This window comes from Enterobacter sp. MGH 16, from assembly GCF_000493175.1.
Lineage (GTDB): Bacteria > Pseudomonadota > Gammaproteobacteria > Enterobacterales > Enterobacteriaceae > Enterobacter > Enterobacter roggenkampii.
Window position 1 is genome coordinate 1,998,115 of the sequence record NZ_KI535695.1, and the last position, 85,418, is coordinate 2,083,532.

Below are 85,418 nucleotides of genomic sequence, written 5' to 3' on the forward strand. Positions count from 1 at the left end.
GCCGTTCACCTGCATGGTCATAAATTTGTACGGCGTGCTGCCGATTTTGCCCTGTACGGCGCCGGTAATCGGCCCGACGACGGTCACCAGCTGTCCGCGAAAATCGACCGGATCGAGGAAACCATTGACGTCCGCATAGATACGTCCCCGGGAGGCCTCGCCCAGTACAGGCCGCGCGCCGCTGTCGAGCGGTACCGTGGCGATCTCCAGACGGGTTTTCCCCTGCTGGTTCTGCACGTCGATCACTTTCCCACCAAAGCGGGCTTCCTGGCCGACGTACAGCTCAGGTGCATTCATCACCCGAACCAGATCCTGCTGTGGCGTCGGGCTGCTGCCCTTAATCGCATCAGGAACGGAAACGCATCCGCTCAGTGCTATGGCAACCGCGCCTGCCATAATAAGGCGTACTACTTTAGTCTGAACCGCCATGATGCGACTCCTTTTTCTCAGTTCCTGTTACTGAGAGTCACTCGCGGCCCGGAAGTTTCTTCCACGCGACGGTGTTTCGCAAATAAACCGGTTCCGCGTGTTCAACGGCCACGGTTTTGCCTGCTGCGAGCAGCTGGCTGGCAATCGGAAGCATATCTTCCGCAGCCGGCAGAAGCATGTTGCCGTCCACCAGCGTCAACCCGGTGCCGTTCGCCATCTCAGGCCACGCCTGCCAGCCCGTACCGACGGTCGCCCACTCGCCGGACAGCTGCTTCAGCCGTTCCGTCGCCGCTTCCGGCTTAAGCACGGCTTCCGTCTCTTCACCGTGCCACACGCCCTGCTCGTCGCGGGTGTATTCGGCCCAGTAAACTTCGCCCATGCGGGCATCTATTGCGGCCAGGACGCGCGTTGCCCCGGTCATGCGCCATGCGCCCTGCGCCATGGTGGCGAGGGTTGAGACGCCGATCATCGGCAGTTCGGCGCCCAGCGCCAGCCCCTGCGCAATGCCAATCCCGATGCGTACGCCCGTAAAGCTGCCGGGGCCGCGGCCAAAGGCCAGCGCGTCGAGGTCGGTTAAGGAGGTGTTGCCCTGGGTTAAAATGGCTTTTACCAGGGGGAGAATGCGTTGGGTGTGTTCCCGTGGGCACTCCTCGAAATGGGCAGAAACAGCACCGTCGTTCAACAGAGCAACAGAGCAAGCCTCTGTCGCGGTATCAATAGCCAGAATTCGCATCAGTCGTCGCGCTCTCGCAAGGGTCAGTCACAAAATGGCGCGCATCTTAGCACACTCCGGGGTAAATTACTCCGCCGTTGGGTTTGCCAGGAAACGCACCGCGCGTTTTATGTCCCGCGTCCGCGGTGCGGGCGGCAGGCTTGCAAGGAAGGTTGCCCCGTAAGGACGCATCACCAGCCGGTTATCGCAGATGACCAGCACGCCGCGATCGGTGACGTCACGGATTAAGCGCCCTACCCCTTGCTTAAGCGTAATGACCGCATCCGGCAGCTGAACCTCGTCAAACGGATCGCCGCCGCGCAGGCGGCAGTCTTCCATCCGCGCCTTCAGCAGCGGATCGTCCGGGGAGGTAAACGGCAGCTTATCAATGATCACCAGTGAAAGCGTGTCGCCGCGCACGTCCACCCCTTCCCAGAAGCTGCTGGTTGCGACCAGCAGGGCGTTACCGGCGCTAACGAACTGCTGCAGCAGCTGGCCTTTGCTGGTTTCGCCCTGCAGCAGCACCGGTAGCGTCATGGTGGCGCGGAACTGCTCGGCGAGGTCGCGCATCATGGCGTGGGAGGTGCAGAGCATAAAGCAGCGGCCGTTATTGGCCTCGATCATCGGCTTCAGCATCGCCGCGAGATGCCGCGCCGCCCCCGGCTGGTTCGGCAGCGGCAGATTGCGCGGCACGCAGAGCAGCGCCTGCTTTTCGTAATCGAACGGGCTGGGCAGAAGCAGCGATTCCGCCTGCTCGATGCCGAGGCGCTCGGTGAAGTGGTGCAGGTCGTCATTCACCGACAGGGTTGCCGACGTGAAGATCCAACTGCCCGGCTTTTGCGCCATCACCTCTTTAAATTTATCCGCCACCGTCAGCGGCGTGAGCGCCAGGGTAAAGTGGCGCGAGGTGCATTCGTACCAGTAGCTGTAACCCGGCTGGTTAATCTCTTTCAGCCGCTTCAGCCGCCCGCGATAGAGCGTGGCGCGCTCGAAGGCCGCGTCGAGCAGCGCGGAACGGCCGAGCGACAGCTTTGCCACGTCGTAGCAGAGCTCAAGCGCGTCATCGAGCAGCAGCAGCGCGCGCTGGATGTTTTTGTCCGCCAGCAGCTCGCGCAGGTTACCGCGATAGCCCGGCTCGCCGAGCTGTAAACGAAAATCCTGCGCGCTCTGCGCCAGACGATCGGCGCACTTCTGCAGCTGCTGGGTATCTTTGAGTTCGGTCCGGTACGCAATGGTGAAATCTTTCGCCAGATCCTGCAGCTGGCGGCTGGAGAGCGACTGGCCGAAATACTGGCTGGCGATATCCGGCAGCTGGTGGGCTTCGTCGAAGATCATCACGTCCGCCTCCGGGATCAGCTCACCAAAGCCGCTGTCCTTAACCACCATATCCGCGAGGAACAGATGGTGGTTCACCACCACCACATCCGCATCCATCGCCGTTTTGCGCGCTTTCACCACGAAGCAGTCTTTATACAGCGGGCAGTCGCTGCCGAGGCAGTTGTCGTTGGTGCTGGTCACCAGCGGCCAGGCGGGAGAGTCTTCCGGCACGCTTGCGCAGGTGCTGATATCGCCCTCTTCCGTCTGGTTCGCCCAGGCGCGAAGGATAATGACGTCGCTCAGGGTTTGCACCGGCAGGTCACCGCCCGCCAGCGCCTGCTGCTCAAGGCGTTCCAGGCAGAGATAGTTGGAGCGCCCCTTCAGCAGGGCCAGACGGCCTTTATATTTCAGCGCCTTTGCCACCGTGGGCAAATCGCGGCTGTAGAGCTGGTCCTGCAGCGCTTTCGAACCGGTGGAGATAATCACCTTTTTTTTCGCCCGCAGCGCCGGCGCAAGGTAAGCATAGGTTTTACCCGTGCCGGTACCCGCTTCGACCACCAGCGGCTGAGCCTTATCGATGGCGCGTGCAACGGCGTGCGCCATCTGTCGCTGAGGCTCACGGGGTTTGAAGCCGGGGATAGCCTGCGCTAATTGACCTTCAGGGGAAAAATCGTCTGCCACGGTGCTCTCTCACTGTATTTTTGCACAGGGATTATGTCAGCCCATCCTCTCCTGTGCCACCCCAAATAGTGACGACAGATGAACAATATGGCAGTCTTGCCGCCTGACGACGAAAAATAACGAGGAAACGTTTATGACAATTGTGCGCATTGATGCCGAAGCCCGCTGGTCTGATGTGGTGATCCACAACCAGACGCTCTACTACACCGGCGTCCCGGCGAACCTTGACGCGGATGCGTTCGAGCAGACGGCCAATACCCTGGCGCAGATTGACGCGGTGCTGGAAAAACAGGGCAGCGACAAATCCCGCATTCTGGATGCGACGATTTTCCTGGCGAACAAAGATGACTTCGCGGCAATGAACAAAGCCTGGGATGCGTGGGTGGTGGCGGGTCACGCGCCTGTACGCTGCACCGTACAGGCCACGCTGATGAAGCCGGAATACAAGGTTGAGATTAAGATTATCGCGGCGGTTTAAGCCCTATCACTCTTCATCTTCATCCTCGAAACGCGCCACGATCCGCTCGCCGGTATGCGTGGCGCGCAGCTCTTCCGCCACCTGGGAAATCGCCTGTCCGCTGCTCATCCCCTGGGACATCAGCTCCTGAATTCGCTCAACCGCTTTCTGCTGCTGTTCATGGCTCAGAGAAGGTAAACCTGCAAACATCGTCAACTCCTGCTAAATTATTCGCGCTAATTATTTCACGCTGCCCGGTAGTATGCCACACATGAACATGCGCTTCCCCACTGTTATTACCCTGCCCTGGCGGACAGACGCCGCTGAATACTGGTTTACCCGCCTGAGCCATCTTCCGTTTGCGATGCTGCTGCACTCCGGCCATGCGGACCATCCCTACAGCCGCTTTGATATTCTGGTCGCCGATCCGCTGAAGACGTTGACAACCGATGACCTGTCGCTGACGGACGATCCGCTGGCGCAGCTTCAGCACGACATTAACGCGCTGGGCTTATCCGCTACGCCAAACCCGGACCTTCCCTTTCAGGGAGGCGCGCTGGGCCTGTTTGGCTATGATTTGGGCCGCCGTTTCGAAACGCTGCCCGAGCATGCGCAGGCTGATATTTCCCTGCCAGATATGGCCGTGGGGCTGTATGACTGGGCGTTAATTGTCGATCACCAGAAAAAAACGGTTTCCCTGCTGAGCCATCGTGACGTCCAGGCGCGTCTGGACTGGCTTGAGGCGCAACAGGCTGCACCCGCAGAGACGTTCACGCTGACCTCCGGCTGGCGCTCCAACATGAGCGCCGCGGAGTATGGCGAAAAATTCGCGCGCGTTCAGGCGTATCTGCAAAGCGGCGACTGCTACCAGGTTAACCTCGCTCAGCGTTTCCAGGCGACCTATCGTGGAGATGAATGGCAGGCGTTTACCCGTCTTAATGCCAGCAATAAGGCACCGTTCAGCGCCTTTGTGCGTCTGGAACAGGGGGCGATCCTCAGCCTGTCGCCCGAGCGTTTTATTCATCTGGCCGAGGGCACCATTCAAACCCGCCCGATTAAGGGCACGCTTCCACGCCTTGCCGATCCTGTTGCCGATCGCCAGCAGGCGGAAAAACTGGCCGCCTCGCCAAAAGACCGCGCCGAAAATCTGATGATTGTCGATCTGATGCGTAACGACATTGGCCGGGTGGCCGTGCCGGGCAGCGTCCGCGTGCCGGAACTGTTTGTCGTCGAGCCTTTCCCTGCGGTGCATCATCTGGTCAGCACCATTACCGCGCGGCTGCCAGACTCGCGCACGGCCTGCGACCTGCTGCGCGCCGCGTTCCCGGGCGGCTCCATCACCGGTGCGCCGAAGGTGCGGGCAATGGAGATCATTGATGAGCTGGAGCCCCACCGGCGCAACGCCTGGTGCGGCAGCATCGGCTATATCAGCCTGTGCGGCACGCTGGATACCAGCATTACCATCCGCACGCTGACCGCCTGCAACGGAAACCTTTACTGTTCGGCCGGGGGCGGGATTGTTGCCGATAGTGAGGTCGATGCGGAATATCAGGAAACCTTTGATAAAGTTAACCGTATCCTGAAACTACTGGAGTAATCACGGGTGGAAAAAGAGAACCTGACGCTGGATGACTTTTTATCGCGTTTTCAGCTACTAAGACCGCAGGTCAACCGCGAAGCGCTGAATCAGCGTCAGGCGGCCGTGCTGATCCCGGTCGTGCGTCGCGCGAAGCCGGGCCTGCTGCTCACCCAGCGTTCCGCCCATTTACGTAAGCATGCCGGTCAGGTCGCTTTTCCGGGGGGCGCGGTAGACAGCTCCGACGCCTCGCTGATTGCCGCCGCGCTGCGCGAAGCGCAGGAAGAGGTGGCCATTCCGCCGGAGGCCGTTGAGATCATCGGCGTGCTGCCGCCCGTCGACAGCGTTACCGGTTTCCAGGTCACGCCGGTGGTGGGCATTATCCCGCCGGGTCTGCAGTATCACGCCAGCGTTGATGAAGTCTCTGCGGTGTTTGAAATGCCGCTGGATGAAGCCCTTCGACTGAGTCGTTACCACCCGCTGGATATTCAGCGTCGTGGGCATGACCATCGGGTCTGGTTGTCCTGGTATCAGCATTATTTTGTCTGGGGCATGACGGCGGGCATCATTCGTGAACTGGCGCTGCAGATCGGCCTGAAACCTTGACTATACTTTACATTCCGCCCTCTTCTGCCAGGTTTGCGATCTGCGTCGCGCTATTAGCAAAACCCATCGTTAACCATTAGTTTAATTCATGTGAATAGTTAAGCCGAGGTCGGTGTTCCCTCTTACACTATGCGCAGTTATAACATCGTTACTGGAACCCCGGTAACCCTGTCAGGAGTGTGAAAGTGATTAGTATATTCGACATGTTCAAAGTGGGAATTGGCCCTTCGTCTTCCCATACTGTTGGCCCGATGAAGGCCGGTAAACAGTTCGTCGATGATCTGGTCGAAAAAGGATTACTGGAAAGCGTTACCCGTGTCGCCGTGGATGTTTACGGCTCGCTGTCATTAACGGGTAAAGGCCACCACACCGATATCGCCATTATTATGGGTCTGGCAGGCAATATGCCGGATACCGTTGATATTGATGCCATTCCGGCATTCATCCGCGACGTGGAAACACGCGGCCGCCTGCTGCTGGCAAACGGCCAGCAGGAAGTCGATTTCCCGCAGGATGACGGCATGCGTTTTCGCAGCGACAACCTGCCGCTGCATGAAAACGGCATGACCATTCACGCTTATAGCGGTGAAAAAGAGATCTACAGCAAAACGTACTACTCCATCGGCGGTGGTTTCATCGTGGATGAAGAGCATTTTGGCAAAGACAGCGTCGGCGACGTCAGCGTACCGTACCCGTTCAAATCGGCGACCGAGATGTTGGGCTACTGCAAACAGACCGGTCTTTCCCTGTCCGGCATGGTGATGCAGAACGAACTGGCCCTGCACAGTAAACAAGAGATTGAAGATTATTTTGCCAACGTCTGGCAAACCATGCGCGCCTGTATCGATCGCGGGATGAACACCGAAGGGGTTCTGCCGGGTCCGCTGCGCGTGCCGCGTCGTGCCTCTGCTCTGCGCCGTATGCTGGTGACCACGGACAAATTCTCCAACGACCCGATGAACGTGGTCGACTGGGTGAATATGTTTGCGCTTGCGGTTAACGAAGAGAACGCCGCCGGGGGCCGCGTCGTGACGGCGCCAACCAACGGCGCGTGCGGCATTGTTCCTGCGGTGCTGGCGTATTACGACCACTTTATTGAGCCCGTGACGCCGGACATCTATATCCGTTATTTCCTGGCGGCAGGTGCCATCGGCGCGCTGTACAAGATGAATGCCTCCATCTCCGGTGCGGAAGTGGGCTGTCAGGGTGAAGTCGGCGTGGCCTGCTCCATGGCGGCGGCGGGTCTGGCAGAGCTGTTGGGTGCAAGCCCTGAGCAGGTCTGCGTGGCGGCTGAAATCGGTATGGAACATAACCTCGGTCTGACCTGCGACCCGGTCGCGGGCCAGGTGCAGGTGCCGTGCATTGAGCGTAACGCGATTGCCTCGGTGAAAGCCATCAACGCCTCTCGTATGGCGATGCGCCGTACCAGCGAACCTCGCGTATCGCTGGATAAGGTGATTGAAACCATGTACGAAACGGGCAAAGACATGAACGCGAAATACCGCGAGACGTCCCGTGGTGGCCTGGCCATTAAGGTGCAGTGCGACTAATACTGCCTTTCGCCCATCTGCAACGGATGGGCGAATTTCCCTCTTCTTCCTCGTCTCCTTCTGCTTTTCCCACTACACTTTTACTGTTGCGTCCGGCTTTTGTGGCTGGTGGCTTATCAGGCGACCGTTCATGCAAACTGCACAAACGATCATTAAAAATTATCGCCGAAAACGCGTTATCGTCTGCGTGACGGTTGCGCTCCTCACGCTCATCCTGACGCTAGGCATTCGCTTTATCTCCCAGCGCAACGTTAACCAACAGCGGATCCTCGATTTTACCAGCCATACCGTTCGCGCCCTTGATAACGTTCTGCTTTCCCTGGAAAACCACCGCAACGTGCTGCAGCCGCTGGTGGGGCAGCCCTGCCTGCAGGTGCAACTGGCACTGCGGCAGCAGGCAGCCATTTTGCAGACGGTACGCTCCATTGCCCTGATCGAAGACGGTATCCTGTACTGTTCGAGTATTTTCGGCAGCCGCAGCGAGCCTGTGCGTGACGTCCTTCAGGAGCTCCCTGCCAGCACGGCGAAGCTGATTTTATCGACCGACCAGTGGCTGCTTAAGGGCAGCCCGATACTGATCCAGTGGTTTCCTGTCTCTCAGGACGGGGAAGATGGCATCATGGAGATCATCAATATCGACCTGATCACTAAAATGATCCTCGAGCCCCAGCGCCCGCTTATCAATGACGTGGCGCTGACCGTGGGCGATCGTTTTTTGCGTTACGGCCAGCGCGTCACCGACAGCCTGTCATTTGATGAGGAGGGCTCGATTGTCCAGCAGTCCTCATCCCGACATCCTTTCACCATCACGATCAGCGGGCCGGGTCCCGGAGAACTGGCCCTGAAAAGTCTCCCCGCCCAGCTGCCGCTGGGACTGATGCTCAGCCTGCTGTTGGGCTATCTCGCCTGGCTGGCCACGGCAAACCGGATGAGCTTCACGTGGGAGATCGATATGGGGATTGCCTCGCGGGAATTTGAACTTTTCTGCCAGCCGCTGATGGATGCCCGTACCCAGAAGTGCACCGGCGTTGAGATCCTGCTGCGCTGGAACAATCCCCGTCAGGGGTGGATCTCCCCGGAAGTGTTTATTCCGCTGGCAGAAGAACATAACCAGATTGTCCCCCTGACCCGTTATGTGATCGCCGAAACCGTACGCCAGATAGGTTACTTCCCGTCCAGCCCCGGTTTTCACATCGGCATTAACGTCGCCGCCAGCCATTTTCGTCGCGCGGTATTGCTGCAGGACCTGAACCGTCTGTGGTTCAGCGCCAACCCTCAACAGCAGCTGGTGATCGAATTAACGGAACGGGACGCGCTGCTGGATGCGGACTATCGCATCGTGCGCGAGCTGCATCGCAAAGGGGTGAAGCTCGCCATTGACGATTTTGGTACCGGAAACAGCTCCCTCTCCTGGCTTGAGAAGCTCCACCCGGACGTGCTGAAAATTGACCAGTCCTTTACCACCGCCATCGGTACTGATGCCGTGAATTCAACGGTGACGGATATCATTATTGCGCTGGGTCAGCGGCTGAATATCGAACTGGTTGCAGAAGGGGTTGAGACGGAGGAGCAGGCACGATATTTACGCCGCCATGGCGTTCCTGTCCTGCAGGGGTTTTTCTATGCGCGGCCGATGCCGCTACGGGACTTTCCGGACTGGCTGGCGGGAAGATCTCCCCCGCCAGCCCGCCATAACGGGCACATTGTGCCCTTAATGCCGCTGCGTTAAGCAGGCTTACTCATCTTCGTCGTGGGCAGATTGTTCTTTAACAATGCGGACCATATCAACGCGATAGTCGTTGGCTTCGACAATCGTAATGTGCAACGGCGGCAGCTCAATCACATCGCCGACACGCGGGATTTGCCCGTTAACGGCGATAACCAGACCGGCTACGGTCGCGATGTCTTCTTCATCGTTGACCACGTTTTCCAGACCCAGCGTGTGCGAGAGCGCGTGCAGATCGGTGGTCCCTTTCACCAGCCAGCCATCGCCATCGGCAACGATCTCCGGGGTTTCGTCCTCGTCCGGGAATTCACCGGCTATGGCTTCCAGCACGTCCAGCGGCGTGACCAGCCCCTGCACCACCCCAAACTCGTTGGTGACGATAACAAAGCTGCCACGCGCGCGGCGAAGCACTCCGAGCAGGTTGATCGGGTCAAGCGTTTCCGGCACGACAATCGCCGGCGATGCCGCCGCAACGGCTTCGACATTAACGCCCTCTTCCAGGGCAACCAGCATCTCTTTCGCCCGAACAACGCCGATGATCTCGTCCAGCTCGCCGCGACACACCGGGAACAGGCTGTGCGGTGAAGAGAGCAGCTGCTGGCGAATTTCATCCACGCTCAGGTTAGCATCGACCCAGCTGATCTCCCCGCGTGGCGTCATGATGCCGCGCAGCGAACGGGAGGCCAGAGAGAGCACGCCGTTAATCATGTAGCGTTCCTGTTCCACAAACGCCCCTTCCGGCACCGGAACCGGGTTGTGGTTTTCGGAATCAGACTGAACGTTCACCTGACGACGACCGCCCATCAAACGCAGAATGGCATCCGCGGTACGGGCGCGCAGCGGCTGATTTGACTGCTGCTTAATAAAGTTACGACGCGCAATCTGGTTGAACAGCTCGATCAGGATCGAGAAGCCAATCGCAGCGTACAGGTAGCCTTTCGGAATATGGAAGCCAAAGCCTTCCGCCACCAGGCTCAGACCAATCATCAGCAGGAAGCTCAGACACAGCACCACCACCGTCGGATGCTGGTTCACGAAACGCGTCAGCGGTTTCGACGCCAGCAGCATGACCGCCATCGCAATAACCACCGCTGCCATCATGACCGGCAGGTGGTTCACCATGCCGACCGCCGTGATCACCGCATCCAGCGAGAAGACCGCATCCAGCACCACGATCTGCAGCACCACTACCCAGAAGCTGGCATACCCTTTACCGTGACCATCATCGTGCTGCCGGTTTTCCAGCCGCTCATGGAGCTCTGTCGTCGCTTTGAAGAGCAGGAATATCCCCCCGATCAGCATGATCAAATCACGGCCGGAGAAGGTGTAATCCATGACGGAGAACAACGGTTTGGTCAGCGTGACCATCCACGAGATAACGGAGAGCAGACCCAGTCGCATGACCAGCGCCAGCGAGAGACCAATCAGACGTGCTTTATCACGCTGTTTTGGCGGCAGCTTATCCGCAAGGATGGCGATAAACACCAGGTTATCGATGCCGAGAACAATCTCCAGCACCACCAGCGTAAGCAATCCTACCCAGATTGACGGGTCCATTAAGAATTCCATGACAAGCTCCTGCTAAAGGAATGACGAAACGGTGCCCCACTCAACGTGGGCAAAACAGAGGCAGACAGAGTCGATACGTGGCGAGGATCGCCGGTGAAAAAGGCGCGAAATGGCCTGAAAGATGACTGACGTCGGTGACGGTCCATATAGTGGGCTGTAGCCCTATACTCCTGAACAATTAAACGGAGGCTAAACATATCAGACACAATGCATTTTTAGCAAAGATTTACGTTCCTTTGCAAAGATCTGTAACACAGTGGCTGTACCCTTAAGATAAATCTGTCGCGCGTGGCTAAATTACGGATCTTCATCACATAAATTATTTTTTCACTATCTAAAATAATTCGCGGAAGTCTTAGTTTTTGAACTCTAACCCTTATCTGAATCGATTCGGTTCGCCAATACGATTCTCAGTACGACTGCCCGGCAGTCGTATTAATGATAATAAAAGGAGGTAGCAAGTGACCATTGCTATTGTCATAGGCACACATGGTTGGGCTGCTGAGCAGCTACTCAAAACGGCAGAGATGCTGTTGGGCGAGCAGGAAAACGTCGGCTGGATCGATTTCGTTCCCGGTGAAAACGCCGAGACGCTGATTGAGAAGTACAACGCTCAACTCGCGAAGCTGGATACCAGCAAGGGCGTGCTGTTTCTCGTTGATACATGGGGCGGCAGCCCGTTCAATGCTGCCAGCCGCATTGTCGTCGATAAAGAGCACTATGAAGTTGTCGCCGGGGTCAATATCCCCATGCTGGTGGAAACCTTCATGGCGCGCGACGACAATCCGTCTTTCGACGAGCTGGTGGCCCTGGCCGTTGAAACGGGCCGTGAAGGGGTGAAAGCCCTGAAAGCACAGCCGGTGGAAAAACCTGCCCCTGCGCCCGCAGCGGCACCGAAAGCGGCAGCGCCTGCAAAACCGATGGGTCCGAATGATTACATGGTGATTGGCCTTGCGCGTATTGATGACCGCCTCATCCACGGTCAGGTTGCCACGCGCTGGACCAAAGAGACCAACGTTCAACGCATTATCGTGGTCAGCGACGAAGTGGCCGCCGACACCGTTCGTAAAACCCTTCTGACTCAGGTTGCTCCGCCTGGCGTTACCGCGCACGTCGTGGATGTCGCCAAGATGATCCGCGTTTACAACAACCCGAAATATGCGGGCGAACGCGTAATGCTCCTGTTCACTAACCCGACAGACGTTGAGCGCATTGTTGAAGGCGGCGTGAAAATCACCTCCGTTAACATTGGTGGTATGGCCTTCCGTCAGGGCAAAACGCAGGTCAACAACGCCATTTCAGTTGATGCGAAAGATATCGAGGCATTCAACAAGCTGAATGCGCGCGGTATTGAGCTGGAAGCCCGTAAGGTTTCCACGGATCAAAAACTGAAAATGATGGATTTGATCGGCAAAGTTGGGAAATAAGCCCGCGCCGGTTCTCACATAAAGTTTATGTAATAGGAGAAGTGCAATGGAGATTACCACTCTTCAGATTGTACTGGTGTTCGTCGTCGCATGTATTGCGGGTATGGAATCCGTACTTGATGAATTTCAGTTCCACCGCCCTCTGGTGGCCTGTACGCTGATTGGGGCCGTTCTGGGTGACATGAAAACCGGTATCATCATCGGTGGTACCCTGGAAATGATCGCCCTGGGCTGGATGAACATCGGTGCGGCAGTTGCGCCTGATGCCGCGCTGGCCTCTATCATTTCGACCGTTCTGGTTATTGCCGGTCACCAGAGTATTGGTGCAGGTATCGCCCTGGCGATCCCGCTGGCAGCCGCAGGCCAGGTTCTGACCATCATTGTTCGTACTATCACCGTAGCCTTCCAGCACGCAGCGGATAAGGCCGCCGAAAACGGCAACCTCACGGCACTGTCGTGGATCCACGTTTCTTCCCTGTTCCTGCAGGCGATGCGTATCGCGATCCCGGCGGTTATCGTTGCGATCTCCGTCGGTACCAGTGAAGTCCAGAGCATGCTGAACGCCATTCCTGAAGTGGTCACCGGCGGTCTGAACATCGCGGGCGGCATGATCGTGGTCGTTGGTTATGCGATGGTCATCAACATGATGCGCGCAGGCTACCTGATGCCGTTCTTCTACCTCGGCTTCGTGACCGCGGCATTCACCAACTTCAACCTGGTTGCGCTGGGTGTGATTGGTGCGGTAATGGCGATTCTCTACATCCAGCTCAGCCCGAAATATAACCGCGTCGCGGGTGCCCCAGCGCAGGCTGCTGGTAACAACGATCTCGATAACGAACTGGACTAACAGGTGAGCGACATGGTTGATATGACAAAAACTACCTCCGAAAAAAAACTCACTCCGGGTGATATACGTGGCGTGTTCATCCGTTCTAACCTGTTTCAGGGTTCATGGAACTTCGAACGTATGCAGGCGCTGGGTTTCTGCTTCTCCATGGTTCCGGCGATCAAACGCCTGTACCCGGAAAACAACGAAGCGCGCCGTCAGGCCATCAAGCGTCACCTTGAATTCTTTAACACCCATCCTTACGTTGCGGCCCCCGTGCTGGGCGTAACGCTGGCGATGGAAGAGCAGCGTGCGAACGGCGCAGAGATTGACGACGGAGCCATCAACGGTATCAAAGTCGGCCTGATGGGCCCGTTGGCCGGCGTCGGTGACCCGATCTTCTGGGGTACCGTGCGTCCGGTGTTCGCGGCGCTGGGTGCCGGTATCGCGATGAGCGGCAGCCTGCTTGGCCCTCTGCTGTTCTTCATCCTGTTCAACGCCGTGCGTCTGCTGACCCGTTACTACGGCGTGGCCTACGGCTACCGTAAAGGGGTGGACATCGTTAAGGACATGGGCGGCGGCTTCCTGCAGAAACTGACTGAGGGGGCGTCAATCCTCGGCCTGTTTGTCATGGGCGCGCTGGTAAACAAGTGGACGCACGTGAACATCCCGCTGGTGGTATCGACCATCACCGGACAGGATGGTCAGACCCGCGTCACCACCGTGCAGACGATTCTGGATCAGCTGATGCCGGGCCTGGTCCCGCTGCTGTTGACCTTCGCCTGTATGTGGCTGCTGCGTAAGAAAGTGAACCCGCTGTGGATCATCGTTGGCTTCTTCGTCATCGGTATTGCGGGCTACGCCGTCGGCCTGCTGGGCCTGTAAGTTTCAATGCTATAGGCCGGGGGCTTGCCCCCGGTTTTTTTTATCTGGAGGATGAATGACTGTCACGGACATCGTACTGGTTTTATTTGTTGTTGCCCTTCTGGCTTACGCGATCTATGACGAGTTCATTATGCCCCGCCGTCACGGCGAGACGCTGCTCTCCCTTCCCCTGCTACGACGCGGGCGCGTGGATGCCTTTATCTTCGTGGGTCTCATCGCCATTCTTATTTACAATAACGTCACCAGCCATGGTGCATTATTAACCACATGGTTATTATGTGCGCTGGCATTAATGGCGATTTATCTGTTCTGGATCCGCACGCCAAAAATCATTTTTAAATCCCACGGATTCTTCTTCGCCAATGTATGGATAGAATATAACCGTATTAAAGAGATGAATTTATCCGAAGACGGCGTGCTGGTGATGCAATTAGAACAACGCCGCCTGCTTATTCGGGTGAAGAATATTGATGACCTGGAAAAGATATACACACTACTCGTTAAAACTCAATGAGTTAGATATATAGCAACGGCTATATCCTGTGTTTATTTTGCGCAAGAAATATAGCCGAAGCTATATCCCCACCGCTAATTTGAACGCTATTTGTTAACGATATTTTCACGATTAAAGACAAATGAAAATCGTTATCAACAAACGATTTAAATAATGCCTCTTCATTGTTGTTTTATATTCTCAAAATATGTTAAGGTTGCGCCCGTCGTTGGGGAGTAGCCGATTTCCTGTTCACAGGAAATGTACGTGTCAACATACTCGTTGAAAAACGTGGCACGTACGGATCGCTTACCGCATGTCTTATGTGCGTTGCGATCAGGCGAGACCATAGATACATCAACTGCTGTTTACTGGGGGCAGTGATGTGTCATATGGATATCCCCGGTCTGGACGCTGTTATGAATATCTCCGCTACGATCCTTCTCGCTTTTGGCATGTCCATGGACGCGTTTGCTGCTTCCATCGGAAAAGGCGCCACGCTCCACAAACCTAAATTCTCAGAAGCCCTGCGTACCGGCCTGATTTTTGGCGCTATCGAAACGCTGACCCCGCTTCTCGGCTGGGGACTTGGCATGCTCGCCAGCCAGTTCGTGCTGGAGTGGAACCACTGGATTGCCTTCGTCCTGCTGGTGTTTCTCGGTGGCCGAATGGTCATTGAAGGTTTTCGCGGCGGCGATGATGAAGACGAGGAGCCGCAGCACCGCCACGGCTTCTGGCTGCTGGTCACCACGGCCATTGCCACCAGCCTTGATGCGATGGCCGTCGGCGTCGGTCTGGCATTTTTGCAGGTCAATATTATCGCCACCGCGCTGGCTATTGGCTGTGCAACCCTGATTATGTCCACGCTGGGCATGATGGTCGGACGGTTTATCGGCCCGCTGCTGGGTAAACGCGCCGAGATCCTCGGGGGGATTGTGCTGATTGGCATTGGCGCCCAGATCCTCTGGGCACACTTCGCCGGTTAATCTTCGCGCTGCCAGACGTGGATGCTGAAGTCCGTCTGGCAGCGAAATGTTGAGTGTGCCGCTAACGTTTCCCATACCTCAGGTTTTGCCCGCCACGCGAACGGCGTCATCTGCAATAACGCGACGGCCTCTTCCCCTTTCAGCATCATTTCGTACGCCACCGATTCCGCCTGCTTCAGGGTAAAACCGGCCAGCTGTTCAGAATGAGGGGCATGGAGACGCACTTCGTCGTAGATCAGCCCTTTCAGCTCCATCAGATGACGCGGACCTGGCGTCACGGTGACCACCCATCCGCCCGGTTTCACGACGCGCGCCAGCTCCTCCGCCTTACACGGCGCGTAGATGCGGATAACCGCGTCCATGCTGGCATCGTCAAACGGCAGCCGGTGGCTGGACGCCACGCAGAACGTCACGTTGGTATAACGTTTTGCCGCCGCGCGAATGGCCACTTTCGACACGTCCAGACCGAATGTCTGTGCGCCCTTCTCTCGAGCAACCTCCGCAAACCGTGCGGTGTAGTATCCTTCCCCACAGCCGATATCGAGCATGGCGGTGGCGGAAGCAGGCAGAATGTCATTCAGCCTCTGCGCGACGGTCTCCCGCAGCGGCAGATAGTGCCCGGCATCGAGAAACGCGCGGCGCGCCCGCATCATCTCTGCACTGTCGCCAGGATCGCGCGAGCGCTTATGCTGCACCGGCAGAAGATTCACGTAGCCTTCTTTTGCCTGGTCAAACTGATGCCCCTGCGGACAGGTATAACGTTTATCTGAGTACGTCAGGGGGGCGTGACAAAGGGGACAGCTGAAGGACATGGCTACTCCGGAGCATAATCAAAGGGCGAAGTGTACCGCTATTCGCCCCTGTTATAAACGCCCGGTTAGCGCATGACGATAAGGTGTTCGGACCCCGCCGGTAATCCGTCAGGTTTGATATTCTCCAGACGCAGCACGTTACCCATAATCTCGCTGAAGACAGGCGCGGAGACGGCACCGCCGTAGTAGGCCCCGTTTTGCGGATCGTTAATCACCACCACCAGAGCAAAACGCGGATTGCTGGCAGGCGCAACGCCCGCGGTGTAGGCGACGTATTTATCGACATACTTCCCGCTATCGTCAATTTTCTTCGCCGTGCCGGTTTTCACCGCCACCCGGTAATCACGCACGGCAGCCTTGACGCCACCGCCGCCCGGCAGCGCAACGCTCTCCATCATGTGCTCCACTTCGTGCGCAATCTCTTCCGGCATGACGCGGTGCCCGATAACGGGGGGATCGATGCGGGTGATGGAGAGAGGACGCTCAAGCCCGAACCCGCCAATCGTGGCGTAGACGTGGGCCAGCTGGAGCGGCGTGACCATCAGCCCGTAGCCGAAGGCAAAGGTCGCGCGATCGAGCTGGCTCCAGTATTTACGCTGTGGCAACAGCCCCGAGCTTTCCCCCGTTAAGCCAAGCCCCGTATTGGTGCCAAAACCAAAGTTTCGATAGGTATCAATAAGGTGCTGAACGGGCATCGCCAGAGAAAGCCGGGAAACGCCGGTGTCGCTCGATTTTTGCAGGATCCCGGTCATCGTCAGCTCAGGGTAATAGCCCACGTCGCGAATGCGATGCCCGTCAAGGGTATACGGATGGGTGTCAATCACGCTGTCCGGCTGGACCAGGCCCTGCTGCAGGGCCGTCATCAGCACCAGCGGCTTGACGGTCGAACCGGGTTCGAACGTATCGCTGATCGCGCGGTTGCGGAAATCATTTATCGTCGCGCCTTCCCGATTATTGGGATTGAAATCTGGATAGCTCGCCATCGCGAGTATTTCCCCGGTTGGGATATTAATTAATACCGATGCCCCCGACTCGGCCTTGTTCCAGGCCACGGCATTGTCGAGCGCATCTTCGGTGATGGTTTGCAGCCGCTCGTCAATACTTAACTGAATGTTATGCGCCGGTGAGGGCGCGATTTCTGTCAGGTTTTCAACCACGCGCCCGTAGCGATCTTGCCTTACCTGACGCACGCCCGGCTTGCCGGTGAGTTGGGCGTTGAAGCTCTTTTCCACACCTTCAATGCCCTGCCCGTCAATATTGGTGAAACCAATCAGGTTCGCTGCCACATGGCCAGCAGGATAAAAACGGCGGGACTCGTCGCGTAAATTGATGCCGGGCAGATTCAGTTTATCGATCCACTTTGCCTGTGCCGGATCGACCTGGCGGGCAAGGTAAATAAAACGCCCCTGCGGGTTGGCGTTGATGCGTGCCGAGAGCGTGCCGAGGGAGAGATGCAGCGCGCTGGCCAGCGCCTGCCAGCGCTCATCAAGGTTGACGCCCCCTTTTGCCAGCACCGTCTTAGGATCGGCCCAGACGGCCTGGACAGGCACGCTCACTGCCAGAGGGCGGCCCTCGCGATCCATTATCATGCCGCGCGGCGCATCAATCGCCAGCTGGCGGAGGGATCGCATATCTTCCTGCTTCACCAGATTGTCAGGCTTAATGATTTGCAGCCAGGCAACGCGACCCAGCAGAAAAGCCAGACTACAAAAAATAGCTAAACAGAGCAGCACAAAACGCGCCGGCGTGAAATTTCCGACGGTCGCTATCGATTTCTTCTTCACCTGAACCCCAGGACTGTAAAACAACGCACTGATTTAACGGGAAAAGATGGGTTTAGGGTGGCAAAACAGTGCTACTAACCTCGCAGCTTTGCAACAAGTTACTAACAAGACCGTGGATGGTAATATTTTGAAAGATAAGGGACATAAAAAAGCCCCGCGACAGGCGAGGCTTTATGTCTGAGAGTGAAGTGCCGGGCACTTCAGTCAGCAGCGGTTCGATCAGATAGCAGTTACGTTAACTGCAGCTGGGCCTTTCTGGCCGTCCTGAATTTCGAACTCAACGTTCTGGCCTTCAGCCAGAGTTTTGAAGCCGTTACCCTGGATTGCAGAGAAGTGTACGAACACGTCTTTGCTGCCGTCAGCAGGAGTAATGAAACCAAAACCTTTAGACTCGTTGAACCACTTAACTTGACCTTTAATCTTTGCCATTTTGCAAAATTCCTTAGAGTGTTTTCTTAGCCCGCAGGCATTAACTGAGATAAAACTGAGACATTACTGCATGAGGCACTAATATAAGGTTCGGCAGAGAAGCGGTATTCAACGACAACGTGTTTACTCAGGACTTCTTTACTGAAAATGCCACACATAAACAGAACTGTACCTCGTTTGACCCAAAACGTGTTATCACACACTATGTTTAATATGGCAAGCCATTTTTAAACATGTCTCGATCCGCCGCACAAATTCGAACAGTGCCTGTCAGGTTTTGCACAATTATGCGCATCGCGTACAGACAGCCCTGCTGCGTAACAAAGACCCAGCATTGCTTGCACAACCGCTGTAATCTAAGACTTTTTTAACATAGCTCATTCATTACGAACCGTCCAGCAACCAGGAAAAGAAATCTTTCGTCCTGATTGAGTTAGAACAATTTGTGAAAAGTTATGCTTAAATCATTGTAACGCGACCAAATTGTTTCAGAGAAAAAACACTGTTAAAAACCCGCTTCCATCTGTATTAAAATGCACCAGCGAATAAACAGCGTTATGCACCAAAATAATGAAATTTTTATGACTCTGCATCAAAAGAAGGCAAGCAAAACGTTTCGATAAAAATAAAACATTCCCAGGCGCGTTTACATCAAGAATATATGCAACAATTTATCGCTTCGTTTAGAAGGATAAATATTCACCAATTTTCAGTATCCTGAAAGAATGATTAACTGATGCTAAATTATCGAGCGCGTCAGTTAACTCCTGCACAGGTTCATCTAAAGCTTCATCTGCCAGTTCAAACACGCCCCAGTGAATGGGAAACGCCAGAGGGCAACCCAACTGCTGCCACAATGCCACCGCTGATTGCGGATCCATATGATGAACAGCCATGAACCATCGTGGGGCATAGGCACCAATCGGCAACGCGGCGGCATCTATCTGGCCCAGGCGTTCAGGAATCAACAACAGCTCAGGCGAATAGCCGGTATCACCGCTGAACCAGAAACGGTGATGCCGTCCTTCCATCACCCAGCCGCACCATAAGGAACGATTGCGGTTCCATGGCGTGCGCATGCTCCAGTGCTGTGCCGGCACGGCGGTCAGCGTCATCCCCTGCCAGGTGAAACTCTGCCACCAGTCGAGTTCGACCACGCGTTTTGCTCCCCGGCGACGAAACCAGTCGGCCAGGCCCAACGGAACGAAACAACAGACGTCGGGAAAGCGCTTGAGGATCCTGCGAATGGTTGCGTCATCAAGATGATCGTAATGATTATGGGAGATGACAACCGCATCAAGCTGATGAAGTTGCTCGACAGACAGTACGGGAGGCGTTTTGCGCTGGGGTCCCAGGAAAGGCAGCGGAGAAGCGCGTCGAGAAAACACCGGATCGGTAAGGATGATATTGCCGTCCAGCTGCAGCAACACGCTCGCGTGTCCGAGCCACCACACCCCATCTTCATGAGATGCCGCAAGCTCAACCGGTTGCCACCACTGGCGGATGAAATCGTCATAACCCAGCGCGGGCGGCTTCGGTAAACCGGCCTCTTTGCGCGCTTTACGCCAACGGTCAAGGTCACCGGGTTGATGTCCGACAGGAAGGGTATTACGAAAACCGTTCGGGGTATGATGTTTCAGGGAGGGGTCATACCAGGGATTTTTCCAGACCACAGCCACCTCCCAGGACAAAAAAGATTAACGCTCAGCCACCAGGCGGATAAAGTCGTCTTCGTCTTTGTTATCTTCAGCGACCGCGTCTTTCGGCGCGTCTTTCTCTTCCGGTTCGTTAGCCTCGCAAAGACGGCGTAGCAATGCATTCTGGCGTTTTTGCTGATCGAGCAGTGCTTCCAGCAGTTCGATCTGCTCATTTGTACGCGAACTGGCCCGATTCACGAAAAACCAGATGACCAGCCCCACAAGCAGAACCACCAAAGAAATCATCAGGGATGCCATATTCAGCAGCCCTGAATTCAGTAACTCACCCATTTCACCACCTCAATAAAAACGTCTATTTTACCACTGGCGTGGAGGAAGGAAATCACGTTGAGAAAAAATGTGTATTACCACGGAATAAATTTGTTGATTGCGCAAACGCCGCTAAAAAACTGTACATCCTGATCGCACATCACATTGATCGTCTGCGTCCATAACACCACGCACGCTATCAGTACGATAATCAGAATTACCCAGCGTATTTTTTTCACTCCACACTCCGTCTAAGGACCTGATGTAACGAGATTATCACGCTTATCTTAAACAAGGACTAACTGCGCCTCCATCGCGGTTTTTAAGAATGCTGCACTTGTTTCATTGCGTAGACACGTTACGCTAGCATTACGATAACAACGATAAAAGAGGTAATAATGCGATTCATCATTCGAACAATTATTGCACTGGCCCTTGTCTGGATTGGCCTCCTGTTAACGGGCTATGGTGTGCTTGTGGGGAGCACCGAAAACGCAGCCGGGTTAGGCATTCAGTGTAAATACCTAACCGCACAAGGAATGAGCACCGCCCAGTATCTGCATACTGACAGCGGGATCATTGGCTTAACCCAATGTCCTGTACTGCGTAAAACATCCGTCGTGATTGATAACGGCTAATCAGCCAGGTTCATGAGGCATAAAAAACGCCGCATCAGATGCGGCGTTTTTTCATTTCAGCAGGGATTAAAACGGGTAGTCGTGATAGCCCATCTGTTCAGAAATTTTACGTGCGGCAGTGTGCAGAATAGTCACATACTCATGCAGACGCTCTTCGGAGAAGCGTAAGGTTGGGAAAGAGATACTTAAGCCTGCAATCACCACCCCAAAGCGGTCAAATACCGGGACGCCGATACAGCGCAGCCCCTCTTCCTGCTCTTCGTTATCTTCGCCATACCCTTGCTCGCGCACGCGGTCGAGTACCGTCAGCAGCGCTTCCGTACTGGTAATGGTTCGTTCCGTGCTGCGCTTGTATTCCACGCCTTCGAGGATCTGCTCCACTTCCTCGCGATCGCGCCACGCCAGCAGAACCTTACCAATCGCGGTACTGTAGAGCGGGTTGCGGCGCCCAATGCGCGAATACATGCGCAGATTGTACATGGAGTCGATTTTATGGATGTAAACGATGCTGTCTTCATCCAGCGCACCGAGATGAATGGTCTCTTTGGTCAGGCGAGAGATTTCACGCATCTGAATGTCCGCGCTGCGGATCAGGTCAACGTTTTGTAGCGCACGCGCCCCCAGTTCAAACAGCTTCAGCGTCAGAGAATATTTTTCAGACTCGCCTTCCTGCGCAACGTAACCCAGTGACTTCATGGTTTGCAAAAAGCGATAAACGGTGCTTTTTGACATCATCACGCGCTGTGACAGCTCTGTAATACCTATTTCACGCTCTTCTCCAAGCGCCTGTAAGATGCCAAACACCTTCAGCACGGAAGAAACAGAATCTGGTTGTTTATCCAAATCCGCAATAGCCATTTACCACCTCATAGCGAGTGTTTTATAAAAATCAGAACTGGTTTTTATTATAAGTTCCCGTCATGTCAGCTGCAATCAATCCGCGTTTACTTCGTTACAAATCTGCGACATATCGCGGCTGTAACAATGCTAAAATAGTTACCCTGAGAATAATTTCACGCTGAGCTTTTTACTCCTGATGGACAAGAATCTTTCCGATGGCCTGCCATTACCCCAGCGGTATGGCGCAATAGCGACCATCATTATCGGTATCTCCATGGCCGTCCTTGACGGCGCGATTGCGAACGTTGCCCTGCCAACCATCGCCAGCGACCTGCATGCCTCACCCGCCAGTTCGATTTGGATTGTTAACGCCTACCAGATTGCGATTGTGGTTTCACTGCTCTCGTTCTCTTTCCTGGGCGATATGTTCGGCTATCGCCGGGTGTATCAGTGTGGCCTGGTGGTTTTCACGTTTACCTCCCTGTTCTGCGCCCTTTCAGATTCACTTTATACCCTGACGCTTGCGCGCATCGCCCAGGGCTTTGGCGGCGCGGCGCTGATGAGCGTAAACACGGCGCTGATCCGTTTGATTTATCCGCAGCGCCATCTGGGGCGCGGGATGGGGATAAACTCATTTATTGTGGCCGTCTCTTCAGCCGCAGGGCCAACCATTGCGGCGGCGATCCTTTCCGTCGCGTCATGGCAATGGCTGTTCGCCATTAACGTGCCGCTGGGTATCCTCGCCATCTTCTTTGCCCTGCGCTTTCTTCCCGCTAACGGTCCCAAAATCAGCATGCCGCGCTTCGACGTGACGAGTGCGGTGATGAATGCCCTGACCTTCGGCCTGCTGATTACGGCGCTGAGCGGCTTTGCGCAAGGACAATCGCTGATGCTTACCGGCGCGGAGCTCATCGCCCTGCTGGCGATCGGCTTCTTCTTTGTTCGCCGCCAGCTCACCCTCCCCGCGCCTTTGCTGCCCGTTGATCTGCTGCGTATTCCTCTCTTTTCACTCTCCATTTGCACGTCCGTCTGCTCGTTTTGCGCCCAGATGCTGGCTCTGGTTTCTCTGCCCTTCTTTCTGCAGAGCGTGGTAGGCCGGTCAGAAGTGGAGACCGGACTGCTGCTCACCCCCTGGCCGCTGGCGACCATGGTGATGGCCCCGCTGGCAGGGTACTTAATTGAACGCGTTCACGCCGGTTTACTCGGGGCGCTGGGGCTGGCGGTAATGGCGACAGGCCTTTTCGCACTGGCATTGCTGCCTTCGTCGCCTTCCGATCTGGACATCATCTGGCGCATGATCCTCTGCGGCGCGGGGTTTGGGCTGTTCCAGTCCCCCAATAACCACACCATTATCACCTCAGCGCCGCGACATCGTAGCGGAGGGGCCAGCGGCATGTTGGGAACCGCGCGTCTCCTTGGGCAAAGCACCGGTGCGGCGCTGGTCGCCCTGATGTTTAACCTCGCAGGCCAGAACGGCAACCATGTTGCCCTCCTCACCGCCGGTGTACTTGCCACCCTCGCGGCTATCGTCAGCGGCCTGCGGGTGACCCAGCCCAGGGTTCAGGCATAAAAAAAGCCGGGCGGAGTGTTCTCCTGCCCGGCTTATTGAGTTTTGTTGCGTTACTTCAGGTATTCCCCACTGCGCAGCGCTTCAATACGTTTATCCAGCGGCGGGTGAGACATAAACAGCTCGCTCAGCGATTTGGATTTACCGTTAATGCAGAAGGCCATCATGCTGTTCGCTTCCTGCGGCTCGTAGGAGGTTTTCAGACGCTGCAGCGCGGCAATCATCTTCTCGCGACCAACCAGCTTCGCAGAACCGGCATCCGCGTGGAATTCACGGTGGCGGGAGAACCACATCGTGATGATGCTCGCCAGAATACCGAATACCAGTTCCAGCACCATCGACACGGCAAAATAGATCAGCGGGTTGCCGTTGCTCTCTTCGCCTTCGTCACGGTTGCCGCCCATGAAGCCAGCGGCAATCTGCGCCAGAATACGGGAGATAAAGATCACGAAGGTGTTTACCACGCCCTGAATCAGGGTCATGGTCACCATGTCACCGTTTGCGATATGGCTGATTTCGTGGGCGATAACCGCTTCGGCTTCGTCACGGCTCATGTTCTGCAGCAGTCCGGTGCTAACAGCGACCAGTGACGCATCGCGGCGGGCACCCGTGGCGAACGCGTTGATGTCCGGAGCATGGTAAATGGCCACCTGCGGCATGGCGATCCCGGCCTGACGGGACTGCTGAGCCACCGTATTCATCAGCCACTGTTCCATATCGTTACGCGGCTGTTCAATAACCTCACCCCCTACCGATTTCAATGCCATCCACTTCGACATCAGCAGGGAGATGAACGAGCCACCAAAACCAAACAGCAGCGCCATAATCAACAGACCCTGAACGCTGCTCGACTGAATTCCTGTCAGGCTTAGCACGAGCCCGAAAACCACCATCACCGCCAGGTTGGTGAGCAGGAAGAGCGCGATTCGCATCATAATTTTCTTTTTACCTCAGTTTAACAAAACGCACTATGCGATTACCCACATCGTATGGGTATTGCGGCTATTTTCAAGCATCCGGCGGGCGTAAGTCACCAGAAAGACACAACTTTACACAATTGAAAATCTGGCTGACGGAAGGATGAAGAACAAAAAGAAACAGGCACAATCTCTTGTGCCTGTTGGGAGGTTATTTTGCCGGAGCGGGCTGTACGGCAGGTTTCTCTTTTTCCTGATTCGCCAGGTCGAGCGCGATATGCACCGTCTCGTCGAGATACGGATCCGGCTCCTGGTAATCTTTTGGCAGATCGTCCAGTTTCTTGAGCAGAGGTTTACCTTCACGCTTGAAGCGATCGTTGATACGCGCCAGGCGGGTTGCATCGTCTTCGTTGTTCTCTTTTTCACGCTGAGCGTAGTTCAGAGAAACGATATTCCGCTTATCTTTCAGGGCATTGAATCGGGCAATATCCTTCAGGATGTACTGGAACTCCGGATCTTTCGCGATGCGGTCGTTATGCGCCTTCAGCAGCTCAGGGCCAAATTGCGTCATATCACCCGCTTTCACGTAGGTCGCGGCATTGATGCTGTCCCACGGCAACGCGTTATCTTCAAACTTCTCGCCTGTTTCCGTCTCCTGGGTGCCTGTCGGCATGATGATGTCCGGCGTGACACCCTTACGCTGCGTACTGCCGCCGTTTACGCGGTAGAATTTCTGAATGGTGTACTGAACCGAGCCCAGTGCAGGCCATTCCGGACGCAGCATTTGATCGTAAATCCGATTCAGAGAGCGATACTGCTGAACGGTGCCTTTCCCGAAGGTTGGCTCACCGACGATCAGCGCGCGGCCGTAGTCCTGCATGGCAGCGGCAAAGATCTCAGACGCGGAAGCGCTGAAGCGGTCAACCAGAACCACCAACGGGCCTTTGTAGTAGACCACACCGTCATTGTCCGCATCTTCACGCACTTTACCGTTGTTATCGCGCACCTGAACCACCGGGCCAGATGGGATGAACAGGCCAGAGAGTGAAACCGCTTCCGTCAGCGCCCCGCCGCCGTTACTGCGCAGGTCGATGATGATGCTGCTGACGTTCTGCTTTTCAAGTTTCTGCAGCTGAACTTTCACATCGTCAGTCAACCCGACGTAGAAGCCAGGAATATCCAGGACACCCACCTTCTCTTTACCCACGGTTTTCACCGACATTTTCACCGCGCGATCTTCCAGACGGATACGCTCACGGGTCAGGGTAACGATACGGGTTTTGGTGCCTTTTCCGGCTGGCAGAATTTCCAGACGAACCTTGCTGCCCTTCGGACCTTTGATCAGCGCAACCACGTCATCAAGACGCCAGCCGATCACATCGACCATGTTCTGGCCGGTTTGTCCCACACCCACAATGCGATCGCCTACGCTAATGGCTTTGCTTTTGGATGCCGGGCCACCCGCGACCATCGAATTGATCACCGTATAATCATCGTCCATCTGCAGCACCGCGCCGATACCTTCCAGAGACAGGCTCATTTCGGTATTAAACTGCTCGGTGTTGCGAGGTGAGAGATAGTTGGTGTGAGGATCGATTTCGTGCGCAAAGGCCGTCATGGCCAGTGAGAAAACATCCTCACTGTTGGTCTGTGCCAGGCGACGAATGGCAAATTTGTAACGACGCGTCAGCGTGTCACGGATCTCTTTTTCGTCTTTGCCGGTGAGCTTAAGGCTCAGCTCGTCGTATTTCACTTTGCCGTCCCACAGCGCATTCAGCTCGGCTTCATCTTTTGGCCAGGGCGCTTTGCTGCGGTCCAGATTGAAGGTGTCGTTGCCGGTGAAGTCCATCGGACGTTCCAGCACTTTCAGCGCGTACTCATAGCGTTCGAAGCGGCGCTTTTGCGACAGGTTGTAGAGATCGTAGAAGAGATCCAGCTTGCCTGAACGCAACTCGTCACCCACCTCGGATTTCCGCTTAGCGAACTGCTCGACATCGCTGGCGAGCAAAACGTTATGGCTGTAATCCAGCAAGTTCAGATAGCGGTCAAAGATTTTGGCCGAAAAGGCCTGATCGAGATCGAACTGACGATAGTGCGAACGGGTGAAACGTGAGGTCACGCGCTCGCTCACCGTCGCGTGCTGCGTCTCTTCCTTGAGTACCGGAATTTGATCAACACGCGTGATATCGTCCACTGCAAAGGCGTGACCTGTTATAGCAAACAGGCCCGCCAGCGCGGTGAGCTTAAAAAAAGTGTTCATGCCAGGCTTGGCCTCCGTTTCAGAACAACAAGTGTTCTGCGCGTACAATCATTGACATACCAGAAGTCAGCTGTACACGAACGCCATCTTTGGTGATTTCCAGTACGGTGGCGTCCATAGCATTGTTACCCGCTTTTACCTTCAGTGCCTGACCCACGCTCAGGGCGTTGATGTCAGAAACCGGGGTATGGCGCGGCTCTTCACGAGGCGCACGCGGGGCTTTTGCTGCTGGTTTGTCTGCACGCGGTTTGCGATCGTTATTATCGTGACGACGCGGCGCAGGGCGTGGTTTACGCTCACGACGAGGCGCTTCTTCCTGGCCGTTTGCCGCGGCGGCTTCGCGTTTTTTCGCTTGCTGTTCTGCACGTTGTGCCTGAACGCGTGCTTTGGCTTCTTCCAGCTGCTTGCGCGCGTGCTCAACGTGCTGCTCGTCCAGCTCACCGCAAGGGTTGCCGTCGAGATCCACGCGGGTCGCGCCAGGTTTGATACCGTACAGGTAACGCCAGCTCGAAGTATAAAGACGTAAGGCGGAACGCAGCTGAGTTTTGCTGAGGTTCATTTCCCCTTCAACACGCGCCACCAGATCCTGAAAAATACCGACTTTCAGGGGACGAGCTTCGCCTTCCGCGCTGAAGCACTGCGGGAAACGCTCGGCCAGAAATGCGATAACTTCTTTACTGCTATTCAACTTAGGTTGATTTTCCATGAAATTTCCTGATTACAACGGACGTTGCCAACAAGCGCAGGCATGAACAGGCGTCATTATAATGACGCTATCAGTAAATGCTACGTTATCCGTTGATTATCCTGCGACGCTCGCAAAGAATTTTTGATAATCGGTTGCTGCGAGTACGTTTTCCAGATTCGCCACCAGCTCGCGCAGCCCCTGTTCGTCCTCGGTTGTAAAGCGACTGAAGACCGTACTGTCGATGTCCAGAACGCCAATAATCTGATTTTTAACCACCAGCGGCAGAACGATTTCAGAATTACTGGCGGCATCACAGGCGATGTGCCCGTCAAACGCATGAACGTCTTCCACACGCTGGACCTGATTCTCGGCCACCGCCGTGCCGCATACGCCACGCCCTACCGGAATACGCACGCAGGCCAGTTTGCCCTGGAACGGACCGAGCACCAGCGTTTCACCTTCCAGAAGGTAAAAGCCAGCCCAGTTCACGTCAGAGAGACGTTCAAACAGCAATGCGCTAGTATTTGCCAGAGTGGCTAAGAAGCTGGTCTCACCCGCCATCAATGCCTTAAAATCGCGGTTCAGATCCGCGTAGAATTCTGTTTTGTTCATTATTCAATCACTTAGTTGTCTTACAAAATTACCGCATAGCCTATTAAAATAAGCATTAAATGCGCTCATGCTCAAGATGAATCCGTTCATGAGTTATTATAACTTTCAACAATACTTATTTGTGCGCAGCTGATGGCCTTAAAAACAACCAAAATTACGCCGACAAGAAAGATAACTGTCCATACGGTAAGCGAAGCTTTGCCTCGTGCACATTATCAGCGTTGCCCCCAGTGCGATACGCTTTTTATGTTGCCGAAGATGAAATCGCACCAAAGTGCCTTCTGTCCCCGCTGTGACGCCAAAATTCGCGATGGCCGCGACTGGTCGTTGACCCGCCTCGCCGCCATGGCCGTTACCATGCTGCTGCTGATGCCCTTCGCCTGGAGTGAGCCGCTGCTAAAACTCTACCTGCTCGGCGTGCGCATTGACGCCAACGTGCTGCAGGGCATCTGGCAGATGACCCGTCAGGGCGATCCCATCACCGCCGCGATGGTGCTGTTCTGCACCGTCGGCGCACCGCTTGTGCTGGTTGCCGCCATTGCCTATCTCTGGTTTGGCAATATTCTTGGCATGAACCTTCGCCCGGTGCTGCTGATGCTGGATAAGCTCAAAGAGTGGGTCATGCTGGATATTTATCTGGTCGGCGTGGGGGTTGCGTCAATAAAGGTGCAGGACTACGCCTTTTTGCAGCCCGGCGTCGGACTCTTTGCCTTCATCTGTCTGGTATTGCTGAGCATCCTGACGCTGATCCACCTGAACGTTGAGCAGCTCTGGGAGCGATTCTACCCTCAGCGCCCCGCCACGCGTCCCGATGAAAATCTGCGCGTCTGTCTGGGTTGCCACTATACCGGGTTACCCGACACGCGCGGACGCTGCCCGCGGTGCCACATTCCGTTGAGACTGCGGCGCAATAACAGCCTGCAAAAATGCTGGGCGGCGCTGATCGCCTCCCTGGTGTTTCTGATCCCCGCCAATATGCTGCCGATTTCCATCATTTACGTGAATGGTGGACGTCAGGAGGATACTATCCTTTCCGGGATTATCTCCCTTGCGCACAGCAATGTCGGGGTGGCGGCGATCGTCTTTATTGCCAGTATCCTGGTTCCCTTTACCAAAGTGGTGGTGATGATTACCCTGCTCATCAGCATTCACTTAAAGTGTGAACAAGGTTTACGGACCCGCATTTTGCTTCTGCGATTCGTCACCTGGATTGGCCGCTGGTCAATGTTAGATCTGTTCGTGATTTCGCTGATGATGTCGCTCATCAATCGCGATCAGTTACTTGCTTTTACAATGGGACCCGCGGCTTTTTATTTCGGCTCTGCGGTGATATTGACTATTCTTGCTGTGGAATGGCTGGATAGCCGCTTACTTTGGGATGCACATGAGTCAGGAAACCCCCGCTTCGCCGACTGAAGCGAGAATTAAAACAAAACGCCGCATTTCGCCATTCTGGTTGCTGCCCGTCATCGCCCTGATGATTGCAGGCTGGCTTATCTGGACAAGCTATGAGGATCGCGGCAGTACCGTCACCATTGATTTCCAGACCGCCGACGGCATCGTCGCCGGGCGAACCCCCGTACGCTTCCAGGGGGTTGAAGTGGGTACGGTTCAGGATATCTCCCTTGGAAAAGGGCTGAATAAGATTCAGGTGCGGGTCAGTATCAAATCTGACATGCAGGATGCCCTGCGCAGCGAAACGCAGTTCTGGCTGGTGACGCCAAAAGCCTCGCTGGCCGGTGTTTCCGGTCTGGATGCGCTCGTCGGCGGTAACTATATCGGCATGATGCCCGGCAAAGGCGAACCGCAGGATCACTTTGTGGCTCTGGATACGCAGCCCAAATACCGCCTCAATAACGGCGATTTGATGATTCATCTCCAGGCGCCGGACCTCGGTTCCCTGAACAGCGGCTCCCTGGTCTATTTTCGTAAGATCCCGGTTGGCCGCGTGTACGACTACGCGATTAACCCGAATAAACAGGGCGTCACCATTGATGTGCTGATCGAACGTCGCTTCACCAATCTGGTGAAAAAAGGCAGCCGCTTCTGGAACGTGTCCGGCGTGGATGCCGACCTCAGCCTGAGCGGTGCAAAAGTGAAGCTGGAGAGTCTGGCCGCACTGGTGAACGGCGCCATCGCCTTTGACTCCCCGGAAAACTCAAGCCCTGCCACCGCTGATGACACGTTCGGATTATACGCCGATCTGGCGCACAGCCAGCGCGGCGTGATCGTCAAACTCGCCCTTCCCGATGCTAAAGGACTAAAAGCGGGTTCAACGCCGCTGATGTATCAGGGTCTGCAGGTCGGCCAGCTCACCAAAATGACGCTCAACCCGGGCGGTTCGGTCACTGGCGAAATGACGGTCGATCCGAGCGTGGTCGATCTCCTGCGCGAGAAAACGCGCATCGAAATGCGCAGTCCAAAGATCTCCCTGAACGATACCAGCCTCAGCACGCTGCTGACCGGCAATACCTTTGAGCTGATCCCCGGGGAAGGTCAGCCCAGCAATAGCTTCGTGATTGCCCCGGCGGATAAAGCCCTGCTGCAAAAGCCGGGCGTCGTGACGGTTACGCTCAATGCGCCAGAAAGCTATGGGATTGAAGCCGGTCAGCCGTTGATTTTACACGGCGTGCAGGTGGGACAGGTGCTGGAGCGGAAGCTCTCCGCGGATGGGGTGCAATTCTCCGTTGCCATCGACCCGCAATACAGAGACCTGGTACATGGCGACAGTAAATTCGTGGTGAACAGTCGCGTCGACGTGAAGGTAGGTCTGGACGGCGTGGAGTTTCTCGGCGCCAGCGCCAGCGAATGGGTGAACGGCGGCATCCGTATTTTGCCGGGGGATAAAGGCCCCGTGCGCGACAGCTACCCGCTGTATGCCAACCTTGAGAAAGCGATTGAAAACAGCCTGAGCGATCTTCCTACCACCACGCTGACGTTAAGCGCCGAGACCCTGCCGGACGTTCAGGCGGGCTCCGTGGTGCTGTATCGCAAGTTTGAAGTCGGGGAAGTGATCACCGTTCGCCCGCGTGCCGACGCCTTTGATATCGAACTGCACATCAAGCCGGAGTACCGCAAGCTGCTGACGCCGAACAGCGTCTTCTGGGCTGAAGGCGGCGCGAAAGTGCAGCTGAACGGTAATGGACTGACCGTGCAGGCCTCTCCGCTGTCACGCGCGCTGCGCGGGGCGATTAGCTTCGATAACCTCAGCGGAGCGGGCGCGAACCTGCGTAAAGGCGATAAGCGAATTCTCTTCCCGTCCGAGACCGCCGCACGCGCCGTGGGCGGGCAGATTACCCTGCACGCGTTTGACGCCGGCAAGCTGGCGGAAGGCATGCCCATCCGCTACCTGGGCATTGATATCGGGCAGATCCAGAAGCTGACGCTGATCACCTCGCGCAACGAGGTGCAGGCTACCGCCGTGCTCTACCCGGAATATGTGCAGACCTTTGCGCGCGCGGGTTCGCGCTTCTCGGTGGTGACACCGCAGATCTCGGCCGCAGGCGTTGAGCATCTCGACACCATTTTGCAGCCGTACATCAACGTTGAGCCCGGCCAGGGCAATGCCCGTCGTGATTTCGAGCTGCAGGAAGCCACGATCACCGACTCGCGCTACCTTGGTGGCCTGAGCATCGTGGTGGAAGTGCCGGAAGCCGGCTCGCTGAGCATCGGCACGCCGGTCCTGTTCCGCGGCATTGAGGTCGGTACGGTCACGGGCCTGACGCTCGGGACGCTCTCCGACCGCGTGATGGTGGCGCTACGCATCAGCGAACGCTACCAGCACCTGGTGCGTAATAACTCGGTGTTCTGGCTGGCATCCGGCTACTCGCTGGACTTCGGCCTGACGGGAGGCGTGGTGAAAACCGGGACCTTCAACCAGTTCATTCGCGGTGGTATTGCGTTTGCCTCACCGCCGGGGACGCCGCTGGCGCCGAAAGCGCAGCCGGGTAAACATTTCCTGCTGCTCGAAAGCGAACCGAAAGAGTGGCGCGAATGGGGAACCGCCCTGCCGCGTTAATCTGCAAGGCTCCGGTGTCAACGCACCGGAGCCTTTATGTTACACTGCGCACCTGAACTTTTCCCTGTGGTGTGCCCGTGGCTCAAAACTCCGTATTTCTTCCTGAACAATTCCTGGCGCAGATGCGCGAGGCGCTTCCTTCTCACCTGTCGTTAGACGATTTTATCGCCGCCTGCCAGCGTCCGTTACGCCGCAGTATTCGCGTCAACACGCTGAAAATCAGCGTCGAGGATTTTCTGGCGCTGGTCGCGCCCTACAGCTGGCAGCTTACGCCGGTACCGTGGTGCGCTGAGGGGTTCTGGATCGAGCGCGATGACGAAGACGCCGTGCCGCTGGGAAGCACCGCTGAACATCTGAGCGGCCTGTTCTATATCCAGGAAGCCAGCTCGATGCTGCCGGTGGCAGCCCTGTTCGCCGATGGCAATGCGCCCGAGCGCGTGATGGATGTGGCCGCGGCGCCCGGCTCAAAAACCACGCAGATTGCCGCCCGTATGGGTAACCGGGGCGCGATCCTCGCCAACGAGTTTTCCGCCAGCCGCGTGAAGGTATTGCATGCCAACATCAGCCGCTGCGGTATTCATAACGTTGCCCTGACGCACTTCGACGGCCGCGTGTTTGGCGCTGCCCTGCCGGAAGCCTTCGACGCCATTCTGCTGGACGCTCCCTGCTCCGGCGAAGGGGTGGTGCGTAAAGATCCCGATGCGTTAAAGAACTGGTCCGTGGAAAGCAACCTTGAGATCGCCGCCACGCAGCGGGAGTTGATCGAAAGCGCATTCCATGCCCTTCGCCCAGGCGGCACGCTGGTCTATTCAACGTGCACCTTAAACCGCGATGAAAACGAAGACGTCTGCCTGTGGCTGAAAGCGCAATACCCGGATGCGGTCGAATTCCTGCCGCTTAACGATCTGTTTGTCTCAGCACAGGAGGCGATTACGCCGGAGGGTTTCCTCCACGTATTCCCGCAGATTTACGACTGCGAAGGCTTCTTTGTGGCACGTCTGCGTAAAACGCAGGCGGTTGCTCCCCTGCCCGCACCCAAATTCAAGGTCGGCACCTTCCCGTTTGCCCCCCTCAAAGGGCGCGATGCAGCACAGCTTGTCGCCGCCGCCGAAAAGGTTGGTCTGGTCTGGGATGAGAGCCTGCACCTCTGGATCCGTGATAAAGAGGTATGGCTGTTCCCGGCTGAGATCGAACCGCTCATCGGAAAGGTCCGTTTTTCCCGAATCGGGATCCGCCTGACGGAAGTGCATAATAAAGGCTATCGCTGGCAGCATGAGGCCGTCATCGCCCTTGCCGGGCACGAGAATGCCTTTGCCCTGACGCATCAGGAAGCCGAAGAGTGGTACCGTGGTCGCGATGTCTATCCTGACAGCACGCCATCAGGCGATGAAGTGATCGTGACGTATCAGGGATACCCGCTCGGGCTGGCAAAAAAAGTCGGTTCACGACTGAAAAACAGCTATCCGCGCGAGCTGGTCCGGGATGGACGACTGTTTACCGGTAACGATCGCTCGGCCTGAAAAAAAGCGCATTTTTTTACTGGCGATTTTGCTCTCCTTGTCTACGATCAAAAATGGGTGGCCGTACTGGTCATACCAGATTTTGACAACCGACCCGGAGAGCACTATGACGAAAACCAGCGTGCGTATTGGCGCTTTTGAGATCGACGACGCAGAACTGCGCGGCGAAGCGCAAGGCGATCGAACGTTAAGTATTCCCTGCAAATCCGACCCGGATTTGTGCATGCAGCTCGATGCATGGGATGCAGACACCAGCGTCCCGGCAATACTTGATGGCGAACATTCTGTTCTTTACCGTGAGCATTACGATAGTAAAACCGATGCCTGGGTCATGCGTCTTGCCTGACCTAAAGAGAACCCGCCCGAAGGCGGGTTATTTATTACTGCAGCTGCGCCAGCGTAAAGTAACCGTCAAATACGGCGCCCGTATCAATGTAGTGGAGATTGTCAAAATCATACCTTCTGTCGACGGGCGTATGTCCGAACCAGAAATGATCCGCACCGCTGATGCCCTGCCCTTTACCCACCATAAACCCCGTCAACCGATCGCGATCCCATAAAACGCGCTGGGCGCTCACCGGTTTTTGCCAGCGGTATTCCGCTGCCGGATAATCCGCATGGGCAATCACGTTCAGACCGTTCGCACAGGTTATCTCGATGATATGCGGTAAATCGTGACAGGCCTCAAGCAACGACAGCGCAAGCTGTTGCTGGTCCCGTTCAAGTTGCCTGAACCATATTCCACCATTCATTGTCCAGAGTGAAAAATCGTTATTATCCAGACTGTCGAGCGCCATTTGCTCATGGTTGCCCCGGACGGCACGAAACCATTTTTCATTGATAAGCTGTAATGATTTAACGCTGTCCGGACCGCGATCGATCATATCCCCAACGGAAATAAGCAAATCCTCATACGGATTAAAATGACGGCGTTTAAGCTCATCCATAAGCCGCTGATAACAGCCATGTATATCGCTGACCACCCAGACGTGACGCCACTTTCGACCATCTATTCGCTCATACATAGAACCTCCCACAAGAGAGTGTAGCTGCAGCTAACATATGCGCAGGGAAGCTCCGCTGGAGCGCTTTTCATAAAGTTAAACAAACAGTAAACTAAGGATAAATAAATATTTCACCAGTATTAATACACTTTTGCATGCCCCTAAAATATGCATTGCATAAACTTTGAGGTCTTTCCGTGTCAAATAAGCGCCTGCAAGAAGATGTGCCACATTCGCATCGTACCCATATCATTTCCGAACTGGTGAAAGGTAAACTCGTTCCAGGTCCTATCTGGCAAAAACGCGAGTACCGTCTCAAATTTCTGTTACGTTCACTGCTGTTCTGGTCTTCCACGCATCGCATGCTCAATGCACTGGCTCGCCGCAACGATTTCGACCAGCTGCTGGCTTCGCAAATCACCCTGCCGAGCAAAACGCATCGCCAGTATCTCATGCGGGGGATGAATGCCAACGCACGGGCCAATGCCATCATCACCCATTATCAGTGGATTGACTCCCTAAGAGATGCCGGGCTAATCGCCGCCTTAACCGGGCCGCAAGAACAATCCATTGTTGAGTTTCATGCTAAAGATGGCGTGAGCTATAACGTTAATGCCATGAACGCCAGTAAAGCAGAGCGTGAGGGCGAGTGTACGCTGTGGCTGCGTGATAACGAAAATACCCTGCTTGCGAGCGTGACGTTTTGCGTTACGCGTGAAAACGGAGAATATGCGCTGGTGATTGGGGGTCTTCAGGGCCCGCGCCGCAGCGTATCCCGCGATGTAATCAAACAGGCGACCCGTGCCTGCCATGGTCTTTTCCCGAAACGCGTGTTGATGGAAGTGCTTTTCCAGCTTGCAACCCTTTCCGGCATGAAAGCCATTTACGCAGTCAGCGATGAAGGGCATATCTTCCGCGCGCTGCGCTATCGTCTGAGTAAAGGTCGTCATTTCCATGCCAGCTACGACGAGTTTTGGGCTTCTATTGACGGTCAAAAACGCTCGACCTTCAGTTGGCAGCTCCCGCTGCATATGGAGCGCAAATCCCTTGAAGAAATTGCCAGTAAAAAACGCGCTGAATACCGCCGTCGCTTTGAGCTGCTTGATGAAATCGAGGCGTCGGTTAGGTCGTACTTTTAGACCCCGCACGCGCTTTACTGAATTGCACACGAAAATTTAACAAAACAGGCAAAAAGGGCTGGACTACAGCATGCCGTAGTGTGTTATGTTTTAACCAGACGTACAGAACGTGCGCTGCAGAAGTGAGACAACGAAAGGATTAGTCTTTTACTTTCATGCAGATAAAAAGAGACCGAATACGATTCCTGTATTCGGTCCAGGGAAATGGCTCTTGGGAGAGAGCCGTGCGCTAAAAGTTGGCATTAATGCAGGCTAAGTCGCCTTGCCTTTTAAGAATAGATGACGACGCCAGGTTTTCCAGTCCACAGCTAAAGCGGTCGGAAAAAAAGCGCCAGAGCATCATAAAATGTGAAAAACCGCAGTGCTTTCGCAAGCATCTGCGGTTTTTTATTGCAAACCTGAACGTTAGCAGAGCTTGTCGGCGCGCTCGATAAACGGGGCCAGACTCATTTTCTGTCCCGGATTCGCCGGGTCATCGATCTGAATGATGCTAATCGGCTGGCCGCTGCTCTTTCCGCTGGCCACCTGCTGCTCGGCGGTTTCATTTAACGGGTATTGCACCAGCGTGCTCGGGTTGATGGCATACAGCGCATGGCCCGGACGGCAGGTCAGCATCACCTCTTCGCGGTTGAACGCCCATTTATCCTTACCCACTTCAAAACGGCTGACGGTGATAACCTGCGGTGCGGCAAACGCGCTCCCCGTGCAGGCCAGCAATATGAGAGAAAGTACTGTCTTTTTCATATGATATTTAACCTTGTCAGAAGGGTTCCCAGGTGGCGAACAGACTGACCGTTGCCAGTACCAGCGCCCCCAGCACCACTTCTGCCTGTGTCATCCTGATAAAAATCTGTTGTGCTCGCCCGGTCTCCGGACGAAACCGTGGCACCAGAAAATACCGATTTGCCAGCGCAATTACCACCATCAACGCCACCAGCGCACATTTGAACAACAAAAACTGCACGTAGTCAGCCTGCCAGGGAACATGGACGCCCAGTATCATGAGCGCATTGACCGCTCCGCTGAGCAGCACGCCCGCGACCGCATAATGGCCCACGCGCGAGAAGCGCATCATGGTATAGATGGCGGCATTCTGCCAGCGCCCGTTCGCCAGACGCATGCAGAACAGCAGGGGCAGTAATCCGCCAAGCCAGGTAGCAGCACAGATCAGGTGAAAAGCGTGATTAAGGCGCTGCAGCGCCCCCATCGGACCGTCGTTCATCGCCGCGTGCCCTACCCCCGCCAGCAGGATAAGCTGCCCCATGGCGAGCAGCAGCAGCCGCGAACCCTTCAGCGGCGCGAGCCATGCTGCAGCGACCGTCATCGCAGCGAGAATCATTTGCCACAGCCAGACGCCGCCAAACTGTGTCCTCATTACGCCGGACCAGACCTGTGGGGCAAATACGTCGCCCCAACCGTTACCCATCTGCCCGCCCTGAAGCATAAACATCAGGAGTGCAGCCGCCAGGCTCACAAAAGCCGCCACTTTCTGCTGCAGCTGGAAACGTCGGGACATCAGCCGCTGGAGAGAGGAAGGCGCAAACCAGACGCTGTAAAGCGCGTTGCCAAAAATCAGCATCAGCGCCCCGAAATGGATAAAGCGCAACCCGATATAACACAGCGCCAGCATGCTATTTCACGCTAAAGTGATAGCTACCTTTGGTTTTATGACCGTCTACAGAGACGACATGCCAGTCTACCTGGTACGTCCCTGGCGTCAGCGTTTGGTCCAGCGGAACGGTGAGCTGCGCCTTGTTCTTTTCGTCGCGCGTGGCGGTTCCCGTTTTGATGACCTGCTTTTGCGCATCCGTCACCACCACACCGCTAAATTCCGGTTCGATGCCTTCTGAAAAATTCAGCGTCAGTGCCTGCGGAGCGCTCACCACGCTGTCCGCTGCCGGGATCGGCTGCTTAAGGTGCGCATGCGCCAGCACGGAGGGGGTCATCATTGTAGAGGCCAGAAAAACCAGTGCGCATACCGCGCGGGAAGCGGAGAAACCCATCGCAATCATTCCTTTTTGTTATGTCTGTATGCTAAAGAATAACGCTGTATAATAAACGAGTCGAGGATCATCCTGCCTCCGCTTGTCATCGTCGTGCAATCGCGGTAACGTTGCCGCCGCATAAAAAGGAGAAGGTAATGAAGATCAATCTGGCCGCCCTTCCACAGGACGAGATGGATAAAGTGAATGTCGATCTCGCTGCCGCTGGCGTCGCGTTTAAAGAGCGTTACAACATGCCTGTCGTGGCTGAAGTCGTTGAACGGGAACAGCCCGCCCATCTGCGCGACTGGTTTCGCGAAAGACTCATCGCCCACCGTCTCGCCTCGGTCAACCTCTCCCGTTTACCGTACGAACCTAAAGTTAAATAAGCTTAACGAGCCGTTACACTTCCTTACGCTGAATCTGGCAGGATAAGAAAACCCTGATAAATTTAGGTGTATTCTTAAATCCCTGCGACTCAGTGTATAAGGAAGTCACGATGTCACATTGGAATATAGCGGCGGCCCAGTATAGCGGGCAGCATCAGAGTGTCGATGACCATATCACGCACCACCTGCGCTTCATCGCCGAAGCAGCACGGCAGGGGTGCGATCTGCTGGTGTTTCCTGAACTGTCATTAACAGGCTCGGGAACGACGACGTTACCTCTCCCACCCGGCGACGCCCAGCTTGAACCGCTGCTCGACGTGGCGCATCGTTACCGAATAACCGTAATTGCCGGGCTCCCCGTGGAGCGGGATGGTCAGCGCCAGAAAGGTCTCGCGCTCTTCACCCCCGCTCGTCAACGCATCCTTCGCTACCCGCAAGGTGGCGGAGCCAGCCTGGTGCCGGGAGAGAAACAGCTCAGCATTATTGATGCGCATGCCGATTCCCCCAATCTCGATCCCAGAGCGTCGCTGTTTACCAGCTGTCAGTCAGTGGAGGATAACCGCTGGCGGCAGTCCATCAGTACCCTGCAGCGCTTCGCGCATAAATATGCCATAGCGGTGCTGATGGCGAACGCCTGCGGCGGTAGCGCGCTGTGGGATGAAAAAGGCCAGCTGATCGTTCGCGCGGATAAGGGCGAGCTGCTGTTGACCGGCACGCTCGGCGGAGAGGGTTGGCAAGGCGATATCATTCCTTTAGGCTAGGCGTTTTAAGCTCAGGAGTGTTCAATGCTGCGCGTCATCGATACCGAAACTTGCGATCTTCAGGGCGGAATTGTGGAAGTGGCCTCTGTCGACGTGGTTGATGGTAAAATCGTCAACCCAATGAGCCATCTGGTGCGTCCTGACCGCCCCATCAGCCCTCAGGCGATGGCTATCCATCGCATTACCGAATCGATGGTGGCGGACAAGCCGTGGATCGAAGAGATCATTCCCCACTATTACGGTAGCCCCTGGTACGTCGCGCATAACGCCAGTTTTGACCGCCGGGTGCTCCCTGAAATGCCGGGGGAATGGATTTGTACTATGAAGCTGGCGCGTCGCCTCTGGCCGGGCATTAAATACAGCAACATGGCGCTGTACAAGTCCCGCAAGCTCAGCGTCCGCACGCCTGAGGGGCTTCATCATCACCGCGCCCTGTACGACTGCTATATCACCGCCGCGCTACTCATCGATATTATGAACACCTCGGGCTGGACGCCGGACGATATGGCAACGATTACCGGACGCCCCGCACTGCTGACCACGTTTACCTTTGGTAAATACCGGGGCAGAGCGGTGTCGGATATTGCGGATAAAGACCCGGGCTATTTGCGCTGGCTGTATAACAACCTTGACAAAATGAGCCCGGAACTGCGCCTGACGCTGAAGCACTATCTGGGCGAAGCTTAACGCTCTGCACGGCCTGGCAGCGTCTCCTGCGCCAGGCCAATCAGGAAGGCATACTCCAGCGCCACCCCTTCATACGATTTAAATCGTCCCGATTTCCCGCCGTGTCCGGAATCCATGTCGGTACACAGCAGCAGCAGGTTGTCGTCGGTTTTCAGCTCCCGCAGTTTCGCCACCCATTTTGCCGGCTCCCAGTACTGCACCTGAGAGTCATGCAGACCGGTGGTGACCAGCATGTGGGGATAGGCTTTCGCCTCGACGTTATCGTAAGGGCTGTACGTTTTCATATAGCGGTAGTAAATCTCATCCTGCGGATTCCCCCACTCTTCAAACTCCCCGGTCGTCAGCGGAATGGATTCATCGAGCATGGTCGTCACCACATCGACAAACGGCACCTGCGCGACAATCCCCTTAAAGCGTTCGGGACGCTGGTTGATAACCGCTCCCATCAGCATGCCGCCCGCGCTGCCGCCCATGCCAAAGCAGAGTTTCGGATCGCCATAGCCCTGATCAATCAGCGCATCGCAGACGTCGAGGTAGTCATTGAAGGTGTTTTTCTTTTTCAGGAATTTCCCGTCCTCATACCAGTGCTGCCCCAGCTCACCGCCGCCGCGAATATGGGCGATGGCGAAAACAAAGCCGCGGTCGAGCAGGCTTAAACGGCTGCTGCTGAAATCAGCATCCATGCTGGAGCCGTAGGAGCCGTAGCCGTACACCAGGATCGGGTTTTTGCCTTTCTGGAAATGGGCTTTGTGATAGACGAGCGAGACGGGGACCTCGACGCCATCCCGGGCGGTGACCCACAGGTGCTCGCTGCGGTAGTTTTCGGACTCAAACCCTTTAACCTCGGTCTGCTTTATCACCTGACGCTGCCCGGTATCCATGTCCAGCTCAAACAGGGTGTCCGGTGTGGTCATGGAAGAATAGCCGTAGCGCAGCCGCGAGGATTCAGGTTCCGGGTTGAAACCAATCCACGTCACATAGGCCGGGTCGTCGAACGCGATCCCCACCACTTCCCGCGTTTTGCGGTTGATTTGCCGGATGCTGGTCAGCCCGCGCTGGCGCTCCTCCACCACCAGCCAGTCGGTGAACAGGGTAAACCCTTCCAGCATCACCTGATCCCGCGCGGGGATAAGCACCTCCCACTTGCGCTCATCGCGCACTTTGGTTTTATAGAGGCCAAAGTTTTTACCCTCGCGATTCGAGCGCAGATAAAAGCTGTGCTGGAAGTGATCCAGGCTGTACTCATGATCCTTTCGGCGCGGCAGAAAACAGAGCGGCTGGGCGTCCGGCAGTTCGGCATCCAGCAGCAGGACTTCCGACGTCGTGGCGCTGGCCAGGAAGATAATGACATAATGGCGCGAAGAGGTTTTATGCAGGCTGACATAAAACGTTTCGTCTTTCTCTTCATAGACCAGCTCGTCGTCTGCGGAGTCCGTTCCGATGGTATGCCGCCATACCTGATAGGGCAGCAGCGTAGAGGCGTGCTTTTTGACGTAGTACACCGTCTCGGAATCATTCGCCCAGACAAAATCCGGGGAGACGTTTTCCAGCATTTCCGGATACCAGTTGCCGGTGTCCAGATTGCGAAAACGCAGGCCGTACTGGCGACGGGAGAGATAATCCTCCGCCAGCGCCATCACCGCGTTATCCGGCGAAATGGACATGCCGCCCAGAGTATAAAACTCGCTGTGGGCCGCGCGTTGGTTGGCATCCAGCAGAATATCCCACGCATCCCATTCGGCGCTCAGGACCGACTGACGCTGGTAGATGGGATACTCGTTGCCGGGCTCATAAATATGGCGATAGCGATAGCCATTTTTGGTCCAGGGCGCGGAGATATCGCGCTGGGGAATACGCTGCACCATTTCATTCAGCAGCTGGTCCTGAAGCGTCTGCTGGCTGGACATGACCTTGCGGCCATAGTCGTTTTCCTCGTGCAGGTAGTCGAGCACCTCTGGCCGGGAGCGCGAATCGTCCCGTAGCCAGTAATAGTTGTCTATACGCGTATCGCCATGCGTGGTGATCGCATAAGGTATACGTCGGGCTTTCGGTGGCATGTCGTCATTCTTTTTCGTTTTACACCCTATAAGGTTGGCAAAACCCACGCATGATGCAAGCGAAACAGGGTCGCAACGGCGAGAACTATCCCTGTAACGCCTGTTTTTGTTCCCGAATATCCCGCTCAATGCCCTCACGCACGTCCTGCGGGATCTTCAGCGCGTCGCCAAGCGCATTCAGGTAGCTCCGCTCCATAAAGTGATCGATATCGATGGCGGCACAGCTGAGGAAATAGAGTTCAAGCGCCTCTTCCTCATTTTTCACGCTTTGCGCCAGACGCTGCGGATCAAGGGGCTGTTCGATGGCCTGCGCCACCAGCGCTCTGCCCTTCTCTTCGACGCCGGCTTCGCGCAGCTGCTGTTCGATCGCCAGCCGTTCCTTATCGTCGATATGTCCGTCACTTTTCGCGGCAAAAACCAGCGCAAGAATGAGCCTTTCGGTACGCAGATCCAGCGGCGAGGTGTGCTCGCCGTAGTGCGGTTCATCACTGTGCGCGGTCCGGACCCTGTCCTTGTATTTATTCCACAGGACGGTGCCCGCAATGGCGCCCCCACCGGCCAGCAGCGCGCCTGTCCCATACTTTGCCAGCAGCTTGCGCGAGGATTTATTCGCGACCAGCAGGCCTGCCAGCCCGCCGAGCGCCCCGGGCACCAGCAGTTTGCTGAGATCCCGCTCGCCGGAAGACGACGTTTTCTGCCCTAACAGTGATTGCAATTGATTTAGCCAGCCAGACATGGTTTCCCTCACTTAACGGTGAACATGTTCCACAGCGTAAGCGAGCAGGCGTCAGGAAATGTCTGGGCGGGCTAAAGAAGCGCAAATTTCTTCTCCCCTCACCTGGCCGTGCACAAGACAGACGCAAACGTTTTCGTTTATACTGCCCGCAACTTTTTCAGGGGGATTGTTATGATTCGTTTAGGAACCGCGCTGCGACCTGCGGCGACGCGAGTGATGCTGTTGGGATCGGGCGAGCTGGGAAAAGAGGTCGCCATTGAGTGCCAGCGTTTAGGCGTGGAAGTCATTGCCGTAGACCGCTACGCCGATGCACCCGCCATGCACGTCGCCCATCGTTCTTATGTGATTAACATGCTGGACGGCGATGCCCTTCGTGAGCTGATTTCACGCGAGAAGCCTGATTTCGTTGTACCGGAAATTGAAGCCATCGCCACCGACACGCTGATTGCGCTTGAGCAGGAAGGCCAGCGCGTGGTGCCCTGCGCGAAAGCCGCAAAGCTGACCATGAACCGCGAAGGCATTCGTCGTCTGGCGGCAGAAGAGCTCGGGTTGCCCACGTCGAGCTATCGTTTTGCTGGCGATAAGGCCGCATTCCTGCAGGCCGTTGAGGAGATTGGGTACCCGAGCATCGTTAAGCCGGTGATGAGCTCCTCCGGTAAAGGACAGAGCTTTATCCGCGACAGCAGCACGCTGGACAAGGCGTGGGAGTACGCCCAACAGGGTGGCCGCGCAGGCGCCGGTCGCGTGATCGTTGAAGGGGTGGTGAAGTTTGATTTCGAGATCACCCTGCTGACCGTCAGCGCCGTTGACGGCGTCCATTTCTGCGACCCGATTGGCCACCGCCAGGAAGATGGCGATTACCGCGAATCCTGGCAGCCGCAGCAGATGAGCGCCCTGGCGCTTGAGCGTGCGCAGGCGATCGCCCGTAAAACCGTCCTGGCGCTGGGCGGCTATGGCCTGTTTGGCGTGGAGCTGTTTGTGTGCGGCGATGAGGTGACCTTCAGCGAAGTCTCCCCTCGCCCGCATGACACCGGCATGGTCACGCTGATTTCGCAGGATCTCTCCGAGTTCGCCCTGCACGTGCGCGCCTTCCTCGGCCTGCCCGTCGGCGGTATCCGTCAGTACGGCCCGGCAGCCTCGGCGGTGATCCTGCCGCAGTTAACCAGCCAGAACGTTACGTTTGATAACGTCGACGCGGCGGTGGGTGCCGGGTTGCAGGTCCGTTTGTTCGGTAAGCCGGAGATCGACGGTACCCGTCGTCTTGGCGTGGCGTTAGCCACCGGAGATAACGTTGACGACGCCGTGGCGAGAGCGAAAGCGGCCGCAGCAAGCGTTAAGGTAACGGGATAAAAAAACGGGCCGAAAGGCCCGTTTTTCATGCGGCGAATGACTTACTGCTTCGCGCCTTCTACCGCTTCGCGAGCCAGTTTGGTGATGCGATCCCAGTCGCCCGCTTCCAGCGCATCCGCCGGAACCAGCCATGAGCCACCGATGCACAGCACGCTTTTCAGCGCCAGGTAGTCACGGTAGTTGGCAGGAGAGATACCGCCCGTCGGGCAGAAGCGTACCTGAGAGAATGGACCGGCAATGGCCTGCAGCGCTTTGGTGCCCCCGTTCGCTTCCGCCGGGAAGAATTTAAACTCTTTCAGACCGTAGTCCATGCCCAGCATCAGTTCAGAAACGGTGCTGATGCCCGGGATCAGCGGAATGGTACCTTCGGTGGCGGCTTTCAGCAGCGACTCGGTCAGGCCCGGGCTGATGGCAAACTGTGCGCCCGCTTCGGTTACTTCAGCCAGCTGTTTTGCGTTCGTTACGGTACCCGCACCGATAATGGCGTCCGGCACTTCTTTAGCAATCGCGCGAATGGCATCCATCGCGCAGGCGGTACGCAGGGTCACTTCCAGAACGCGAACGCCGCCCGCAACCAGCGCTTTCGCCATCGGTACAGCGTGCTCCAGCTTGTTTACCACGATAACCGGCACGACAGGGCCAGTGGTCAGGATTGCTTCTGCACTTGTTTTCCAGTTTTTCATCAGAGTCTTCTCTCGCCAGATCGTTAAAATCAAGTCGTCTTAAAACGTAATACAGGTTGCGCCCTGCTCAGCACCGGAGAGGTTCTCACGCAGTGCGCCAAACATTTCGCGTCCTGTTCCCACGCGCGACGCGCTCAGGTCAGGAATATGGGGCTGACGTGCCGCCAGCTCGGCGTCATCCACCAGCAGGGTTAACTCGCCTGTCTGACCGTTAACGCGGATCATGTCACCGTCACGCACTTTCGCCAGCAGGCCGCCGTCGTACGCTTCCGGCGTCACGTGGATAGCTGATGGCACTTTACCTGAGGCGCCAGAGAGGCGTCCATCGGTCACCAGTGCAATTTTGAAACGGCGGTCCAATAATACACCAAGTGGTGGCATAAGTTTATGTAATTCTGGCATCCCGTTGGCTTTAGGCCCCTGATGACGCACCACTACCACGCAGTCTTTGTCGAGCAGACCGGCGTCAAAGGCAGGTAATACGTCGTGCTGGCTTTCAAATACCACCGCTGGCGCTTCGATAATCTGGTTCTCTTCCGGTACGGCAGAGGTCTTCATTACCGCGCGACCGAGGTTACCGCTCAGCACCTTTGTGCCACCGTGAGGTGAGAACGGTTTGTCGATGGTGGCGATAACCTGCGCATCAAGAGATGCGGTCGCCCCTTCGCGCCAGTCCAGCTCGCCGTTGTTCAGCCATGGCTCCTGGGTGTAGCGCTGCAGGCCAAAGCCCGCTACGGTGTTAACATCTTCATGCAGCAGACCGCCCTTCAGCAGCTCGCGCATGAGCAGCGGTACGCCGCCTGCGGCCTGGAAGTGGTTGATGTCCGCCGGACCGTTTGGATACAGGCGCGCCATCAACGGCACCACGGAAGAGATCTCGGAGAAGTCATCCCAGTTAATCAGAATGCCCGCCGCACGCGCCATGGCCACCAGGTGCATGGTGTGGTTGGTCGAACCGCCGGTGGCCAGCAGCGCAACAATCCCGTTGACGATAACTTTTTCGTCGACCATTTTGCCCATCGGCATCCATTCGTTGCCGTTTCCGGTCAGACGCGTGACCTGACGGGCCGCGGCCTCGGTCAGCGCCTTGCGCAGCGGTGCATCCGGCTGGATAAAGGACGAGCCCGGAAGCTGCATCCCCATAAACTCCACCACCATCTGGTTCGTGTTCGCGGTACCGTAGAACGTACAGGTGCCCGGCGCGTGGTAGGATGCAGCTTCCGCTTCCAGCAGCGCCTGACGATCTGCTTTTCCTTCCGCGTACAGCTGGCGAATGCGCACTTTTTCTTTGTTCGGCAGGCCGCTTGCCATTGGGCCCGACGGCACGAAGATCGCAGGCAGATGACCAAACGACAGCGCGGCCATCACCAGGCCCGGAACAATCTTGTCGCACACGCCGAGATAGAGCGCGCCATCAAACATGTTGTGTGACAGGCCCACCGCCGCGGACATGGCAATGACTTCACGGCTCAGCAGGGAGAGTTCCATACCGTCCTGACCCTGCGTCACGCCGTCGCACATGGCGGGTACCCCACCCGCCACCTGGCCGACCGCATTCACGCTGTGCAGCGCTTTACGGATGATATCCGGGTAGACCTCATAGGGCTGGTGCGCGGAAAGCATATCGTTATAAGCGGTAATGATGGCGATATTGTTACGCAACATGCTTTTCAGCGACGCTTTATCGTCAGGCTGGCAGGCGGCGAAGCCGTGCGCCAGGTTACCGCAGGCCAGCTGGGAACGGTGAACGGTGTTGCTCTTCGCCTGTTCAATCCGGGCGAGGTAGGCCGAACGGGTCTCTTTCGAGCGCTCAATAATGCGCTGTGTTACGCGTAACAATGTCGGATTCATAAAAGCTCCTCTCATTTATCTGTCCGGGCTCGGGAGTTTACAAAGTCGCTGGCAGTTGTTAACAACGCTGAAACGCTTGCTGTCCGGAGCTCAGGGGCAAAATCACTTCCGGCAGTGTAATAAAAAAAGCTCCGCGGGTGAATCCACGCGGAGCTTAAAAGTTGAAAATTGTGCCACGAGCTGTGTTAGATCATGTTACCGGTAAAATAACACTTTCGGGCTAGCGGATTATCTTACTCAAACTCGTTCCAGGAGCGGCCATCACGGGTGATCATTGCCACCGACGCGACAGGTCCCCATGTGCCCGCCTGATACGGTTTTGGCGCATCCTGATCGGCAGCCCAGGCTTCGGTGATGGAGTCGACCCATTTCCACGCCTCTTCCACCTCATCGCGACGCACGAACAGCGCCTGGATACCGCGCATGGTTTCCAGCAGCAGACGCTCGTACGCATCGGCCAGGTGCGTCTGGTTAAAGGTTTCGGAGTAGCTCAGATCCAGCTTGGTGGTCTGCAGGTTGTGTTTATGATCCAGGCCCGGCACTTTGTTCAGGATCTGGATATCCACGCCCTCGTCCGGCTGCAGACGAATGGTCAGCTTGTTCTGCGGCAGCTCCTGCCAGGACTCTTTGAACAGGTTCAGTTCCGGGTTCTTAAAGTAGACTACCACTTCGGAACATTTCGCAGGCAGACGCTTACCGGTGCGCAGGTAGAACGGAACCCCCGCCCAGCGCCAGTCGTCGATGTCCACGCGGATGGCCACGAACGTCTCGGTGTTGCTGGACTTGTTCGCGCCCTCTTCTTCCAGGTAGCCAGGCACTTTTTTACCTTGCGCAAACCCGGCGGTGTACTGGCCGCGAACGGTCTTCTCGCGCACGTTGGAGCGGTCGATGCGGCGCAGCGACTTCAGCACTTTCACTTTGGCGTCACGGATGCTGTCCGCCGTCAGATCAGACGGAGGAGACATGGCAATCATGCACAAAATCTGCAGCAGGTGGTTCTGGATCATGTCGCGCATCTGACCGGCCTGGTCAAAGTAACCCCAGCGACCTTCAATCCCCACCTCTTCCGCCACGGTGATTTCCACGTGGTCGATAGTGCGGTTGTCCCAGTTATTTACAAACAGGGAGTTAGCAAAACGCAGCGCCAGCAGGTTCAGCACCGTCTCTTTACCGAGATAGTGGTCGATACGGTAGACCTGGCACTCTTCAAAGAACTCGCCCACCTGGTCGTTGATTTCACGAGAGGTTGCCAGGGACGTACCCAGCGGCTTCTCCATCACGACGCGCGCCGGTTTGGCGTTCAGTTTGGCTTCGCCCAGGCCCTTGCAGATGGCGCCGAAGGTGCTTGGCGGCATGGCGAAATAGTTAATGGTGACACGGTTTTTCTGATCCAGCATCGCGCCCAAGCGAGCGAACGCGCTGACGTCATTCACGTCAAGGTTGCAGAAATCGAGACGACCGCTCAGGGTATCCCACAAACTTTCATCAATTTTTTCCTTCATGAAAGTTTCGAGCGCCTCGCGGACGACTTTGGTATAAGCGTCCTTGTCCCAGTCGGCGCGCCCAACACCCAGGATACGGGTATCCGGATGAATTTGGCCCGCTTTCTCCAGTTGATACAGGGAAGGCAGCAATTTTCGGCGTGCAAGATCGCCTTTCGCGCCGAAAATGACCAGGTCACATGCCTGGGCTGTTTGCGTTACCGCCATGTCATTCTCCTCAGTTGGATCACCTGGTGCTTCTGCCAGGTATCGTTGTAATTTTATTACAATGCACTGTACTGCTTTTACGTCATTCCCGAAACCATTAGCGCTTATCGTCGCGTGCGATACCGCGATTTTTCACCCTTCGGATGATTTCGACGGCTTAATGACGCAACAACCGTCGTTTCTTTGCGCAACAGGGTCATAGCAAAACCCGACATCGATCAAGTAATGAAAAAAAACAACAACATTATCTCGTCGATTGTTACCCTTAATGGAAGCCACAGGGGTAATATCGGCTAAATCGAATCACGATTTCATCAATTAATGAAATCGTTTACACCCATGAGCGTCCTGTTAACATGAACATGCTGGAAAAAATCCAGTTTCAACTGGAACACCTTAGCAAATCCGAGCGAAAAGTGGCCGAGGTCATTCTCGCCTCTCCCGCTCAGGCGATTCATTCAAGCATCGCCGCTCTGGCACAGGAAGCGGGTGTTAGCGAACCCACGGTCAATCGCTTCTGCCGCAGCCTGGAAACGCGCGGCTTTCCTGATTTTAAACTGCATCTGGCACAAAGTCTGGCTAACGGCACCCCTTATGTTAATCGTAATGTGGATGAAGACGACAGCGTTGATGCCTATACCGCGAAAATTTTTGAGTCGGCCATGGCTTCGCTTGACCACGTCCGTCAGTCTCTGGACATGAGTTCCGTGAATCGCGCAGTGGATTTACTCACCCAGGCCAAGCGAATTGCCTTCTTTGGGCTCGGGTCGTCGGCGGCCGTCGCGCATGACGCCATGAACAAATTTTTCCGCTTTAACGTCCCGGTGATTTATTCCGATGACATTGTCCTGCAACGCATGAGCTGTATGAATTGCAGTGAAGATGACGTCGTGGTACTGATTTCGCATACTGGCCGCACTAAGAGTCAGGTAGAACTGGCGCAGCTGGCCCGTGAAAACGATGCCATGGTGATTGCGCTGACCACGGCGGGCACACCGCTGGCCCGTGAGGCGACGCTGGCGATCACTCTCGACGTGCCGGAAGACACCGACATTTATATGCCAATGGTCTCCCGACTGGCCCAGCTCACCGTGATTGACGTGCTGGCGACCGGTTTTACCTTACGCCGGGGGGCAAAATTCCGGGATAACTTGAAGCGGGTCAAGGAAGCGCTGAAGGAATCGCGTTTTGATAAAGAATTGCTTATAAAGAGCGATGTTCGATAGTTGATAACGAAGACGTCACGAATAATGACGAAGTAACGATTTACGGCATTCGGTCCCCTCTCCACTGCCTTGCAGCAGATGAAGGCCGATTCAATGTTCACGCAACACCAAAGTTGTTTCAGTCAACGGAGTATTACATGTCCAGAAGGCTTCGCAGAACCAAGATCGTAACCACCTTAGGCCCGGCCACCGATCGCGATAATAATCTCGAGAAAATTATCGCCGCTGGCGCCAACGTGGTGCGTATGAACTTCTCTCACGGTACGCCAGAAGACCATAAATTACGTGCCGATAAAGTGCGTGAAATCGCAGCTAAACTGGGCCGTCACGTTGCGATCCTCGGCGATTTGCAGGGTCCTAAAATCCGTGTTTCGACCTTTAAAGAGGGTAAAGTTTTCCTCAATATCGGCGACAAATTCCTGCTGGATGCCAACCTGGGCAAAGGCGAAGGCGATAAAGAGAAAGTCGGTATCGACTATAAAGGCCTCCCGGCTGACGTCGTACCTGGCGATATCCTGCTGCTTGACGACGGTCGCGTGCAGCTGAAAGTGCTGGAAGTTCAGGGCATGAAAGTGTTCACCGAAGTCACCGTCGGCGGCCCACTCTCCAACAATAAAGGCATCAACAAGCTGGGCGGCGGCCTCTCTGCGGAAGCGCTTACTGATAAAGATAAAGCGGATATTGTGACTGCTGCGCTGATCGGTGTTGACTACCTGGCCGTCTCCTTCCCGCGCTGCGGCGAAGATCTGAACTATGCGCGTCGTCTGGCGCGTGATGCAGGCTGCGATGCCAAAATCGTCGCCAAAGTTGAGCGTGCGGAAGCCGTTTGCGATCAGGATGCTATGGACGACGTGATCCTTGCCTCTGACGTGGTGATGGTTGCGCGTGGCGACCTGGGTGTGGAAATCGGCGACCCTGAGCTGGTGGGTATTCAGAAAGCCCTGATTCGTCGCGCACGTCAGCTGAACCGCGCGGTGATTACCGCCACTCAGATGATGGAATCGATGATCACCAACCCGATGCCAACCCGTGCAGAAGTGATGGACGTGGCCAACGCCGTGCTGGACGGTACCGATGCGGTAATGCTCTCTGCGGAAACCGCTGCGGGCCAGTATCCGGCTGAAACCGTGGCCGCCATGGCACGTGTTTGCCTGGGTGCTGAAAAGATCCCAAGCATCAACGTCTCTAAACACCGTCTGGACGTGCAGTTCGACAACGTTGAAGAAGCGATTGCGATGTCTGCAATGTATGCGGCAAACCATCTGAAGGGCGTTACCGCGATCATCACCATGACCGAATCTGGCCGCACCGCGCTAATGACCTCTCGTATCAGCTCGGGTCTGCCGATCTTCGCCATGTCCCGTCACGAACGTACGCTGAACCTGACGGCGCTGTACCGCGGCGTGACGCCGGTACACTTCGACAGCACCAATGACGGCGTGGCCGCGGCGCACGATGCCGTAAACCTGCTGCGCGATAAAGGCTATCTGGTCTCTGGTGATATCGTCATTGTGACCCAGGGCGATGTGATGAGCACCATCGGCTCAACCAACACCACGCGCGTTATGACCGTCGAGTAATAACGTCTCTGTTAAAAAGCCCTCTCCAGATGGAGAGGGCTTTTTTTATTTCGTTGGATAAAGCTCTTTGCGTTTATACGGCTCTTTTTCACCCGGCTTACGCGTTTTAAGCAGCTTCAGGATCCACGTGTACTGCTCGGCATGCGGCCCTACCAGGATCTCCACCTCTTCGTTCATCCGACGGGCAATGGTGTGGTCGTCAGCGGTCAGCAGATCGTCCATCGGCGGACGAACCTCAATGCTCAGGCGATGCGTTTTGCCGTCATAGACCGGGAATAGCGGAATCACGCGGGCACGACACACTTTCATCAGGCGGCCAATCGCAGGGAGCGTCGCTTTATAGGTCGCAAAGAAATCGACAAACTCGCTGTGCTCGGGGCCGTGGTCCTGATCCGGCAGATAGTAGCCCCAGTACCCCTGGCGTACCGACTGAATGAACGGCTTAATGCCATCGTTGCGCGCATGCAGGCGTCCGCCAAAACGACGACGCACCGTATTCCAGACAAAGTCGAAGATTTTATTGCCCTGGTTATGGAACATTGCCGCCATCTTCTGGCCCTGAGAGGCCATCAGCATCGCCGGAATATCAACGCCCCAGCCGTGTGGGACAAGGAAAATGACTTTCTCGTCATTGCGGCGCATCTCCTCAATGATATCCAGCCCTTTCCAGTCAACGCGATCGACAATTTTCTCCGGCCCTTTCAGCGCCAGCTCCGCCATCATCGCCATGGCCTGCGGTGCGGTGGTATACATCTCATCAATGATTGCCTCGCGCTCGGCGTCGCTCTTTTCAGGAAAACAGTAATAGAGATTGATCTGCGCGCGACGGCGGGCACTCTTGCCTAAGCGCCCGGCAAGACGGCCAATTTTACCCAGGACAGGATCGCGGACGGAAGCCGGCAGCAACGCTATCCCCGCAAAGGCGTAGACACCGAGCCAGGCGCCCCAGTTGCGCGGATGGCGGAAGGATTTTTCAAACTCAGGAATGTATTCAATATTGTTTTTTTGGGTTTCCATGCTGGATCCAGGGTCTGATGACGCAAAATTAATTCAGATAGTGTAGCGAGGCAGTCGTCCGCGCACAAAAGAAAAAGCCGGCGTCAGGGTGCGCCGGCTTTTTTAACAAAAACAGAGGGCTTAGTCTAAGCTCAGCTGCGGCAACACCTCTTTCACCTGCGCCAGGTAATCCGTACGATCTTTACCCGTCAGGCCTTCGGTGCGCGGCAGTTTCGCCGTCAGCGGGTTCACGGCCTGCTGGTTGATCCACACTTCGTAGTGCAGGTGCGGGCCGGTAGAGCGACCGGTATTACCGGAGATCGCAATGCGGTCACCCCGCTTCACCTTCTGTCCTGGTTTAACCAGCAGCTTACGCAGGTGCATATAGCGGGTCGTATACGTGCGACCATGTCGTACCGCAACATAATATCCGGCTGCGCCGCTACGTTTGGCCACCACCACTTCGCCATCCCCAACCGCGAGTACCGGTGTGCCCTGCGGCATAGCAAAGTCAACGCCACGGTGCGGTGCGACGCGTCCGGTGACCGGGTTCAGACGACGCGGGTTAAAGTTGGAGGAGACGCGGAACTGTTTCGCCGTCGGGAAGCGCAGGAAGCCTTTCGCAAGTCCCGTACCGGTGCGGTCGTAGAACTTACCGTCTTCGGCACGGATCGCGTAGTAATCTTTGCCCTCGGAGCGCAGACGCACGCCCAGCAGCTGGCTTTGCTCGCGCTTGCCGTCCAGCATTTCGCGGGACATCAGGACGGAAAACTCATCGCCTTTTTTCAGCTTGCGGAAATCCATCTGCCACTGCATGGCTTTGATCACCGAACTGATTTCAGCGCTGGTCAACCCTGCGTCGCGCGCGCTGGAGACAAAGCTTGCGCCCACGGTGCCTTTGAGAACGCTGTTGACCCAGTCGCCCTTCTGCATTTCGCTGGTCATTTTGAAACCGGTTGCCGTGCGATCGTAGGTGCGGGTTTCACGGCGGGACATTTCCCAGGTCAGACGCTGGAGATCACCATCGGCCGTTAACGTCCAGGAGAGCTGTTGCCCAATTTTCAGGTTGCGAAGATCTTTATCTGCCGCCGCCAGCTGGCTGATATTGCCCATGTCGATGCCGTACTGGTTCAGCACGCTGCTCAGCGTGTCCCCGGTAGAAACTACATATTCGTGGATACCCGCTTCGTTCTCGGTTTTATCGTCCAGTTCATCCTGTGGAATGGCTTCATCTTCCTGAGCCGACTGGTCGATAGGCTCACTGGCTTCAGGCAGCAAAGAGCGGATTTCGCTCTTTTCAAGCTCGATGGTTTTGATGATAGGGGCAGAACTCGGGTGGTAAACATAGGGCCGCCAGACGGCGACCGCTAAGGTGAGTACTGTAAGCGACCCCAGCATGACGCGGTGGGGTCGAGGCAGATTGTTAAATGCCAGGGCGACAGAGCGGGCTATCTGTTGCACGTATTCACTTCCTCGTTAATCTCCTTTCAGGCAGCTCGCATACTGGTTCGCCAGTTGGCTGAGGAACTGCGAATAGCTCGCTTTGCTCAACTGGATATTCGTTCCTAGCGGGTCAAGGGTCCCCATGCGCACGGATGTCCCCCTGGCCACGGCTTCTACGACCGCTGGCCTGAACTGTGGCTCAGCAAAAACGCATGTCGCTTTTTGCTCAACCAGCTGTGTTCTGATTTCATGTAAACGCTGCGCACCAGGTTGAATTTCAGGGTTGACGGTAAAGTGCCCCAGCGGGGTCAAACCGTAGTGTTTTTCGTAATAGCCGTAGGCGTCATGAAAAACGAAATACCCTTTTCCTTTCAACGGTGCGAGCTCATTACCTACCTGCTTATCGGTTGCGGCTAATTGTGCCTCAAAATCTTTCAGGTTGGCGTCTAGTTTGGCTCGACTTTGCGGCATAAGTTCCACTAATTTGTCATGGATTGCAACCGCTGAAAGCCGCGCTATCTCTGGGGATAACCAAAGATGCATGTTGTACTCGCCGTGATGGTGATCTCCATCACCTTTTTCAGCGTCGGCAGTATGATGGTCATGTTCATCGCCGTCGTCATCCGTCCCTTTCATGAGTAACGGTTTCACGCCTGGGAGGGCGGCAATCGCGACCTGTTTTTCGCCCGCCACCTGTTTTGCTGACTTCTGCATAAACGCTTCCATTTCCGGACCAATCCAGACAACTAAGTCCGCGTTTTGTAAGCGTTTTACGTCTGAAGGGCGCAGGGAGTAGTCATGCTCGGATGCACCATCCGGGAGCAGAACCTGAGTTTCTGTTACCCCGTCAGCAATGGCTGACGCGATAAACCCGAGTGGTTTAAGTGAAGCGACAACCGCAGCGTTAACATCTTGTGCGGTTGTGCCCCAAAGGGCAGCGGATAATGCTGCGAAAAGAAGCGTATTTTTATGTAACATAATGCGACTAATCATCGTAGTGAATGCGTGGAATGTGATATTATAACATTCGTTGACTTCTTCAAGCTTAAAATGACATGACGACATTGGTTTCTCTTGAAAATATTTCGGTCTCATTTGGCCAGCGCCGCGTCCTCTCTGACGTGTCGCTCGATCTGAAGCCCGGCAAAATTCTGACGCTGCTCGGCCCCAATGGCGCAGGCAAATCCACCCTGGTTCGCGTGGTGCTGGGTCTGGTCGCACCCGATGAAGGCGTGATCAAGCGTGAGGAAAAATTGCGTATCGGCTATGTGCCGCAAAAACTGCACCTCGACGCCACGCTGCCGCTGACGGTGAGCCGTTTCCTGCGCCTGCGCCCCGGCACGCGTAAAGCCGATATTCTCCCGGCGCTGAAGCGCGTGCAGGCGGGCCATCTTGTCGATGCGCCGCTGCAAAAACTGTCCGGTGGAGAAACGCAGCGCGTTTTACTTGCCCGCGCGTTGCTCAGCAGCCCGCAGCTGCTGGTACTGGATGAGCCGACGCAGGGGGTCGACGTCAACGGCCAGGTCGCGCTATACGACCTCATTGACCAGCTGCGCCGGGAACTGAACTGCGCGGTGCTGATGGTATCCCACGACCTGCATCTGGTGATGGCAAAGACTGACGAAGTGCTGTGTCTTAACCACCATATCTGCTGCTCCGGCACGCCTGAAGTGGTCTCCATGCACCCGGAATTTATCTCCATGTTCGGCCCTCGCGGCGCTGAACAGCTCGGCATCTATCGCCATCATCATAATCATCGCCATGATTTGCAGGGACGAATCGTTCTGCGTCGGGGAAATGGACACTCATGATTGAACTGTTACTGCCCGGCTGGCTGGCCGGGATTATGCTTGCCTGCGCCGCGGGCCCGCTCGGCTCGTTTGTGGTGTGGCGCAGAATGTCTTACTTCGGCGATACCCTGGCGCACGCGTCCCTGCTGGGCGTGGCTTTTGGCCTGCTGCTGAACGTCAACCCGTTCTACGCGGTGATTGTTGTCACGCTGCTGCTGGCGGCCGGTCTGGTCTGGCTGGAAAAACGCCCTCACCTCGCCATTGATACGCTGCTTGGCATCATGGCGCACAGCGCCCTGTCGCTGGGTCTGGTGGTGGTCAGCCTGATGTCCAATATCCGCGTGGATCTGATGGCCTACCTCTTCGGTGACCTGCTGGCCGTCACGCCTGACGATCTCATCGCTATCGCCATTGGCGTTGTGGTGGTGCTCGGGATTCTGCTCTGGCAGTGGCGTAACCTGCTGGCGATGACCGTCAGCCCCGATCTGGCGTTCGTCGATGGCGTGAAGCTGCAGCGCGTTAAGCTGCTGCTGATGCTGGTAACGGCGTTAACCATTGGCGTGGCGATGAAGTTTGTCGGCGCGCTGATTATTACGTCGCTGCTGATCATCCCTGCGGCTACGGCGCGTCGTTTTGCCCGTACGCCGGAGCAGATGGCCGGTGTCGCCGTAATTATCGGGATGATTGCGGTAACGGGTGGGCTAACCTTCTCGGCGTTCTATGACACGCCTGCGGGGCCGTCCGTGGTGCTGAGTGCGGCGGTGCTGTTTATCTTCAGTATGATGAAGAAGACCGCGCAGTAGCGGGTATGTCCCCGGTGGCGCTTCGCTTACCGGGGCTATAAATTATCGCTGCTTACGGCATTGCCGGTGGCGTAATGCCGAAATGATTCCACGCCCGCACCGTGGCCATACGCCCACGCGGGGTACGCTGCAGGAAGCCCTGCTGGATCAGATACGGTTCAAGCACGTCCTCAATGGTTTCACGCTCTTCCCCGATTGCCGCCGCCAGGTTATCCAGCCCGACCGGGCCACCAAAGAACTTGTCCAGCACCGCCAGCAGCAGCTTGCGGTCCATGTAGTCAAAACCTTCGGCATCGACGTTCAGCATATCCAGCGCCTGCGCGGCGATCTCAGCGGAGATCGAACCGTTGTGCTTCACCTCAGCAAAGTCACGCACGCGGCGCAGCAGGCGGTTGGCAATACGCGGCGTACCGCGGGAACGCTTCGCCACTTCAAACGCCCCCTCTTCGCTCATCTCCAGCCCCATATAGCGGGCGCTGCGGCCAACGATGTGCTGAAGGTCGGCCACCTGGTAAAACTCCAGACGCTGCACGATACCGAAGCGGTCGCGCAGTGGAGAGGTCAACGACCCGGCTCGCGTTGTTGCGCCAATCAGGGTAAACGGCGGCAGATCGATTTTGATGGAGCGTGCCGCCGGACCTTCACCAATCATGATATCCAGCTGATAATCTTCCATCGCCGGATAGAGCACCTCTTCCACCACCGGTGACAGGCGGTGGATCTCATCGATAAACAGCACGTCATGCGGTTCGAGGTTGGTCAGCATGGCCGCCAAATCGCCCGCCTTCTCCAGCACCGGGCCTGAGGTGGTGCGCAGGTTAACGCCCATTTCATTAGCGACGATATTCGCCAGCGTGGTTTTGCCTAAACCCGGCGGGCCAAAAATCAGCAGGTGATCGAGCGCATCGCCGCGCAGCTTTGCCGCCTGGATAAAAATCTCCATCTGGGAACGAACCTGCGGCTGGCCAATGTACTCATCAAGCAGTTTTGGGCGAATCGCGCGATCCACCACATCCTCTGCCTGAACAGTGCCTGCCGAAACCAGGCGGTCTGCTTCAATCATCCTTTACCTCACAATGCAGCGCGCAGCGCTTCACGAATCAGGGTTTCACTGCTGGCGTCCGGTTTGGCAATTTTACTTACCATGCGGCTGGCCTCCTGAGGTTTATAGCCCAGCGCCACCAGCGCGGCAACCGCTTCCTGCTCCGCGTCATCATCCGCCGCAGGCGCACCTGGCGAGGTCAGTACCAGATCGGCCGCCGGCGTGAAGAGATCGCCATGCAGGCCTTTGAATCGGTCTTTCATCTCGACAATCAGGCGTTCTGCCGTTTTCTTACCGATGCCAGGAAGCTTAATCAGCGCCGCAGGATCTTCACGCTCAACGGCATTCACAAACTGTGGTGCAGACATGCCGGATAAGATCGCCAGCGCCAGCTTCGGCCCGACGCCGTTGGTTTTAATCAGCTCGCGGAACAGGGTGCGTTCCTGTTTGTTGTTGAAGCCGTACAGCAGCTGAGCATCTTCACGCACCACAAACTGGGTAAAGACAATCGCCTCTTTGCCCGCGTCCGGCAGCTCGTAGAAGCAGGTCATCGGCATATGGACTTCATAGCCCACGCCACCCACTTCCAGCAGCACTAACGGGGGTTGTTTTTCAATGATGATGCCTCTGAGTCTGCCTATCACGTGACGCTCCTGCGTTCTGGAAGAAATTAACTGCCGACATAATAAAAAAAGGCTGGATAAACATCCAGCCTGATTTGTCATTATCGTAACCTGCCTCGCGCCAGATTGAGCCGCGATTCGCTCATTTGCATCGCGTTCTGGCTGACGTGACAGTGGGTAATCGCAATCGCCAGCGCATCGGCGGCGTCGGCCTGCGGGTTAGCAGGGAGCTTGAGCAGGGTCCGCACCATGTGCTGCACCTGACTTTTCTCCGCGCTACCGATGCCCACCACCGTCTGCTTAACCTGCCTTGCCGCGTATTCGAATACCGGCAAATCCTGGTTCACCGCAGCGACAATGGCCACCCCGCGCGCCTGACCGAGCTTTAGCGCCGAATCGGCATTTTTCGCCATAAAGACCTGCTCGATGGCGAAATAGTCCGGCTGAAACTGGGTGATGATCTCCGTTACGCCTGCATAGATAAGCTTCAGGCGTGACGGCAGATCGTCCACTTTGGTGCGAATACAGCCACTGCCCAGGTAGGTTAACTGGCGTCCCACCTGACGGATAACGCCATAACCGGTGACGCGTGAGCCTGGGTCAATCCCGAGAATAATCGACATCACGCGTCTCCTGTAACGGGTTTACACGCTCTCATCAGAGAGTCGCTGCAACCTCATCAGAGATTTCACCGTTGTGATACACTTCCTGCACGTCGTCGCAGTCTTCGAGCATGTCGATCAGACGCAGCAGTTTTGGTGCCGTTTCTGCATCCATATCCGCTTTGGTGGACGGGATCATGGAGACTTCAGCGTTGTCCGCCTTCAGGCCCGCCGCTTCCAGCGCATCGCGCACGGCACCCATCTCTTCCCAGGCGGTATAAACGTCGATAGCGCCGTCGTCGAAGGTCACTACGTCTTCCGCACCGGCTTCCAGCGCCGCTTCCATGATCGCATCTTCGTCGCCTTTCTCGAAGGAGATGACGCCTTTTTTGCTGAACAGGTAAGCAACAGAACCGTCAGTGCCCAGGTTGCCACCGGTTTTGGTGAACGCGTGGCGCACTTCCGCAACGGTACGGTTACGGTTGTCGGACAGGCATTCAACCATCACCGCCGTACCGCCAGGACCGTAACCTTCATAAATGATGGTTTCCATGTTCGCGTCTTCATCACCGCCCACGCCACGTGCGATTGCACGGTTCAGGGTGTCACGCGTCATGTTGTTAGACAGCGCTTTATCCACCGCCGCGCGCAGACGTGGGTTAGAGGCCGTATCGCCGCCGCCCAGACGCGCTGCGGTTACCAGCTCGCGAATGATTTTGGTAAAGATCTTACCGCGCTTGGCATCCTGTGCCGCTTTGCGGTGTTTGGTGTTGGCCCACTTACTATGACCTGCCATAAAAATATCCTCAAAGAGCGCGCCTTTTCAGGCAGCGTTAATTACAAATTCTTCAATCGCCTGCCGGTTGCTCCACGACTTGGTCAGTGCGGCGGCATCCGCCGCATTCACCCAGCGGTAGGTCAGGTGTTCGGTAAACACGATCTCCCGTTCATGGGGGAGCGCGAGACAGAACCACGATTCCGTATTGCGCTCGGTACCCGGCGCGTAGCGATGACGTAAATGGCTAAAAATTTCGAACTCCACCGTGCGCTGACAGTCCTTCAGGGTCAGTTGCTCGCGGGCAACGTCAATGGCGACCTCTTCCTTTACTTCACGCGCGGCGGCCTGCGGCGCGGTTTCCCCCTCTTCCAGACTGCCGGTAACCGACTGCCAGAATTCAGGGTCATCGCGCCGCTGCAACATCAGCACCCGCTTCGTGTCTTCTGCATAAATGACCACCAGGACCGAAACGGGGAGCTTATATGTCATATCAGTTTTTCTCTTCCTTCTTCACCACCTCAATGCCCAGCTCAGCCAGTGCGGCCGGGTTGGCAAAGCTTGGCGCTTCGGTCATCAGACACGCTGCAGCAGTGGTTTTCGGGAAAGCGATAACATCACGGATGTTATCGGTGCCGGTCAGCAGCATGGTCAGACGGTCAAGACCGAAGGCCAGACCCGCGTGCGGAGGCGTACCGTATTTCAGCGCGTCCAGCAGGAAGCCGAATTTCTCGCGCTGCTCCTGCTCGTTGATGCCCAGGATGCCGAACACGGTCTGCTGCATTTCACCGCTGTGAATACGCACGGAACCACCGCCCACTTCGTAGCCGTTGATGACCATATCGTAGGCGTTGGCGACGGCCTCTTCCGGTGCCGCTTTCAGCTCTGCTGCCGTCATGTCTTTCGGCGAGGTGAACGGGTGGTGCATCGCGGTCAGGCCGCCTTCACCGTCGTCTTCAAACATTGGGAAGTCGATAACCCACAGCGGCGCCCATTTGCTCTCGTCGGTCAGATTCAGGTCTTTACCGAGCTTCAGACGCAGCGCGCCCATCGCATCCGCAACGACTTTCTTGTTATCTGCACCGAAGAAGATCATGTCGCCGTCCTGCGCGCCGGTGCGCTCCAGGATCGCTTCCACGATGTCCGCGTTCAGGAATTTCGCCACCGGGCTGGTGATACCTTCCAGACCTTTCGCACGCTCGGTCACTTTAATATAGGCCAGACCTTTCGCGCCGTAGATCTTGATGAAGTTGCCGTAGTCGTCGATCTGCTTACGGCTCAGAGCCGCTCCGCCCGGCACACGCAGCGCGGCTACGCGGCCTTTGGCGTCGTTAGCCGGACCCGCGAAGACCGCGAACTCCACGTTTTTAACCAGATCAGCTACGTCCACCAGTTCCATCGGGTTACGCAGGTCTGGTTTGTCAGAGCCGTAGCGACGCTCGGCTTCCGCGAAGGTCATGATTGGGAAATCGCCCAGCTCAACGCCTTTCACGTCATTCCACAGGCTACGTACCAGGGCTTCCATCACTTCACGCACCTGCTCGGCGGTCATGAAGGAGGTTTCCACATCGATCTGGGTAAATTCAGGCTGGCGGTCAGCACGCAGGTCTTCGTCGCGGAAGCATTTCACGATCTGATAGTAGCGATCGAAGCCGGACATCATCAGCAGCTGTTTGAACAGCTGTGGAGACTGTGGCAGCGCGTAGAATTTGCCTTTATGGACGCGGGATGGCACCAGGTAATCGCGCGCGCCTTCCGGCGTGGCTTTGGTCAGCATCGGGGTTTCGATATCGAGGAAACCGTGGTCATCCATAAAGCGACGCACCAGGCTGGTGATTTTCGCACGGGTTTTCAGGCGCTGGGCCATCTCCGGACGACGCAGATCCAGGTAGCGGTATTTCAGACGCGCTTCTTCAGTGTTGACGTGGTTGGAGTCCAGCGGCAGCGCTTCAGCACGGTTGATGATCGTCAGATCGGACGCCAGCACTTCAATGGCACCCGTCGCCATGTCGGCGTTAACGTTTTTCTCGTCACGCGCACGCACGGTGCCGGTGACCTGAATGCAGAACTCATTACGCAGCTCAGAGGCCAGCTTCAACGCATCTGCGCGATCCGGATCGAAGAACACCTGAACGATACCTTCGCGGTCGCGCATATCGATGAAGATAAGGCTACCAAGATCACGACGACGATTGACCCAACCACACAGGGTGACCTGCTGTCCGACGTGGGACTGACGCAGCTGCCCGCAATATTCTGTACGCATGAGATATCCCTTAATTAGCCGCAGGCTAAATGTCGCCTGGTATGCAGGCTACTATGTCGCAGCTTTCTGTATGTCACAACTGGATGAAAAAAGGCGGCTATTATACTGGAAATTCCGCCGGACGATAAGAGCGAACCACGGCCAGGCGGTCGTTTGCTGCACTCTTATTGCGCATTCTCACAAAAATTAACAAAATTATGCGACCAATAACAGGCCATCGCGTCGTATGGTGTGTGGAAGTGATTCATTTAACGGGAGTAACGATGTTAACCCTTGATGCCAGCAAAACCGCGCTTGTGGTGATTGATTTACAGGAAGGCATTTTGCCCTTCGCCGGTGGCCCGCATACCGCGGACGATGTGGTCAGCCGCGCCGCCCGCCTGGCGGAAAAATGCCGTGCCAGCGGTGCCCCGGTTGTCATGGTGCGCGTCGGCTGGTCTGCGGATTACGCAGAAGCGTTAAAACAGCCCGTTGATGCGCAAACTCCCGCCCGCGCCCTGCCGGAAAACTGGTGGACGTACCCGGTCTCGCTCGGCAAACGCGACGGCGACATCGAAGTGACCAAACGTCAGTGGGGCGCCTTCTACGGGACCGATCTCGAGCTGCAGCTCCGCCGTCGCGGCATTGACACGATCATCCTGTGCGGCATTTCCACGAACATCGGCGTGGAGTCGACTGCCCGCAACGCGTGGGAGCTGGGCTTTAATCTGGTGATTGCCGAAGATGCGTGTAGCGCGGCCTCGGCGGAACAGCACCAGGGCAGCATGACGCACATCTTCCCGCGCATCGGTCGCGTGCGCAGCACGGACGAGATCCTTAGCGCGTTATGATGTATGTGGGCCTGCCCCAGTGGTCGCACCCGAAATGGGTGCGCCTTGGCATCACCAGCCTTGAGGAGTATGCCCGACACTTCAACTGCGTCGAGGGTAACACCACCCTGTATGCACTCCCCAAAGCGGAGATTGTTGCGCGCTGGCGGGAGCAAACAACCGACGACTTTCGCTTCTGCTTTAAGTTTCCAGCCACCATTTCCCACCAGGCCGCCTTGCGCAACTGCGGGGATTTGACCGAAGAGTTTTTCACCCGCATGTCGCCGCTGGCAAACCGCATCGGCCAGTACTGGCTGCAGCTTCCGGCCACGTTTGCTCCGCGCGACCTGCCTGCGCTCTGGCAGTTCCTGGATGCCCTGCCCCGGGAATTTACCTACGGCGTGGAGGTTCGACACCAGGACTTCTTTGCGAAAGGCGAAGCGGAAAAAGCGCTCAACCGCGGCCTGCTTGAGCGTTCCGTTAACCGGGTGATCCTCGATAGCCGTCCGGTGCACAGCGCGATACCGCATAACGAGGCCATCGTTGAAGCTCAGCGTAAAAAACCGAAAGTGCCGGTCCACGCCATCGTGACCGCGCAAAACCCAATGGTCAGGTTTATCGGCAGCGATAACATGCCGCAAAACCAGGCGATGTTCGCCGTCTGGCTGAAAAAACTGGCCTCGTGGGAACACACCACCACGCCGTATCTCTTTTTGCACACGCCGGATATTGCCCAGGCCCCCGAACTGGTCGATGCTCTGTGGCAGGCCTTGCAGGCTGCGGTGCCATCCGTGGGCAGCGCCCCTTCCATCCCACAACAATCTTCTCTTTTCTGATATCACCCCCTATCATAGGGAAGTGCCATCTGCCAAAAACAGGGAGTTTGTATGGTCAGCGCGCTGTACGCGGTGTTAGGTGCATTACTGCTGATTAAGTTTTCATTTGACGTTGTGCGCCTCAGAACGCTTTACCGCGTTTCTTACGGTGACGGCGGCTTTTCCGAGCTGCAAAGCGCTATCCGCATTCATGGCAATGCGGTCGAATACATCCCCGCGGCCCTCATCCTGCTGCTGTTTATGGAGATGAATGGCGCAGAAACCTGGATGGTGCACATCTGTGGCCTGCTGCTTATCGCTGGCCGCCTGATGCATTATTACGGCTTTCACCACCGCTTAATCCGCTGGCGTCGTTCCGGCATGAGTGCAACCTGGTGTTCGCTTTTGCTGATGGTGCTGGCTAACCTGTGGTATATGCCGTGGGAGTTGGTTTTCTCCCTCCATTAGCGCACAATACGCCACTTTATTTTTCCCGGATTTTTACGTTATGTCAGATCGCGACACGCTTTTTTCCGCGCCTATCGCCAGCCTGGGCGACTGGACCTTCGATGAACGGGTAGCCGAAGTCTTCCCGGATATGATCCAGCGCTCTGTTCCCGGTTATTCCAATATTATCTCTATGATCGGCATGCTGGCTGAGCGCTTCGTTCAACCCGGCACGCAGGTCTATGACCTGGGCTGCTCGCTCGGCGCGGCAACGCTGTCGGTACGTCGTAACGTTCATCACGAAGGCTGCCGAATCATTGCCGTGGATAACTCTCCGGCCATGGTGGAACGCTGCCGTCGCCATATTGACGCCTACAAGGCCCCTGTTCCGGTTGACGTGGTGGAAGGCGATATCCGTGAGATCGAGATCGAAAACGCCTCGATGGTGGTGCTGAATTTCACCCTGCAGTTCCTGGTGCCGGAAGACCGCCAGCTGCTGCTGGACAAAATATATCAGGGGCTGAATCCTGGCGGCGCGCTGGTGCTCTCGGAGAAATTCAGCTTTGAAGATGCCGAGGTTGGCGAGCTGCTGTTCAATATGCACCACGATTTCAAACGGGCGAACGGCTACAGCGAGCTGGAGATCAGCCAGAAGCGCAGCATGCTCGAAAACGTGATGCTGACGGACTCCGTAGAAACCCACAAGGCGCGCCTGCGTCAGGCCGGATTTGAGCATAGCGAACTGTGGTTCCAGTGCTTCAACTTTGGGTCTCTGGTGGCGCTGAAAGCGGGGAAACCCGCATGATCGAGTTCAGCAACTTCTATCAGCTGATTGCCAAAAATCACCTCTCCCACTGGCTGGAGACGCTGCCTGCGCAGATTGCCGCCTGGCAGCGGGATCAGCAGCACGGCCTGTTAAAGCAGTGGGCGAATGCGGTGGAGTTTCTGCCGGAACTGACCCCGCATCGTCTGGATCTCCTGCACAGCGTCACTGCAGAGAGTGAAGAACCGCTTCCGCCAGGGCAGATCAACCGTATCGAAACGCTGATGCGCAACCTGATGCCGTGGCGTAAAGGGCCGTTCTCGCTGTACGGCGTGAACATCAATACCGAATGGCGCTCAGACTGGAAATGGGATCGCGTTCTGCCGCACCTTTCCGACCTGACCGGGCGCACCATTCTGGACGTGGGCTGCGGTAGCGGCTATCACATGTGGCGCATGATTGGCGCGGGCGCGCATCTGGTGGTTGGTATCGACCCGATGCAGCTGTTCCTGTGTCAGTTTGAAGCGGTACGTAAGCTGCTGGGTAACGACCAGCGCGCGCACCTGCTGCCGCTGGGTATTGAGCAGCTGCCCGCACTGAAAGCCTTTGATACCGTGTTCTCCATGGGCGTGTTGTATCACCGCCGTTCCCCACTGGAGCACCTGTGGCAACTGAAAGATCAGCTGGTCAGCGGCGGCGAGCTGGTGCTGGAAACGCTGGTGATCGAAGGCGATGAACATGCCGTTCTGGTACCGGGCGATCGCTACGCGCAGATGCGCAACGTTTACTTCATCCCTTCCGCGCTGGCCCTGAAGAACTGGCTGGAGAAGTGCGGATTTGTGGATGTGCGGATTGCCGATGTCAGCGTGACCTCTATCGACGAGCAGCGCCGTACCGACTGGATGATCACCGAATCGCTGGAGCAGTTCCTCGACCCGGCCGATCACAGCAAAACCATCGAAGGCTATCCGGCCCCGATGCGAGCGGTGTTGATTGCGACGAAGCCGTAGCCTGTTAGCCGGGTGGCGGCTGCGCCTTACCCGGCCTACTCCCGATTTTCCAGGTCCGGTAAGCGAAGCGCTACCGGGCGCAGGAGAAAAAAAGGCCCCTGTGTAATTTGCAGGGGCCTGGTACAAGCAAGCATCATATTGGGCGACATGATGCGCGGTAAAAATCGGTACGTTGCTACACGTGATGGCGCTCAATCAGCGACTTCATTTCCGCAACCGACTCTCCCTCTACGCCGTAGCGTGAATACTCATCCGCTTCAGCATCCGTCGACATTGACAATCCTGTATTGCGATAACGCATGGGTGACGGCATCCATTTGCCTGCCGAGCTGTGCAGCTCTTCTACCCCGGCGTTTAAAAACCGTTCCAGATTGCTGGCACGGACTCCCGCACCCGCCATTATTATTGGAACACCGGAATGTGCTTTTAGTTCCGTAATTAATTGCAGTCCTTTTTCAGCGGACGGCTGTTGACCCGATGTCAGAATGCGCGCCACGCCAAGTTCTCCAAGCGTTTCAAAGGCCTGAAGCGGATCTTTACACATATCAAATGCGCGATGAAAAGTGACGGCGAGCCCCTGCGCGGCGCTCATGACCTGACGCATGCGCGGGAGGTCGATATTGCCGTCTTCATCCAGCAGGCCGGTGACCAGCCCGGGGAACCCCAGGTCGCGCACGAGGGCGATATCATCAAGCATGGCACCGAACTCGCCCGCCGTGTAACAAAAATCACCGCCGCGTGGACGAATAATCGGGTGAACGGGAATCGTGACGGCCTGACGAGCAGCCTTCAGCACGCCGTAAGAAGGCGTCAGCCCGCCCTCTTTGGGTGCCGCACACAGCTCAATGCGGTCAGCCCCGTAATTTTGCGCGGTGACGGCACACTCCACGCTGTAACAGCAAATCTCCAGCAGCGCCATGTAATCCTCCTTAAATTCCACCAAACGCACCATCATGACATGCCGTCTGTTTTCAGTCCCGGCGGGAACTCACATCTATTGCGCCTCACTGGCAACGATCTGCTCAATGGTCCAGGGATGAAACTTCACCGTGACCTGCCCGTCCGTGACGGCCAGCGTCGGGTTGGGTAACCGCTCGCGTTCGCCTTTGGGCGAACTGGTCTTCACAAAAATCCCCGGCTGGCTTAAGCCTTCGTCAGCTAACAGGGCCAGCGCGCGCGCGTTTAATGTCTCCGGCTCACCCGGCAGGACAATTTCAATGTGCTCCCACCCTTCGTGTGGATAGCGCTTCTCGCCCGGCCACGGCAGTTCAACCACGGTGAATTGCCAGTGGGCCACGTTCACCGGCTCACGCAGCCTGAACAGGCAGATGGGGCGACCGTTAATGATATTCTCGGACAGTAACTGGCCGCACTGTTCGAACCCGCGACGCCAGCGTTCTGCGGTGGCATTCTGATGGCAGCGCAAAGAGATGTGATCGGCCTCAAGCGGCGCGATATCCAGGCCGAGACGGGTGGCAAGTTCTGTGAACGCCTGGGTGAAGCGCGGTAAATCTGCGGAAATATCATGCAGTTCGTCAATGGATTGCCAGTTCGCCATAAGTCACTCTCTTTTCGTGTCGCAAAGCCGCTAATTTACTCTGTTGATCTGTTTTGACCAACCGCAGAATCCGGCTTTTTACGACTGCATGTTTATGCACACCTTCTTAGCCTGGATTCTGAGCAATCTTCAGGCCCCGCGATGCTGACGGCAGAAGGCATTTGCAGTATACTCCCGCCCTAAATTCTCTAACTGGCGCGGGTGGTTGTGAGCCCGCATCAAAAAAGTAAGGTATCCAGGTGAATATTCAGGCTCTTCTCTCCGAAAAAGTCAGTCAGGCACTGATTGCCGCAGGCGCGCCTGCGGATTGCGAACCGCAGGTTCGTCAGTCAGCAAAAGTACAGTTTGGCGACTATCAGGCTAATGGCGTGATGGCAGTGGCTAAAAAACTGGGTATGCCGCCGCGACAGCTCGCTGAGCAGGTACTGACGCATCTGGATCTCGCCGGCATTGCCAGCAAAACCGAAATCGCCGGCCCGGGCTTTATCAACATCTTCCTCGAGCCTGCCTTCCTGGCAAGCCACGTTGACGCGGCGCTGAAATCCGATCGTCTGGGTGTTTCCCAGCCGGAAGCGCAGACCGTCGTGATCGACTACTCTGCCCCGAACGTGGCGAAAGAGATGCACGTTGGCCACCTGCGCTCCACCATCATCGGTGATGCCGCGGTGCGTACGCTCGAGTTCCTCGGTCACAAGGTGATCCGCGCGAACCACGTGGGCGACTGGGGTACCCAGTTCGGGATGCTGATTGCTTACCTGGAAAAACAGCAGCAGGAAAACGCGGGCGAAATGGCGCTGGCGGACCTGGAAGGGTTTTATCGCGAAGCCAAAAAGCACTATGACGAAGATGAAGCCTTTGCCGAGCGCGCGCGCAGCTACGTGGTAAAACTGCAGGGCGGCGATCAATACTTCCTCGAGATGTGGCGCAAGCTGGTTGACATCACCATGTCTCAGAACCAGCTTACCTATAACCGTCTGAACGTCACCCTGACCCGTGACGACGTGATGGGTGAAAGCCTGTATAACCCAATGCTGCCCGGCATTGTGGCGGACCTGAAAGCGAAAAACCTGGCGGTTGAGAGCGAAGGCGCAACGGTGGTGTTCCTTGATGAGTACAAAAACAAGGAAGGCGAACCGATGGGCGTGATCATCCAGAAAAAGGATGGCGGCTACCTCTACACCACGACCGATATCGCCTGTGCGAAATACCGTTATGAAACGCTGCACGCCGACCGCGTGCTGTACTACATCGACTCCCGTCAGCACCAGCACCTGATGCAGGCGTGGACCATCGTGCGTAAAGCCGGTTACGTACCGGACAGCGTTCCGCTGGAACACCACATGTTCGGCATGATGCTGGGTAAAGACGGCAAGCCTTTCAAAACCCGCGCGGGCGGGACCGTGAAGCTCTCCGACCTGCTGGACGAAGCGCTGGAACGCGCCCGTCGTCTGGTGGCTGAGAAGAATCCGGACATGCCGGCCGACGAGCTGGAAAAACTGGCGAACGCCGTAGGTATCGGCGCGGTGAAATACGCGGACCTGTCCAAGAACCGTACCACCGACTACATCTTCGACTGGGATAACATGCTGGCGTTTGAAGGCAACACCGCGCCATACATGCAGTACGCTTACACCCGCGTGCTGTCGGTCTTCCGCAAAGCCAATATCGACGAAAGCGTGCTGGCGAATGCCACCGTGACCATCACGGAAGATCGTGAAGCGCAGCTGGCGGCGCGTCTGCTGCAGTTCGAAGAGACGCTGACCGTGGTCGCACGTGACGGCACGCCGCACGTGATGTGTGCTTACCTGTACGATCTGGCGGGTCTGTTCTCCGGCTTCTACGAACACTGCCCTATTCTCTCTGCGGAGAATGAAACGGTCCGCAACAGCCGCCTGAAGCTGGCGCAGCTGACGGCGAAGACCCTGAAGCTGGGTCTGGATACTCTGGGTATCGAAACCGTAGAACGTATGTAATACAAAAAACCCGGCAATCGCCGGGTTTTGTTTTTTTGCAGTCCTGACAATTCAACCGTCAGCGGTAGTTCACGATGACAGAATTACTCTGCACCTTCAGCGCCGGGATCAAACGTCCCCCGCCCGGCACTTCCCAGATGAAACGCAAAGGTTCAATAGCCGGCACGCCGTTGAACGCCTGCGTTGTTCCATTTTCGCCGTCGATTTCCGTGCAGCGCGTCTGAGAGCAGAGGCGCACCCGCAGGCCCGCTGGCGTTGGGCCAATCAGCCGGTAGTTCCAGACCACCAGACCCATCAGACCGGAAACCTCTTCAGCAGGCGCCAGCGGGTTAGATGACATGGCAACACCGCGGTTGCTGAGGGTCACCCCAATGCTGCTCGCCTGCCAGGTGCCTCCCCCGGCAGCCTGCGCCGCCAGCGGGAAGAACAGCAGCCAAAGCCATTTACGCATTATTTTCCTCCAATCGTCGCGGTCATGCGGATATGACGGTTATCCGACAGCTCGAGATTCGACAGCACGACCAGTTGGCTCAGGCTGCGGCGCAAGAAGCGGGACAGCAGCGGACGCAGCGCGTGGTTCACCAGCAGCACCGGCGGCGCGCCGAGCATCTCCTGACGCGCCAGCGCCTCCTGGGTTTGCGCCAGCAGACGGTCGGCCAGGCCCGGCTCCAGGCCGCCTCCGCCCTGCAGAGCCTGCAGCAGCAGACGCTCAAGCGGCGTATCGAGGCCAATAACCTGAACCTCCCCGGTTCCCGGGAACCACTGCTGGGTGATTGCGCGTCCCAGCGCCACGCGCACCACCGCCGTCAGCTCGTGAGGATCGCTCTGGATTGGCGCGTGCTCTGCCATCGTTTCCAGAATGGTGCGCATATCGCGAATCGGCACCTTCTCGTCGAGCAGGTTTTGCAGCACCTTGTGCAGCGTGGTTAAGGTCAGCACGCCCGGAACCAGATCTTCCGTCAACTTCGGCATCTCCTGCGTGACGCGGTCCAGAAGCTGCTGCGCTTCCTGACGGCCAAACAGTTCCGCCGAGAATTGCCCAATCAGGTGGTTAAGGTGGGTTGCCACCACGGTACTGGCTTCAACAACCGTGTAACCCTGGATCTGCGCCTGCTCTTTCAGCGCGCTTTCAATCCAGATCGCGGCCAGACCAAAGGCCGGATCGATGGTTTGCTCGCCCGGCAGCGTGCCTGCGGCGGTGCCGGGGTTAATCGCGAGCCAGCGGCCCGGATAGGCATCACCGCTGCCAATTTCAACGCCTTTCATCAGGATGCGATAGCGCGCGGGCGGCAGGTCCATATTGTCGCGGATGTGTACCACCGGCGGCAGGAAGCCCATGTCCTGGGCGAATTTTTTACGGATACTGCGGATACGGCCGAGCAGCTCGCCGTCCTGCTGGAAATCGACCATCGGGATCAGGCGATACCCGACTTCCATTCCCAGAGAATCCTCCAGCTGAACGTCGTTCCAGGTCGCTTCGACGGCCTGATTATTCTCCGGCATTTTGACCGGAACAGGTTCCGCTGCCGGTTTGGTTTCACGGCCACGCATCCACCAGGCAAGGCCCAGCAGCGCCGCCGTAAACAGCAGGAAGACGAGGTTTGGCATACCCGGCACCAGACCGAGCAACCCGAGCACCGCCGCGGCCAGCAGCATCACGCGCGGGTTACTGAACAGCTGGCCCACCATCTGCTCGCCAACGTCCTGATCGGTGCTCACGCGGGTCACGATGACACCCGCCGCAGTGGAGATCACCAGCGCCGGGATCTGCGCGACCAGACCGTCACCGATGGTCAGCAGCGTATAGCTCTCCGCCGCGTGGCCCATGTCCATCCCGTGCTGCAATACGCCCACCAGCAGGCCGCCGACCACGTTAATCACCATGATCAGAATGCCCGCGATGGCGTCACCACGCACAAACTTACTCGCACCGTCCATGGAGCCGTAGAAGTCCGCCTCCTGCGTCACTTCCGCACGGCGCTTTTTGGCTTCATCTTCGGCGATTAGCCCGGCGTTCAGGTCGGCGTCGATCGCCATCTGCTTGCCCGGCATCCCGTCCAGCACAAAGCGCGCGCCCACTTCCGCAATACGCCCTGCACCCTTGGTGATGACCATAAAGTTGATGATCACGAGGATGACGAACACCACGATACCGATAGCGAAATTACCGCCCACCAGGAAGTGGCCGAACGCTTCCACCACTTTACCTGCCGCTGCCGCCCCGGTGTGGCCTTCCATCAGGATGATACGCGTGGACGCCACGTTCAGCGCCAGTCGCAGCAGGGTGGTAAACAGCAGAATGGTCGGGAACGCGGCGAACTCCAGGGTACGCTGGGTGAACATCGCCACCAGCAGCACCATAATGGACAGCGCGATATTGAAAGTGAAAAGCAGGTCGAGGATGAACGCCGGAAGCGGCAGTACCATCATCGACAGAATTAGCAGGATCAGAATCGGCCCGGCCAGGATCTGCCATTGGGTCGATTTCAGGTTGCCGGGCAGGCGCAACATTGCCACCAGATTAGCCATCAGTGTCCTTCTCGTTCATAAAATCCAGCGCGGCAGGCACCGGAAGGTTCTCAGGTTTCACAGGCCGTTGACCGCCGGCCAGACGCCAGCGCTTCAACTGCCATACCCAGGCCAGCACTTCCGCCACGGCGGCGTAAAGTTGTCCCGGGATCTGTTGTCCAATATCCGCATGGCGGTACAGGGCACGCGCCAGCGGAGGGGCTTCGAGGATCGGCACGCGGTGTTCGGTGCCAATTTCACGGATACGCAGCGCGATCAGCCCCGCCCCTTTCGCCACCACTTTCGGCGCGCTCATTTTGTTTTCGTCATAGCGCAGCGCAACGGAATAGTGTGTCGGGTTGGTAACGATGACGTCGGCCTTTGGCACATCGTCCATCATGCGGCGACGGGCGGCGGCACGCTGCATCTGGCGGATGCGCCCCTTCACGTGCGGGTCACCTTCCATCTGCTTATATTCGTCACGGATATCCTGACGCGACATCCGCAGCTTCTTGAAGTGGGTATAGAGCTGGAAGATCACGTCAAAACCCACCATCGGGATAATGCTGAGCACCACCAGCAGCGCGCAGAGCCCGACCAGATTCAGCGCGTTGCTCATCGCGGTGAGCGGCGACTCGCTGATAAGACGCATCATTTCCGGCCAGTGGTACCAGAGGTAAAACCCCGCGGAGCTGCCCATCAGCACCGATTTGAGAATGGCTTTGAGCAGCTCGGCCCCGGTCTGGGCAGAGAACATTTTCGCAATACCCGGCAGCGGGTTGAGTTTGGAAAATTTCGGCTGCAGCGATTTGGCGCTGAAGACCAGACCGCCGAGCATCACCGGCGAGACCAGCGCGACCAGCACAACCCCGGTAATGAGGGGCAGCAGCGCAACCATGGCCCCTTTAATCAGCTGAATAATCTGGCTGAGGATCAGATTCGGATCGTTGACCATACTGTGGTCAAAACGTAAGCCGGTTGAGAGCATGCCCGCCAGCTTGCGGGCGAGCGACTCCCCGCCCCACCAGATAATGCACACCCCTACGATAAGGATCAGCAGGGAGGTCAATTCTCGGGATCGGGGGATCTGCCCTTCCTCACGCGCCTTTTCTAGTCGGTGGGGTGTGGGGGCTTCCGTTTTGTCGTCGTTCTCTTCTGCCACTGTGCACGCTCAGCCCATTACGTCACGGGTATCATGCCAGCGCAGCGGAAATCCAATGGCGGGAAAAGCCCGTTTATTCGGGCTCTTTTCGGTGATTTTGTCGCAAACCGCCTCAGGGGGCATCCATCCCCTGAGGCGGAATGGACCATCAGAAGCCGAGGCTGTCCAGCAGGTCGTCCACCTGATCCTGGCTTGCCACCACGCCCGCCTTGCTGGCGTCGAGCTGTGGACCATTGAGCAGGCTTTCGTTCTCGCGTTTTGGACGGGCTGCCGGTTCCGGGATGTTCTCCAGCAGCACCATCAGCAGCTGGCGCTCAATCTCCTGGATCACATCCATCATGCGCTTGATCACCTGACCGGTCAGGTCCTGGAAATCCTGCGCCATCATGATGTCCAGCAGCTGGGCATTGGTGAAGCTGGTGTGACCCGGCACATCCCCCAGGAACTGACGGGTATCGGTCACCAGCTCGCGGGCATCCGCCAGCTCGATAGGGTTCTCAAACCACTCGTCCCAGCGTTTGGTCAGCGCTTTCGCCCCCTTTTCCATCGCATCCTGGTGCGGCTGCGACGCTTCCACGCTGTTCAGCGCACGTTCAGCGGCCTGAGCGGTCATCTGCACGACGTAGTCCAGACGATCGCGGGCATCAGGAATCGCTTCCGCCGCTTCGGCAATCGCCTGATCCAGACCCAGCTCACGCAGGCTGTCACGCAACATGCGCGTCAGGCTGCCGATGCGGACGATAATGTCGCTCGGCGAGTGTTCTTCAACGGGTTTCATAGCAGGTTGCATCATAACCAACACCTCACATGCCGAGTTTCTCGAAGATCTTACCGAGCTTCTCTTCCAGGGTCGCCGCCGTGAATGGCTTCACCACGTAGCCGCTTGCGCCCGCCTGTGCAGCGGCAATGATGTTCTCTTTTTTCGCTTCTGCCGTGACCATCAGCACCGGCATGGACGCCATTCCCGCATCAGCACGAATGGTTTTCAGCAGTTCCAGACCGTCCATGTTTGGCATGTTCCAGTCGGAGATCACAAAACCAAACCCGCCCGCCTGCAGTTTGTTCAGCGCATCCACGCCGTCTTCTGCTTCTTCAACGTTATTGAAGCCCAGCTCTTTCAGCAGGTTGCGCACAATGCGACGCATGGTGGAAAAGTCATCCACAACCAAAAACTTAAGCTCTTTATCCGCCATAAAATAATACTCCTGAGTCAAATACGTATTGCCTGTCCGGCACTGATTTTCGCCAGCATCTGCTGGCTTACCTGGCTAAGATCGACCACTTCGCTCACGCCACCCATATTGATGGCCTCGCGCGGCATGCCGAACACCACACAACTTGCTTCATTCTGCGCAATCGTCCAGGCGCCAGCCTGGTGCATTGCAAGCATTCCGGCGGCCCCGTCGTTGCCCATCCCCGTCAGGATCACCCCAACGGCGTTGCGCCCCGCATGTTTCGCCACCGAATGAAACAGCACATCCACCGACGGACGGTGCCGGTTGACCGGCGGTCCGTCATGAATTTTGATTTGATAGTTTGCGCCGCTGCGCGCCAGTTCCATATGCTTGTCGCCAGGGGCGATATAGGCATGTCCCGGCAGCACGCGCTCGCCGTCTTCCGCCTCTTTCACGCTGATCTGGCACAGCTTGTTCAGGCGTTCGGCGAACGAACGGGTAAAGCCTGGCGGCATATGCTGCGTGATCAGAATACCCGGACTTGAGAGCGGCAATGGCTGGAGTACATGACGAATTGCCTCTGTTCCTCCGGTTGACGCGCCAATGACCAGCAGTTTTTCCGAGCTGAGTAAGGGACCGGCCTTCAGGGTCGCAGGCGCGGCCATCGGCGTGTGGGCGGCAAGCTTCGCCCGCGACGCGGTGCGGATCTTCTCGGCGATCATCTCGCTGTACGCCAGCATCCCCTCGCGAATGCCGAGCTGCGGCTTGGTGACAAAGTCCACCGCTCCCAGCTCCAGCGCGCGCAGGGTGATTTCCGATCCTTTCCCGGTCAGGGAGGAGACCATCACCACCGGCATGGGCCGCAGCCGCATTAATTTTTCGAGGAAATCTATGCCATCCATGCGCGGCATCTCGACATCCAGCGTTAGCACGTCGGGGTTATATTTTTTAATTAAATCCCGCGCTACCAGCGGATCGGGGGCGGTTGCCACCATCTCCATGTCGCTGTGGCTATTGATAATTTCAGTCATGATCTGACGCATCAGCGCTGAATCATCGACGGACAATACCCTGATTTTACTCATGCTTTTTCCTTACTCAGCGCATATACCGTTTGCCCACGCAGGCTAAACTCACGCACGAGGTTGCTGAAGTTTTCCGAGTGCCCGGCAAACAGTAAACCGTCAGGCTTGAGCAACGGAACAAACCGACGCAAAATGTCCTGTTGCGTCGTTTTATCAAAATAGATCATGACGTTACGGCAAAAAATGGCGTCGAACGGCCCCGGCACGTTGTACTGCTTATCCAGCAGGTTAACGGGCGCGAATTCGACGCAGTTCGCCAGCTCCTGGCGTACGCGTACCAGGCCTTCATGCGGGCCCGTGCCGCGCATGAAATAACGCTGCAGCTGCTGCGGCGACAGCGTTTTCAGTTCATCCTGGCGATAAACACCGTTACGCGCCTTCTCCAGCACTTCGGTATCGATATCGCTGGCGTAGACCTTCCAGCGTCCCGGCGCCATCCCCAGCGTATCGGCAAGGGTGATCGCCAGCGAGTACGGCTCTTCACCCGTCGAGGCGGCCGCACTCCAGACGCGATACTCCCCGGTGCGCCGGCGCGCATGCTCGGCCAGGACCGGGAAGTGGTGGGCCTCCCGGAAAAATGCCGTCAGGTTGGTGGTTAACGAGTTAATAAAAGCCTGCCACTCTGCGCTGTTCTGGTTCGCCTCGAGCATGCTCAGATAGCGGCCAAAATCATCCAGCCCCAGCGTACGCAAGCGCCGCACCAGACGGTTGTAGACCATGTCCCGCTTATGATCCGCAAGCACGATCCCCGCACGCTGGTAGATTAACTGACATATCCGACGAAAATGCGCGTCGGACAGCGCGAGGCGCTGTGTCATCTGCAACAATAATGACGTTTGCCCAGGGGGCATTGGTGATGTCATAGCGCCTTCTTAATTACATTCAGGATACAACTGGCACGGCCTGCGACCGCCCGACTTCTGTTACTGCTTCAACGTGCTCTTTCACATTAAATACCGCGACCAGCCCGGTCAGACGATCCGCCTGGCTGGCCAGCTGATCGGTTGCCGCTGCCGCTTCCTCAACTAACGAGGCGTTCTGTTGCGTCACCTGATCCATCTGGGTGACCGCCTGAGCAACCTGCTCAATCCCGCGACGCTGTTCATCCGACGCCGAGGCAATCTCGCCCATGATGTCGTTCACCCGCGTCACGGAGGTGACGATTTCGTGCATGGTTTGTGCCGCCGTATCCACCAGGGCAGAGCCTTGCTGAACCCGTGACACCGATTCTTCAATCAGCACCTTAATTTCTTTCGCCGCGTTGGCGCTGCGGCTCGCCAGGTTACGCACCTCACCCGCTACCACCGCAAACCCGCGCCCCTGCTCCCCGGCACGCGCCGCTTCAACGGCAGCATTCAGCGCCAGTATGTTGGTCTGGAACGCGATACCGTCAATCACGCTAATGATGTCACCAATTTTCTGTGAACTGGTGGCGATCTCCTGCATGGTGCTGGCGACATGGGACGCCTGGTCGCCGCCCTTCTTCGCCGTCATCGCCGCCTGTTTTGACAGGTCAGATGCCTGACGCGCGTTATCGGCGTTCTGGCTAACCGTCGCGGTCAGCTGCTCCATACTGGCTGCCGTCTGCGCCAGCGAGGCCGCCTGCTGCTCGGTGCGGGATGAGAGATCGTTGTTACCTGCCGCAATCTCTGAGATCCCGGTGTGCATGGCATAACTGCCCTGACGCACGTCGGATACCGTTTCCCGCAGCGATCCCTGCATCGCCTTCAGGCTGGCAAAGATCGCCGAAATTTCGTTTTTGCCGAACACCGCCACCGGACGCGCCAGGTCGCCTTTCGCAATGCTGTCGAAGTGGCTGCTGATAATCGCCAGCGGCTGCACAATCATTTTGCGTGACCAGAGCAGCGCGGCGCCGGTCAGCAAGCCCGCCAGAATCACCATCACGCCGAAGATGACGCCCGACATGTGATAGCTGGTGCGGCTTGCTTCACCGGCGCGCAGAACAGACTGATTGATATCCTGCTGCCATGCGTCAAAGCTGCCGTCAAACGCCGCCTGCGAGGCCTGAACCGGCGCGGTCATAAAATCCGACAGCTGGTTGTTCTCAAGCCACGTCGCCTGATGGTCCAGATCGCTGTACCACTGTTCAAAATGGGTCTTCATGGCGGCCTTCAGCGCTTTCTCTTTCTCGCTGCCGGTGGCCTGTGCCGCAAAGGCCTTAAACTGTGCGTCAGCCTGTTTCAGACTGTCGCGTGCGGTGGCCATCAGCGCCTTAATGTCATCCGGCGGATAACTTAGCGCGGTTAAGGTTCCCGCCTTGTTCAGCGCAGTGCTTGCCTGCAACAGCACGGCACGGGTTTGTGCCAGTGCGGAGCGCTGCTGATTACTCGCCTCAACGTCCTGCAAATTCTGATAGCCATCGCGAAACGCCCAAAAAGACAACCCGTTACTGCCAACCTGCAACACACCGCAAAGGATCAGAATCAAAAACAGTGTGGTCGAGATACGAATACGATTTAACATCCACGCTCCCATCAAGCGGCAAGCAGCCGCGGTTTAATTGTCAGTCAAAATGTTTCCCAGTTTTCATCTTGTCCGGTCGTCGCGGTACGCGTACGGTTGGCAGCCGGTTCAGCGGCTGGCGCGCGGTACGTCGCCTGCGGGGTGACCGTGTTTCCAGCGAGTGAAGCGAGACGAAACGCCGAGACGGCCATCTTCAGACGGCTCGCCTGGTCTTCCAGGGCAGCGGCCGCCGCAGCGGACTCCTGCACCAGGGCGGCGTTTTGCTGTGTCACGCGATCCATTTCCGATACCGCCAGGGCAACCTGGTCGATACCACGACTCTGCTCATCAGACGCAGAGGCGATTTCACCCATGATGTCCGTCACGCGGGTGACGGCATTCACGATGTCATTCATGGTCTCCCCGGCGCTTTCAACCAGCACGGAGCCGGTATCGACGCGGGAGACGGAATCTTCAATCAGCGATTTGATCTCTTTTGCCGCGTTGGCGCTGCGGCTGGCCAGGTTGCGCACTTCCCCGGCCACCACGGCAAACCCGCGTCCCTGTTCGCCCGCGCGTGCCGCTTCCACGGCGGCGTTCAGCGCCAGAATGTTGGTCTGGAAGGCAATGCCGTCGATAACGCTGATGATGTCGGCGATTTTCTTCGAGCTCTCGGCGATGTCGTGCATGGTTTTCACCACGCCATCCACCACGCGGCCGCCGCGCTGCGCCGTCTCGGAGGCGCTTTCCGCCAGCTGAGACGCCTGGCGGGCGTTATCGGCGTTCTGCTTCACGGTCGCGGTGAGCTGCTCCATGCTGGCCGCCGTCTCTTCCAGGGCGGACGCCTGCTGTTCAGTGCGCGATGAGAGGTCGTTATTGCCCATCGCAATTTCGCTGGTGCCGGTATAGATGGCATCCGTGCCGCTACGCACGTTGGCGACGGTATCGATAAGCGAACGCTGCATATGGTCAACGCTGGTTGCCAGCTCGGTGATCTCATTGCGCCCGGACACGGTCAGCGTTTTGGTCAGGTCACCGCCGGCAATGTCACGAATATGGGCGATGACGCGACCGAGAGGGTTCAGCAGGATATGGCGAATGCCGTACCAGACCGCGATCAGCACAATGACCAGCGCCAGCGCCAGCACCGCCATCTGCCATTTCGCAAAGCGGTAGTCATTCTGGCTTTCAGCAAACGCGGAGTGATACAGATCGCCACTGACCTTTGCATATTCCCCCAGCGCCGCGCCGAGGGCGTTTTGCATCCCCTGCGTCGGCTGCGCGAAATAGGCGTCCATGTTGCCGCTCTCCAGGAACTGAATCAGCTCTGCCAGACCGGCATGGTAGGCGTTGTATTTTTCGTCGATATTCTGGCTCACCTGCTCCATCGCAGGCTGCGGGGTGATTTTCTTAAAGGCCTCGTAATGCTTTGCGGCATCCGCAAGTGTCGCCCGGGCATTTTTCAGCAGATCGGTTTTCGCGCTGCTCTGCTGATTGTTGGGATCCATCATCATGCGCGCGGACGAGCGGCTCAGGTTGATACGCGTTTGCAGCATCAGATCCCACGTTGAGGTGAGTTCACTCTGCTGCAGGCGGAGATCGTTCGAGGCCGCAAAGCTGTCCTGGTTCTGTTTTAATGACGAGAAAAAAAGCCCGCCGGAGATAAGCTGAAGTAGTGCGAAAATGACCAGCACCATCATAAGCATTGTGACAACGCGGATACGGTTCAACATACAACACCTTCTCATAGATTTATTAACGGTGTTATCGGCACAGCCAACAGGAACTTTACATTTGAGAAAGGGAAAAGCGCGGGGTTAGAAAGCCACGTCGACAATCAGCGTATCGGTGTAGGTTCCGGCGGGTGGCGTGGCCTGATTAGTCAGCACTTTCGCGGTGTAGTTGTAGGTACGCAGTAAACCGTCAGCACTGACCTGCGACGACGTCGCGCTGGTCCAGCGTTCGCTGCCGCTGCCGCCCCATCGGTTACCCGTGGATTCTTTATAGATGTCATAACTGAGGTAGTTACTGCCGCTTACCATCCGGCGCACGTTATTCAGCGCGTTAGCACCGTTGTTAATGCCGATGGTATAGGTACTGCCTTTGGTACAGGTGACGGCTATCGCCTGTGAGACGGTGGGGAAACTTTGTACCAGCGGCGCGCTGTTGAAGTTGACGTCCGGCGTGGTCATGGCGCTGCAGTCGTTGGTGACGGTCATATCCAACAGGATGGTGGTTGTTGAGGTTCCCGTCTGGGCATTCGTACAAAGGCTTCCAACACCGAAGGCACAGACGCTGTAGCTGATGCTGAAGGTCAACTGCACCTGGTAGGGACCGGCAGTGACGTTTTGTCCAGCGACGGTGCGAAAATAGAGCGGAATGTTATACTGCCTTGTCCCCAGCAGCCCCAGCAAGGTATTCCCGCTCCAGGTATACGTTTTACTTATCTGCACCTCGCTGCTGCTCGCACAAGCCGATAATCCGCACAGCCGGGTGGGGATTACGTCCGTAATGGCGGCATTATCCGTACGTTTCATGGTCGCGCGACTGTTGCCCGAGACTGACGCCGCGGTGTAGCTCAGGGTCACCGAATCGTTGGTCAGAACGTTGAGCACGGTATCACACGCCACAACAAGCCTGCCGGTGGTTTCAACCTCCCCGGTTCCGCTGAGCGCGAACGAGGTGACGCTGCCAAACGACGCATTAACCGTACTGACGGTACACGCCGCCCAGCCGCCGCCGGAGAACAGCAACAGCATCAACAGCAGCAGGCGCGTCATGGCGCCTCCCGACACACCAGCGGACCGTAGGTTTGCAGCTTGTGCTCCGGGTTGGCTCCCACGGTCAGGGTGACCTTGCAGCGTTTTCCGTCAGGCGCGATCACCTCCAGCGGATTCACATCGCTAAGGTTTTCCAGCCAGGCAATACCGTCATACCCCACCACCGCATTGCTGCGCGAGGCACGCCGGACCTGGCTTCCCACCGGCAGCGCCTGGCCGCGCGCATCGTGGAGGATGACGCTTGCCACCCTCTCCTGCTCCATCGGGAAATCGACCAGATAGCCGCTGTGACGCCGAATCGCAATTCGCCGCTCGGTCTCTTTCAGCCGGGTGTCCGCCGGCAGGTTCAGGGTATCAATGCGGTAGCTTGCCGGGTAATACGCCGACACCCCGCTGACCAGCAGGTAACCGTTGTTATTCGTTTTGCCAACGGGCTGGTTCTCATAGCTGACGGGCACGTCCGGATGACCGTCGGTACTGATGACCACAAACGCATCGTTGATCTTATTCGCCGCGAACAGCTCGCCGTCCATCAGAACAATCGCGCCCATCGCCTCGCCCCACCAGGTCATCATGTCCCTTTCACCGTAGCCGCCGCCCTGCAGTTCAATATTGTTATTACGCCAGCCCAGCGTGCCCTGCTGATAGTCACTGGATTTTGACTGGTTGGCCCAGGCCATGTTCCAGCTAAAGCCGCCGTCAGACGGCATGGAATGGTTGTAGTTAATGCGCTGGGTGTTGCCCGCATCCGGGGTGTTTTCGACGGTGAACGCGGCGCTGTCGCGTGCCCCCAGCGGCACCTGCAGCGACAGCGCGACCGTCCAGTCTCCCCGCTGCTGGTCCCGGCTCCCGGCGAGGTAAATACTGCTCGCGCCCCACAAATTACGGCTCCATGAGAGATTAAGCAGCTCGGTTTTTTGACTGTCAAAACTCTCCACGCCAATCCAGGCTGCGCCGATGTTGCCGTACTGTCCCAGGTTGAACGTCAGAGAATACTGGTCCGTATTGCGGCTGAAGCTGGCGATGGGTTTATCGTTCTCGTCATACACCGTAGGCTGGTCGTACAGGGCCAGATTGCCAAAGCCGCGGCCCCGACGCGTGTGCTGGGTGGCCACGCTGAACTCGCTGGTGCTGTACTGGTAACCCCAGTTGATTTGCCCGCCCGCCTCCCCGCGCATGCGGCTTTGCGAGTAAGAGGTATTCACCACGCCAAACTGGCCGAGTTTAATCACCGTCCCAGCCCCGCCCAGTGCCAGCGCCTCCGCCCCTTCGGCATGACCCTCCAGCGTCAGCCAGTCCGTCACCCCGTAGCGATACGAACCGCTGCCTGCCGCCGGGCCGTAGTCAAAATTCCTGATACCGTAATTACGCCGCAGGCTGCCCAGCGTCACGGCGCCGTCGCTCAGCCCTTTTTTGAGCAGGTCGCTGGAGACGTAAAACGGCAGCGTGGTGCTGACCTGGCGCCCTAATGCATCCGTCGTGACCAGTACCGCATCCCCGGCGCCGTTGATATAGGGCAGATTGGTCAGGGTGAAGGGGCCCGGCTGAAGCTGGGTTGAGCCGGACCGATAGCCGTTGATAAAGAGATCCACCGAGGTGGGCACCGCCGCTTCCCCCGCGAATTCGGGCAGCGGCCACGTCACCAGGTCAGGGCGCAGGGAGAAATCTCGCCCGACGCTGATCCCTCCCATCCGCACGCTGGAGCTCCAGCTCAGGGCATCGCTGATCACGTCCCCGACGCTCCAGCTCATTGCGTCATCCTCATTCGTGAACAGCAGGGTCGTGTCATAGCGGACATACCCTTCCTGCTGACCGTCGTTACCGGTGAAATTTTCCCGGGCATAGCCGGTGGAGGAAAACGAGCCGTTCTCATTGAAATAGCGGAATTCATGCCAGAGGGACGCCTGTCCGCCGATATGCTCCGTGTGGTTGGTGTAGAGATCGTAATTGAGCAGCGCGCCGCGCCCGAAGTGCGGTTTGGCCTGCACCGTTTGCGCGCCGAACGGCGTCACGCGGGATGCGACCCAGTCCCGGGGAACGGTCAGCAGCAGACGTTGCCCGGCGCTGTCGTACTCCACCCGAACCTGAGAAAGCGATGAGAGATTCACCTCTCCGGCAGGAACATGTTCCGGGGGCAGCCCCGCGCGCAGCAGGTCAGCGCTGGAGATAAAGAAAGCGCCTTTGCGCTGCGTCACGGGGACGACCAGACCGGTATCGTAGTGGTTGAGCACGAGGGCAAGCTGGAAGACCGCTTCATCATGTATCGCCTGTGCCTGGGGCGGCGGCGGAAGGCTGTCATCGCCGGGCTCAGCCCAGGTCGCGGAACTGACGCAAAGCAGTATCATCATCGCCGGCTTCAGTTGACGGGCGTCGACTGCCATTGTGCGTCCCTGGCATTAATCTGCGCGCTCATCCGCTCTGGCTGACGAACGCCTGCGGGTATCGGCCAGCTGCGGGTGCTGCCGGGAAGTACGTAACCCAGCAATCCCTCCGCGACCGTGCGTTTCTGCCCTCCCTGCTCCAGCGCCACCTGGCTCAGCCTGACATGGACATCCCCCCGATTCCGAACCTCCAGTACCGGCTGCCCATCCGCTCGCGTCACCCGCCAGCTCAGGTTCCGGGTCTCCACCAGAGCGTGATGCGCCCCCTCTTTTATTGTCGGGATCCCCTGGCCATACACAAACAGCGGAATGGAGTAACGCATCTGCAACTTGAGGCCGATGGCGGGTTCTGCTTTGGCATCAGGCTGAGGAATTTCATCCACGATAATGCGGTAGGCTTGTTCGACGCCTGCGGGAACGGGGGCCTGCTTAATAAGACGGATAAGCTGCTTGCTGCCTGTGCCAATCGTGACGATGGGCGGGCTGGCGACCACATCCTGCTGCGCGGTGTAGCGTTCGTGTCCGTCCTCCTGCTTCCAGCGCACAATACGCACCTGCATCGTGGTGGCGCTGTTTCCCTGGTTCTGGATCCACAGCTCCGTGGCGTTGGCGTCTGCCGCAAGCCACGGGTCGATAGGCCAGAGCAGAATGGTGGCTGCCGCCTGCGCCTGACCGGTTGCCACAGCCATTCCCAACGCGCCCGCCAGACAAACAGGTCTGAAAACTGGCTTCATCAACACTCTCCCTTTATTACCATGACAAGGTCACGGTGAGCTGATCGGAATACGTTCCTGCCGGGCTAAATCCGGTCAGTAGCGCCACGCCAAAAAGCGGCAGCGCGATCTTATTGCTGTTGCTATAGGTCACCGGTATCGCCTGGTTGACGCCAATTTCGCTGTTCGCGGCCAGCGAGCTGCTGCTGTAAAGCCGGTATCCCACCACGTCGGCGCCGTTTGAGCGTTTCATGCGGCGAACGGTTGAATAATTCTGGCCGCCATTAATGCTCATGCTCAGCGCCACGCCTGGCGTGCAGGCGATAGATAAGGCCCCGTTTGGCAAAAAACTGGTGCTGACCGGTGCGCTCTCGACGCCGTTATGGGTGCCAAAATCCAGCGTCCCGAGAACCCCTCCGCTGCCGGTGGCCACCGCGCATCCCGGAACAATCGTCGCGCTGACCTTAAAGGACTGTGACGTCACCGCCTCCGCCGCGGACGTCATCAGCAATCCGACGATCAGCGCGAAAAAAGGCTGCACGTGTCCCTCTGCGCATATGCGCAGACCAGTAAGAGTTGCCTTCATGGCGGTGCAGGACTAATAGGTGACGCTGACGTTAATCGTGTCGGTGTAGGTACCCGGGACGACCGTCACGCTGTTACCGCCGCCGGTAATACGCCCGTAGAGGGTGTAACTGTCCACCCCTCCGGCCGTAGAGGCGATCGGCAGCGCGGTGTTATTGGCAATCACGCTGTTAAACCCGCTGTCGCTGAACAGGCTGTATGCCACGCCCTGTGCCGCGTTGGCGGTGTTAACCAGATAGCGCGCAGGGGTTCCCGGGGTGCCGACAACGGTGCCGGGTGCGGTGGAGTTGGTGTTGCCGGTGATCGCCACCGTATAGCTGGCGGTCGTACATTGAATAGTGAAGGTGTTTCCGCCGCTGGCGCCGGTGAGCTGCGTGGTCAGAGTGGAAAACGTTGCGGGATGGGTGCCGAAATCCAGTGTCCCGAAGTTAATGCCGTTTTGCGTGGGCGATCCGTTTATCAGACAACCGTTCGTGAGCGTCAGCGTCGCGCCGATGGTGCCGCTACTGGTGACGGCCAGCGCCTGATGGACCGTTGTCGCAGTCAGTAAGGTGCCTGCGCAGATCAAAAGGAGTTTTCTTTTCATTTACCACCCTCCAGAAGACGTCTCCGTTCCCTTGCCACGTTTTATTTTTGTCGTTCAAGATGTTAGCCCCGCTTAATGTTCCTCTGAGGGGGGTTATTGAGAATTTAGTTTACGGATATCGCTTCGACCACCTGCCCCTTAACGCATAAGCACTTTGTCTTATTGACTTCTTATTGCCTTAAATAACAGAGAGTTAAATTATTTCTTTCAGCATTTTCATGCTATCAGGAGAGAATATATCCATTAAAGTGTGATGCAGATCACAATATATCGTCAGGGCAATAACAACAAAATTAATAAAACTTAAAAAGGAGTTGTATCCCCCTACGCTTTGCGTCAATTTATGTGCCGAATAATTTCCCGCGTCGTAATAAAAAATTTATATGTATCGGTGCGGGCTACATCTGAAGCGCATAGAGGGTCTTTTTTCGTGGCAAGTGCAAACAAACTCACACTCTTCATCGTGATATTCATGCTGGCGGGTATTCTTTCAGGGGCAGCAATTCATGAATATGCATCTGCGGATGCCATCAAAGCCTGGTCGGATAATATTACCCTTCTGACCGATATTTTCCTGCGACTGATCAAAATGGTCATTGCGCCGCTGGTCTTCAGTACGCTCACCGTCGGCATTATGAAGCTGGGCGAAACCTCCACCATTGGCCGCGTGGGCGGCAAAGCGATGGTATGGTTTATCAGCTCATCCGTGCTCTCAATTCTGGTCGGCCTGTTTATCGTCACGCTGGAGCATCCGGGCAGCGGGCTGAACCTGACCGTCCCGACCGAAGCGGTGGATACCGGATTAGCCGTTGGGGGGATGACGCTGAAAGCGTTCCTGTCTCACACCATTCCGACCAGCATCGCGGGGGCGATGTCGAACAATGAGATCCTGCAGATTGTGGTGTTCTCAATGTTCTTCGGCATTGGCGGCGCGTCGCTGGGGCAGAAATTCAATGCCCCACTGGTGGCCGCGCTGGACGTGGTTTCCCATATCATGCTGAAGGTCACAGGCTACGTGATGTACGTTGCGCCGCTGGCCATTTTCGCGGCAATCTCATCCGTTATCGCCACGCAGGGTCTGGGCATTCTGTTGAACTATGCCTCCTTTATTGGCGGCTACTACGTTGCCATTCTTCTCACCTGCATGGTGCTGCTGGCCGTGGGTTACATGGTGCTGAAAAAAGAGGTGTTCCGCCTGGTCAGCATGCTGAAAGATCCAGTTCTGGTGGCGTTTACCACCAGCAGTTCTGAAGCGGCCTATCCTAAAACGCTGGAGCAACTGGAGCGTTTTGGCTGCTCGCGCAACATCGCCTCTTTCGTACTGCCCATTGGCTACTCCTTCAACCTGGTGGGGTCGATGGTGTACTGCTCTTTCGCCTCGATGTTTATTGCGCAGGCGTACAACATTCATCTGAGCTTCTCTGAGGTGACGGTGCTGATGCTGACCCTGATGCTGGCCTCAAAAGGGATTGCGGGCGTACCGCGCTCCTCGCTGGTGGTGCTGGCCGCGACGATCCCAAGCTTTAACATTCCGGTCGCCGGTATTCTGCTGCTGATGGGGATCGACCACTTCCTGGATATGGGCCGTTCCGCAATTAACGTTCTGGGTAATGGTATTGCGACCGCCATGCTGTCGCAGAATGAAGGCGCGCGGGACGCGGAAGCTGAAGCTGAACTGGTAAAGCAGGAAGCGTAATGGCATGAAAAAGCCGGGTGGCGGCTTTGCCTTACCCGGCCTACAAATGGCTCGAACACGTAGGCCGGGTAAGCGTCAGCGCCACCCGGCTTTGTTTTAGGCTACGCGACTCGCCGCGATATC

At 56.8% G+C, this 85,418-nt stretch carries 82 protein-coding genes, 1 pseudogene and 1 riboswitch (1 of these 84 running past the window's edge); of the genes and pseudogenes, 32 read left to right on the forward strand and 51 right to left on the reverse strand.

The window, feature by feature from the left end:
* From L362_RS13350 to L362_RS13340, 3 genes are all read right to left on the reverse strand, one after another.
* Positions 1-429 carry the 5' portion of a Slp family lipoprotein gene (locus L362_RS13350; RefSeq protein ID WP_023344403.1) on the reverse strand. The gene continues 153 nt to the left of window position 1, outside the view, so only the first 429 of its 582 coding nucleotides appear in the window; the start codon lies at positions 427-429; its stop codon lies beyond the left edge, outside the window.
* Positions 430-466: 37 nt separating this feature from the next.
* A complete protein-coding gene (tsaB, locus tag L362_RS13345) occupies positions 467-1,162 on the reverse strand; it encodes a tRNA (adenosine(37)-N6)-threonylcarbamoyltransferase complex dimerization subunit type 1 TsaB (RefSeq protein WP_023344404.1) in 696 nt (231 codons plus the stop codon).
* Positions 1,163-1,228: 66 nt separating this feature from the next.
* The gene (locus tag L362_RS13340) at positions 1,229-3,139 is read right to left on the reverse strand and encodes an ATP-dependent DNA helicase (protein WP_023293935.1); all 1,911 of its coding nucleotides are present in this window, start codon (positions 3,137-3,139) and stop codon (positions 1,229-1,231) included.
* 133 nt (positions 3,140-3,272) lie between these two features.
* On the opposite strand from L362_RS13340, the gene L362_RS13335 reads away from it, so the two are divergent.
* Complete coding sequence (locus L362_RS13335) at positions 3,273-3,617, forward strand: RidA family protein (protein ID WP_008500498.1); 345 nt, start codon at positions 3,273-3,275, stop codon at positions 3,615-3,617.
* Positions 3,618-3,623: 6 nt separating this feature from the next.
* Here L362_RS13335 and L362_RS13330 read toward each other — a convergent pair whose 3' ends face one another.
* Positions 3,624-3,806 (reverse strand): YoaH family protein, encoded by a 183-nt coding sequence (locus tag L362_RS13330; RefSeq protein ID WP_008500497.1) that lies wholly within the window; start codon positions 3,804-3,806, stop codon positions 3,624-3,626.
* Between the two features lie 61 nt (positions 3,807-3,867).
* Here L362_RS13330 and pabB point away from each other — a divergent pair, with 61 nt between their 5' ends.
* The 4 genes from pabB to L362_RS13310 all read left to right on the forward strand — a co-directional run bounded on the left by pabB (position 3,868) and on the right by L362_RS13310 (position 9,057).
* Positions 3,868-5,193 (forward strand): aminodeoxychorismate synthase component 1, encoded by a 1,326-nt coding sequence (gene pabB, locus L362_RS13325; protein ID WP_032637784.1) that lies wholly within the window; start codon positions 3,868-3,870, stop codon positions 5,191-5,193.
* 6 nt (positions 5,194-5,199) lie between these two features.
* A complete protein-coding gene (locus L362_RS13320; protein ID WP_008500495.1) occupies positions 5,200-5,778 on the forward strand; it encodes a CoA pyrophosphatase in 579 nt (192 codons plus the stop codon).
* Positions 5,779-5,963: 185 nt separating this feature from the next.
* Complete coding sequence (gene sdaA, locus L362_RS13315; RefSeq protein ID WP_008500494.1) at positions 5,964-7,328, forward strand: L-serine ammonia-lyase; 1,365 nt, start codon at positions 5,964-5,966, stop codon at positions 7,326-7,328.
* 130 nt (positions 7,329-7,458) lie between these two features.
* Positions 7,459-9,057: an EAL domain-containing protein gene (locus L362_RS13310; protein WP_023344406.1), complete on the forward strand. Its 1,599-nt coding sequence runs from the start codon at positions 7,459-7,461 to the stop codon at positions 9,055-9,057.
* A gap of 6 nt (positions 9,058-9,063) precedes the next feature.
* Here the strand turns inward: L362_RS13310 and yoaE are convergent, their stop codons facing one another.
* Positions 9,064-10,623 carry a CNNM family cation transport protein YoaE gene (yoaE, locus tag L362_RS13305; RefSeq protein WP_023344407.1) on the reverse strand — a complete coding sequence of 520 codons (1,560 nt, stop codon included), beginning with the start codon at positions 10,621-10,623 and terminating at the stop codon, positions 9,064-9,066.
* Between the two features lie 461 nt (positions 10,624-11,084).
* Between yoaE and manX the strand changes: the two genes are divergently transcribed.
* From manX to mntP, 5 genes are all read left to right on the forward strand, one after another.
* Positions 11,085-12,050, forward strand: coding sequence for a PTS mannose transporter subunit IIAB (manX, locus tag L362_RS13300; RefSeq protein WP_008500491.1), 966 nt, complete (start codon positions 11,085-11,087; stop codon positions 12,048-12,050).
* A gap of 46 nt (positions 12,051-12,096) precedes the next feature.
* Positions 12,097-12,897 (forward strand): PTS mannose transporter subunit IIC, encoded by an 801-nt coding sequence (gene manY / locus L362_RS13295; RefSeq protein WP_008500490.1) that lies wholly within the window; start codon positions 12,097-12,099, stop codon positions 12,895-12,897.
* A gap of 12 nt (positions 12,898-12,909) precedes the next feature.
* On the forward strand, positions 12,910-13,761 hold the full coding sequence (locus tag L362_RS13290) for a PTS mannose transporter subunit IID (RefSeq protein WP_023344408.1): 852 nt from the start codon (positions 12,910-12,912) through the stop codon (positions 13,759-13,761).
* A 55-nt stretch (positions 13,762-13,816) separates the two neighbouring features.
* Complete coding sequence (locus L362_RS13285; protein ID WP_023344409.1) at positions 13,817-14,275, forward strand: DUF986 family protein; 459 nt, start codon at positions 13,817-13,819, stop codon at positions 14,273-14,275.
* 198 nt (positions 14,276-14,473) lie between these two features.
* Positions 14,474-14,663: riboswitch (yybP-ykoY riboswitch) on the forward strand.
* Between the two features lie 10 nt (positions 14,664-14,673).
* Positions 14,674-15,240: a manganese efflux pump MntP gene (mntP, locus tag L362_RS13280; protein WP_023293941.1), complete on the forward strand. Its 567-nt coding sequence runs from the start codon at positions 14,674-14,676 to the stop codon at positions 15,238-15,240.
* Here mntP and rlmA read toward each other — a convergent pair.
* The 7 genes and pseudogenes from rlmA to mgrB form a co-directional block, all read right to left on the reverse strand.
* Positions 15,237-16,052 carry a 23S rRNA (guanine(745)-N(1))-methyltransferase gene (rlmA, locus tag L362_RS13275; protein WP_023344410.1) on the reverse strand — a complete coding sequence of 272 codons (816 nt, stop codon included), beginning with the start codon at positions 16,050-16,052 and terminating at the stop codon, positions 15,237-15,239. The two genes, mntP and rlmA, sit on opposite strands and share 4 nt — an antisense overlap.
* A 65-nt stretch (positions 16,053-16,117) precedes the next feature.
* Complete coding sequence (gene ftsI, locus L362_RS13270) at positions 16,118-17,836, reverse strand: peptidoglycan glycosyltransferase FtsI (RefSeq protein ID WP_023344411.1); 1,719 nt, start codon at positions 17,834-17,836, stop codon at positions 16,118-16,120.
* A 219-nt stretch (positions 17,837-18,055) separates the two neighbouring features.
* On the reverse strand, positions 18,056-18,265 hold the full coding sequence (gene cspE, locus L362_RS13265; RefSeq protein ID WP_001062678.1) for a transcription antiterminator/RNA stability regulator CspE: 210 nt from the start codon (positions 18,263-18,265) through the stop codon (positions 18,056-18,058).
* Between the two features lie 13 nt (positions 18,266-18,278).
* Positions 18,279-18,423, reverse strand: a pseudogene (locus L362_RS0123000) (DUF2627 domain-containing protein).
* A 525-nt stretch (positions 18,424-18,948) separates the two neighbouring features.
* Positions 18,949-19,938: an MBL fold metallo-hydrolase gene (locus L362_RS13260; protein ID WP_023344412.1), complete on the reverse strand. Its 990-nt coding sequence runs from the start codon at positions 19,936-19,938 to the stop codon at positions 18,949-18,951.
* A gap of 24 nt (positions 19,939-19,962) precedes the next feature.
* Positions 19,963-20,253 (reverse strand): YebO family protein, encoded by a 291-nt coding sequence (locus L362_RS13255; RefSeq protein WP_008500484.1) that lies wholly within the window; start codon positions 20,251-20,253, stop codon positions 19,963-19,965.
* A 74-nt stretch (positions 20,254-20,327) separates the two neighbouring features.
* On the reverse strand, positions 20,328-20,471 hold the full coding sequence (gene mgrB, locus L362_RS0123005) for a PhoP/PhoQ regulatory lipoprotein MgrB (protein WP_006175995.1): 144 nt from the start codon (positions 20,469-20,471) through the stop codon (positions 20,328-20,330).
* 159 nt (positions 20,472-20,630) lie between these two features.
* On the opposite strand from mgrB, the gene L362_RS13250 reads away from it, so the two are divergent.
* Positions 20,631-20,870, forward strand: a complete 240-nt coding sequence (locus L362_RS13250; RefSeq protein WP_008500483.1) for a YobH family protein — start codon at positions 20,631-20,633, stop codon at positions 20,868-20,870.
* A gap of 66 nt (positions 20,871-20,936) precedes the next feature.
* Here the strand turns inward: L362_RS13250 and kdgR are convergent, their stop codons facing one another.
* On the reverse strand, positions 20,937-21,728 hold the full coding sequence (gene kdgR, locus L362_RS13245) for a DNA-binding transcriptional regulator KdgR (RefSeq protein ID WP_008500482.1): 792 nt from the start codon (positions 21,726-21,728) through the stop codon (positions 20,937-20,939).
* Between the two features lie 178 nt (positions 21,729-21,906).
* Here kdgR and L362_RS13240 point away from each other — a divergent pair, with 178 nt between their 5' ends.
* A complete protein-coding gene (locus L362_RS13240; protein ID WP_023344413.1) occupies positions 21,907-23,280 on the forward strand; it encodes an MFS transporter in 1,374 nt (457 codons plus the stop codon).
* A gap of 50 nt (positions 23,281-23,330) precedes the next feature.
* Here the strand turns inward: L362_RS13240 and htpX are convergent, their stop codons facing one another.
* The 4 genes from htpX to L362_RS13220 form a co-directional block, all read right to left on the reverse strand.
* Positions 23,331-24,212, reverse strand: a complete 882-nt coding sequence (htpX, locus tag L362_RS13235) for a protease HtpX (protein ID WP_014884290.1) — start codon at positions 24,210-24,212, stop codon at positions 23,331-23,333.
* Positions 24,213-24,405: 193 nt separating this feature from the next.
* Positions 24,406-26,454, reverse strand: coding sequence for a carboxy terminal-processing peptidase (prc, locus tag L362_RS13230; protein ID WP_023344414.1), 2,049 nt, complete (start codon positions 26,452-26,454; stop codon positions 24,406-24,408).
* A gap of 19 nt (positions 26,455-26,473) precedes the next feature.
* Entirely contained in the window at positions 26,474-27,160 is a 687-nt protein-coding gene (proQ, locus tag L362_RS13225; RefSeq protein WP_014884292.1) for an RNA chaperone ProQ, read from the reverse strand.
* Between the two features lie 96 nt (positions 27,161-27,256).
* Positions 27,257-27,754 carry a GAF domain-containing protein gene (locus L362_RS13220; RefSeq protein ID WP_008500476.1) on the reverse strand — a complete coding sequence of 166 codons (498 nt, stop codon included), beginning with the start codon at positions 27,752-27,754 and terminating at the stop codon, positions 27,257-27,259.
* Between the two features lie 132 nt (positions 27,755-27,886).
* Here L362_RS13220 and yebS point away from each other — a divergent pair, with 132 nt between their 5' ends.
* The 4 genes from yebS to L362_RS13200 all read left to right on the forward strand — a co-directional run bounded on the left by yebS (position 27,887) and on the right by L362_RS13200 (position 33,638).
* On the forward strand, positions 27,887-29,170 hold the full coding sequence (gene yebS, locus L362_RS13215; RefSeq protein WP_021240425.1) for a membrane integrity lipid transport subunit YebS: 1,284 nt from the start codon (positions 27,887-27,889) through the stop codon (positions 29,168-29,170).
* Positions 29,139-31,772 carry a PqiB family protein gene (locus L362_RS13210; protein ID WP_023344415.1) on the forward strand — a complete coding sequence of 878 codons (2,634 nt, stop codon included), beginning with the start codon at positions 29,139-29,141 and terminating at the stop codon, positions 31,770-31,772. Before yebS ends, L362_RS13210 begins: the two co-directional genes overlap by 32 nt.
* A gap of 77 nt (positions 31,773-31,849) precedes the next feature.
* Positions 31,850-33,292, forward strand: coding sequence for a 16S rRNA (cytosine(1407)-C(5))-methyltransferase RsmF (rsmF, locus tag L362_RS13205; RefSeq protein WP_032637786.1), 1,443 nt, complete (start codon positions 31,850-31,852; stop codon positions 33,290-33,292).
* 106 nt (positions 33,293-33,398) lie between these two features.
* On the forward strand, positions 33,399-33,638 hold the full coding sequence (locus tag L362_RS13200; RefSeq protein WP_008500472.1) for a YebV family protein: 240 nt from the start codon (positions 33,399-33,401) through the stop codon (positions 33,636-33,638).
* A gap of 34 nt (positions 33,639-33,672) precedes the next feature.
* Here the strand turns inward: L362_RS13200 and pphA are convergent, their stop codons facing one another.
* Complete coding sequence (gene pphA, locus L362_RS13195; protein WP_023344417.1) at positions 33,673-34,317, reverse strand: protein-serine/threonine phosphatase; 645 nt, start codon at positions 34,315-34,317, stop codon at positions 33,673-33,675.
* Positions 34,318-34,493: 176 nt separating this feature from the next.
* Here pphA and L362_RS13190 point away from each other — a divergent pair, with 176 nt between their 5' ends.
* The gene (locus L362_RS13190) at positions 34,494-35,435 is read left to right on the forward strand and encodes a VirK/YbjX family protein (RefSeq protein ID WP_023344418.1); all 942 of its coding nucleotides are present in this window, start codon (positions 34,494-34,496) and stop codon (positions 35,433-35,435) included.
* Between the two features lie 405 nt (positions 35,436-35,840).
* On the opposite strand, the gene L362_RS13185 is transcribed toward L362_RS13190, so the two are convergent.
* Genes L362_RS13185 through yobA form a run of 3 tightly spaced genes read right to left on the reverse strand, consistent with a single transcriptional unit; the run spans position 35,841 to position 37,438 of the window.
* The gene (locus tag L362_RS13185; RefSeq protein ID WP_008500468.1) at positions 35,841-36,179 is read right to left on the reverse strand and encodes a YebY family protein; all 339 of its coding nucleotides are present in this window, start codon (positions 36,177-36,179) and stop codon (positions 35,841-35,843) included.
* A gap of 16 nt (positions 36,180-36,195) precedes the next feature.
* A complete protein-coding gene (gene copD, locus L362_RS13180; protein ID WP_023344419.1) occupies positions 36,196-37,065 on the reverse strand; it encodes a copper homeostasis membrane protein CopD in 870 nt (289 codons plus the stop codon).
* 1 nt (position 37,066) lies between these two features.
* Positions 37,067-37,438: a CopC domain-containing protein YobA gene (gene yobA / locus L362_RS13175; protein WP_023344420.1), complete on the reverse strand. Its 372-nt coding sequence runs from the start codon at positions 37,436-37,438 to the stop codon at positions 37,067-37,069.
* Positions 37,439-37,575: 137 nt separating this feature from the next.
* Here yobA and L362_RS13170 point away from each other — a divergent pair, with 137 nt between their 5' ends.
* From L362_RS13170 to exoX, 3 genes are all read left to right on the forward strand, one after another.
* Positions 37,576-37,806, forward strand: coding sequence for a DNA polymerase III subunit theta (locus L362_RS13170; protein WP_008500465.1), 231 nt, complete (start codon positions 37,576-37,578; stop codon positions 37,804-37,806).
* A gap of 110 nt (positions 37,807-37,916) precedes the next feature.
* Positions 37,917-38,567, forward strand: coding sequence for a carbon-nitrogen hydrolase family protein (locus tag L362_RS13165; protein WP_023344421.1), 651 nt, complete (start codon positions 37,917-37,919; stop codon positions 38,565-38,567).
* 24 nt (positions 38,568-38,591) lie between these two features.
* The gene (exoX, locus tag L362_RS13160) at positions 38,592-39,254 is read left to right on the forward strand and encodes an exodeoxyribonuclease X (RefSeq protein WP_008500463.1); all 663 of its coding nucleotides are present in this window, start codon (positions 38,592-38,594) and stop codon (positions 39,252-39,254) included.
* On the opposite strand, the gene ptrB is transcribed toward exoX, so the two are convergent.
* Entirely contained in the window at positions 39,251-41,311 is a 2,061-nt protein-coding gene (ptrB, locus tag L362_RS13155; RefSeq protein ID WP_023293953.1) for an oligopeptidase B, read from the reverse strand. The two genes, exoX and ptrB, sit on opposite strands and share 4 nt — an antisense overlap.
* Positions 41,312-41,396: 85 nt before the next feature.
* Complete coding sequence (locus tag L362_RS13150) at positions 41,397-42,047, reverse strand: tellurite resistance TerB family protein (protein ID WP_021240435.1); 651 nt, start codon at positions 42,045-42,047, stop codon at positions 41,397-41,399.
* Positions 42,048-42,218: 171 nt separating this feature from the next.
* On the opposite strand from L362_RS13150, the gene purT reads away from it, so the two are divergent.
* On the forward strand, positions 42,219-43,397 hold the full coding sequence (purT, locus tag L362_RS13145) for a formate-dependent phosphoribosylglycinamide formyltransferase (protein ID WP_023344423.1): 1,179 nt from the start codon (positions 42,219-42,221) through the stop codon (positions 43,395-43,397).
* Between the two features lie 41 nt (positions 43,398-43,438).
* Here purT and kdgA read toward each other — a convergent pair whose 3' ends face one another.
* The 3 genes from kdgA to zwf all read right to left on the reverse strand — a co-directional run bounded on the left by kdgA (position 43,439) and on the right by zwf (position 47,640).
* Positions 43,439-44,080, reverse strand: a complete 642-nt coding sequence (kdgA, locus tag L362_RS13140) for a bifunctional 4-hydroxy-2-oxoglutarate aldolase/2-dehydro-3-deoxy-phosphogluconate aldolase (RefSeq protein WP_008500459.1) — start codon at positions 44,078-44,080, stop codon at positions 43,439-43,441.
* Between the two features lie 39 nt (positions 44,081-44,119).
* The gene (gene edd, locus L362_RS13135; RefSeq protein ID WP_023325516.1) at positions 44,120-45,931 is read right to left on the reverse strand and encodes a phosphogluconate dehydratase; all 1,812 of its coding nucleotides are present in this window, start codon (positions 45,929-45,931) and stop codon (positions 44,120-44,122) included.
* 233 nt (positions 45,932-46,164) lie between these two features.
* Positions 46,165-47,640, reverse strand: a complete 1,476-nt coding sequence (gene zwf / locus L362_RS13130) for a glucose-6-phosphate dehydrogenase (RefSeq protein ID WP_008500457.1) — start codon at positions 47,638-47,640, stop codon at positions 46,165-46,167.
* Positions 47,641-47,996: 356 nt separating this feature from the next.
* Between zwf and L362_RS13125 the strand changes: the two genes are divergently transcribed.
* Complete coding sequence (locus tag L362_RS13125) at positions 47,997-48,866, forward strand: MurR/RpiR family transcriptional regulator (RefSeq protein WP_008500456.1); 870 nt, start codon at positions 47,997-47,999, stop codon at positions 48,864-48,866.
* 137 nt (positions 48,867-49,003) lie between these two features.
* Positions 49,004-50,446 carry a pyruvate kinase gene (gene pyk / locus L362_RS13120; RefSeq protein ID WP_008500455.1) on the forward strand — a complete coding sequence of 481 codons (1,443 nt, stop codon included), beginning with the start codon at positions 49,004-49,006 and terminating at the stop codon, positions 50,444-50,446.
* A gap of 45 nt (positions 50,447-50,491) precedes the next feature.
* Here the strand turns inward: pyk and lpxM are convergent, their stop codons facing one another.
* The 3 genes from lpxM to znuA form a co-directional block, all read right to left on the reverse strand.
* On the reverse strand, positions 50,492-51,463 hold the full coding sequence (lpxM, locus tag L362_RS13115; protein WP_008500454.1) for a lauroyl-Kdo(2)-lipid IV(A) myristoyltransferase: 972 nt from the start codon (positions 51,461-51,463) through the stop codon (positions 50,492-50,494).
* Positions 51,464-51,583: 120 nt separating this feature from the next.
* On the reverse strand, positions 51,584-52,903 hold the full coding sequence (mepM, locus tag L362_RS13110; RefSeq protein WP_008500453.1) for a murein DD-endopeptidase MepM: 1,320 nt from the start codon (positions 52,901-52,903) through the stop codon (positions 51,584-51,586).
* A 15-nt stretch (positions 52,904-52,918) separates the two neighbouring features.
* Positions 52,919-53,863, reverse strand: coding sequence for a zinc ABC transporter substrate-binding protein ZnuA (gene znuA, locus L362_RS13105; protein WP_032638012.1), 945 nt, complete (start codon positions 53,861-53,863; stop codon positions 52,919-52,921).
* Positions 53,864-53,940: 77 nt separating this feature from the next.
* Here znuA and znuC point away from each other — a divergent pair, with 77 nt between their 5' ends.
* Together znuC and znuB are read left to right on the forward strand one after the other, a co-directional pair.
* Positions 53,941-54,696, forward strand: a complete 756-nt coding sequence (gene znuC, locus L362_RS13100) for a zinc ABC transporter ATP-binding protein ZnuC (protein ID WP_023344425.1) — start codon at positions 53,941-53,943, stop codon at positions 54,694-54,696.
* Complete coding sequence (gene znuB, locus L362_RS13095) at positions 54,693-55,478, forward strand: zinc ABC transporter permease subunit ZnuB (protein WP_021240439.1); 786 nt, start codon at positions 54,693-54,695, stop codon at positions 55,476-55,478. The genes znuC and znuB overlap by 4 nt, the downstream gene beginning before the upstream one ends.
* Positions 55,479-55,530: 52 nt before the next feature.
* Here the strand turns inward: znuB and ruvB are convergent, their stop codons facing one another.
* From ruvB to aspS, 6 genes are all read right to left on the reverse strand, one after another.
* Positions 55,531-56,541: a Holliday junction branch migration DNA helicase RuvB gene (gene ruvB / locus L362_RS13090; protein ID WP_008500449.1), complete on the reverse strand. Its 1,011-nt coding sequence runs from the start codon at positions 56,539-56,541 to the stop codon at positions 55,531-55,533.
* Between the two features lie 8 nt (positions 56,542-56,549).
* The gene (ruvA, locus tag L362_RS13085; RefSeq protein ID WP_008500448.1) at positions 56,550-57,164 is read right to left on the reverse strand and encodes a Holliday junction branch migration protein RuvA; all 615 of its coding nucleotides are present in this window, start codon (positions 57,162-57,164) and stop codon (positions 56,550-56,552) included.
* Between the two features lie 80 nt (positions 57,165-57,244).
* Complete coding sequence (gene ruvC / locus L362_RS13080) at positions 57,245-57,766, reverse strand: crossover junction endodeoxyribonuclease RuvC (protein WP_014832404.1); 522 nt, start codon at positions 57,764-57,766, stop codon at positions 57,245-57,247.
* 34 nt (positions 57,767-57,800) lie between these two features.
* The gene (locus tag L362_RS13075; RefSeq protein WP_023344426.1) at positions 57,801-58,541 is read right to left on the reverse strand and encodes a YebC/PmpR family DNA-binding transcriptional regulator; all 741 of its coding nucleotides are present in this window, start codon (positions 58,539-58,541) and stop codon (positions 57,801-57,803) included.
* A gap of 27 nt (positions 58,542-58,568) precedes the next feature.
* Entirely contained in the window at positions 58,569-59,012 is a 444-nt protein-coding gene (nudB, locus tag L362_RS13070) for a dihydroneopterin triphosphate diphosphatase (protein ID WP_008500446.1), read from the reverse strand.
* A 1-nt stretch (position 59,013) separates the two neighbouring features.
* Positions 59,014-60,786 carry an aspartate--tRNA ligase gene (aspS, locus tag L362_RS13065; RefSeq protein ID WP_008500445.1) on the reverse strand — a complete coding sequence of 591 codons (1,773 nt, stop codon included), beginning with the start codon at positions 60,784-60,786 and terminating at the stop codon, positions 59,014-59,016.
* 263 nt (positions 60,787-61,049) lie between these two features.
* Here aspS and L362_RS13060 point away from each other — a divergent pair, with 263 nt between their 5' ends.
* From L362_RS13060 to cmoB, 5 genes are read left to right on the forward strand one after another with little or no spacing between them, the layout of a single operon-like run.
* Positions 61,050-61,616, forward strand: coding sequence for a hydrolase (locus L362_RS13060; RefSeq protein WP_023325521.1), 567 nt, complete (start codon positions 61,050-61,052; stop codon positions 61,614-61,616).
* Complete coding sequence (locus L362_RS13055) at positions 61,613-62,431, forward strand: DUF72 domain-containing protein (protein WP_023344427.1); 819 nt, start codon at positions 61,613-61,615, stop codon at positions 62,429-62,431. The genes L362_RS13060 and L362_RS13055 overlap by 4 nt, the downstream gene beginning before the upstream one ends.
* Positions 62,432-62,482: 51 nt before the next feature.
* Complete coding sequence (locus L362_RS13050; protein WP_021240443.1) at positions 62,483-62,878, forward strand: MAPEG family protein; 396 nt, start codon at positions 62,483-62,485, stop codon at positions 62,876-62,878.
* A gap of 40 nt (positions 62,879-62,918) precedes the next feature.
* Entirely contained in the window at positions 62,919-63,662 is a 744-nt protein-coding gene (gene cmoA / locus L362_RS13045; protein ID WP_023344428.1) for a carboxy-S-adenosyl-L-methionine synthase CmoA, read from the forward strand.
* Positions 63,659-64,630: a tRNA 5-methoxyuridine(34)/uridine 5-oxyacetic acid(34) synthase CmoB gene (cmoB, locus tag L362_RS13040; RefSeq protein WP_023344429.1), complete on the forward strand. Its 972-nt coding sequence runs from the start codon at positions 63,659-63,661 to the stop codon at positions 64,628-64,630. Before cmoA ends, cmoB begins: the two co-directional genes overlap by 4 nt.
* A gap of 175 nt (positions 64,631-64,805) precedes the next feature.
* Here cmoB and cutC read toward each other — a convergent pair whose 3' ends face one another.
* The gene (gene cutC, locus L362_RS13035; protein WP_023344430.1) at positions 64,806-65,549 is read right to left on the reverse strand and encodes a copper homeostasis protein CutC; all 744 of its coding nucleotides are present in this window, start codon (positions 65,547-65,549) and stop codon (positions 64,806-64,808) included.
* 75 nt (positions 65,550-65,624) lie between these two features.
* On the reverse strand, positions 65,625-66,188 hold the full coding sequence (locus L362_RS13030; RefSeq protein WP_023344431.1) for a VOC family protein: 564 nt from the start codon (positions 66,186-66,188) through the stop codon (positions 65,625-65,627).
* A gap of 239 nt (positions 66,189-66,427) precedes the next feature.
* Here L362_RS13030 and argS point away from each other — a divergent pair, with 239 nt between their 5' ends.
* Complete coding sequence (gene argS / locus L362_RS13025; protein WP_023344432.1) at positions 66,428-68,161, forward strand: arginine--tRNA ligase; 1,734 nt, start codon at positions 66,428-66,430, stop codon at positions 68,159-68,161.
* Positions 68,162-68,219: 58 nt separating this feature from the next.
* On the opposite strand, the gene L362_RS13020 is transcribed toward argS, so the two are convergent.
* From L362_RS13020 to L362_RS12955, 14 genes are all read right to left on the reverse strand, one after another.
* Entirely contained in the window at positions 68,220-68,612 is a 393-nt protein-coding gene (locus L362_RS13020) for a flagellar protein FlhE (RefSeq protein WP_008500435.1), read from the reverse strand.
* Positions 68,612-70,690, reverse strand: coding sequence for a flagellar biosynthesis protein FlhA (gene flhA, locus L362_RS13015; RefSeq protein WP_023344433.1), 2,079 nt, complete (start codon positions 70,688-70,690; stop codon positions 68,612-68,614). Before flhA ends, L362_RS13020 begins: the two co-directional genes overlap by 1 nt.
* Complete coding sequence (gene flhB / locus L362_RS13010) at positions 70,683-71,831, reverse strand: flagellar biosynthesis protein FlhB (protein ID WP_021240449.1); 1,149 nt, start codon at positions 71,829-71,831, stop codon at positions 70,683-70,685. Before flhB ends, flhA begins: the two co-directional genes overlap by 8 nt.
* Positions 71,832-71,979: 148 nt before the next feature.
* A complete protein-coding gene (gene cheZ / locus L362_RS13005; RefSeq protein WP_008500432.1) occupies positions 71,980-72,624 on the reverse strand; it encodes a protein phosphatase CheZ in 645 nt (214 codons plus the stop codon).
* A gap of 10 nt (positions 72,625-72,634) precedes the next feature.
* Positions 72,635-73,024, reverse strand: a complete 390-nt coding sequence (cheY, locus tag L362_RS13000; RefSeq protein WP_008500431.1) for a chemotaxis response regulator CheY — start codon at positions 73,022-73,024, stop codon at positions 72,635-72,637.
* 17 nt (positions 73,025-73,041) lie between these two features.
* Positions 73,042-74,091, reverse strand: coding sequence for a protein-glutamate methylesterase/protein-glutamine glutaminase (locus L362_RS12995; protein WP_008500430.1), 1,050 nt, complete (start codon positions 74,089-74,091; stop codon positions 73,042-73,044).
* On the reverse strand, positions 74,088-74,954 hold the full coding sequence (gene cheR / locus L362_RS12990) for a protein-glutamate O-methyltransferase CheR (protein ID WP_008500429.1): 867 nt from the start codon (positions 74,952-74,954) through the stop codon (positions 74,088-74,090). Before cheR ends, L362_RS12995 begins: the two co-directional genes overlap by 4 nt.
* 19 nt (positions 74,955-74,973) lie before the next feature.
* The gene (gene tap / locus L362_RS12985; protein WP_023344434.1) at positions 74,974-76,575 is read right to left on the reverse strand and encodes a methyl-accepting chemotaxis protein IV; all 1,602 of its coding nucleotides are present in this window, start codon (positions 76,573-76,575) and stop codon (positions 74,974-74,976) included.
* 44 nt (positions 76,576-76,619) lie between these two features.
* Positions 76,620-78,287, reverse strand: coding sequence for a methyl-accepting chemotaxis protein II (gene tar, locus L362_RS12980; RefSeq protein ID WP_023344435.1), 1,668 nt, complete (start codon positions 78,285-78,287; stop codon positions 76,620-76,622).
* A gap of 84 nt (positions 78,288-78,371) precedes the next feature.
* Positions 78,372-79,334, reverse strand: a complete 963-nt coding sequence (locus L362_RS12975) for a Csu type fimbrial protein (protein ID WP_023344436.1) — start codon at positions 79,332-79,334, stop codon at positions 78,372-78,374.
* On the reverse strand, positions 79,331-81,715 hold the full coding sequence (locus L362_RS12970; RefSeq protein WP_023344437.1) for a fimbria/pilus outer membrane usher protein: 2,385 nt from the start codon (positions 81,713-81,715) through the stop codon (positions 79,331-79,333). The genes L362_RS12975 and L362_RS12970 overlap by 4 nt, the downstream gene beginning before the upstream one ends.
* Positions 81,691-82,449 carry a fimbrial biogenesis chaperone gene (locus L362_RS12965; RefSeq protein WP_023344438.1) on the reverse strand — a complete coding sequence of 253 codons (759 nt, stop codon included), beginning with the start codon at positions 82,447-82,449 and terminating at the stop codon, positions 81,691-81,693. Before L362_RS12965 ends, L362_RS12970 begins: the two co-directional genes overlap by 25 nt.
* A 16-nt stretch (positions 82,450-82,465) precedes the next feature.
* A complete protein-coding gene (locus L362_RS12960) occupies positions 82,466-83,014 on the reverse strand; it encodes a Csu type fimbrial protein (RefSeq protein WP_032637790.1) in 549 nt (182 codons plus the stop codon).
* A gap of 12 nt (positions 83,015-83,026) precedes the next feature.
* A complete protein-coding gene (locus L362_RS12955; protein WP_023344440.1) occupies positions 83,027-83,599 on the reverse strand; it encodes a Csu type fimbrial protein in 573 nt (190 codons plus the stop codon).
* A gap of 430 nt (positions 83,600-84,029) precedes the next feature.
* On the opposite strand from L362_RS12955, the gene L362_RS12950 reads away from it, so the two are divergent.
* Entirely contained in the window at positions 84,030-85,295 is a 1,266-nt protein-coding gene (locus L362_RS12950) for a dicarboxylate/amino acid:cation symporter (protein ID WP_008500421.1), read from the forward strand.
* Positions 85,296-85,418 lie beyond the last annotated feature (123 nt).

Coding starts and splice junctions, on each gene's coding strand:
- tsaB (WP_023344404.1), bottom strand. CDS start 1,162: ATGCGAATTCTGGCTATTGATACCGCGACAGAGGCTTGCTCTGTTGCT.
- L362_RS13335 (WP_008500498.1), top strand. CDS start 3,273: ATGACAATTGTGCGCATTGATGCCGAAGCCCGCTGGTCTGATGTGGTG.
- L362_RS13330 (WP_008500497.1), bottom strand. CDS start 3,806: ATGTTTGCAGGTTTACCTTCTCTGAGCCATGAACAGCAGCAGAAAGCG.
- pabB (WP_032637784.1), top strand. CDS start 3,868: ATGAACATGCGCTTCCCCACTGTTATTACCCTGCCCTGGCGGACAGAC.
- L362_RS13310 (WP_023344406.1), top strand. CDS start 7,459: ATGCAAACTGCACAAACGATCATTAAAAATTATCGCCGAAAACGCGTT.
- yoaE (WP_023344407.1), bottom strand. CDS start 10,623: ATGGAATTCTTAATGGACCCGTCAATCTGGGTAGGATTGCTTACGCTG.
- manY (WP_008500490.1), top strand. CDS start 12,097: ATGGAGATTACCACTCTTCAGATTGTACTGGTGTTCGTCGTCGCATGT.
- L362_RS13290 (WP_023344408.1), top strand. CDS start 12,910: ATGGTTGATATGACAAAAACTACCTCCGAAAAAAAACTCACTCCGGGT.
- L362_RS13285 (WP_023344409.1), top strand. CDS start 13,817: ATGACTGTCACGGACATCGTACTGGTTTTATTTGTTGTTGCCCTTCTG.
- mntP (WP_023293941.1), top strand. CDS start 14,674: ATGAATATCTCCGCTACGATCCTTCTCGCTTTTGGCATGTCCATGGAC.
- rlmA (WP_023344410.1), bottom strand. CDS start 16,052: ATGTCCTTCAGCTGTCCCCTTTGTCACGCCCCCCTGACGTACTCAGAT.
- cspE (WP_001062678.1), bottom strand. CDS start 18,265: ATGGCAAAGATTAAAGGTCAAGTTAAGTGGTTCAACGAGTCTAAAGGT.
- L362_RS13255 (WP_008500484.1), bottom strand. CDS start 20,253: ATGGGTGAGTTACTGAATTCAGGGCTGCTGAATATGGCATCCCTGATG.
- L362_RS13250 (WP_008500483.1), top strand. CDS start 20,631: ATGCGATTCATCATTCGAACAATTATTGCACTGGCCCTTGTCTGGATT.
- kdgR (WP_008500482.1), bottom strand. CDS start 21,728: ATGGCTATTGCGGATTTGGATAAACAACCAGATTCTGTTTCTTCCGTG.
- L362_RS13240 (WP_023344413.1), top strand. CDS start 21,907: ATGGACAAGAATCTTTCCGATGGCCTGCCATTACCCCAGCGGTATGGC.
- htpX (WP_014884290.1), bottom strand. CDS start 24,212: ATGATGCGAATCGCGCTCTTCCTGCTCACCAACCTGGCGGTGATGGTG.
- prc (WP_023344414.1), bottom strand. CDS start 26,454: ATGAACACTTTTTTTAAGCTCACCGCGCTGGCGGGCCTGTTTGCTATA.
- proQ (WP_014884292.1), bottom strand. CDS start 27,160: ATGGAAAATCAACCTAAGTTGAATAGCAGTAAAGAAGTTATCGCATTT.
- L362_RS13220 (WP_008500476.1), bottom strand. CDS start 27,754: ATGAACAAAACAGAATTCTACGCGGATCTGAACCGCGATTTTAAGGCA.
- yebS (WP_021240425.1), top strand. CDS start 27,887: ATGGCCTTAAAAACAACCAAAATTACGCCGACAAGAAAGATAACTGTC.
- L362_RS13210 (WP_023344415.1), top strand. CDS start 29,139: ATGAGTCAGGAAACCCCCGCTTCGCCGACTGAAGCGAGAATTAAAACA.
- L362_RS13200 (WP_008500472.1), top strand. CDS start 33,399: ATGACGAAAACCAGCGTGCGTATTGGCGCTTTTGAGATCGACGACGCA.
- pphA (WP_023344417.1), bottom strand. CDS start 34,317: ATGTATGAGCGAATAGATGGTCGAAAGTGGCGTCACGTCTGGGTGGTC.
- L362_RS13185 (WP_008500468.1), bottom strand. CDS start 36,179: ATGAAAAAGACAGTACTTTCTCTCATATTGCTGGCCTGCACGGGGAGC.
- copD (WP_023344419.1), bottom strand. CDS start 37,065: ATGCTGGCGCTGTGTTATATCGGGTTGCGCTTTATCCATTTCGGGGCG.
- yobA (WP_023344420.1), bottom strand. CDS start 37,438: ATGGGTTTCTCCGCTTCCCGCGCGGTATGCGCACTGGTTTTTCTGGCC.
- L362_RS13170 (WP_008500465.1), top strand. CDS start 37,576: ATGAAGATCAATCTGGCCGCCCTTCCACAGGACGAGATGGATAAAGTG.
- L362_RS13165 (WP_023344421.1), top strand. CDS start 37,917: ATGTCACATTGGAATATAGCGGCGGCCCAGTATAGCGGGCAGCATCAG.
- exoX (WP_008500463.1), top strand. CDS start 38,592: ATGCTGCGCGTCATCGATACCGAAACTTGCGATCTTCAGGGCGGAATT.
- ptrB (WP_023293953.1), bottom strand. CDS start 41,311: ATGCCACCGAAAGCCCGACGTATACCTTATGCGATCACCACGCATGGC.
- L362_RS13150 (WP_021240435.1), bottom strand. CDS start 42,047: ATGTCTGGCTGGCTAAATCAATTGCAATCACTGTTAGGGCAGAAAACG.
- purT (WP_023344423.1), top strand. CDS start 42,219: ATGATTCGTTTAGGAACCGCGCTGCGACCTGCGGCGACGCGAGTGATG.
- kdgA (WP_008500459.1), bottom strand. CDS start 44,080: ATGAAAAACTGGAAAACAAGTGCAGAAGCAATCCTGACCACTGGCCCT.
- edd (WP_023325516.1), bottom strand. CDS start 45,931: ATGAATCCGACATTGTTACGCGTAACACAGCGCATTATTGAGCGCTCG.
- zwf (WP_008500457.1), bottom strand. CDS start 47,640: ATGGCGGTAACGCAAACAGCCCAGGCATGTGACCTGGTCATTTTCGGC.
- L362_RS13125 (WP_008500456.1), top strand. CDS start 47,997: ATGAACATGCTGGAAAAAATCCAGTTTCAACTGGAACACCTTAGCAAA.
- pyk (WP_008500455.1), top strand. CDS start 49,004: ATGTCCAGAAGGCTTCGCAGAACCAAGATCGTAACCACCTTAGGCCCG.
- lpxM (WP_008500454.1), bottom strand. CDS start 51,463: ATGGAAACCCAAAAAAACAATATTGAATACATTCCTGAGTTTGAAAAA.
- znuA (WP_032638012.1), bottom strand. CDS start 53,863: ATGTTACATAAAAATACGCTTCTTTTCGCAGCATTATCCGCTGCCCTT.
- znuC (WP_023344425.1), top strand. CDS start 53,941: ATGACGACATTGGTTTCTCTTGAAAATATTTCGGTCTCATTTGGCCAG.
- znuB (WP_021240439.1), top strand. CDS start 54,693: ATGATTGAACTGTTACTGCCCGGCTGGCTGGCCGGGATTATGCTTGCC.
- ruvB (WP_008500449.1), bottom strand. CDS start 56,541: ATGATTGAAGCAGACCGCCTGGTTTCGGCAGGCACTGTTCAGGCAGAG.
- ruvC (WP_014832404.1), bottom strand. CDS start 57,766: ATGTCGATTATTCTCGGGATTGACCCAGGCTCACGCGTCACCGGTTAT.
- L362_RS13075 (WP_023344426.1), bottom strand. CDS start 58,541: ATGGCAGGTCATAGTAAGTGGGCCAACACCAAACACCGCAAAGCGGCA.
- nudB (WP_008500446.1), bottom strand. CDS start 59,012: ATGACATATAAGCTCCCCGTTTCGGTCCTGGTGGTCATTTATGCAGAA.
- aspS (WP_008500445.1), bottom strand. CDS start 60,786: ATGCGTACAGAATATTGCGGGCAGCTGCGTCAGTCCCACGTCGGACAG.
- L362_RS13060 (WP_023325521.1), top strand. CDS start 61,050: ATGTTAACCCTTGATGCCAGCAAAACCGCGCTTGTGGTGATTGATTTA.
- L362_RS13055 (WP_023344427.1), top strand. CDS start 61,613: ATGATGTATGTGGGCCTGCCCCAGTGGTCGCACCCGAAATGGGTGCGC.
- L362_RS13050 (WP_021240443.1), top strand. CDS start 62,483: ATGGTCAGCGCGCTGTACGCGGTGTTAGGTGCATTACTGCTGATTAAG.
- cmoA (WP_023344428.1), top strand. CDS start 62,919: ATGTCAGATCGCGACACGCTTTTTTCCGCGCCTATCGCCAGCCTGGGC.
- cmoB (WP_023344429.1), top strand. CDS start 63,659: ATGATCGAGTTCAGCAACTTCTATCAGCTGATTGCCAAAAATCACCTC.
- cutC (WP_023344430.1), bottom strand. CDS start 65,549: ATGGCGCTGCTGGAGATTTGCTGTTACAGCGTGGAGTGTGCCGTCACC.
- L362_RS13030 (WP_023344431.1), bottom strand. CDS start 66,188: ATGGCGAACTGGCAATCCATTGACGAACTGCATGATATTTCCGCAGAT.
- L362_RS13020 (WP_008500435.1), bottom strand. CDS start 68,612: ATGCGTAAATGGCTTTGGCTGCTGTTCTTCCCGCTGGCGGCGCAGGCT.
- flhA (WP_023344433.1), bottom strand. CDS start 70,690: ATGGCTAATCTGGTGGCAATGTTGCGCCTGCCCGGCAACCTGAAATCG.
- cheZ (WP_008500432.1), bottom strand. CDS start 72,624: ATGATGCAACCTGCTATGAAACCCGTTGAAGAACACTCGCCGAGCGAC.
- cheY (WP_008500431.1), bottom strand. CDS start 73,024: ATGGCGGATAAAGAGCTTAAGTTTTTGGTTGTGGATGACTTTTCCACC.
- L362_RS12995 (WP_008500430.1), bottom strand. CDS start 74,091: ATGAGTAAAATCAGGGTATTGTCCGTCGATGATTCAGCGCTGATGCGT.
- cheR (WP_008500429.1), bottom strand. CDS start 74,954: ATGACATCACCAATGCCCCCTGGGCAAACGTCATTATTGTTGCAGATG.
- tap (WP_023344434.1), bottom strand. CDS start 76,575: ATGTTAAATCGTATTCGTATCTCGACCACACTGTTTTTGATTCTGATC.
- tar (WP_023344435.1), bottom strand. CDS start 78,287: ATGTTGAACCGTATCCGCGTTGTCACAATGCTTATGATGGTGCTGGTC.
- L362_RS12975 (WP_023344436.1), bottom strand. CDS start 79,334: ATGACGCGCCTGCTGCTGTTGATGCTGTTGCTGTTCTCCGGCGGCGGC.
- L362_RS12970 (WP_023344437.1), bottom strand. CDS start 81,715: ATGGCAGTCGACGCCCGTCAACTGAAGCCGGCGATGATGATACTGCTT.
- L362_RS12965 (WP_023344438.1), bottom strand. CDS start 82,449: ATGAAGCCAGTTTTCAGACCTGTTTGTCTGGCGGGCGCGTTGGGAATG.
- L362_RS12960 (WP_032637790.1), bottom strand. CDS start 83,014: ATGAAGGCAACTCTTACTGGTCTGCGCATATGCGCAGAGGGACACGTG.
- L362_RS12955 (WP_023344440.1), bottom strand. CDS start 83,599: ATGAAAAGAAAACTCCTTTTGATCTGCGCAGGCACCTTACTGACTGCG.